Origin of the sequence: Pseudomonas sp. AL10 (assembly GCF_029960685.1) — a bacterium.
GTDB classification, from domain to species: Bacteria; Pseudomonadota; Gammaproteobacteria; order Pseudomonadales; family Pseudomonadaceae; genus Aquipseudomonas; species Aquipseudomonas lactis.
Genome location: NZ_JASBQZ010000008.1, coordinates 1 through 113,163, shown reverse-complemented (window position 1 = coordinate 113,163; position 113,163 = coordinate 1). Strand labels below are relative to the sequence as shown.

The 113,163-nt window shown below is 58.3% G+C and carries 110 protein-coding genes, 5 tRNA genes, 5 pseudogenes and 1 riboswitch (1 of these 121 only partly in view); of the genes and pseudogenes, 46 read left to right on the top strand and 74 right to left on the bottom strand.

Features of this window, described 5'->3' with window-relative positions; all coding sequences use genetic code 11:
• A protein-coding gene (leuC, locus tag QK296_RS11390; RefSeq protein ID WP_282390925.1) for a 3-isopropylmalate dehydratase large subunit crosses the window boundary here: on the bottom strand, window positions 1-213 show its 5' end (the start). The gene continues 1,206 nt to the left of window position 1, outside the view; 213 of the gene's 1,419 nt are visible here — the first part of the coding sequence; its start codon is at window positions 211-213; the stop codon falls past the left edge of the window.
• Window positions 214-353: 140 nt separating this feature from the next.
• Between leuC and QK296_RS11385 the strand changes: the two genes are divergently transcribed.
• A complete protein-coding gene (locus QK296_RS11385) occupies window positions 354-1,244 on the top strand; it encodes a LysR family transcriptional regulator (RefSeq protein ID WP_003192564.1) in 891 nt (296 codons plus the stop codon).
• Between the two features lie 66 nt (window positions 1,245-1,310).
• The gene (locus QK296_RS11380) at window positions 1,311-4,610 is read left to right on the top strand and encodes an EAL domain-containing protein (protein WP_282390924.1); all 3,300 of its coding nucleotides are present in this window, start codon (window positions 1,311-1,313) and stop codon (window positions 4,608-4,610) included.
• Here the strand turns inward: QK296_RS11380 and QK296_RS11375 are convergent.
• The 10 genes from QK296_RS11375 to uvrB form a co-directional block, all read right to left on the bottom strand.
• On the bottom strand, window positions 4,570-5,529 hold the full coding sequence (locus QK296_RS11375) for a tRNA-dihydrouridine synthase (protein WP_057711844.1): 960 nt from the start codon (window positions 5,527-5,529) through the stop codon (window positions 4,570-4,572). The genes QK296_RS11380 and QK296_RS11375 overlap by 41 nt on opposite strands.
• Before the next feature lie 55 nt (window positions 5,530-5,584).
• Window positions 5,585-6,019, bottom strand: coding sequence for a thioesterase family protein (locus tag QK296_RS11370; protein WP_003192568.1), 435 nt, complete (start codon window positions 6,017-6,019; stop codon window positions 5,585-5,587).
• A 38-nt stretch (window positions 6,020-6,057) separates the two neighbouring features.
• Window positions 6,058-6,891, bottom strand: a complete 834-nt coding sequence (locus QK296_RS11365) for an alpha/beta fold hydrolase (RefSeq protein ID WP_003192569.1) — start codon at window positions 6,889-6,891, stop codon at window positions 6,058-6,060.
• A 15-nt stretch (window positions 6,892-6,906) separates the two neighbouring features.
• Complete coding sequence (locus QK296_RS11360) at window positions 6,907-7,446, bottom strand: TetR/AcrR family transcriptional regulator (RefSeq protein ID WP_003192571.1); 540 nt, start codon at window positions 7,444-7,446, stop codon at window positions 6,907-6,909.
• A gap of 183 nt (window positions 7,447-7,629) precedes the next feature.
• A tRNA-Glu gene (locus QK296_RS11355) sits at window positions 7,630-7,705 on the bottom strand.
• Between the two features lie 81 nt (window positions 7,706-7,786).
• Window positions 7,787-7,862: transfer RNA gene (locus tag QK296_RS11350), tRNA-Ala, on the bottom strand.
• Between the two features lie 50 nt (window positions 7,863-7,912).
• Window positions 7,913-7,988: transfer RNA gene (locus QK296_RS11345), tRNA-Glu, on the bottom strand.
• A gap of 81 nt (window positions 7,989-8,069) precedes the next feature.
• Window positions 8,070-8,145 (bottom strand) — tRNA-Ala (locus QK296_RS11340).
• Between the two features lie 147 nt (window positions 8,146-8,292).
• On the bottom strand, window positions 8,293-9,774 hold the full coding sequence (gltX, locus tag QK296_RS11335; protein WP_003192573.1) for a glutamate--tRNA ligase: 1,482 nt from the start codon (window positions 9,772-9,774) through the stop codon (window positions 8,293-8,295).
• 186 nt (window positions 9,775-9,960) lie between these two features.
• On the bottom strand, window positions 9,961-11,976 hold the full coding sequence (uvrB, locus tag QK296_RS11330) for an excinuclease ABC subunit UvrB (protein ID WP_003192575.1): 2,016 nt from the start codon (window positions 11,974-11,976) through the stop codon (window positions 9,961-9,963).
• 343 nt (window positions 11,977-12,319) lie between these two features.
• On the opposite strand from uvrB, the gene QK296_RS11325 reads away from it, so the two are divergent.
• Window positions 12,320-13,516, top strand: coding sequence for an amino acid aminotransferase (locus QK296_RS11325; protein ID WP_003192576.1), 1,197 nt, complete (start codon window positions 12,320-12,322; stop codon window positions 13,514-13,516).
• Window positions 13,517-13,617: 101 nt separating this feature from the next.
• Window positions 13,618-13,827, top strand: a complete 210-nt coding sequence (locus tag QK296_RS11320; protein WP_005789784.1) for a hypothetical protein — start codon at window positions 13,618-13,620, stop codon at window positions 13,825-13,827.
• 106 nt (window positions 13,828-13,933) lie between these two features.
• On the opposite strand, the gene QK296_RS11315 is transcribed toward QK296_RS11320, so the two are convergent.
• Complete coding sequence (locus tag QK296_RS11315) at window positions 13,934-14,806, bottom strand: LysR family transcriptional regulator (RefSeq protein WP_057711847.1); 873 nt, start codon at window positions 14,804-14,806, stop codon at window positions 13,934-13,936.
• A gap of 254 nt (window positions 14,807-15,060) precedes the next feature.
• Between QK296_RS11315 and QK296_RS11310 the strand changes: the two genes are divergently transcribed.
• On the top strand, window positions 15,061-16,455 hold the full coding sequence (locus QK296_RS11310) for an aldehyde dehydrogenase family protein (RefSeq protein WP_282390923.1): 1,395 nt from the start codon (window positions 15,061-15,063) through the stop codon (window positions 16,453-16,455).
• A gap of 11 nt (window positions 16,456-16,466) precedes the next feature.
• Here QK296_RS11310 and QK296_RS11305 read toward each other — a convergent pair whose 3' ends face one another.
• Window positions 16,467-16,868 (bottom strand): helix-turn-helix domain-containing protein, encoded by a 402-nt coding sequence (locus QK296_RS11305; RefSeq protein ID WP_003192584.1) that lies wholly within the window; start codon window positions 16,866-16,868, stop codon window positions 16,467-16,469.
• Between the two features lie 99 nt (window positions 16,869-16,967).
• Here QK296_RS11305 and QK296_RS11300 point away from each other — a divergent pair, with 99 nt between their 5' ends.
• Window positions 16,968-18,089 (top strand): NADH:flavin oxidoreductase, encoded by a 1,122-nt coding sequence (locus QK296_RS11300; RefSeq protein ID WP_003192585.1) that lies wholly within the window; start codon window positions 16,968-16,970, stop codon window positions 18,087-18,089.
• 14 nt (window positions 18,090-18,103) lie between these two features.
• Here the strand turns inward: QK296_RS11300 and QK296_RS11295 are convergent, their stop codons facing one another.
• Together QK296_RS11295 and QK296_RS11290 are read right to left on the bottom strand one after the other, a co-directional pair.
• Window positions 18,104-18,409, bottom strand: a complete 306-nt coding sequence (locus QK296_RS11295) for a protealysin inhibitor emfourin (RefSeq protein ID WP_003192587.1) — start codon at window positions 18,407-18,409, stop codon at window positions 18,104-18,106.
• Between the two features lie 29 nt (window positions 18,410-18,438).
• Window positions 18,439-19,500, bottom strand: coding sequence for a M4 family metallopeptidase (locus QK296_RS11290; protein WP_003192590.1), 1,062 nt, complete (start codon window positions 19,498-19,500; stop codon window positions 18,439-18,441).
• A 136-nt stretch (window positions 19,501-19,636) separates the two neighbouring features.
• Between QK296_RS11290 and QK296_RS11285 the strand changes: the two genes are divergently transcribed.
• The 4 genes from QK296_RS11285 (at window position 19,637) to QK296_RS11270 (ending at window position 23,766) form a co-directional block, all read left to right on the top strand.
• Complete coding sequence (locus tag QK296_RS11285; RefSeq protein WP_282390922.1) at window positions 19,637-20,566, top strand: DNA/RNA non-specific endonuclease; 930 nt, start codon at window positions 19,637-19,639, stop codon at window positions 20,564-20,566.
• A gap of 119 nt (window positions 20,567-20,685) precedes the next feature.
• A riboswitch (cobalamin riboswitch) is annotated at window positions 20,686-20,879 on the top strand.
• 114 nt (window positions 20,880-20,993) lie between these two features.
• Window positions 20,994-22,004 (top strand): ABC transporter substrate-binding protein, encoded by a 1,011-nt coding sequence (locus QK296_RS11280; RefSeq protein ID WP_034134156.1) that lies wholly within the window; start codon window positions 20,994-20,996, stop codon window positions 22,002-22,004.
• Complete coding sequence (locus QK296_RS11275; RefSeq protein ID WP_003192595.1) at window positions 22,001-23,005, top strand: iron ABC transporter permease; 1,005 nt, start codon at window positions 22,001-22,003, stop codon at window positions 23,003-23,005. The genes QK296_RS11280 and QK296_RS11275 overlap by 4 nt, the downstream gene beginning before the upstream one ends.
• On the top strand, window positions 23,002-23,766 hold the full coding sequence (locus QK296_RS11270; RefSeq protein ID WP_282390921.1) for an ABC transporter ATP-binding protein: 765 nt from the start codon (window positions 23,002-23,004) through the stop codon (window positions 23,764-23,766). The genes QK296_RS11275 and QK296_RS11270 overlap by 4 nt, the downstream gene beginning before the upstream one ends.
• Window positions 23,767-23,918: 152 nt before the next feature.
• Here the strand turns inward: QK296_RS11270 and QK296_RS11265 are convergent, their stop codons facing one another.
• From QK296_RS11265 to QK296_RS11255, 3 genes are read right to left on the bottom strand one after another with little or no spacing between them, the layout of a single operon-like run.
• On the bottom strand, window positions 23,919-24,410 hold the full coding sequence (locus QK296_RS11265; RefSeq protein WP_137204280.1) for a GNAT family N-acetyltransferase: 492 nt from the start codon (window positions 24,408-24,410) through the stop codon (window positions 23,919-23,921).
• A complete protein-coding gene (locus tag QK296_RS11260; protein WP_282390919.1) occupies window positions 24,400-25,329 on the bottom strand; it encodes an alpha/beta hydrolase in 930 nt (309 codons plus the stop codon). The genes QK296_RS11265 and QK296_RS11260 overlap by 11 nt, the downstream gene beginning before the upstream one ends.
• Entirely contained in the window at window positions 25,329-25,769 is a 441-nt protein-coding gene (locus tag QK296_RS11255) for a TspO/MBR family protein (RefSeq protein WP_003192600.1), read from the bottom strand. The genes QK296_RS11260 and QK296_RS11255 overlap by 1 nt, the downstream gene beginning before the upstream one ends.
• 164 nt (window positions 25,770-25,933) lie before the next feature.
• Here QK296_RS11255 and chrA point away from each other — a divergent pair, with 164 nt between their 5' ends.
• Complete coding sequence (gene chrA / locus QK296_RS11250) at window positions 25,934-27,127, top strand: chromate efflux transporter (RefSeq protein ID WP_003192601.1); 1,194 nt, start codon at window positions 25,934-25,936, stop codon at window positions 27,125-27,127.
• Between the two features lie 105 nt (window positions 27,128-27,232).
• Here chrA and QK296_RS11245 read toward each other — a convergent pair whose 3' ends face one another.
• From QK296_RS11245 to QK296_RS11235, 3 genes are all read right to left on the bottom strand, one after another.
• Complete coding sequence (locus QK296_RS11245) at window positions 27,233-27,796, bottom strand: nucleotidyltransferase family protein (protein WP_169856051.1); 564 nt, start codon at window positions 27,794-27,796, stop codon at window positions 27,233-27,235.
• A gap of 294 nt (window positions 27,797-28,090) precedes the next feature.
• The gene (locus QK296_RS11240) at window positions 28,091-28,603 is read right to left on the bottom strand and encodes a hypothetical protein (RefSeq protein ID WP_282390918.1); all 513 of its coding nucleotides are present in this window, start codon (window positions 28,601-28,603) and stop codon (window positions 28,091-28,093) included.
• A gap of 99 nt (window positions 28,604-28,702) precedes the next feature.
• Window positions 28,703-30,220 carry a hypothetical protein gene (locus QK296_RS11235; protein ID WP_169856050.1) on the bottom strand — a complete coding sequence of 506 codons (1,518 nt, stop codon included), beginning with the start codon at window positions 30,218-30,220 and terminating at the stop codon, window positions 28,703-28,705.
• Window positions 30,221-30,542: 322 nt separating this feature from the next.
• Here QK296_RS11235 and QK296_RS11230 point away from each other — a divergent pair, with 322 nt between their 5' ends.
• From QK296_RS11230 to QK296_RS11210, 5 genes are all read left to right on the top strand, one after another.
• Window positions 30,543-31,109, top strand: coding sequence for a hypothetical protein (locus tag QK296_RS11230; protein WP_282390917.1), 567 nt, complete (start codon window positions 30,543-30,545; stop codon window positions 31,107-31,109).
• Window positions 31,091-31,375 (top strand): hypothetical protein, encoded by a 285-nt coding sequence (locus QK296_RS11225; protein ID WP_282390916.1) that lies wholly within the window; start codon window positions 31,091-31,093, stop codon window positions 31,373-31,375. Before QK296_RS11230 ends, QK296_RS11225 begins: the two co-directional genes overlap by 19 nt.
• Before the next feature lie 173 nt (window positions 31,376-31,548).
• Window positions 31,549-32,889, top strand: coding sequence for a cytochrome C (locus QK296_RS11220; protein WP_282390915.1), 1,341 nt, complete (start codon window positions 31,549-31,551; stop codon window positions 32,887-32,889).
• Window positions 32,890-32,893: 4 nt separating this feature from the next.
• On the top strand, window positions 32,894-33,385 hold the full coding sequence (locus QK296_RS11215) for a hypothetical protein (protein ID WP_003192607.1): 492 nt from the start codon (window positions 32,894-32,896) through the stop codon (window positions 33,383-33,385).
• Window positions 33,382-35,604: a GMC family oxidoreductase gene (locus QK296_RS11210; protein ID WP_282390914.1), complete on the top strand. Its 2,223-nt coding sequence runs from the start codon at window positions 33,382-33,384 to the stop codon at window positions 35,602-35,604. Before QK296_RS11215 ends, QK296_RS11210 begins: the two co-directional genes overlap by 4 nt.
• An 87-nt stretch (window positions 35,605-35,691) precedes the next feature.
• Here QK296_RS11210 and QK296_RS11205 read toward each other — a convergent pair whose 3' ends face one another.
• Together QK296_RS11205 and QK296_RS11200 are read right to left on the bottom strand one after the other, a co-directional pair.
• On the bottom strand, window positions 35,692-36,213 hold the full coding sequence (locus QK296_RS11205) for a DUF2846 domain-containing protein (RefSeq protein ID WP_003192609.1): 522 nt from the start codon (window positions 36,211-36,213) through the stop codon (window positions 35,692-35,694).
• Window positions 36,214-36,276: 63 nt separating this feature from the next.
• Window positions 36,277-36,879: a hypothetical protein gene (locus QK296_RS11200; RefSeq protein ID WP_282390913.1), complete on the bottom strand. Its 603-nt coding sequence runs from the start codon at window positions 36,877-36,879 to the stop codon at window positions 36,277-36,279.
• A 513-nt stretch (window positions 36,880-37,392) separates the two neighbouring features.
• Here QK296_RS11200 and QK296_RS11195 point away from each other — a divergent pair.
• Both QK296_RS11195 and QK296_RS11190 read left to right on the top strand, forming a co-directional pair.
• Window positions 37,393-37,626: a DUF6124 family protein gene (locus QK296_RS11195; protein WP_275622420.1), complete on the top strand. Its 234-nt coding sequence runs from the start codon at window positions 37,393-37,395 to the stop codon at window positions 37,624-37,626.
• A gap of 145 nt (window positions 37,627-37,771) precedes the next feature.
• Window positions 37,772-38,179, top strand: a complete 408-nt coding sequence (locus QK296_RS11190) for a GFA family protein (RefSeq protein ID WP_282390912.1) — start codon at window positions 37,772-37,774, stop codon at window positions 38,177-38,179.
• Here the strand turns inward: QK296_RS11190 and QK296_RS11185 are convergent.
• Window positions 38,152-38,598, bottom strand: coding sequence for a GNAT family N-acetyltransferase (locus QK296_RS11185; protein WP_282390911.1), 447 nt, complete (start codon window positions 38,596-38,598; stop codon window positions 38,152-38,154). The genes QK296_RS11190 and QK296_RS11185 overlap by 28 nt on opposite strands.
• Before the next feature lie 443 nt (window positions 38,599-39,041).
• Here QK296_RS11185 and QK296_RS11180 point away from each other — a divergent pair, with 443 nt between their 5' ends.
• Entirely contained in the window at window positions 39,042-39,272 is a 231-nt protein-coding gene (locus QK296_RS11180; protein ID WP_032900778.1) for a DUF6124 family protein, read from the top strand.
• 268 nt (window positions 39,273-39,540) lie between these two features.
• Window positions 39,541-40,116, top strand: a complete 576-nt coding sequence (locus tag QK296_RS11175) for a hypothetical protein (RefSeq protein WP_003192617.1) — start codon at window positions 39,541-39,543, stop codon at window positions 40,114-40,116.
• A gap of 294 nt (window positions 40,117-40,410) precedes the next feature.
• Here the strand turns inward: QK296_RS11175 and QK296_RS11170 are convergent, their stop codons facing one another.
• From QK296_RS11170 to QK296_RS11160, 3 genes are all read right to left on the bottom strand, one after another.
• Complete coding sequence (locus tag QK296_RS11170; protein ID WP_003192619.1) at window positions 40,411-41,448, bottom strand: GGDEF domain-containing protein; 1,038 nt, start codon at window positions 41,446-41,448, stop codon at window positions 40,411-40,413.
• A gap of 180 nt (window positions 41,449-41,628) precedes the next feature.
• Window positions 41,629-42,897, bottom strand: a complete 1,269-nt coding sequence (locus tag QK296_RS11165; RefSeq protein ID WP_044274794.1) for a PAS domain-containing methyl-accepting chemotaxis protein — start codon at window positions 42,895-42,897, stop codon at window positions 41,629-41,631.
• A gap of 83 nt (window positions 42,898-42,980) precedes the next feature.
• Window positions 42,981-43,874 (bottom strand): hypothetical protein, encoded by an 894-nt coding sequence (locus tag QK296_RS11160; protein WP_003192623.1) that lies wholly within the window; start codon window positions 43,872-43,874, stop codon window positions 42,981-42,983.
• 298 nt (window positions 43,875-44,172) lie between these two features.
• Between QK296_RS11160 and QK296_RS11155 the strand changes: the two are divergent.
• Window positions 44,173-44,274: pseudogene (locus QK296_RS11155) on the top strand (VOC family protein); the annotation flags it as partial.
• Between the two features lie 62 nt (window positions 44,275-44,336).
• On the opposite strand, the gene QK296_RS11150 reads toward QK296_RS11155, so the two are convergent.
• Window positions 44,337-44,909, bottom strand: coding sequence for a GNAT family N-acetyltransferase (locus tag QK296_RS11150; RefSeq protein WP_244641609.1), 573 nt, complete (start codon window positions 44,907-44,909; stop codon window positions 44,337-44,339).
• Between the two features lie 119 nt (window positions 44,910-45,028).
• Here QK296_RS11150 and QK296_RS11145 point away from each other — a divergent pair, with 119 nt between their 5' ends.
• Window positions 45,029-45,523 carry a GNAT family N-acetyltransferase gene (locus tag QK296_RS11145; protein ID WP_003192649.1) on the top strand — a complete coding sequence of 165 codons (495 nt, stop codon included), beginning with the start codon at window positions 45,029-45,031 and terminating at the stop codon, window positions 45,521-45,523.
• A gap of 6 nt (window positions 45,524-45,529) precedes the next feature.
• On the opposite strand, the gene QK296_RS11140 is transcribed toward QK296_RS11145, so the two are convergent.
• Complete coding sequence (locus QK296_RS11140) at window positions 45,530-45,763, bottom strand: hypothetical protein (RefSeq protein ID WP_003192651.1); 234 nt, start codon at window positions 45,761-45,763, stop codon at window positions 45,530-45,532.
• Window positions 45,764-45,923: 160 nt separating this feature from the next.
• Here QK296_RS11140 and QK296_RS11135 point away from each other — a divergent pair, with 160 nt between their 5' ends.
• The 3 genes from QK296_RS11135 to QK296_RS11125 all read left to right on the top strand — a co-directional run bounded on the left by QK296_RS11135 (window position 45,924) and on the right by QK296_RS11125 (window position 47,907).
• Window positions 45,924-46,463 (top strand): GNAT family N-acetyltransferase, encoded by a 540-nt coding sequence (locus tag QK296_RS11135; RefSeq protein WP_282390910.1) that lies wholly within the window; start codon window positions 45,924-45,926, stop codon window positions 46,461-46,463.
• A gap of 28 nt (window positions 46,464-46,491) precedes the next feature.
• A complete protein-coding gene (locus QK296_RS11130; protein WP_014719193.1) occupies window positions 46,492-46,734 on the top strand; it encodes a hypothetical protein in 243 nt (80 codons plus the stop codon).
• A gap of 807 nt (window positions 46,735-47,541) precedes the next feature.
• Window positions 47,542-47,907 (top strand): hypothetical protein, encoded by a 366-nt coding sequence (locus tag QK296_RS11125; protein ID WP_003192656.1) that lies wholly within the window; start codon window positions 47,542-47,544, stop codon window positions 47,905-47,907.
• A 30-nt stretch (window positions 47,908-47,937) separates the two neighbouring features.
• On the opposite strand, the gene QK296_RS11120 is transcribed toward QK296_RS11125, so the two are convergent.
• On the bottom strand, window positions 47,938-48,654 hold the full coding sequence (locus QK296_RS11120; protein ID WP_212614952.1) for a class I SAM-dependent methyltransferase: 717 nt from the start codon (window positions 48,652-48,654) through the stop codon (window positions 47,938-47,940).
• Between the two features lie 185 nt (window positions 48,655-48,839).
• On the opposite strand from QK296_RS11120, the gene QK296_RS11115 reads away from it, so the two are divergent.
• On the top strand, window positions 48,840-49,220 hold the full coding sequence (locus tag QK296_RS11115; RefSeq protein ID WP_282390909.1) for a cupin domain-containing protein: 381 nt from the start codon (window positions 48,840-48,842) through the stop codon (window positions 49,218-49,220).
• Window positions 49,221-49,318: 98 nt separating this feature from the next.
• Window positions 49,319-49,975: a cytochrome b gene (locus tag QK296_RS11110; RefSeq protein ID WP_232964766.1), complete on the top strand. Its 657-nt coding sequence runs from the start codon at window positions 49,319-49,321 to the stop codon at window positions 49,973-49,975.
• 222 nt (window positions 49,976-50,197) lie between these two features.
• On the opposite strand, the pseudogene QK296_RS11105 reads toward QK296_RS11110, so the two are convergent.
• From QK296_RS11105 to QK296_RS11085, 5 genes and pseudogenes are all read right to left on the bottom strand, one after another.
• Window positions 50,198-51,281: pseudogene (locus QK296_RS11105) on the bottom strand (GlxA family transcriptional regulator).
• A 22-nt stretch (window positions 51,282-51,303) separates the two neighbouring features.
• A complete protein-coding gene (locus tag QK296_RS11100; protein WP_212614533.1) occupies window positions 51,304-52,710 on the bottom strand; it encodes an amino acid permease in 1,407 nt (468 codons plus the stop codon).
• A gap of 138 nt (window positions 52,711-52,848) precedes the next feature.
• Entirely contained in the window at window positions 52,849-53,589 is a 741-nt protein-coding gene (locus tag QK296_RS11095) for a BPL-N domain-containing protein (protein ID WP_094773804.1), read from the bottom strand.
• A gap of 109 nt (window positions 53,590-53,698) precedes the next feature.
• On the bottom strand, window positions 53,699-55,429 hold the full coding sequence (locus QK296_RS11090) for an OPT family oligopeptide transporter (protein ID WP_120248950.1): 1,731 nt from the start codon (window positions 55,427-55,429) through the stop codon (window positions 53,699-53,701).
• A 235-nt stretch (window positions 55,430-55,664) separates the two neighbouring features.
• Window positions 55,665-56,291, bottom strand: a complete 627-nt coding sequence (locus tag QK296_RS11085) for a glutathione S-transferase (RefSeq protein WP_003192671.1) — start codon at window positions 56,289-56,291, stop codon at window positions 55,665-55,667.
• Between the two features lie 131 nt (window positions 56,292-56,422).
• Between QK296_RS11085 and QK296_RS11080 the strand changes: the two genes are divergently transcribed.
• Window positions 56,423-56,962: an AAA family ATPase gene (locus QK296_RS11080; RefSeq protein WP_094773802.1), complete on the top strand. Its 540-nt coding sequence runs from the start codon at window positions 56,423-56,425 to the stop codon at window positions 56,960-56,962.
• Here QK296_RS11080 and QK296_RS11075 read toward each other — a convergent pair.
• The 3 genes from QK296_RS11075 to QK296_RS11065 all read right to left on the bottom strand — a co-directional run bounded on the left by QK296_RS11075 (window position 56,932) and on the right by QK296_RS11065 (window position 58,728).
• Complete coding sequence (locus tag QK296_RS11075; RefSeq protein ID WP_034136037.1) at window positions 56,932-57,231, bottom strand: DUF3144 domain-containing protein; 300 nt, start codon at window positions 57,229-57,231, stop codon at window positions 56,932-56,934. The genes QK296_RS11080 and QK296_RS11075 overlap by 31 nt on opposite strands.
• 77 nt (window positions 57,232-57,308) lie before the next feature.
• On the bottom strand, window positions 57,309-58,004 hold the full coding sequence (locus tag QK296_RS11070; protein ID WP_003192676.1) for a tRNA (adenine(22)-N(1))-methyltransferase TrmK: 696 nt from the start codon (window positions 58,002-58,004) through the stop codon (window positions 57,309-57,311).
• 10 nt (window positions 58,005-58,014) lie between these two features.
• Window positions 58,015-58,728 (bottom strand): FadR/GntR family transcriptional regulator, encoded by a 714-nt coding sequence (locus QK296_RS11065; protein WP_003192677.1) that lies wholly within the window; start codon window positions 58,726-58,728, stop codon window positions 58,015-58,017.
• Between the two features lie 336 nt (window positions 58,729-59,064).
• Here QK296_RS11065 and QK296_RS11060 point away from each other — a divergent pair, with 336 nt between their 5' ends.
• Together QK296_RS11060 and gudD are read left to right on the top strand one after the other, a co-directional pair.
• Entirely contained in the window at window positions 59,065-60,426 is a 1,362-nt protein-coding gene (locus QK296_RS11060) for an MFS transporter (RefSeq protein ID WP_169856041.1), read from the top strand.
• 19 nt (window positions 60,427-60,445) lie between these two features.
• Window positions 60,446-61,771 carry a glucarate dehydratase gene (gene gudD / locus QK296_RS11055; protein WP_003192683.1) on the top strand — a complete coding sequence of 442 codons (1,326 nt, stop codon included), beginning with the start codon at window positions 60,446-60,448 and terminating at the stop codon, window positions 61,769-61,771.
• 196 nt (window positions 61,772-61,967) lie between these two features.
• Here gudD and QK296_RS11050 read toward each other — a convergent pair.
• The 3 genes and pseudogenes from QK296_RS11050 to QK296_RS11040 all read right to left on the bottom strand — a co-directional run.
• A pseudogene (locus tag QK296_RS11050) lies at window positions 61,968-62,969 on the bottom strand (chitinase); the annotation flags it as partial.
• Window positions 62,970-63,009: 40 nt separating this feature from the next.
• Window positions 63,010-63,645 (bottom strand): lytic polysaccharide monooxygenase auxiliary activity family 9 protein, encoded by a 636-nt coding sequence (locus tag QK296_RS11045; protein WP_169856040.1) that lies wholly within the window; start codon window positions 63,643-63,645, stop codon window positions 63,010-63,012.
• A 209-nt stretch (window positions 63,646-63,854) separates the two neighbouring features.
• Window positions 63,855-64,238 carry an addiction module antidote protein gene (locus QK296_RS11040; protein WP_032900783.1) on the bottom strand — a complete coding sequence of 128 codons (384 nt, stop codon included), beginning with the start codon at window positions 64,236-64,238 and terminating at the stop codon, window positions 63,855-63,857.
• A 683-nt stretch (window positions 64,239-64,921) separates the two neighbouring features.
• Here QK296_RS11040 and QK296_RS11035 point away from each other — a divergent pair.
• Window positions 64,922-65,212, top strand: coding sequence for a DUF6124 family protein (locus QK296_RS11035; RefSeq protein WP_169856180.1), 291 nt, complete (start codon window positions 64,922-64,924; stop codon window positions 65,210-65,212).
• A 61-nt stretch (window positions 65,213-65,273) separates the two neighbouring features.
• Here the strand turns inward: QK296_RS11035 and QK296_RS11030 are convergent, their stop codons facing one another.
• Window positions 65,274-65,729: a MerR family transcriptional regulator gene (locus QK296_RS11030; protein ID WP_282390908.1), complete on the bottom strand. Its 456-nt coding sequence runs from the start codon at window positions 65,727-65,729 to the stop codon at window positions 65,274-65,276.
• Window positions 65,730-65,868: 139 nt separating this feature from the next.
• Between QK296_RS11030 and QK296_RS11025 the strand changes: the two genes are divergently transcribed.
• Together QK296_RS11025 and QK296_RS11020 are read left to right on the top strand one after the other, a co-directional pair.
• The gene (locus QK296_RS11025; protein ID WP_169856038.1) at window positions 65,869-66,897 is read left to right on the top strand and encodes an alpha/beta fold hydrolase; all 1,029 of its coding nucleotides are present in this window, start codon (window positions 65,869-65,871) and stop codon (window positions 66,895-66,897) included.
• Between the two features lie 112 nt (window positions 66,898-67,009).
• Window positions 67,010-67,180: a DUF2986 domain-containing protein gene (locus QK296_RS11020; protein WP_003192693.1), complete on the top strand. Its 171-nt coding sequence runs from the start codon at window positions 67,010-67,012 to the stop codon at window positions 67,178-67,180.
• Here the strand turns inward: QK296_RS11020 and QK296_RS11015 are convergent.
• The 5 genes from QK296_RS11015 to QK296_RS10995 all read right to left on the bottom strand — a co-directional run bounded on the left by QK296_RS11015 (window position 67,152) and on the right by QK296_RS10995 (window position 71,378).
• The gene (locus QK296_RS11015) at window positions 67,152-68,147 is read right to left on the bottom strand and encodes a helix-turn-helix domain-containing protein (protein WP_169856037.1); all 996 of its coding nucleotides are present in this window, start codon (window positions 68,145-68,147) and stop codon (window positions 67,152-67,154) included. The two genes, QK296_RS11020 and QK296_RS11015, sit on opposite strands and share 29 nt — an antisense overlap.
• A gap of 4 nt (window positions 68,148-68,151) precedes the next feature.
• Window positions 68,152-68,694 carry an isochorismatase family protein gene (locus tag QK296_RS11010; protein WP_169856036.1) on the bottom strand — a complete coding sequence of 181 codons (543 nt, stop codon included), beginning with the start codon at window positions 68,692-68,694 and terminating at the stop codon, window positions 68,152-68,154.
• Window positions 68,695-68,785: 91 nt separating this feature from the next.
• The gene (locus QK296_RS11005; protein WP_003192697.1) at window positions 68,786-69,319 is read right to left on the bottom strand and encodes a GNAT family N-acetyltransferase; all 534 of its coding nucleotides are present in this window, start codon (window positions 69,317-69,319) and stop codon (window positions 68,786-68,788) included.
• Complete coding sequence (locus tag QK296_RS11000) at window positions 69,309-70,520, bottom strand: YeeE/YedE family protein (protein ID WP_003192699.1); 1,212 nt, start codon at window positions 70,518-70,520, stop codon at window positions 69,309-69,311. The genes QK296_RS11005 and QK296_RS11000 overlap by 11 nt, the downstream gene beginning before the upstream one ends.
• 240 nt (window positions 70,521-70,760) lie before the next feature.
• Window positions 70,761-71,378 (bottom strand): TetR/AcrR family transcriptional regulator, encoded by a 618-nt coding sequence (locus QK296_RS10995; protein WP_054921569.1) that lies wholly within the window; start codon window positions 71,376-71,378, stop codon window positions 70,761-70,763.
• A gap of 134 nt (window positions 71,379-71,512) precedes the next feature.
• On the opposite strand from QK296_RS10995, the gene QK296_RS10990 reads away from it, so the two are divergent.
• Window positions 71,513-71,953, top strand: a complete 441-nt coding sequence (locus QK296_RS10990) for a hotdog fold domain-containing protein (RefSeq protein ID WP_069557709.1) — start codon at window positions 71,513-71,515, stop codon at window positions 71,951-71,953.
• Window positions 71,954-71,976: 23 nt separating this feature from the next.
• Here the strand turns inward: QK296_RS10990 and QK296_RS10985 are convergent, their stop codons facing one another.
• The gene (locus QK296_RS10985) at window positions 71,977-72,150 is read right to left on the bottom strand and encodes a hypothetical protein (RefSeq protein WP_003192704.1); all 174 of its coding nucleotides are present in this window, start codon (window positions 72,148-72,150) and stop codon (window positions 71,977-71,979) included.
• Between the two features lie 315 nt (window positions 72,151-72,465).
• Between QK296_RS10985 and QK296_RS10980 the strand changes: the two genes are divergently transcribed.
• Window positions 72,466-74,328, top strand: coding sequence for a DUF3857 and transglutaminase domain-containing protein (locus tag QK296_RS10980; RefSeq protein ID WP_282390907.1), 1,863 nt, complete (start codon window positions 72,466-72,468; stop codon window positions 74,326-74,328).
• An 889-nt stretch (window positions 74,329-75,217) separates the two neighbouring features.
• The gene (locus QK296_RS10975; protein WP_094773793.1) at window positions 75,218-75,511 is read left to right on the top strand and encodes a hypothetical protein; all 294 of its coding nucleotides are present in this window, start codon (window positions 75,218-75,220) and stop codon (window positions 75,509-75,511) included.
• Between the two features lie 255 nt (window positions 75,512-75,766).
• Here QK296_RS10975 and QK296_RS10970 read toward each other — a convergent pair whose 3' ends face one another.
• Genes QK296_RS10970 through QK296_RS10945 form a run of 6 tightly spaced genes read right to left on the bottom strand, consistent with a single transcriptional unit; the run spans window position 75,767 to window position 83,973 of the window.
• On the bottom strand, window positions 75,767-76,228 hold the full coding sequence (locus QK296_RS10970) for a toxin-activating lysine-acyltransferase (protein WP_169856033.1): 462 nt from the start codon (window positions 76,226-76,228) through the stop codon (window positions 75,767-75,769).
• The gene (locus QK296_RS10965) at window positions 76,221-77,948 is read right to left on the bottom strand and encodes a hypothetical protein (protein WP_169856032.1); all 1,728 of its coding nucleotides are present in this window, start codon (window positions 77,946-77,948) and stop codon (window positions 76,221-76,223) included. The genes QK296_RS10970 and QK296_RS10965 overlap by 8 nt, the downstream gene beginning before the upstream one ends.
• A 9-nt stretch (window positions 77,949-77,957) precedes the next feature.
• Complete coding sequence (locus QK296_RS10960) at window positions 77,958-79,199, bottom strand: SbmA/BacA-like family transporter (protein WP_169856031.1); 1,242 nt, start codon at window positions 79,197-79,199, stop codon at window positions 77,958-77,960.
• Window positions 79,136-80,554 (bottom strand): TolC family protein, encoded by a 1,419-nt coding sequence (locus QK296_RS10955; protein ID WP_057711875.1) that lies wholly within the window; start codon window positions 80,552-80,554, stop codon window positions 79,136-79,138. The genes QK296_RS10960 and QK296_RS10955 overlap by 64 nt, the downstream gene beginning before the upstream one ends.
• Entirely contained in the window at window positions 80,554-82,707 is a 2,154-nt protein-coding gene (locus tag QK296_RS10950) for a peptidase domain-containing ABC transporter (RefSeq protein WP_057711876.1), read from the bottom strand. The genes QK296_RS10955 and QK296_RS10950 overlap by 1 nt, the downstream gene beginning before the upstream one ends.
• A 9-nt stretch (window positions 82,708-82,716) precedes the next feature.
• Window positions 82,717-83,973 (bottom strand): HlyD family efflux transporter periplasmic adaptor subunit, encoded by a 1,257-nt coding sequence (locus QK296_RS10945; protein WP_094773854.1) that lies wholly within the window; start codon window positions 83,971-83,973, stop codon window positions 82,717-82,719.
• Window positions 83,974-84,176: 203 nt separating this feature from the next.
• On the opposite strand from QK296_RS10945, the gene QK296_RS10940 reads away from it, so the two are divergent.
• A complete protein-coding gene (locus QK296_RS10940; protein WP_082628891.1) occupies window positions 84,177-84,419 on the top strand; it encodes a helix-turn-helix transcriptional regulator in 243 nt (80 codons plus the stop codon).
• On the opposite strand, the gene QK296_RS10935 is transcribed toward QK296_RS10940, so the two are convergent.
• From QK296_RS10935 to QK296_RS10925, 3 genes are all read right to left on the bottom strand, one after another.
• On the bottom strand, window positions 84,414-84,608 hold the full coding sequence (locus QK296_RS10935) for a hypothetical protein (protein ID WP_169856030.1): 195 nt from the start codon (window positions 84,606-84,608) through the stop codon (window positions 84,414-84,416). The genes QK296_RS10940 and QK296_RS10935 overlap by 6 nt on opposite strands.
• A gap of 733 nt (window positions 84,609-85,341) precedes the next feature.
• Complete coding sequence (locus QK296_RS10930) at window positions 85,342-86,652, bottom strand: HAMP domain-containing sensor histidine kinase (RefSeq protein ID WP_282390906.1); 1,311 nt, start codon at window positions 86,650-86,652, stop codon at window positions 85,342-85,344.
• Complete coding sequence (locus QK296_RS10925; protein WP_032896067.1) at window positions 86,645-87,319, bottom strand: response regulator transcription factor; 675 nt, start codon at window positions 87,317-87,319, stop codon at window positions 86,645-86,647. The genes QK296_RS10930 and QK296_RS10925 overlap by 8 nt, the downstream gene beginning before the upstream one ends.
• A 137-nt stretch (window positions 87,320-87,456) precedes the next feature.
• Between QK296_RS10925 and QK296_RS10920 the strand changes: the two genes are divergently transcribed.
• A complete protein-coding gene (locus QK296_RS10920; protein WP_164692209.1) occupies window positions 87,457-87,630 on the top strand; it encodes a hypothetical protein in 174 nt (57 codons plus the stop codon).
• Window positions 87,611-87,958: a hypothetical protein gene (locus QK296_RS10915; RefSeq protein ID WP_169856028.1), complete on the top strand. Its 348-nt coding sequence runs from the start codon at window positions 87,611-87,613 to the stop codon at window positions 87,956-87,958. Before QK296_RS10920 ends, QK296_RS10915 begins: the two co-directional genes overlap by 20 nt.
• A 27-nt stretch (window positions 87,959-87,985) precedes the next feature.
• Here the strand turns inward: QK296_RS10915 and QK296_RS10910 are convergent, their stop codons facing one another.
• Complete coding sequence (locus tag QK296_RS10910) at window positions 87,986-89,485, bottom strand: PLP-dependent aminotransferase family protein (RefSeq protein ID WP_169856027.1); 1,500 nt, start codon at window positions 89,483-89,485, stop codon at window positions 87,986-87,988.
• A gap of 95 nt (window positions 89,486-89,580) precedes the next feature.
• Here QK296_RS10910 and QK296_RS10905 point away from each other — a divergent pair, with 95 nt between their 5' ends.
• Together QK296_RS10905 and QK296_RS10900 are read left to right on the top strand one after the other, a co-directional pair.
• Window positions 89,581-90,804 (top strand): benzoate/H(+) symporter BenE family transporter, encoded by a 1,224-nt coding sequence (locus QK296_RS10905; RefSeq protein WP_003192716.1) that lies wholly within the window; start codon window positions 89,581-89,583, stop codon window positions 90,802-90,804.
• Between the two features lie 285 nt (window positions 90,805-91,089).
• Window positions 91,090-91,455 (top strand): BrnA antitoxin family protein, encoded by a 366-nt coding sequence (locus QK296_RS10900; protein WP_003192717.1) that lies wholly within the window; start codon window positions 91,090-91,092, stop codon window positions 91,453-91,455.
• Between the two features lie 413 nt (window positions 91,456-91,868).
• Here QK296_RS10900 and QK296_RS10895 read toward each other — a convergent pair whose 3' ends face one another.
• From QK296_RS10895 to QK296_RS10880, 4 genes are all read right to left on the bottom strand, one after another.
• Entirely contained in the window at window positions 91,869-92,774 is a 906-nt protein-coding gene (locus QK296_RS10895) for a DMT family transporter (RefSeq protein ID WP_032896059.1), read from the bottom strand.
• On the bottom strand, window positions 92,764-94,101 hold the full coding sequence (gene ectB / locus QK296_RS10890; RefSeq protein WP_240164817.1) for a diaminobutyrate--2-oxoglutarate transaminase: 1,338 nt from the start codon (window positions 94,099-94,101) through the stop codon (window positions 92,764-92,766). Before ectB ends, QK296_RS10895 begins: the two co-directional genes overlap by 11 nt.
• 50 nt (window positions 94,102-94,151) lie before the next feature.
• The gene (locus tag QK296_RS10885; protein WP_282390905.1) at window positions 94,152-95,495 is read right to left on the bottom strand and encodes a SidA/IucD/PvdA family monooxygenase; all 1,344 of its coding nucleotides are present in this window, start codon (window positions 95,493-95,495) and stop codon (window positions 94,152-94,154) included.
• Window positions 95,496-95,621: 126 nt separating this feature from the next.
• The gene (locus QK296_RS10880; RefSeq protein ID WP_032896056.1) at window positions 95,622-96,245 is read right to left on the bottom strand and encodes a glutathione S-transferase family protein; all 624 of its coding nucleotides are present in this window, start codon (window positions 96,243-96,245) and stop codon (window positions 95,622-95,624) included.
• 83 nt (window positions 96,246-96,328) lie between these two features.
• Between QK296_RS10880 and QK296_RS10875 the strand changes: the two genes are divergently transcribed.
• Window positions 96,329-97,174, top strand: a complete 846-nt coding sequence (locus tag QK296_RS10875) for an AraC family transcriptional regulator (RefSeq protein ID WP_282390904.1) — start codon at window positions 96,329-96,331, stop codon at window positions 97,172-97,174.
• Window positions 97,175-97,181: 7 nt separating this feature from the next.
• On the opposite strand, the pseudogene QK296_RS10870 reads toward QK296_RS10875, so the two are convergent.
• Window positions 97,182-97,280: pseudogene (locus tag QK296_RS10870) on the bottom strand (integrase); the annotation flags it as partial.
• Between the two features lie 643 nt (window positions 97,281-97,923).
• On the opposite strand from QK296_RS10870, the gene QK296_RS10865 reads away from it, so the two are divergent.
• Window positions 97,924-98,319 carry a DUF1640 domain-containing protein gene (locus tag QK296_RS10865; protein WP_094773770.1) on the top strand — a complete coding sequence of 132 codons (396 nt, stop codon included), beginning with the start codon at window positions 97,924-97,926 and terminating at the stop codon, window positions 98,317-98,319.
• A 316-nt stretch (window positions 98,320-98,635) separates the two neighbouring features.
• On the opposite strand, the pseudogene QK296_RS10860 reads toward QK296_RS10865, so the two are convergent.
• The 3 genes and pseudogenes from QK296_RS10860 to QK296_RS10850 all read right to left on the bottom strand — a co-directional run.
• Window positions 98,636-98,880 (bottom strand): annotated as a pseudogene (locus QK296_RS10860) (ArsA-related P-loop ATPase); the annotation flags it as partial.
• Window positions 98,881-99,000: 120 nt separating this feature from the next.
• Window positions 99,001-99,076, bottom strand: a tRNA-Asn gene (locus tag QK296_RS10855).
• Window positions 99,077-99,109: 33 nt separating this feature from the next.
• Window positions 99,110-100,033, bottom strand: a complete 924-nt coding sequence (locus QK296_RS10850; protein WP_003192724.1) for a LysR family transcriptional regulator — start codon at window positions 100,031-100,033, stop codon at window positions 99,110-99,112.
• A 100-nt stretch (window positions 100,034-100,133) separates the two neighbouring features.
• On the opposite strand from QK296_RS10850, the gene lldD reads away from it, so the two are divergent.
• Complete coding sequence (gene lldD / locus QK296_RS10845) at window positions 100,134-101,264, top strand: FMN-dependent L-lactate dehydrogenase LldD (RefSeq protein WP_282390903.1); 1,131 nt, start codon at window positions 100,134-100,136, stop codon at window positions 101,262-101,264.
• A 412-nt stretch (window positions 101,265-101,676) separates the two neighbouring features.
• Window positions 101,677-102,603, top strand: a complete 927-nt coding sequence (locus QK296_RS10840; RefSeq protein WP_282390902.1) for a GGDEF domain-containing protein — start codon at window positions 101,677-101,679, stop codon at window positions 102,601-102,603.
• A gap of 44 nt (window positions 102,604-102,647) precedes the next feature.
• Here QK296_RS10840 and QK296_RS10835 read toward each other — a convergent pair whose 3' ends face one another.
• From QK296_RS10835 to QK296_RS10805, 7 genes are all read right to left on the bottom strand, one after another.
• A complete protein-coding gene (locus tag QK296_RS10835; protein ID WP_034136066.1) occupies window positions 102,648-103,454 on the bottom strand; it encodes an iron-containing redox enzyme family protein in 807 nt (268 codons plus the stop codon).
• Window positions 103,455-103,499: 45 nt separating this feature from the next.
• Window positions 103,500-105,962, bottom strand: coding sequence for an EAL domain-containing protein (locus QK296_RS10830; protein WP_003192730.1), 2,463 nt, complete (start codon window positions 105,960-105,962; stop codon window positions 103,500-103,502).
• A gap of 71 nt (window positions 105,963-106,033) precedes the next feature.
• Window positions 106,034-107,836, bottom strand: a complete 1,803-nt coding sequence (locus QK296_RS10825) for an ABC transporter ATP-binding protein (protein ID WP_003192731.1) — start codon at window positions 107,834-107,836, stop codon at window positions 106,034-106,036.
• Window positions 107,829-108,464, bottom strand: coding sequence for a DsbA family protein (locus QK296_RS10820; protein ID WP_003192732.1), 636 nt, complete (start codon window positions 108,462-108,464; stop codon window positions 107,829-107,831). Before QK296_RS10820 ends, QK296_RS10825 begins: the two co-directional genes overlap by 8 nt.
• 3 nt (window positions 108,465-108,467) lie before the next feature.
• Complete coding sequence (locus QK296_RS10815; protein WP_003192733.1) at window positions 108,468-109,409, bottom strand: rhodanese-related sulfurtransferase; 942 nt, start codon at window positions 109,407-109,409, stop codon at window positions 108,468-108,470.
• A 101-nt stretch (window positions 109,410-109,510) separates the two neighbouring features.
• Window positions 109,511-109,804, bottom strand: coding sequence for a BolA family protein (locus tag QK296_RS10810; RefSeq protein ID WP_003192734.1), 294 nt, complete (start codon window positions 109,802-109,804; stop codon window positions 109,511-109,513).
• 6 nt (window positions 109,805-109,810) lie between these two features.
• A complete protein-coding gene (locus QK296_RS10805) occupies window positions 109,811-110,329 on the bottom strand; it encodes a DUF2059 domain-containing protein (protein ID WP_014719258.1) in 519 nt (172 codons plus the stop codon).
• A 196-nt stretch (window positions 110,330-110,525) separates the two neighbouring features.
• Between QK296_RS10805 and QK296_RS10800 the strand changes: the two genes are divergently transcribed.
• Window positions 110,526-111,908 (top strand): class II fumarate hydratase, encoded by a 1,383-nt coding sequence (locus tag QK296_RS10800; protein WP_003192738.1) that lies wholly within the window; start codon window positions 110,526-110,528, stop codon window positions 111,906-111,908.
• Here the strand turns inward: QK296_RS10800 and QK296_RS10795 are convergent, their stop codons facing one another.
• Window positions 111,909-112,865 (bottom strand): DMT family transporter, encoded by a 957-nt coding sequence (locus tag QK296_RS10795; protein WP_057709813.1) that lies wholly within the window; start codon window positions 112,863-112,865, stop codon window positions 111,909-111,911. It lies immediately after the preceding gene.
• Window positions 112,866-113,163 lie beyond the last annotated feature (298 nt).

Below are 113,163 nucleotides of genomic sequence, written 5' to 3'. Positions count from 1 at the left end.
CTCAGGCGTGGTGGGCACGTTGTGGTCCGGCGTGGCGATGATGGAGTCGACGCGCCAAGGCTTGCGCCCGGCCAGTCGCAGGCCTTCGAACGCTTGGGGCGAGGTCACTTCATGGATGATGTGACGGTCGATATAGATCAGCGACGATCCATCATCGCGACGTTTCACTTCGTGGGAATCCCAAAGCTTGTCGTAAAGCGTTTTGCCGGCCATCAGTCGGTCCTCATCAGCGGTGCTTCTATACGCCGGGCTTTTCAATAACCCTTTGGCTTGTGAGGCTGATGGTATGGCGCTACATTAAATAACTCAAATTCATATTTTTTATGCTTTGGATTACCAACTGGAATATCACCATGGACCTGGCCAACCTCAACGCCTTTATCGCCATCGCCGAAACCGGCAGTTTCTCCGGCGCCGGCGAACGCCTGCACCTGACCCAGCCTGCCATCAGCAAGCGCATCGCCGGTTTGGAACAACAATTGAAGGTTCGGCTGTTCGACCGCCTGGGCCGTGAAGTCGGCTTGACCGAGGCCGGGCGGGCTTTGCTGCCACGCGCTTATCAAATCCTCAACGTGCTGGACGACACCCGCCGCGCCCTCACCAACCTCACCGGCGAGGTCAGCGGGCGCCTGACCCTGGCCACCAGCCACCATATCGGCCTGCACCGCCTGCCACCGGTCCTGCGCACTTTCACGCGGCAATACCCGAATGTGGCGCTGGATATTCAGTTTCTGGATTCAGAAGTGGCCTACGAAGAAATCCTCCACGGCCGTGCGGAAGTCGCGGTGATCACCCTGGCGCCAGAGCCCCACAACCTGGTGCAAGCTACCCGTGTGTGGGACGACCCGCTGGATTTTGTGGTGGCGCCCGAACACAGCCTGATCAGCAACGGCTCCGTCAGCCTGGCCGATATCGCCGGGCATCCGGCGGTATTTCCCGGCGGCAACACCTTTACCCACCATATTGTCAGCCGCCTGTTCGAGGCCCAGGGCCTCACACCTAATATTGCGATGAGCACTAACTACCTGGAAACCATCAAGATGATGGTCTCCATCGGCCTGGCCTGGAGTGTGTTACCGCGCACCATGCTCGATGATCAGGTGGCAAGTATCGCTTTGCCGGGCATACAGCTCAGTCGCCAGCTAGGCTATATCGTGCACACCGAAAGGACGCTGTCGAACGCTGCGCGGGCTTTCATGAGCCTGTTGGATGCACAGGTCGATCTGCCAGGGTTACCGGCATGACACTGTGTGGGCCAGGGGTTTAGGTCAAACCGCGCGGTTTTCTCAATGAGCCAAGGCCCTTTGATAATGCGCAACCCCGTTGACCCGGTTCCACCCCTGCCCCGCATCTACGCCCTGGACCCTCAAGCGGCGGAACAAAGCTGGGACAGCGCCCCGCAACTGCTGACGGCCCTCAATGCCGCGCGACTGGGTGCCTGGTCCTGGGAAATCGACACGGGAAGAATCAGCTGGTCGCGGGGTACCCAGGCGTTATTCGGCTTTGACCCGCGCCAGCCTCTGCCCAAGGACCTCGACTACCTCGACCTGCTGGCCCCACAAGACAGTGCGCGGGTGGTGCGCGGCTTTCATGCGGTGCTCGCCGGAGAGCCGCTCGACCGCGCCATGCACCACCGCATCCAATGGCCCGATGGCAGCCAGCACTGGCTGGAAATCAGCGGCAGCCTGGTTCCCGACAAAGCCGGACGGCGGCGCATGATCGGGGTGATCCGCGAGATCACCCACCAACGCGACCGTGAACACGCCCTCAGCCATTCGGAAAAGCGCTTTGCCACCCTGTTCCACCTGTGCCCGAACATGGTACTGCTGACGCGTCAGGCTGACGGTTTGATCAGCGAAGCCAACCAGTATTTCGAGATGCTGTTCGGTTGGCCGGTGGCCGATGCCATCGGCCGCACCACCCTGGAACTGGGCTTGTGGCGCCACCCGGAACAGCGTGCGCTGCTGGTCAAGGCCACGCAGCGCAAGGGGGAACCCATCACCATGGAAGTGCAGTTCTGCGCCAGCAACGGCCAGATCCATGACGGCACCCTCAGCGCGCAAAAGGTCGAACTGGACGGCGAGGCGTACCTGATCAGCACGTTCCTGGACACCACCGAACGTAAAAACGCCGAGCAAGCACTCAAGGACAGCCAGGAGCGCCTGGACCTGGCCCTGGATTCCGCGCAACTGGGCACCTGGGATTGGCACATCCCCAGCGGCATGCTCTACGGCTCAGCGCGTGCCGCCCAGTTGCACGGGCTGGAACCCGCGCCGTTCCATGAATCCTTCGATGCGTTTTTTGAGGGCATGTCCGATGAAGACCGCGAGGGCATGCGCCATGCGTACCGCAGTCTGCGCGAAGGCCCGGACGGCAACTATCAGTTGACCTACCGCGTGCAAATGGAAGACGGCAGCCCGCGCTACCTGGAGAGCCGCGCACGCCTGTATCGCGATGAATCAGGCAAGCCCCTGCGCATGGCCGGCACCTTGCTGGACATCACCGACCAGGTCGAGCGCGAGCAACGGCTGACCGCCTCGGAAGAGAAGTTCGCCAGCCTGTTCCAGGCCAGCCCCGACCCGATCTGCGTCACCTGCCTGGAGAGCGGCGCGTTTATCGAGATCAACCCGGCGTTTACCCAGACGTTTGGCTTTACAGCCGCCGAAGTACTGGACAAAAGCGCCGAACAAATCGGCCTGTGGGACGACTCCAGCAAGCGCCTGCAGCGCATCGAGCAGGTGATTCGCGAACAGGCCCTGAGCAATGTGGCTATCGTGGTGCATCACAAGGACGGCCAAAGCCTGACCTGCATGATTTCCAGCCGCTTGATCAAGGTCAGCGACCAGCCGTGCATCGTCACCACGCTGCGCGATATTACCCAGCAGCAACGCTCGGAAGCCGCACTCAAGGCCAGTGAAGAGAAGTTCGCCAAGGCGTTTCACTCCAGCCCCGACGCAATTTCCATCACCGAACGCGACACCGGCCGTTATGTGGAGGTCAACGACGGCTTTTGCCGCCTGACCGGTTACCGCACCGAAGAGGCCATCGGCCTGACCCTGTACCAGATCGGCATCTGGGCCGATGAAAACCAACGCGCCGCACTGTTGGCCGAGTTGCAGATCAAGGGCCGCATCCACCACCTGGAAATGCTCTGGCGCAACAAGCGCGGCGAGGTACTGGCGGTGGAGGTGTCAGTGGAGCCGATCACCTTGAATGAAACCCCCTGTCTGCTGCTGACCGCGCGGGATGTAAGCCTATTGAAGAACGCCCAGGCGCAGATCCGCCACCTGGCCTATCACGACCCGCTGACCAACCTGCCGAACCGTGCGCTGCTGATGGACCGCCTGAGCCAACAGATCGCCCTGCTCAAGCGCCACAACCTGCGCGGCGCCCTGCTGTTTCTGGACCTGGACCACTTCAAGCACATCAACGACTCCCTCGGCCACCCCGTTGGTGACACCGTGCTGAAAATCGTCACCGCGCGCCTGGAGGCCAGCGTGCGTATGGAGGACACCGTGGCGCGCCTGGGCGGCGATGAGTTTGTGGTATTGCTCAGCGGCCTGGAGGGCACCCGCCAGACGGTCAGCAGCCAGGTGCAAGCGCTGGCCGATACCCTGCGCGAATTGCTCTCGGAACCGATGTTTCTCGACGGTCACCGGCTGCAGGTCACGCCCAGCATCGGCGTGGCGCTGATCCCCGACCACGGCACCACCCCTGCCGATCTGCTCAAGCGCGCCGACATCGCCCTGTACCGCGCCAAGGACTCCGGGCGCAACACCACGCAGATGTTCCACAACAGCATGCAAAGAACCGCTAGCGAACGCCTGCGCATGGAGACCGACTTGCGCCTGGCCTTGTCACGCGGCGAATTCAGCGTGCATTACCAGCCCCAGGTGGATGCGCGCGGCAACCGGATAGTCGGCGCCGAGGCCCTGGTGCGCTGGCAGCATCCACAATTGGGCGCGCATTCACCGACGGAATTCATCAAGGTATTGGAAGACAGCGGCCTGATCCTGGAGGTCGGCACCTGGATTCTCGATGAAGCCTGCGGCGCCTTTGCCCAGTTGATTGCCGACGGCTTGGTGGACCCGCTCAATTTCAGCCTGTGCGTGAACATCAGTCCCCGGCAGTTTCGCCAGAACGACTTTGTGGAACGGGTGGAGCACAGCCTCAAGCAACACGGTTTGCCGTTCAGCCTGCTGAAACTGGAAATTACCGAAGGCATCGTGATCCAGAACCTGGACGACACGGTGGTGAAGATGCGCCGCCTGAAAAAACTCGGCGTGAGCTTTGCGATGGATGATTTCGGTACCGGCTATTCATCCCTGACCTACCTCAAGCGCCTGCCGGTGGACGCGCTGAAGATTGATCAGTCGTTCGTGCGCGATGCGACCCACGACCCCAATGATGCGGAAATCATCCGCGCCATTGTGGCCATGGCCCGCAGCCTGAACCTGGAAGTCATCGCCGAGGGGGTGGAAACCCTGGAGCAACTGGCGTTCCTGCAAAAGCTGGGCTGCCATTTATTCCAGGGGTATTTGCACAGCCGACCGTTGCCGATCGAGGGGTTCAGGCGGCTGCTGGATGAGGCATGCCCAGCAGGCGGCTGACTTGGCCCAAGTCCGTCTCGCGGCGCAGGGCCGTGAACAACTCCACTGCCTCCGGGTAGTTGCGCGTGAGCATCGCCAGCCACTGTTTCAAGCGGCCGGGCGCCTGCTTTTCCGTGAGTTGCGCCACCGACTGGCGCCAGAACTCCTGAAGCATCGGCTGCATCTGCGCCCAGGTCATCTCGACCACGTCTTCGCCGGCCTTGGCCGCCACAATCTGCCGCGCCAGGTCGGGCCGCGCCACCAGGCCACGGCCCAGCATGATGTCTTCGGCGCCGCTGATTTCGCGGCAGCGCTTCCAGTCTTCGACGCTCCAGATATCGCCATTGGCAAACACCGGCACCTTGACCACGTCCTGCACCCGCGGGATCCACTCCCAATGAGCCGGCGGCTTGTAGCCATCGGCCTTGGTGCGTGCATGCACCACGATATGCGCAGCGCCGCCCTCGGCCAGGGCCGTGGCGCACACCAGCGCGCCATCCGGGCTGTCGAAGCCCAGGCGCATCTTGGCGGTCACGGGAATATGCGCCGGTACGGCACGACGCACATGCTCGACGATCTGGTTGAGCAGCTCCGGCTCCTTGAGCAGCACCGCGCCACCTCGGGATTTATTCACGGTCTTGGCCGGGCAACCGAAGTTCAGGTCGATGACCTCAGAGCCCAGCTCACAGGCCAGGGCGGCATTTTCCGCCAGGCACACCGGGTCAGAACCGAGCAACTGCACCCGCAACGGCACACCCGCCGCCGTGTGGGCACCGTGCAGCAGTTCAGGCGCGAGCTTGTGGAAATAGGCAGGCGTGAGCAGGCGGTCGTTGACCCGGATAAATTCGGTCACGCACCAGTCGATACCGCCCACGTGGGTCAACACGTCCCGCAGGATGTTGTCGACCAACCCCTCCATGGGCGCCAAAGCAATTTGCATGGAAAACACTCAACAAAAATCGTGGCGTAGTTTACTGGGTTTCCAGTGGCAACCGTTAACCCCCTGTCAGGGCGGGGCCGTAACCGTCAATAAACTCGGCGGGCATGCGCTTGGGCTTGCCGCTGGACAACTCAATGCACACGAAGGTTGTTTGCGCACGCAGTAGAGTCGCGCCGTCGCGGGGGCGTACCAGCTGGAAACGACGGGTCATTTTCAGCCGTTGGTCCCAATCGACGATCCAGGTGGCCAGTTGTAACTCATCGCCCTCATAGCCTGCCGCCAAGTAGTCGATTTCATGGCGCACCACGGCCATGGCGCGGTCCAGGCGGCGGTATTCGGTGAGGTCCAGGCCCAGGCGCTGGGAATGGCGCCAGGCGCAACGCTCCAGCCACGAGACATACACCGCATTATTGGCGTGTCCCAGGCCGTCGATGTCTTCAGCCGCAACCTGCAGATCGATGATGAACGGCGTTGCCAAATCCCAGCCCATGCCTTGCTCCAGTCGATTGATGTCGGCGGGGCAGTGTATCAGGCGCTCTGGCGCTCCTGTAGACGGCAGCCGGCCAATAGGGCGAGTACAGCGTCGATCACCTGCGGGTCGGCGAGCACTTTCTGGTGGCCGCCCTGCTCCAGGCGCAGCAGGCGGCTGTCGAACCAGGCTTCGTGAATGGCTTGAGCCGCCCTGACCGGAACGAAGGTGTCGTCTTCGGCGTGGACGATCAGGCCGGGAATGTTCATTTGGTAGTGGGCCACGTCCAGATGCTTGAGCGGCATGCCCATGCTCAACTCCACTTCTTGGATAAAGGCTGAGCGCGCCCGTGGCGGCAAGCCGACCATGCGGGTGAACCCGCGCAACACATCCAGAAAGCGCGACGGTGCGGCAATGCTGACCAATGCCTGTGTACGCAACCCCAACTGCACCGCCAGCATCGCACTGGCGCCGCCCATGGAGTGGCCGACCACCGCGTACAGCGGCGGCAGCTCGGCCGCCGCCTCAAGCATGGCGCGGGCAAACAGCAGCACATGGGCCTCACGCCCTGGCGAACGGCCGTGGGCGGGACCGTCCAGGGCAATTACCGAATAGCCGTTGTCGACCAACGCTGTGATCAAACTGGCGAACTGAGTGGGCCGGCCTTCCCAGCCATGCATCAGCAGCACCGCCGGGCCATGCCCCCATCGCAACGCCGACAGGCCGAAACGCAGAGTGATGCGCTCCGATTGCGCCAACAACGGCAGCTCCCAGTCACGCGGTGGCAGATCGCGCGGGGTCATGAAGGTGCGACGCATCTTGCTGGCAACCGCATGCGGCGCAAGGCGCCCCACCGTGCCATTGAAACCACGAACCCAGGTCAATGCGCCCATCTTGCGTCCCCTTTTTCAGCGTACCGCCGACTTGGCCGCACGTATCACGCGATCCGATAACTCGCCCGGCCCCAGCGCCCGCGCCAGGGTCAGCCCCCCGACCATCAAGGCCATGTCCGCCAGGGCTTTGTCGATCTCTTCAGGGCTGCCGGCCAGTTGCGCAGCCATCAACTCGACGTGCTCGTTCAAGACCTCGCGAAATGCGTCCGGCAAGCGCCCCATCTCCCCCACTGTCGCGGGCAACGGGCAGGCCTGGGTCGTGGAGTCGCGGTGCTTGCGTGACAGATAAAACGCGGCGACCAAGGTGCGGCGCTCTTCGCCGGTCAGCTGTTCGTCCAAGTCATCGATGGAGGCGCGACGCTGCGCCAACAACTGGTTGAACGCTTCCAGCATCAGTGCGTCTTTGCTTTCAAAATGCGCGTAGAAGCCTCCTACCGTTAGCCCCGCCGCCCCCATCACTTCACCCACACTGGGCTCAGCCGGGCCACGCTGGATCAATGCCGCGCTGGCAGCCTGCAAAATACGTTCGCGGGTTTGCGCTTTTTTATCGCTCATCGAAGCCTCCGTCGTTCATGGGTTGAATATTATTACCATAATAATATTTGGCAAGCGACAAGCACGACCGCCGGTCAGTACAGAAAAATGGGAATAAAGGAGGGAATTGGCCAAACGCCAGACAAACAAAAGGGCCATTCAATAATTGAATGACCCTTAAAAATCCCGCAGAGCGGGTAATCGTGGCGTCCCCTAGGGGACTCGAACCCCTGTTACCGCCGTGAAAGGGCGGTGTCCTAGGCCACTAGACGAAGGGGACACAAACCTTCTATACAACTGATCAGCGCTGAGAACTGATCGATTCAAGGACGGTGTGGCCGGAACCTTGAACCTGTAAAATTGGTGGAGCTAAACGGGATCGAACCGTTGACCTCTTGCATGCCATGCAAGCGCTCTCCCAGCTGAGCTATAGCCCCGGATTTTTCGTCTCGCGACGCAGCAGACCTTTCGAGCTGCTTGTTGAAACTGGCGTCCCCTAGGGGACTCGAACCCCTGTTACCGCCGTGAAAGGGCGGTGTCCTAGGCCACTAGACGAAGGGGACACAAACCTTCTATACAACTGATCAGCGCTGAGAACTGATCGATTCAAGGACGGTGTGGCCGGAACCTTGAACCTGTAAAATTGGTGGAGCTAAACGGGATCGAACCGTTGACCTCTTGCATGCCATGCAAGCGCTCTCCCAGCTGAGCTATAGCCCCTCATCGGTGAGGACGGGGCGAATCTTAATGGCGGTTTGGAAACGTGTCAAATTTATTTTCAACAATTTCCAAAATTTTTTGCCGGGATAACAATCACTTACCGACGAAACCCCGGAAAACCGGGGTTTCGTGCCGCAAGCGGCCTGCTTAAGCGATAGCGCCCAGCAGCTTTTCCCATTCCTTGTTTTCTTTCTTCGACACACCACCAAGCAAATCAAGGGCTTGGCGCAGGCGGAAACGGGTCAGGTCCGGGCCGAGGATTTCCATCGCATCAAGCACCGACACCGAACTGGCCTGCCCGGTGATTGCGGCAAACATCAGCGGCATGGCATCGCGCAGTTTCAGTTCAAGGGATTCCACCACCGCCTGGATGGTCGCCGTGATTGCATCTTTCTCCCACTGACGCAGGCTTTCAAGCTTCCACAGAATCAACTGCATCAGTTGGCGAACCTGGTCACCGGAAAGCTTCTTGGACTCGAACAGCTTGGGATCAGGATTCACGCCACCGGCAAAGAAGAAATTGGCCAAGGGTGCGACCTGGCTGAAGGTCTCTACCCTGCCCTGCACCAGCGGCGCGATCTTCATCATGTACTCGGGGTTCAACGCCCACTGCTGCACGCGGCTGGCGAACTCTTGCACCGGCAGGTCACGCAGCCACTGGCCGTTGAGCCACGAGAGTTTCTCGATATCGAAGATCGGCCCGCCGAGGGAGACGCGGGACAGGTCGAAGTTGTCGACCATTTCCTGCAGCGAGAACTTCTCGCGCTCATCCGGCATCGACCAGCCCATGCGGCCCAGGTAGTTGAGCATCGCCTCGGGCATGAAGCCCATGCGCTCGTAGAACGTCACCGACGTGGGGTTCTTGCGCTTGGACAGCTTGCTCTTGTCCGGGTTACGCAGCAGCGGCATGTAGCACAGTTGCGGTTGCTCCCAGCCGAAGTATTCGTACAGCAGAATGAGTTTCGGTGCCGATGGCAGCCACTCTTCGCCACGCAGCACATGGGTGATGCCCATCAGGTGGTCATCGACCACGTTGGCCAGGAAGTACGTCGGCAAGCCGTCGGTCTTCATCAGCACCTGCATGTCCATGCGGTCCCACGGGATCTCGACGTCACCGCGCAGCATGTCCGGCACCACGCACACGCCTTCGCTTGGCACCTTCATACGGATGACGTGGGGCTCACCAGCCGCCAGGCGCGCAGCCACTTCTTCCTTGGACAACAGCAACGCACGGCCATCGTAGCGCGGGGTCTCGCCACGGGCCTGTTGCTCGGCGCGCATCTGGTCCAGCTCTTCGGCGGTGCAGAAGCACGGGAAGGCATGGCCCATATCGACCAGTTGCTGGGTGTACTGCTTGTAGATGTCGCTGCGCTCGCTCTGGCGATACGGACCGTGAGGGCCGCCCACGTCCGGGCCTTCAGCCCAGGTAATGCCCAACCAGCGCAGGGCATCGAAAATCTGCTGTTCGGACTCACGGGTGGAGCGCAGTTGATCGGTGTCTTCGATCCGCAGGATGAACTCACCGCCATGCTGCTTGGCAAAGCAGTAGTTGAACAGGGCGATGTAAGCAGTACCGACGTGGGGATCCCCAGTAGGCGATGGCGCAATGCGCGTGCGGACGGTGGTCATGGCAGGTCTCGAATGGGCGATATAACTGAAAATTGAAACAAGGGGCGAATGGTAACAGCCTGGGGGATATCTGGAAAACCGAGGCGCGGCCATCGCAGGCAAGCCAGCTCCCACATTTTGACCGCGCTCACAGATCAATGTGGGAGCCGGGCTTGCCCGCGATGAGGCCAGCCCAATCAACGCAAATCAAACAGCCAACAGCCGCTCACGCAACTTGCCAATCTCATCGCGCGTCTGCGCCGCCGCTTCAAACTCCAGATCCCGCGCCAACTGGTACATCTTCTCTTCCAGCTGTCGAATCCGTTTGGTGATCTCACTCGGTGAGCGCAGTTCGTTCTCGTACTTGGCGCTCTCCTCGGCGGCCTTGGCCATGCCCTTGCGCTTCTTGCTGCGCGAGCCGGGCACGGTGGCGCCTTCCATGATGTCGGCCACGTCCTTGAACACGCCCTTGGGGGTGATGCCGTGTTCCAGGTTGAACGCGATCTGCTTGTCGCGACGACGCTGGGTCTCGCCAATCGCACGCTCCATGGAACCGGTGATGCGGTCCGCATACAGGATCGCCCGCCCATTGAGGTTACGCGCCGCTCGGCCGATGGTCTGGATCAGCGAGCGTTCGGAGCGCAGGAAGCCCTCCTTGTCCGCATCCAGGATCGCCACCAGCGACACTTCCGGCATGTCCAGGCCTTCACGCAACAGGTTGATCCCCACCAGCACATCGAAGGTGCCCAGGCGCAGGTCGCGGATGATTTCCACGCGTTCCACGGTGTCGATGTCCGAGTGCAGGTAACGCACGCGCACGCCGTGGTCGGCCAGGTAATCAGTCAAGTCTTCGGACATGCGCTTGGTCAGGGTGGTGACCAGCACCCGCTCTTCCAGGGCCACGCGCTTGTTGATCTCCGAGAGCAGGTCGTCGACCTGGGTCAGCGCCGGGCGAATTTCGATTTCCGGGTCCACCAGCCCTGTGGGTCGCACCAGTTGCTCGATAACGCGGCCCGCGTGCTCGGCTTCATAGTTGCCGGGCGTAGCAGAGACGAAGATGGTCTGCGGGCTGATGGCTTCCCACTCGTCAAAGCGCATGGGCCGGTTGTCCAGCGCCGACGGCAGGCGGAAACCGTACTCCACCAGGGTTTCCTTGCGCGAACGGTCGCCCTTATACATGGCGCCCACCTGCGGCACGCTGACGTGGGATTCGTCGATCACCAGCAAGGCGTCCGGCGGCAGGTAGTCATAGAGCGTCGGTGGCGGCGCCCCGGAGTCACGGCCCGACAGGTAGCGCGAGTAGTTTTCGATGCCATTGCAGTAGCCCAGCTCCAGGATCATCTCCAGGTCGAAGCGGGTGCGTTGCTCCAGGCGCTGGGCTTCCACCAGTTTATTGTTGGAACGCAGGTATTCCAGGCGCTCGGCCAGCTCGACCTTGATGCCCTCGATGGCGCCCATCAGGGTTTCGCGCGGGGTCACGTAGTGGCTTTTGGGGTAGAAGGTGAAGCGTGGCAGCTTGCGGATCACCTCACCGGTCAACGGGTCGAAGGCTGACAGGCTTTCGACCTCATCATCGAACAGTTCGATACGGATGGCTTCCAGGTCGGATTCCGCCGGGTAGATGTCGATAACATCGCCGCGCACCCGGAAGGTGGCGCGGGCGAAGTCCATGTCGTTACGGGTGTACTGCAGGCTCGCCAGGCGACGCAACAGTTCGCGCTGGTCGAGTTTGTCGCCACGGTCGACGTGCAACACCATCTTCAAATAGGTTTCCGGGCTGCCCAAGCCATAGATGCACGACACCGTGGTAACGATGATCGCATCCTTGCGCTCCAGCAGGGCCTTGGTGGCCGAGAGGCGCATCTGCTCGATGTGATCGTTGATCGACGCATCCTTCTCGATAAAGGTATCGGAGGACGGCACATAGGCTTCGGGCTGATAGTAGTCGTAGTAGGAAACGAAATACTCCACCGCGTTGTTCGGGAAGAACGCCTTGAACTCGCCATAGAGCTGCGCCGCCAGGGTCTTGTTCGGCGCCAGCACCAGGGTTGGGCGGTTGGTCTGGGCGATCACGTTGGCGATGCTAAAGGTCTTGCCGGAACCGGTCACCCCAAGCAGCGTCTGGTGCGCCAGGCCGGCTTCGATGCCTTCGACCATCTGACGAATGGCTTCCGGTTGGTCGCCGGCGGGTTCAAAACGGGTAACGAGCTGGAAATCCGACATAACGTACCTCGTGAAGTCACCCCAGACTCGACACCGCCAGGGACGAAATAGCTCAGCAACCCGCGAATAATCATCGCAGGTTGCAGGAAAAAACCATGATAGCTGTAGAAGTGGTGTCGAATGTGACGGGTTTCAAGGCCGTCGTCCTACACGACCTTTCTCGCCAATGTGGCAATAAGACTAACGGTCAGCAAATAAACCGAAAAACATGGCCGAAAAGCCGTTTCCGTTGTCGCTCTCAGCCGTGATGGCCTCTATACTAGCTCCCCGTTTGTGCACCGCTCTAGTGCATTCGGCTGGAGCGCGACACGTCCCTCCTACCCCCCATAGAGCTGCCGCAAAAATGAGCCTGTTCTCCGCTGTCGAAATGGCACCACGCGATCCAATCCTGGGCCTCAACGAAGCATTCAACGCCGATACACGAACCACCAAGGTGAACCTTGGCGTGGGCGTTTACTGCAACGAGGAGGGGAAGATTCCACTCTTGCGTGCCGTTGCCGAAGCGGAAGCCATTCGTGTGGCGCAACATGCCGCCCGTGGCTACTTGCCGATCGACGGCATCGTGGCGTACGACCAGGCCGTGCAAAAGCTGCTGTTTGGCGCTGAGTCGCCGCTGTTGAGCGAAGGCCGTGTGATTACCGCCCAGGCCGTGGGCGGCACGGGCGCGCTGAAAATCGGCGCCGACTTCCTCAAGCAACTGCTGCCCAACGCCGTCGTCGCCATCAGCGACCCGAGCTGGGAAAACCACCAGGCGCTGTTTGAAAAGGCCGGTTTCCCGGTGCAGACCTACCGCTACTACGACGCCGCCACTCACGACGTGAACCGTGCCGGCCTGCTCGAGGACCTCAACGCCCTGCCGCCACAGTCCATCGTGGTGCTGCACGCCTGCTGCCATAACCCCACCGGCGTCGACCTCAGCCCGGCCGACTGGCAAGACGTACTGGACGTGGTCAAGGCCAAGAACCTGGTGCCGTTCCTCGACATGGCCTACCAGGGCTTCGGCGACGGCATCCACGAAGACGCCGCCGCGGTGCGCCTGTTCGCGGAATCGGGCCTGACCTTCTTTGTGTCCAGCTCGTTCTCCAAGTCGTTCTCGCTGTATGGCGAACGCGTAGGCGCGCTGTCGATCGTCAGCGAGTCCAAGGAAGAAAGCGCGCGCATCCTGTCCCAGGTCAAGCGTGTGATCCGCACCAACTACTCCAACCCGCCGACCCACGGCGCAGCCATCGTTGCCGCCGTGTTGAACAACCCTGAGCTGCGCGCCCAGTGGGAAGCCGAGCTGGCCGAGATGCGCCTGCGCATTCGCGGTATGCGCGAGCAGATGGTGGCCGAACTGGCTAAGGCTGCGCCAGGCCATGACTTCAGCTTCGTCGGTCGCCAGCGTGGGATGTTCTCCTATTCCGGCCTGACTGTGGAACAAGTCACCCGCCTGCGCACCGAGTTCGGTATCTACGCACTCGATACCGGGCGTATCTGTGTGGCAGCGCTGAACCAATCGAACATTGGTGCAGTGACCAAGGCGATTGTCCAGGTGCTGTAAACGGGCAAACGTTATACGAAGGGGGAAGCCAATGGCTTCCCCCTTTTTATTGGCGAACACACTAGACTGAACACCGACTGCCCCCTTGCTGTGAGAGCTTTATGAGAAACGACGACCTGGACCTGCGCGCCGACCGCGACGAATTGCACGACTACGCCCCACGCGCACCGCAAGCCAAGCGCCAGAAGAGCCTGGTGCTGCAAGTGGCGTTGGGAGTATTCCTCGGTGGGCTGGCGTTATGGCTGGTACAACTAGGCGCGACGGCAATCATGGCCAAACTGGCCATGGGCACCCTGCAATTTGGCGGCTGATGTAGGACACCTGTGGGAGCTGGCTTGCCTGCGATAGCGGCGGCTCAGTTAAAGATTCATTGACTGACACACCGCTATCGCAGGCAAGCCAGCTCCCACATTTGATCTAGGGTGCTGGCAGAGTGCGTTCTTCCAGCAGTTTTACGAAACTGTTCAAACTCTGCGACACCGTGCCCCGCCGCCAGATCAGCCAGGTATTCAAGATACGGAACGTGTCGGGCAGCGGCCACACACTCACCGCCGCACACCCTGGCATACTCTCCAGCATGCTGCGTGGCATCAGCGCCAGCCCTGCCCCGGCGCTGACACAGGCCAACATGCCGTGGTACGACTCGATCTCGAAGATCCTGCCCGGCACCGCGCCATCCTGTGAGAACCAGCGTTCGAAGTGATGCCGGTACGAGCAGTTGGAGCGAAACGTATAGATGTTCTCGCCATTCACATCCTGGCCACGGGTGATTGGCGCGTGATGCAGTGGCGCAATCACCACCATCTCCTCCTCAAACACCGCCACGCCTTCCAGCGTGGAATGCAGCACCGGCCCATCGACAAAGGCCGCCGTCAGCCGGCCCGACAGCACGCCTTCGATCATGGTGCCCGAGGGGCCGGTGCTCAGGTCCAGCTCGACCTTGGTGTATTGCTGGTTATACGCCGCCAGTAACGCCGGAATACGCACGGCCGCCGTGCTCTCCAGCGAGCCCAGGGCAAACGCGCCCTGGGGCTCCTCCCCCGCCACCGTGGCGCGGGCTTCTTGCACCAAATCAAGAATGCGCCGTGTATAGCCGAGGAAGTTCCACCCGGCCGGCGACAGGCGCAGGCGGCTTTTCTCGCGGATAAACAATTCCACGCCCAGGTCCTGCTCCAGTTGTTTGATGCGCGTGGTGAGGTTCGATGGCACGCGATGAATCAACTGCGCGGCGGCGCTGATGCTGCCTTGCTCGGCAACGGCCTTGAAGATTTCCAGTTGCACCAGATCCAAGTCATTCTCCAATCATGTACATGATCGTTCCCACGCTCTGCGTGGGAACGCTGCCTCGGACGCTCCGCGTCCAATCGTTGGCTCACAGCTCGTTGACGCGGAGCGTCAAAGGATGCATTCCCACGCAGAGCGTGGGGACGAGCTTAGGCCAAACATTCTCGTAATGAGAATATATTGCTTAATATTATTCAGTTTCCAGAAAACATACAGCCCCGTACGCTGGCCCCATTCCACTCATTCAGCCGGACGGTGCCATGAACAATGCTATCTCCCACCAGACCCACGCCCTGTCGATCAACCCCGCCAACGGCGAAACAGTCCGCAGCTACCCCTATGAAAGCGCAGAACAGCTGAACGCCGCCCTCGCCCGCTCGACCGATGCCTTCCGCACCTGGCGTCGCACGCCGGTAAGCCAGCGAGCCGAATATCTGCTGGCCCTGGCCGCTGCCCTGCGTGAACAGGCTGAAGACATGGCGCAAATGATCACCCTGGAAATGGGCAAACCCATCGCCCAGGCCCGTGCCGAAATCGAAAAGTGCGCGCAACTGAGCGAGTGGTACGCCGCCCAAGGCCCGGCCATGCTTGCTCCGGAACCCACTCTGGTGGACAACGGCAGCGCCCGAATCGAATACCGCCCACTGGGCCCTATCCTCGCGGTGATGCCGTGGAATTTCCCGGTGTGGCAAGTGCTGCGCGGCGCCGTGCCGACCCTGCTTGCCGGCAACACCTACGTACTCAAGCATGCGCCCAATGTGATGGGCAGCGCGTATCTGATCCAGCAGGCGCTGCGTAAAGCCGGTTTCGCTGAAGGCGTATTCGAAGTGATCAACGTGACCCAGGACGGTGTATCTACGGCCATCGCCGACCCACGCATCGCCGCTGTGACCCTCACCGGCAGCGTGCGCGCTGGCATCGCCATCGGCTCACAAGCCGGGGCCGCGTTGAAGAAATGCGTGCTGGAACTGGGTGGCTCCGACCCGTTTATCGTACTCAACGACGCCGACCTCGACGCCGCTGTGCAAGCCGCCGTGATCGGCCGTTTCCAGAACAGCGGCCAGGTCTGCGCCGCCGCCAAGCGCTTGATCATCGAAGCGGGCGTGGTTGAAGCCTTCACCGCCAAGTTCCTTGAAGCCAGCCGCGCCCTGGTGATGGGCGAGCCCACCTCAACCGCCACCTATATCGGCCCCATGGCGCGCTTTGATCTGCGTGACGAACTGCACGGCCAGGTCCAGGCGACCCTGGAAGAAGGCGCCACGCTGCTGCTGGGTGGCCATAAAGTTGCGGGCGCGGGCAATTACTACGAACCGACCGTTCTGGCTGACGTCACCGATCAAATGACGTCGTTCAAACAGGAACTGTTCGGCCCCGTGGCCTCGATCATCACCGCTCGCGACGCCGAGCACGCCGTGGCGCTGGCCAATGACAGCGAGTTTGGCCTGACCGCGAGCATCTTCACCAGCGACGCGGCAAAGGCGCGGGCGATTGCCGATCAGTTGGAAACCGGCGGGGTCTTTGTCAACGCGTTCAGCGTGTCAGACCCGCGGGTGGCGTTTGGTGGTGTGAAGAAGAGCGGGTTCGGCCGCGAGCTGTCGCACTTCGGTGTACGCGAGTTCTGCAACGCACAAACGGTGTGGCTGGACCGCAAGTAAAGCTGCAACGGCTAGGCGTCGTCGGTGCGCGCATCGAACGCCGCCTGCGCCTGCAGCACCGCTTCCGAATGGCTGAGCGTCCAGGCGTAAAGCGCCTTGAACGGCTCTTCCAGCGTCCCCCCCAGCGGCGTAATGCTGTACTCCACCGCCACCTGTGAAGACGGGATGACCCGGCGCGCCAGGATGCCACTGCGTTCAAGACGGCGCAGGCTCTGGGTCAGGGCTTTTTGCGTGATGCCGTCCAGGCGACGCCTGATTTCATTGAAACGCAGCGGTTTTTCGCACAAAGAGCCCAGTATCAGCACCGACCACTTGTCGGTGATCTGATCAAGCAATAATCGGCTGGAGCAATCGGCTTTGAATACCTTGGGCACCGTACCGTCTTGAGTCAGCGCCGGGTCATGATCGAGCATGTGGTTTCCTCTGGGATACCTGATAGCTTTAAAGTGCCTAATTGATATTAGGTATACACAATATACTATCAAGACTCATTTCAAATGGAGTCTCTGGCAATGAGTGTTACGAATCTGGATGCTTTGTTTCAGCCATTTGCGCTGAAATCCCTGGCCCTGAAAAATCGCATCGTCATGGCACCCATGACCCGTTCGTTTTCCCCCACCGGTGTACCGGAAGAAAACGTCGCCGCCTATTATCGCCGACGTGCCGAACACGACGTCGGGCTGATTCTCTCAGAAGGCACCGCCATTGATCGCCCCGGCGCACGTAACGACCCCGGCGTCCCGCTGTTCCATGGCGACCAGGCATTGGCGGGCTGGAAACAGGTCATCGACGGCGTGCATGCGGCAGGCGGCAAAATGGGACCGCAAATCTGGCATGTCGGATCAGTGGGAAATCCCTTCAACGATTGGGCGCCCGAGACAGGTATCGAAGGCCCTTCCGGCCTCGCCGCACCCAGTACGCCACGCGGTGACGCGATGAGTGATGAAGCCATCGCCGACACGATTGCGGCTTACGCCAAGGCGGCTGCCGACTCCAAACGGTTAGGGTTTGATACCGTTGAAATACACGGTGCACACGGTTACTTACTCGATCAGTTCTTCTGGGAAGGCACCAATCAGCGTCCCGACCAGTTCAATGGTGCATCGATCAAGGAACGCTCGCGTTTCGCGGCAGAGGTGGTCAAGGCGATACGTGCAGCAGTAGGCCCGGCGTTCCCCGTGATATTGCGGGTGAGCCAGTGGAAGCAGCAGGATTACAGCGCGCGCCTGGTGACCACGCCGAACGCCATGTCGGACTGGCTGGTGCCGCTGGTGGAAGCGGGTGTCGATATCCTGCATTGCTCACAACGGCGTTTCTGGGAAGCCGAATTTCCCGAACTGGATGGCGAGCAGGGGCTGAACTTCGCCGGCTGGGCCAAGAAACTCACCGGCGCGGCGACCATCAGCGTGGGCTCGGTCGGCCTGTCCGGGGACTTTCTTGCCGCCTTCGGAGGCGAAAGCTCTCAACCCGCCAGCCTGGATAATCTAGTGCACAGGCTTGAACGCGAAGAATTTGACCTCATCGCCGTTGGCCGCGCATTACTGAGCGACCCACAGTGGGCCAGCAAAATTCGCACGGGAGAGACCTCCAGCCTGAAAGCCTTCAGCCCATCGGATCTTGCTGAGCTCATCTAGCCAATAGGCCCAAGTCAGCCCCGACTATGCCGTCGCACGCACTGCACCAACCCGTCCAGTGCCGGGGGATTCACCGGCGCGAGCACACAGACCGTGTGCTCGCGCTTGCCTTCCGCAACTGTCAGGGTGTAATGCACCCGGCCTGGGTTGCCAGGCTCGGGATCGGTGCTTTGCGGCAACTGGAAAAAACCCGACGCTTCAATCAGTTGCCGCAACTCCTGCTGATCAGGCTCGGGCAGCGCGTCCAACTCTACCGTGCGCGGCTTGGCCAACCCCGGAAAAAACGCCGGCCCGCCGCTTTCCTTGATTGAAATTCGCATGGTTTTTCCTCGCCGCTCAGGCGGCTTCGTCAAACGTTTATGCCCACCGCTTTCCAGCCTTCCTTGACTGCCTTCTGCTCAGCTTTGTTCACGCCATAAAGCTGGCCGGCAATATCGTGGGTAATGCGCGCAAAACGCAAGAACCCGGAATTGGGCCGCAACCGCGAATCGCGCAGTGCGTCATACCAGATACGCCCGGCACGCTCCCAGGCGAACCCGCCAATCCGGGTGGCCACCTGATAGAACGCGTGGTTGGGAATGCCGGAATTGATATGCACCCCACCATTGTCCTCGTAAGTTTGCACAAAATCATCCATGTGCCCAGGCTGCGGGTCTTTGCCCAGCAGCTTGTCATCAAACGCAGTGCCTGGCGCCTTCATCGAGCGCAGCGCCGTGCCCTTGATCTTTTTGGTAAACAACCCCTTGCCGATCAACCAGTCGGCATCCTCGGCCGTTTGCTTTAACGCGTACTGCTTGATCAGCGAACCGAACACGTCCGACAACGACTCGTTCAGCGCACCGGACTGGTTGAAGTACATCAGCTTGGCCTCATCCTCAGTCACGCCATGGGCCAACTCATGCCCAATGACGTCGAGTGCCACGGTAAAGCGGTTGAACAACTGCTGGTCGCCATCGCCGAACACCATCTGGGTCGAATTCCAGAACGCATTGTTGTAGTCCTGGCCGAAGTGCACCGTGGCGTCCAGCGCCATGCCCGCATCGTCGATGGAATTGCGATCAAAGACCTGGTCAAAAAAATCGAAGGTCGCGCCCAGGCCGTCATAGGCTTCGTCCACCGCGGCATCGCCACTGGCGGGCTGCCCTTCGCCGCGGATCAGCTTGCCGGGCAGGCTGTCGGTGTTTTCGGCACTGTAGATCGAGCGTTGCTTCTCGGCGCCCACGGCCAGTGCCATGCGGGCCGGCCCCTTGGCGGGTACCGCGACCATGCGCAACGAACGAAACGTGCTGTCCTTGGCACGCGTGCGTAATGCGACTTCCCGTTGGGCTTTGTCGCCGTGGCGTGCGATCTGGTCGAGCATGTACGGCGGGATCAGGCAAAAAATCGGGTTGCGCGGTTGGCGAACACACATGAGCTGGCTCCTTTTTGGCGTGTGGTGAACGTCCGGGTAACGGTTTTCAGGATAGCCCTGTGTTCGCCCCCTGGGCCAAATTGTCATGAGTTTGTGTTTCAGTGGTGTTTATCCGAGGCCCATAAGGAACATGCCCATGCCCGACCGCACAGCCAACATCGACCTTTCCCACCGCCCAAGGCTCGCCGACCTGCGCCCATTGGTCGCGGCCAACCCCACCCTGCTGGAAGCCAAAGCCGCGACGCCGCGCGTCACCGCGGCCAAGGACCTCAAAAACCGCGCTGGCTATGCCGACGACTTCCTCAGCGACTTCGTGGTGCCATGGCCCACGGTTGACCAGCCACTGGCGGGCGACGTGCAACCCAAGCGTCTGGACTACACGCATTTCTCCATCACCCTGTCGCGCTCTCGACGACTGGCGCTCTACGTGGGGGTGAATATCGACGGCGCCAAGCATGTAGACATCACGCGCAGCAACGACACCTGGGCCTACGATGGCCGCCTGCCCCTGGATGCGCAGGTAGGTGAAGACCTCTATGCCGGCAATGGCCTGGACCGCGGCCACCTGGTACGGCGCCAGGACCCCAACTGGGGCGACGAGGCCAACACCGCCAACTTCGACACCTTTCACTTCACCAACTGCTCCCCTCAAATGAGCGGCTTCAACCAGAAGACCTGGCTGGAACTGGAAGACTACATCCTCGACAACACCCAGCGCTGGAAAGCCCGGGCCACGGTGTTCAGCGGCCCGGTGTTCAGCGACAACGATCGCGTTTATCGCGGGGTAAAAATCCCCCAGGCATTCTGGAAAGTGGTGGCCTACCTCAGCGACGACGGCAAACCGTCCGCCAGTGCCTACATGATCGACCAGCGACGCGAGCTGGATCAGTTGGACCTGGTGTTCGGTCAGCTCAGAACCTACCAGCGCAGCGTGATCGCGATCGAACAATTGACCGGCATCCGCTTCGCCAACCTGGCCGACTACGACGGCTTCAGCAACGAAGAGCGCGCCACAGGCACCCGGATCGAAGCGCTGATCCGCGGCCCCCAGGATATTCGGCTCTGACGATCCCTTTGTAGGAGCGAGCTTGCTCGCGAAGCACCCGAGAGCACCGCGGCGCACCAGGCTCCCCGCGTTAACGTTAGCGACCTTCGCGAGCAAGCTCGCTCCTACAGGGTGTGATCGCTTACCATACGGCCGCCGGTTCCCGTATGGGACTAACAGGGAATTCGAAACGCCGCACGCGGCGTGAACCGAAACTGCCCCCGCAACTGTAGATGCCGAGCCTACCCTCGAATGCCACTGGACCACGTCCGGGAAGGCGGGGCATGGCGACGACGCATCAGTCAGGAGACCTGCCGGCCCAGCTAATTCACTAACCGGCGGGGTGTCCGGGAAGGACATCCTGGCCCTGCGCTTCAGCAGCCTCCATGGGCGTATTTCCGAGCCGTACCTCCCCTGCTGCACCTACGGTTCACAAGGAGATCGCCTCATGCTGCCACGCGTTACCGCCCTGATCGCAGGTTTGAGTGTGTGTGCCCTGGCGCAAGCCGCGCCCACTCAGTACCCGCTGACCCTGCAAAACTGCGGCAGCACCCTGACCTTCCAGCACGCCCCCGCCCGCAGCGTCACCATCGGCCAGGCCGCCACCGAGATGCTCTACGCCCTGGGCGTGGGCGACAAGGTGGTCGGCACTTCGCTGTGGTTCAACAACGTGGCGGCGCAGTACAAGGCCCAGGACGATCGCATCGAGCGCCTGGCCAACAACGAGCCCAGCTTCGAAGCCGTACTCGCCAAGCGCCCGCAACTGGTGGCCGCCGAGCTGGAATGGGTGGTGGGCCCCCAAGGCGTGGTCGGCACCCGTGAGCAGTTTCATGAACTGAAGATCCCCACCTACCTGTTGCCGTCCGACTGCGAAGGCAAGGACAACCTGGTGGGTGCCGACGGCACGCGATTGGAGCCCTTTCGCATCGAGACGATCTACCAGAGCCTCCAGCAACTGGCGCAGATTTTCGACGTGCAGGATCGCGGCCAACAACTGACCGACGAACTCAAGGCGCGCCTGGCCAAGTCCGTCGCCACGGCCCAGGGCAAGGGCTTGCAGCAAGCCAGTGCACTGGTGTGGTTCTCCAGCGCCGAAATGGCCAGCGACCCTTACGTAGCCGGCCACAAAGGCGTGCCGCAATTCATGCTGCAAACCCTTGGCCTGCGTAACGTGGTGCAGTCCGATGAGGAGTGGCCTGCCGTCGGCTGGGAAACCATCGCCAAGGCCAACCCCACCTTCCTGGTGATCGCACGCATGGACCGCCGCCGCTACCCGGCCGACGACCATGAAAAGAAACTCGCCTTCCTGCGCAGCGACCCCGTGACCCGCAACATGGACGCGGTGAAGAACAACCGCATCATCATCCTCGACGCCCTTGCCTTGCAGGCGAGCCTGCGCACCTTCGAGGGCCTTGAACAATTGGCCGCCGCCATCGACGGCTACCACCTGGGCAAATGATGCGCACCCTACTCGCCCTGGCGCTGCTGTTGCTCGCCCTGCTCGCTGGCGTCGCCATCGGTGAAACCGCCATCGAACCGCAGGTGGTGCTGCAGGTACTCGCCAATAAACTCTGGGCCGCCGGCTACGTACTGGACCCCATCGACGAAGGTGTGGTGTGGAACTACCGCCTCACCCGCGCCCTGGTGGCCGCAGCCTGCGGCGCAGGGTTGGCAACGTGCGGCGTGATCCTGCAATCACTGCTGCGTAACCCGCTGGCCGACCCGTACCTGCTGGGCATCAGCGCCGGCGCGTCAACCGGCGCAGTGCTCGTCGCCTTGATCGGCGTGGGCGGTGGCTTGGTGTCGTTGTCGGCGGGCGCGTTTGTGGGGGCGATGGCGGCATTTGCGCTGGTGACGCTGCTGGCGCGGGCCAGCGGATCGTCCAGCGGTACCGGGCAGATCATCCTCGCGGGCATCGCCGGCTCGCAGTTGTTTAATGCCCTGACCGCGTTCCTGATCACCAAGTCGGCCAGCTCCGAACAAGCCCGCGGCATTATGTTCTGGCTGCTGGGCAACCTCAGCGGCGTGCGCTGGCCGTCGGTGTGGTTGGCGGTGCCGGTGGCGGTCGTGGGGCTCGCAGTGTGCCTGTGGCACCGGCGTGCACTGGATGCGTTCACCTTCGGCAGCGACTCGGCGGCCTCCCTCGGCATCCCGGTGCGCCGCGTGCAATTTGTGCTGGTGGCCTGCGCCGCGCTGGTGACGGCGGTGATGGTGTCCATCGTCGGCTCCATCGGGTTTGTCGGCTTGGTAATTCCCCATGCGGTGCGCCTGTTGCTTGGCACCGGGCATTCGCGCTTGCTGCCGGCCAGCGCCTTGGGCGGCGCGCTGTTTTTGATCGCTGCGGACGTGCTGTCGCGCACCTTGATCAAGGGCCAGGTGATTCCGGTGGGTGTGGTGACGGCATTGGTGGGCGCGCCAGTGTTTGCGCTGATCCTGATTGGCCGGAGGAATGCGCGATGAGCGTACTCAGTTGCCGCGGCCTGGGCTTCAAAGTGCGTGACGCGCAGTTGCTGCGTGACATTGACCTGGACGTGCAGTTGGGTGAAACCCTCGGCATCGTCGGGCCCAATGGTTCAGGCAAATCCACCCTGCTCAAATTGCTGGCTGGGTTACGTGTGCCGGCCAGCGGCGATGTTCGCCTGGGTGGCAAGCGGCTCGGTGAGTTGTCACGCCGCACCATCGCGCAACAGCTGGCGGTGGTGGAGCAACAGGCCGACACCGACGACGCCATCCGCGTGTTCGACGCCGTGGCCCTGGGTCGCACGCCGTGGCTGTCGGCATTGAGCCCCTGGTCGCGTGAAGACGACGCCATCGTGCACCAGGCCCTGCATGACGTAGACGCCACCCACCTGAGCCAACGCGCCTGGCGCAGCCTCTCCGGTGGCGAGCGCCAGCGCGTGCACATCGCCCGCGCCCTGGCGCAACGCCCGCAGATTTTATTGCTGGATGAGCCGACCAATCACCTGGATATCCAACATCAACTGGCGATCCTCAAAGGCGTGCAAGGCTTGCCCGTGACCACCTTGATTGCGCTGCATGATTTGAACCAGGCGTTGACCTGTGATCGCCTGGCCGTGCTGGATCGCGGGCAACTGGTGGCCCTGGGCGCGCCGCTGCAAGTGCTGACGCCACAGCGCTTGCAAGAGACCTTCGGCGTGCAGGGGCATTACCTGACGGACCCGTTCGACGGCGCGCAAATCCTGCGCCTGCGCTCCAACTGAATCCGTAGGTTGGGGCAGCTTGCTCTGGTGACGGTCTGACGGCCAACTGTGGTCCAAATGTGGGAGGGGCTTGCCCCCGATGAGGGAGTGTCAGCAAATACATCGGTGATTGGCCCACCGCTATCGGGGGCAAGCCCCCTCCCACACTTCACCTACAGAGGCCGATGCATGTGTGTGGTTTGCCATATCGGGTCGGCCTCGACATCCACCACCTCAAACCCCTGCCTGCGCCAGAAATCAATCGCACCGGGCAGAAACGGATGGGTATGCAAGTACATCATCTCTACGCCATCGGCCCGCGCCAGCGCCTCCAGCGAGCGGTATAACCGGCCCGCCAGGCCCAAGCGTCGCGCTGCCGGGAGCACATACAGGCGCACGACTTCCACCGTCTTGCGCCCCTGGTAGTTCAACTGCGGGAAGCGGCCGTCGTAGGGCCGATAAGCCACCGAGGCAACGATCCGGCCTTCGGCACGAGCAATCAAAAACCGTCCGCCCCCCTCAAGGTAGATCGCTTCAAACTGCGCCAGATCGTGGGGGACGCCGGTGGCACTGAGCGTGGGAAACAGTTCATCCCGCGCCAGCAAAGCGAAGCTCAGCACCTGGGGAATGTCAGCGGCCTGCACCGCCTCGATACTAACGCTCATCGCCAAGGATGCGGCCCGTTATCCACTGGCGAGCGTAAGCCAACACGCGATCAGCCATCGCCACCGGAAAGTGAATAAACCCATGGGCCGCTTCCGGCAAGAGATGGGCCTCCACCGCCGCCCATCGCTCGGCAATAAGCAGGGTGTCATCCTTGAGCGGGTCCAGTTCACCCACAAACATCAATGCTGGCGGCAACCCCGCGAAGTCCCCATACAAGGGGGACAACGGTGGCTGACGGCGCGTCTCGTCGCTGATCCCCGGCGTCAGCAGGCGCAGCGCCTGAACCATGCCCGGTCCGTCCAACAACAGCGTGTCCGGCCCGGCCGTGCGCACGCTGGGGGTGCCGGTCAAATCGTAGACGCCGTAATACAACACCGCGCCGCTGACCCGCTGGAGTAACTCGGGCCATTGCTTGAGCGCCAACAAAGTGGCCGCCGCCAGGTGCCCGCCGGCCGACTCACCGACAAAAAACACCGGCAGGCCGGCAAACTCCGGGCAGTCCGCCAACAGCCAGCGCGCAGCCGTCAGGCAGTCATCCAGCAGCCCTTCAATTGGCGTATCCACCGCCAGCCGATAATCCACCGACACCACCGCCACATCGCACGCGTTGACCATGCCAAGGTTAAGGTCGTCATCCATTTGCGCATTGCCGATCACCCAGCCACCGCCGTGGATATCCAGCACCACGCCTTTGGGCTTGCCACTGGGGCGCAAGATGCGCACGGGCACCGTGCCTAGCCTTTTCAGCTCAACCACGGGCGCCTTCTTGAACGTCTGGCTAGCGCGTAGCAGTGCCTGGATCAGACGCGGTGTCACGCGGTTGCGGACTTTAAAGCGCGGCATCCACGCCAGTTTCCGATTGAAGCGGCGCATCTGGGCCAGTTCGGGCTCGCTGGCGGGCCAATGCTGGTAGGCCATCAGCGATTATTACGCAGGATCGAGAAGTTCAACGCCGCGGCCACGCACAGCCACGCCAGATACGGGAACAGGATCAGGCCGGTGATCAAATCCAGGCGCACGGCCAGCACTACCATGGCGGCTACGGTGAGCCACAAGAGCACGATAATCACCATCCCCGCGAACAAGCGATGGGCACCAAAGAACACCGGCGTCCACAGCGTGTTCAACGCGATCTGCGCCGCCCACAGGGCCAATACCATTTCGCTGCCGGGGATCAGGGTCAAGCGGTAACCGGCCCAGGCCAGCAGCAGGTAGATGATCGTCCATGCCACCGGGAACAGCCAATTGGGCGGGGTAAAGCTGGGCTTGACCAGGGATTCGTACCAGGCGCCGGGTTTGAAGATCACGCCAGTGCTGGCGGCGGCGGCGCAGGCGAGCAGGAAGATGAAAAAGGTCATGGTCGGTCCTTGAGGTCCTGTGGATGGAAAAACAATGCACTGCTTTGAGTGACTCAAGCAACCTCGGATAAATTCAATGGGAGCAGCAAAATACCCGCTCTTCTGCGCGTCATGAAAATTGGTTATGGTCGGCAACATCCAGCATCGCTGCCCGAGACGTCCCCTTGCCCCAGCTTGCCGATCACCGCAGCAGCCCCTGGTCAGTGTTCCTGATCTTCCTGCGCCTGGGCCTCACTTCCTTCGGCGGGCCGATTGCGCACCTCGGCTATTTTCGCCAAGAGTTCGTCACCCGCCGCCGCTGGCTCAGCGAGCGCAGCTATGCCGAACTGGTCGCCCTGTGCCAGTTCCTCCCCGGCCCGGCCAGCAGCCAAGTCGGTATCGCGTTGGGCCTGTCCCGCGCGGGTTACCGGGGCGCGGCGGCAGCCTGGGCCGGGTTCACCTTGCCATCGGCCATCGTCCTGATCCTGTTTGCCCTGGGGCTGGCCCACTACGGCGGCGCCCTCCCCCATGGCGCGCTGCACGGCCTCAAGGTCGTCGCCGTAGCCGTGGTGGCCCAGGCTGTGTGGGGCATGGCACGCAACCTGTGCCGAGGCGTTTTACGGGTGGCGTTGATGTTGATCGCCGCCTGCGTGGTGTTGCTGCAACCCTCCGCTTGGGCTCAAGTCGGGGTCATGGTGGTCGCAGGCGTGGCCGGCCTGTTGCTGTTCAAGCCCGAGAGCAGTGCCGAGCCCGACGCCCTGCCCATTGCCATCAGCCGCCGCGCCGGGGCCCTATGGTTGATGCTGTTTTTGCTGTTGCTGGTGGCCTTGCCGCTCCTCGCCGCATGGGCGCTTAACCCCACACTGGCGCTGGTAGACGCCTTCTACCGCACCGGCGCGCTGGTATTCGGCGGCGGCCACGTGGTATTGCCGCTACTGCAAGCCGAAGTGGTGCCCAGCCAATGGGTCAGCAACGATGTTTTCCTCGCCGGCTACGGCGCCACCCAGGCCGTGCCCGGCCCGCTGTTCACCTTCGCCGCCTTCCTCGGCGCCTCGATGACCCACGCCCCGAGCGGTTGGCTTGGCGGAGTGATCGCACTGCTGGCGATCTTCGCCCCGTCGTTCCTGCTGATCTTCGGCGCCTTGCCCTTCTGGGCCAACCTGCGCAAAAGCCCGCGCACCCAAGCCGCGCTCGCCGGGGTGAACGCGGCGGTGGTTGGCCTGTTGTTGGCGGCGCTGTACCAGCCGGTGTGGACCAGTGCGATTTTCAACGGCTACGACCTCGCCCTGGCGTTGCTGGCACTGGCCGTGTTGATGGTGTGGAAACTGCCGCCATGGCTGGTAGTGATAAGTTGCGGCCTACTCGGCACGTTACTGTAGGAGCGAGCTTGCTCGCGAAAAACTCACAGGCGCCGCGTTTAATCTGAAGGCACGCGTTATCGTTAACGATTTTCGCGAGCAAGCTCGCTCCTACAGCATTGGGGCTCAGCCCGGCTCGACAATCTTGAGCCATGGCCAACGCGCCTGATAACTCCTGGCCTTGTGCAAAAACAGCTCCGGCTCCGGATGCAAAGGGTTGATACGCAAGACACCCTGCTCCACATCTTCCAAGCCATAAGGCGCATACATCTCGCCCGAGGCAATATCCAGCGCAATGCACGTACCCGCCACCAGGTAACGGTCAACCCCTTGCCGGGCCGAATGCAACTGCGGGTAGGGCCGGCCAAACCGCTGCCCATACCAAAGGTGCACCCGCGCCTGATTCCTGACCTCCACATTCACCCCCAAGTCTTTAAATAGCACTTGCGCCCTACGAATCACCGCATCCTCCGCCTCGTAGGACACATCTTCGTCAAAGTAAAAAACGTCGTAGTCCTTCACGCCCTGATCAGCCGGCAGATTCGCCTGATGGTTCCACACCGCCTGGAACAAACAGCCCGCCGTGAGCATGCACTGCGGCACGCCAAGCTCCGGCAGCCGCGCTGTGATTTGCGCATTGATCGGATTGGCCATCGCCAATTCAAGCAAGGTGTCGACAGTCAATGTCATGTTCAATCCTCCATCGTCAGCGCCAACCATAACACCTGAATATGGCACTCCTGTAGGAGCGAGCTTGCTCGCGAAAATCCCAAACGATCACGCAGCGCCTGAAAGCAAAATCCGATTCCCCGGCCGCACCTTGCGCCATTGCGCCGACTTGAGCGCCGGGGTGGCCGTCTCTAAGGTGTGAAGGATGATCGTTAACACCGGATTCCATTTGAAATTTAATGAAAGGCCGAATAACGAGAGCGGCGATTGCGTTCAACCTGTTCCTTCATGCTAAGAGCACGGCATCTGCTGTCGTTACTCCACCTGCCAGAGTAACAAGCACACTTCTCCCTGCTCACCATCGCTGAAGTATTTTTTAGAGTCTGGCGCTGCCCAAAAGGGCATACCCTCAAACCAATAGGCCCACTTGGTCTGAAGGTCTGTTTCTACATCACTGCACAACAACATCAACTGAACCTTGCGAACCCCTTGTGCAACGGCACCTTGGAGTTTTTCCCGATCTTCTGTGATTTTTGCTTTCCATTTGTTCTGCGTATAGGCATGCACCAACGACGTTTCCACCAACCAGGTTGTACCATCCTTCGCCGAAATCGCGATGTCACCCAATTGAGCAGATGCGTGGCCAGTAAAGTGTGTCTTGTAGCCAGGCTTTGGATTGCACTCGAACGCTAGAGCGGTAAACGCGCTGAACTGTTCCCAGTTGAACCACTCTTCAAACGAGTAGCCGGTGCCTGCAAAGCGCGTGATGTCACGGGCCTTGGGGCTGAAGTGGTCTTCCAGTATCTGAGCGAGTTCGCCTAGAGTCACGTGCATCGTCCTTGTATTGCTAATGGGCAGACACCCAGCGTACGCCTACAGGTGCCTGGTGGAACCACTTAACTATTTTGTAAGGCGACTAACAGCCGCCTAGCTCAACCGCACCAGTCCGAGGATGGCTTCGCTTAGGCTGGTCGCGCCTTTGTTGCTTTGGGTCAGCACCACATCCACATTGGTTCCGTCACGCTTGGCCATCGTCAGCTTTTTATTCATTAGACCGCTGATGGTCACGTCGGCAATATCGGCAAGTGCCACGCGGTGCGACTCCTTGAATTGCAGGCGCACGTATACGTACTCAAGATCAACCAGTACGCCCTTGTCGCCAGAGCCGAACACTGTTTCGTCGAAGAAGAACACCACCTCGTCCTTGGCAATGTTCAACGCGTTCTTGGATTCGAAGGTCAGGACCTTCTTCGTCGGCAAGTCCGGCGCCACATAGAACTTGTGATCGGCGTTGGACCTGAAACCTTGGGCGGCAGCCGCCACGGTCAACCCGCAGCCGCCGCGTTTCGCTGAGCCTGGTAGTACAGGTGTAACAACCGATAGCGCGCTTGCCTGCGTCTCGCGCGCCACGATTTTCTCGATCACTCGCTCACAGTGTTCATCGAAACGTTCATAATTGATAAATTGCGCATAGCGCTCGATGTCCGGGCGACTGGCGCTGAAACTTTCCACAGTGCTGAGGTCGCACTGGCGCAATTGCTCCTGGATCAGAGCTTGCTTTTCCTTGAGCAGGCCGCCCATGCCGAAGTACTCCACAACGCCATCGAGTCGCCCTTGATCGCCGCCAAACTTTCGTAGCAGGATCGGATAGATACGCTCGTTGTAGGGATAAGCGCTGATCGCCTTGACCGCCGACGGCAACACGGCCTCGTCGGGGATCAGGCCTTTTTCAATATTCTCGGTAATCGCCTGGGACTTTCTGATCTCGTCCTTTGAATAGCTGTGCAACTTACCGGGCGAATCGGCATTGATGGCGTCGAGGGTCGCAAGGTAGGCCGCATTAACGATATTGCTGGCACCGTCTGCGAAAGCCTTGACCGTTGCCGGGCTCTTGAAAATCTCGTCTTTCTTGAACGAGTCGCCGAGTGCGCTGACCCCTTTGGCCATCAGGTTGAATACGCCATGACCAATATTGGACATCAGGTTTTTTGCGTCGGCATCGTATACCGCCTTCTCTGAACCGTAGCCTACCCATTGGCGACGACCACGGCGACGATTGGTGCGATGCGCATCCACCTCGGCTGAACGCTCGACAATGGCTTCGTATTGCTCGGCCAATACGCCGAAGTCTTCATCCCATGAGTCGTAGCGCTGCATGAACGCATCGTAGAAGCGCTCTTCGTCGATATCGTAGATCCCATGGGCCACGGTGAGCTTGATACTTTGGCCTATTGCCTGGAGGCGGATCTCGTCTGCTAGATCATCGCCGCCTTCGTAGAGGTTATCCAGGCTGGAAAACAGATCGTAAAAGCCGGCATTGATTTTCTGCGACCACGTCGCGGCAATCGTCGAGAATGCTTGCCTGACCTGGTTTGTATCAAGCTTGCTTTGAGGTGTTTCAAGGGCGTGGCCGTAAAGTTCAATCGTCTGAATGCTTGCATCCATTGCGTGTCACCGTTCCAAGATCGCGGGCAGAAGGAGGGAGTAAGGCAGCTTTATCAAAGGCGAGGCGCAGCCCTCAACGAGGGTAGCACAGGGCCACTACATGATACCTTTATTGCTCCCCGTTTCGATAACAACCAACGTCGCTGACAGACACGATGTGGACTCATTGAGAAATAATCCGCCCTCTTTTCCGAACCGAAAATCAGAGGTGACTCCTTTGGCCGGCTGCTGCCTCTCGCGAGCGGCTGGAATCGGTCGAAAGAAAACGCTCATTAGCACTCAAGGAAAAATATCGATTTTTGTCATTTCAAGGAACGCAAGAGTGTCTATCATTAAAATGAAATCATGTGCCGATTGTCGGCTCATCTCCATGCTGCTGTTATTGACAGGTTTAGTGTCCCTCTCGGGTTGCCATCGGTTGACACTCGACCAGCGAGTGAATGCCTGGGTTGATAGCGGTGGTGAGTCCGTTCCAACTTATCTCACTTCAGAAGAAATCAAGCGCATAGAAGAGAGGCGTTATGGCAGGGTTTTAGGCACTACCTTGGCTGAACGTGTGTTCTGGGCGAATGGCGAGGGACTGCGAGGCAGCGTGAAGCTACGTATGAAGCTTGATCGACAGGGGGACGTATTGCGCTGCGAGGCGCAGCCAACGGACGCAGGGAGTCCACCAGGCTTTACGAAGCTCGTAACGGACGTGTGCTGGAGCAGTATCTGGGAGAGCGTTCCGGAAGGTCTTCAGAATCCAATTGATGGCACGTTTGAGGTCACCGCACCTTTGATAGCTTCTGGTAATACCTCCCCATTTCTGATTACGACCGGAGACACCAGAGGGCTGATGTTGAAAGCCGTTTTTTCTGGAACAACGTGGTGGCCAAGCAATCAATAAATGCGTTCGGCAAAGCACGCTTCGAATTCACTGCCAACGCAAAGGGCCAAGTCACACATTGCGATGTGACGTTGAAAAAACACTATCTGCGCCCTGAACGCTTCCACTCGGATCCGGCGTTACAAAAGGTACTTGCAACTCAATGCTTGCAGCTCGATCTGCAACAAATGTCAGGGTTCCGTGTAAGGGAAGATGGAGTAGCGCACCGCGTCGTTTTTGTGGAGTACTTGCCTTGGAAAAAACAGGTGGGGAAATATTCAGAATAAGGCCCGCACTTTATGCGCGATCCTGCTTATCCCTACCTTTAGTCGGATATTACGGAGGGTAATGACGCAACGGCTAGCCTTCAGCCTAGCGTAAGGGATAACGCTGAACTATCGGTCCATGAAGGGCCAGTACGCCTAGTCGTCCCGACGCTTTATCTGCTGAGGAGACGATAATGAAAATAACCTTGAAACGGTTGGTGTGCCTGGGTGCAAGCTTCACCAGCGCGCTCGCCATGGCCGATACGGCCACCCCGCCGGTGCTGTCACCTGCGATCCCCTTCGACGTCACCGCCAACCCTCCCATCACCCTGGACAGCCTGCAACGCGCTTTCGACGTGCTGTCGTGGCAGACCTTCGTCGCCCTGAACTGGCCCGCCAACGCCGACGGCAGCGCCAACACCTCGGCGCAGATCGGCGCGCCGGGGCAGAGAGTTTGGGAGTCGTGGAAGGAGAGCTACGCGATTTTCCTGCCCCAAGGCCAGAAGCCGGTCGCCTGGGACCAGCACACGCCGCCACCCGCCGCCTGCCAAGGCAAGGGGGACCTGCCCGTGCTGCAACAGATGGGCAAGGTCGCCGGTGTGCTCGACGAGTTCATCCAGCCGTTCAAGACCGGCCCACTGGTAGACCAGGAGGGCACCTACACGCGCAACGCGATTATGGTCAACCAGCCGATGTTCGACGACATCGTCAACAACGGCCTCTACAGCAAGGAAGGCCAGCAAGCGTTCCTGAGCAAGGCCGACAACCGCATCGCCTTCTCCTGCGGCGCGAAGGAGACCCAGCAAGTCGGCGCGATCATGGTTAAATCAGCCTGGAAGGTACTCGGCCGCAACGACAACCCGCAGGACTTCCACGCCGTCGACGCCTTGGTCTACACCCGTGGCAACACCGACCCGAACACGGGCGCGGTAATCCCCGAGTCATGCAGCGCGCAGAAGGTCGGGCTGGTCGGCCTGCACATCGTGCACAAGACCAAAGAGGCGCCGCAGTGGGTATGGTCGACCTTCGAGCACGTGCGCAACGTGCCGGAAGAGACCACACCGATAAACGAGCGCAAGGGCCCCTACCTGTTCTACGACGCCCAGGCCAGCAACCGCCCGGTGAATGAGCCGCCAGCGCGGCCGTGGGACCCGTCGAAGTACGCCACGCCTTCGCAGATCGTGCGGGAAATACCACTCACCGCCGCGACCCACCAGCTCAACGCGCAGTGGCAAGGCGCACTCAAGGGCACGGTCTGGGCCAATTACCAGCTGATCAGCACCCAGTGGCCAACCGCTCCCGCCGATGACTGCCAAGTACCGTCGCCGACCAACCCGCTGGGCACGCCTGCCCCGACCTTCCTGGCCAACGCCACGCTGGAAACCTACAACCAGGGCACCACGCCACAGGCCTCGTCCAGTTGCATGGAGTGTCACAACAATGCGACCACCCGGGTGACCCAGTCCCCGCGCACCAGTTTCGCCGATTTCACCTTCCTGCTTGAACGTGCCCAATCCACCGGTGCCAAGGAGTGATGCCATGAGCGACCCAAACCTGCAAAACTTCATCGACCTGTCCGCCGTGCTCACTGGCCTGTCAGCCAAACTGCTGGCGCCTTTGCTCGACCCGGTCAACCTGCCGCCGCTGTTCTTGGCCACTGCCGAGCAAGGCATGGGCACCGCTGCGTTCAGCAACCTGCTGACGCTATTCGCCCGCATCAAGAACCAACCGCCTGAGCAAATCGCCAGCGCCGTGCTCGGCAACTCTGACCCGCAGATCGCCCAGGGCGCGCGCTCGATCATGAAGCTGTGGCTGCTTGGCAGCTGGTACCAGCCTTATGACCAGGGCACCGCCCACAAGGGTGACATCCGCGTGGTCTCCGACCAGGCCTACAAGGAAAGCTGGGCGTGGAAGATCGCCCAGTCCCACCCCATGGGCTACAGCCAATACCACTTCGGCTACTGGGCCGAGCAGCCACCGACCCTCAAGCAATTCACCGGTGTCGACGCCAAGGAAGGGCAGCAACCATGAGCACTCTACACACCCAGAACATCGAAACCGCCGATGTAATCGTCGTGGGCGCCGGCATGGCCGGCAGCGTCATGGCCTATCAGTTGGGCCTGGCTGGCTTGAAAGTGCTGGTGCTCGAGTCGGGCCCGGCGATTCCACCTAACCGCAGCGAGTACCTGGAGCGTTTCTACACGGCCGTGCTCAAGGCGCCCGAGTCGCCCTACCCACCGGAGCAGACCGAGCAGACCCCGGCCAAACAGTTCGCCCCGCGAGCGACTATCCAAGACTTGATCACCGCCGGCAGCGACGATCCGAACAAGCTGCAGAAGAGCTACCTGGTACAAAAGGGCAAGCAACTGTTCGCCAGCACCTACGAGCGGGTAGGCGGCGGTACCATGTGGCACTGGATGGGCACGGCCCTGCGCCTGTTGCCCAACGACTTTCGCATGCAGAGCGTGTACAAGGTCGGGGTCGACTGGCCGATCAGCTACGACGACCTGCAAACCGCCTACTGCCGCGCCGAGGAAGAGATGGGCGTTTCCGCCGATGTGGCGTCGCAGAGCTACCTGGGCGTGACCTTCCCGCAGGGCTATCAATACAGCATGCACGGCATTCCGCCGTCGTTGGTCGACCAGGGCGTGGGCAAGGCCGTCGATGGCACCCAGTACCAGGGCATCACCCTCAACGTGCGGCAAACCCCGGCCGGGCGTAACTCGCAGAACGACAATGGCCGACGGGTATGCGCCGGCAACACCAGCTGCACGCCGATTTGCCCGATCCAGGCCAAGTACGACGCCACCGTGACCATGGCCAAGGCGCTGGATACCGGCAACGTGCGTATCCTCTACCAGTGTGTGGCGAGCCAAGTGCAGGTCGATGCCAATGGGGTCACGGGTATCGATTTCATCCAATACCAGAACAACGGCACCCGCCAGAACGGCACGGCCCAGGGCAAGCGCTACGTGATCGCCGCCCACGCGATCGAAACGCCCAAGCTGCTGCTCAACTCCATCGGCCCGCACAGCCCCAACGGCGTCGCCAACAGCAGCGGCCAGGTCGGCAAGTCACTGGCCGACCACCCGGTGTACCTGGCCTGGGGCCTAATGCCTGAAGGCAAGCCGTTGTTCCCGTTCCGTGGGCCATTGTCCACCTCGGGGATCGAAGACATGCGCGATGGCCCGTTCCGCAGCGAACGTGCCGCCTGGCGTATCGAGATCGGCAACGAGGGCTGGAATTGGTCGGCGAATGATCCGTACGCCGCGGTCTGCGATTTCATCGACGGCACCAACCATGGCGGCGCCAACCCCCATAACAAGGCGTTGTCCGGCGTGGCGCTGGTGCAGCAGCTCAACAGCGTGCTGACCCGCCAGTTCCGTCTGGGCTTCTTGATCGAGCAGGTCGAGAAAGACCCCGACAAAGCGCTGTGCCGGGTAGAGAGGGCCGAGGGGCTCACCGACGGCTTGGGCCTGACCAGGCCGCAGATCGCCTACGAACTGTCCGACTACACCAAGGAGGGCTTCAAGCAAGCGCGCCTGGCCGCCACGCATATCATCACCAAGCTGATGGGTGCCACCGAGCTGACCGACCTGAACCCTGAGCTCAAGCCCGGCTCGCAAACGGTGTTCGAGCACGGCGGCCAGAACTACGCGTTCTACGGCGCTGGCCACTTGATGGGCACCTACCGCATGGGCTCGGACCGCACCAAGTCGGTGGTGGACAAAGACCAGCGCAGCTGGGACCACCCCAACCTGTTCCTGGTCGGCGACGGCGTGTTCCCCGCCACCGGCACCGCCAACCCAACCTTGACCATCACCGCGCTGACCTTCCAGGCCGCCGACGTGGTCGCCAGCGACCTGCTCAAGCGTACCGTGCAGGTGCAGGCCAGAGACCCCTGGCAGGGCACAGGCCTGCAGGTCAACGGGCACAGCTGGCAACTGGCGGTGTGCACCGGTGGGCAGTGGACGGCCAACCCGGGCACCGGGATGGTCGGCGCGGCAGGCCACCCAGGCTTGACCGCCAAGCCCGGCTATACCTTGCCCGGTCAACCGGAAGGCGCGTTGATCGGGCGTATCGGCCCCAGCGGCGCGCCGTTCCTGGTCGGCAACCAGGCGCAATTGCCGCGTGGCCAGCAGGGGGAGTTGCAGTTGTGCATCAATGACGACCTGACCGGGCGTTACGGGGCTGGCCTGAGCGATAACCAGGGCAGCCTGTCGGTGGAGGTGCGCTTCGGGGCGGTGTAGGCGCTGGCATAGCAACCCCACAATGCCGCGGTATTGTGGGGTTGTTTTCTGTCGGCAAGTTGGCTTTTGATGAAGTTGGACGCGTGGTTACCGTGCGGTTGCCGGCAACTCCTGGCACCACTTGATAGAACGCAGCGCTTCCTCGGCAGGCACAAGCGCGTAGCGCGAGTAAAACATTGTCCCGCTGAAACGACGGCCGTCGACTTCACCCAAGGTCTGCCCATCCTTGTAGTCAGAGGTGCTGAGTTGGTCGGCGATGTAATACACCTTCCCATTCTCGACGGTGATATCGAAACGCTGGTTAACCATACCGCTGATGATCGGTGGCGACGTGGAGGCGACGCTGTGTTTGCCGGCGGGAATGCCGGCCTTGAAAAAACTACCGGAAGGCAAGCTGCCGACAGTACGGCCATCGACCTGAATAGTCGGGGCAACCCCGCTACCGATGCTCGCCGCCGTGCGATAAAAGTAAACCGTGGCCTCATCCGCACGCGGTTCAGCCGGTGACGTGAAGAACGGTTGGCCTTTGAGGTCCGGACCGCTGATGCAACCGGTCAGTGAGACCAGGCCTGCGAACAGGCCGACCCAGAGTAGCGTAGAGCGCTTCATGCATGAATTCCTTGAACGTGGATCAATGGGCGTCGGGTTTGATGACTGTCACCGGTACCGGCTTCAAATCGTGCACAACCCTTTACCGAAGTCAGTGGCATCAGAACTCGGCCAAGGCGCAAAACCGCTCTTCGGCGTCAGATTTACGATGTTCCGGTCCTTGAGCATCGGGTACTTGCGCTTGAGCGCCTGCACCGTGTCCTCGGCATTGTTCACGTTGGACAGGCAAAAGCGCAGGGCATCGACGCGCAGATCACCGATATAGAGAGTTTCCCCGGCCTTCACCGAGAAAACCGCAGGCACCGGGCGCGGCATCGACTTACCCGCGTAATACACGTAATGCCACTGCGTGTACTCATACTCACCCGGTGGCACTTCATACATGAAGTAATGGCCCAGCACAGAGGGGGATGGCTGATCATCTTCATTGCCCAGCGTCGTCAGCCGTAATACGGTGCCGGGGGCTCCCTGTTGCTTGATCTCAACCACCAGCCCATGGGGCTGCATCATCGGAAAGCTCTCACCAATCGAACCCACGATGATCGCCTTACTTGGGTCCGGTGCGTGCTTGCCGTCGTAGCGTGACGTAGCGCACCCGGACAAAAGGGTCGCGCAAAGTGCGACTGCGCCCCAGGCAAGATGTTTACTGCTGACTTTCCCTAGCATTGGTTTTTTCCGATCAATAATCTTGCAGTTTGTAGAGCCCACCCGAACGAACCAAAAGTTCGCACATCTGGTGCTTCGTTGCTGGCTCGTCGGCCTCTATTGTCCAGCTACCCGCACCCTGATAACAACCCACTCCTGTAGGAGCGAGCTTGCTCGCGAAAAACCCAAACGATAACGCAGCGCCTGAAGGCAAAATCCGATTCCCTTGCCGCACCTTGCTCCATTGCCCACGCCTGCGTCAGAATCCGCCGGCTTGTGCGCTGAGGTGGCCGTCTCTAAGGTGGCTCGGTCGCTGAATTGTTCAGTGATCGGGTTTAGTAGCCTGAGGGTTTATCCAAACAATGTGCACAAGCTTCATCATCAGACATTGCGTCTGTGTTTGATGGTGGCTGTGCGCAGGGCACCTTCGGGTGCGCCGGCTTTGTTTGGATTCCCCGGTCTACTAACCTGCGCACAGCCGCCACCCTTATGTTTAGTAGCTAAAGGATGATGGCCCTAAACAGGAATTCAAACATGCTCAAATCAGATTCAAGTGCCCTCTTCAACGTTGCTCCCAACGCCAGCAACGAAACCCTCATCACCAACAGCTACGAAACCTTCACCAACGTCAGCACCCTGCTGCTCGACCTGTCCGAAGACCTCAACGGCAAACACCGCGACATCGCCCTCGCCATCCACCAACTGAGCGAACTGGGCGTACTCCTCACCGCCAGACTCCTAGACCGTGAAGTGCCCTGCCCTGGCTGATGATTAGCCCTTCAACTTGCTAGCCCGATAACCGCCGCGTCGTCGTGAGCCACCTACAGCGACTCGGCGGTTTGGTTTGATGGGTAGGTCGACTGGCTAGAGCGGGACGGTTACGCTGACGTTTTTCGCATGACGGGAAAAGCGAATGACAACGGTGTACCAGGGAAGCTGCTTATGCGCAGCCGTCACTTACGAGCTATCTGCCACGCCCAAATCAGTGAGCCACTGCCATTGCAGCCAGTGCCGCAAAAGTCACGGGGCCGCATTCGCTTCTTACGGCAGTGTTCCCCGCGACGCACTACGGGTACTTTCCGGCGCCAACAGCATCAGAACCTATGCATCCTCAGAGGCAGTGTTGCGCGAATTTTGCACGCACTGCGGCTCGGCATTGTTCTGGTCGCGGTCTCATGGGGAATTCGCCGACTGGGTGTCGATAGCCCTGGGCACGCTCGATACGCCCTTCATAGCTGAAAAGCAAAAACACGTTCATGTCGACTCCGCAGTCCACTGGTGCAGCTACCCGCCTCAGAAACCGCCAAGCCGCATGATATGAGTCGCCTGGGCATCATCCGTTCGCTTGAAGCCACAGCGCTCATAAAAGGCGCTTCCTTCAGCCGTATCCGTGAAAAGACGCACGACCTGAAACCTGGGAGCGGCACGATCAACAAGCGCCTTTACCAGCGCCTGCCCGACGTGTTGCCCCCTTGACGAAGGTGCGACGTACACCCGTCGCAGTCTGGCCACATTATTGTCAGCATAGGGATCAACTGAAAGACCGCCGATGCCTATCAGTTGCTGATTCAAATAAACCGCCATCAGACACTCGCAGGGTGCATCAAAGCGGTTTGCTCCAGAGTGCCATTCGTTAATCAGACGCGTGAGGAACCTGAAACCCTCGCCAACGGCCTCCTTTTCCAGCGCCTGTATCTGGCGCGGAAGGTATGTGATTGGTTGAACCTCATATCGTGTCATCCATCCCTGCCTCCAATATGAAACGCGTTCAATGCTAACAATCTCGTTTGAGGTGATGAACACTCCTGTAGGAGCGAGCTTGCTCGCGAAAACCCCAAACGATCACGCAGCGCCTGAAGGCAAAATCCGATTCCCCTGCCGCACCTTGCTCCATTGCCTACGCCTGCGTCAGAATCCGCCGGCTTGTGCGCTGGGGTGGCCGTCTCTAAGGTGGCTCGGTCGCTGAATTGTTCAGTGATCGGGTTTAGTAGCCCACCTCAGACCTAACAAGTGCACACGCTTCATCCATCAGACGCTCCCGTCTGTGCTTGATGGTGGCTGTGCGTAGGGCGTCCTCGGACGCGCCGGTTTTGTTAGGTTCCACCGGTCTACTAACCTGCGTACAGCTACCGCCCTTATTGTTTAGTAGCGATGGGGAAGTGGCCCAAGCAAGGAACTTAACCATGGTTAACGATTCAACCACCCTCTTCACCGTCGCCCCCAACGCCAGCAACGAAACCCTCATCACCAACAGCTACGAAACCTTCACCAACGTCAGCACCCTGCTGCTCGACCTGTCCGAAGACCTCAACGGCAAACACCGCGACATCGCCCTGGCCATCCACCAACTGAGCGAACTGGGCGTACTCCTCACCGCCAGACTCCTGGACCGCGAAGCGCCCTGCCCTGGCTGATGATCAGTTCTTCAATTCATTAGATCGATGATCTCGTCGCGTCGTTGTAAGCCACATACAACGACTCGACGATTTGGCGCTTGATGGCTTTGGTGGATTCAGCCTCAGCACAAAGCCCTCTGCGATGACGAGAGCGACGACTGCTTTAAAAGTGCGCTTGTACTTTCGCTGGCTCGAAACTGATGGGCGATGAGTTTGCTAATCCGCTCAAGTACTAGCTGGCTTCGCGATGCGGTATCCTAACCAACTCGTTAAACAAGGAAGAATAATGCGCTCGTCGTCATTTCTGTCGTATCTCAAACTCCCAGCTGTTCTGCTGATTGCCGGTCTCACAACCGCTTGTTCCAACTACCACTACAAGGATTACCAAGGCGATTGGGCACCGGAGTTGATGACGCCATATGACCTGTCCAATAACGCGGCCAATGCGCCAGTGGTGTATTTCGCCACCACCCGTTTTCGCGGATTGGGAGTAAAATTCCATCGATTGCTGCTGGCCACGCATGTGGACGACCAACTACTAGAGGGTTCCGGGCGGCGCTCAATCCTTGACGTTTCCGGCAAGCAGGCACTGCGCTTGACCCCAGGCAAACACTCCTTGAGCTGGTGTTGGGTATCGATGAATGCCTTGGGTACCGGTGGCGCCAAGTGCGGCTTCGGTGCTCGCGATGTGGAATTCCGCGCAGGCCAGCGATATGTCGTGGACTTCACCACCCGCGACGACATCAATGGGCCCCCGGGGCGTCAGGTCTCGACCATTACTATCGAATCCGAGATTCGAAATCTGGACACCCATGAAGTGATCTATCCGGTGAGAGGTATTGCAGAGCTGGAGAAGGAATAACGATTGCGACGATCACCGTCACAAACTGAGTTGGGCGGTGATCGAATGCTACGTGGCAAAGGAGAGCATCCGACGCTAACCTGCCCTCCACGAAGGGCAGCAATCGGCCGAAGCAGACGTTCAGCGATTGGGGCTAAACGATGTCTGCGCCCCCATCAGGAGCTTGAGAAAGCTTTCAGCCTCTGAGCGGTTCTGGAACATTAAAGTGAAGGTGCCCAGAGTAAGCAAGCAGCAAGGGGGAGATTCGATTTCTTCGAAAACGATTTTCACAGACGTCCTCCAGTCAAACCTTAATTACGTAGTTACAGGACGTAGCGGTTTGACCTGCCTTCCATCCTGAAACACCCGATCCTTACCATCATGCTTCGCTTTATACATATTGCTGTCGGCGCATTTGAGCACTGCGGACATGTCCGATGTCGCTCGGAACTGCGCGACGCCCGCGCTGCAAGTGAACTGATGCGGAGGCAATACACTGCAACGGATGTTGCCCAGCAGGCGCAATGCGTACTCATGAGCAACCGCATCATCTTCGCCCAACAACAAGACACCGAATTCCTCACCTCCAATCCGCCCGACACTGTGGCTGCCAGGGGTGGATTTCAGGCACGCGGCCATGGCACACAAAATCTTGTCACCGACATCGTGACCGTACTGATCGTTTTTTAATTTAAATTCGTCAATGTCTAACATTATAAAGTAGCCGCTGCGGCCTTCTGCCAATGCATTTTGGAAGAACCCCATAAAGGCCCGTCGATTAAGTAAGGAGGTGAGAAAATCTGTCTCCGCCAATGTCCTGAATTCACTTTCGACCAACAACACTGAGCGCATGTTTCTTAGATAGGTAAAGCTGAGAGTAAACCCTATGGACATGGAAGCAACGCAAAAAATGACCAGATAAACTTCCAGTTCCCGGTAAAAGCCAACGTCCAAATTGGGCCACATCAGTATCCAGACCAGCAATGTAGAGAGAAGATAGTCCTGAACCGTGACGAATAAGATAGCACTGCTTACCACGATGATCACAGCTAGGGGCAGCGTAAAGACGCGCAGCTGCACATTGGTGTCAATCACATGCGCAAAGCCGAGTGACAAAATCAATATATACACGCCGCCGAGCATTCTCCATATGCGAAAATCAGCAACTACGCGATGAACGTACCAAATAACCAACAACGATGCTGTAACCAACATATTTAACAGATTTAACGTTGTCGCAGGCTCAATCAGCAACACACAAAGCCAGGAAACAATTCCCGCCATTTCAATCTTGGTTACCGCTGGTGATAGCAGTGTTCGCATTCTTGGTCTGATTTTGAAAGTCGCCGGCATCCCTAAACTCCTTTTCCGAAACGGCCTGAATGTGATGTCAACGTCTGGGCAATACCTAATCAATGAATTAAGTGTGCTTTGGCATCCAAATTCCTGTTATCAATCGGAAAAACCGTACGCAAAAACTTCCATATTGCTTTCACCAAAGGAGGAGGCGTTACCGCGACGCAGATAAAGCGTTCAATGCAGATCGCTGGTGACTCTACCAATGGCTTTCACTACTTGCTTTGCGCCTGACTGGATAGCTGCCATCGCCATACCTGCCTGTTCGGACAGTTCCAATAAAACGTTGGCTTGGTCTCTGCTGCACTGGACATGCAACGCGGCTTCGCCGGCCAATTCTCGATTTTGCCTGACCACACCGTTAATCTCCTGGGTGGCCGCACTGGTACGGCCGGCGAGCTTGCGCACTTCATCCGCCACGACAGCGAATCCTCGTCCATGCACTCCAGCGCGTGCAGCTTCGATAGCGGCGTTAAGCGCCAAGAGATTGGTCTGGGTGGCAATGGCGCCGATCGTGTCGACGATGGAAGCGATCAACTGCGACTGCGATTCAAGCGCGGTCATGCTGTCGGTCACCAAGGCCATCTGTTGGGAAATATTCTGTGTGCCGAGCACGGAGTCGGCGACCAGTTCCATCCCTCGGTTAGCTTTCACATCGGTATCTAGCGACACGTCGTAAGCCATGGTCGCTGCTTGTTTGATTCCGTCGGCTTTTTCAACTTGCTCGGTCACTACGCTGGCGAATTTGGCAATTTTATAAACCCGACCGGAAGCGTCTCTGATGGGATTGTAAGTGGCCTCCAGCCAAACCACTTTTCCGCTTTTATCTACCCGGCGAAAGCGACCAGCGTTAAACACGCCCTTGTTCAGACTCTTCCAGAATTCGTCGTAATGCGCCGACGCCACGTCCTCCGCCAGGCAGAACAGACGGTGATGCTTGCCCTGTATCTCCGCAAGGCTGTAACCCATCGCCTGGACGAACGATTCGTTGGCGTAGACGACCTCACCCGCGAGACTGAACTGGATCATCGCCATCGAGCGGTTCAGTGCGCTGAACATTTCGATAACCTCCTGTTCGTCCCGCGCCAGCGCAGGTGCAACCATGCCGTAGCCTTGAAACGTCCGGTTCGCTGCAGCGATCCAGCCTATATTGAGTGTCACAGCACGGCCGTCGGAGGCACGATAGCGTTGCCGTTCGATGGCGCACAGGTTGGGTGCAAAATCATTCTGCGGTTGCGCGTTGATGTTACTCATTACCATTTTTGAAAGCTGTTCCAGCGAGTATCCCAGCGTTTGCGCAAACCGCTGGTTGGCCGAGATAATCCGGCCAGCTCCATCGACACGTACTGAAAGAAACACCGCTTCGACGTCGGCGACTGTCCCGAGCGCCAGGCACAATTGCTCTTGGCAGGTAAAAAGAGCATTCTTCAACTGGCGATTAAACACGCTGAACTCCGGCATAAAAATTACAACAAAAAGGACATTGCTTAGTGATTAAATCGCTCCCCAAAATAACAAGCGAACTCGCGCTAACGCTCACACACACAGCGAATACCGCCAGGCTCGTTTCCTACTTCGCTCTCATCAACTCCCAACTCCATGCTGACACGGGCAATTGCAAAGTAGATTGACATGGCCCGCCGCATCAATTCGAGAAAGGCCGGACTCAACCCCACCAAACGTTTGTCGCATTTGAAATAGCCCTGTAACTGGCCTTCTTTGATCATGCGCTGCATGTGTGTTTTGGACACGCCCAGACGCGATGAAAGCTCCACGTAAGAGGATACGTTGTAGCCGGTCTCTAACGAGCCGGTGCGCAGGGCATCGGCATAGAGTGCGAGCATCGGCAGATGACCGCCGTCCCGATTGAGAATCCATTTCGCTTCAGGCAACAGCTTGTCGAGCAGGAAGTCCCCTTCAAGTATCTTGGCAAACCCTCGAAAAAATACGCGCAATAGATCAACATTCTTCCCCACAACCGATAACCCACTGTCGTATGGAGAGATCATCTGCGAAGGCAGCAAATAAGATTTAATTAGCTGCACGGTATTGCTTAGCGCTTTTTCCGTAGGTCGGAAACTACGTTGACGCCCGTCCTGCACATGTAACCGAACATCCAGATATCCGGCAATGGACAAAAATGAACAATAAGAATCCAGGCTATTTCGAGACATATAGCCACGTTCGTAGCAGAATGCCTTTACTCTGGATAAAGGAACTTTCTCGTCTTTGTAGCTGAAGCTCAATAAAGACAGGGCAACCATGAATCGGTCATATTTCAACAAGTTTTTATAAAATGAAGGCTTTTCTCGATAGCTTTCCATGACCAAATCGAAATGCAGCAGAACAGCTTCATCTATATTGTCTCGGGTCATTTCCGAACTGGTCTCTTTCAAATACTCAAGCAGATCAGTCTTGTTCATCGAAGTTACACAACCTTTAGCCGGCAATATCAAACTGCTACCATTCGCAATACGCACAGTATATGCGTATTCGAACCGCTGGCAGGTTCACCCCAAAAATGTTTTATGACCTGACGCGCTTCGATCGCAGCTCACCCGAGCGTGTCTGATCGATGCCCACCGGCCTAAAGGTGAGCTGCGTGCAAGAATCTCTTCGACCAACAGCAGCCATCAACGCGTCACTATAATTCCCGCCCTTGCATCATGATGCTCGCCACGATCCCCTCGTGGCACCGAACTATAGTTGGTGCATCTAACCCATCTTAGAATGGGCCAGCGCGAATTCATCGTCCAGGATCCCGACGGTTATCTCATCAGGTTGGTAGAGCGGTTGGGTGAGAGGCGGATTTGCTCAATCTGAATTTGAATCTGAGCCAAGCCGATATTCAGGTTTGGGGTTCAGCGGACGTAGTTCAACGCCCGCTAATGGCCGATTTCTGCCGTTCGTGCAGGCCAGCAATCGCAAACCCGATGCCCAGAGCTAACCCCCCGGTATCTGATACACAACCGAATCATATTTCTCCGCCATCCGCCTTTCGATGCCACTCCCCCCAAAGCTTCGGCAATACGTCGACTCGCACGATTCTGCGTCGCAACAGGATAGATAAAGTACTTTGCCACCACCCACTGGCTAGCCCACTGAACAACCGCCCGCACCGCTTCACCACCCAACCCCAGCCCGTGTTTATCTTCACGAACCCAGATACCCAACTCCGGTGTTTCACTGCCGGTATGGTGCAGCCCGACCAAGCCGGTAAAACGAGCACCTACCCGCTCCCTGATCGTGAATACAATGTCGCTGCCATCCGCTATCGCAGGCAGCCACCGCCCCCAGACTTGCGCGTACTCTTCCAGTGAGGCAGGCGGTTCCCAGGACATGTAGCGAGTCAGAGACGGTGTGATACAAGGGAAAGACTCAACAGCGTCCTGCTCGCAGAAGGGCTCGATGCTCAGGCGTTGCGAGAGAATACGGATTGGGTGGGTATCCACTGGCATTGCACTTTCCTTCCTGGGGTCCGTTACTCCATGTATGCCGTGAACATATCATGCGGGTCGCGTCATCAGTATCAGGCTCTCTATACTGAGCCCCCAGGATGGTAGTTGGAGCACCCAATATGCCCGTCGCACCCAATCAAAATTCCCCCATCATTTTGGTCCCGGTTCAACAAAGCGACTTGGATAATCTGGTAGCCATTCGAATCGAGGCCATGCGCGATAGTCTGGAGCGTGTTGGGCGATTTGATCCAGCCCGTGCGCGGGAGCGGTTTGTTGGCGGCTTTGAAGCTCGCGACACACGCTATATCGAGGCAGCTGGAGAGCGGGTGGGTTTCGTAGTGGTGAAACGTCACCACCATGAACTCTTGCTCGACCACTTGTATGTCAGGCCGAGCGCGCAAGGGTCAGGGGTAGGGTCTGCTGTTCTCTCTCAGATTTTCAAAGAGGCGGATGCGGCTGCGCTTCCTATCAAAGTAGGGGCTCTCAAAGAAAGCGCTTCGAATCACTTTTATACCCGCCATGGCTTCCGATTCATCGAAAGCAGTGAATTCGACAATTATTATGTGCGGCAGCCCATTCCGGCGATTGGCGCTCATTCCGGAACCATGGGCTGACGTGCACTAGCCCTTCAGTTCACCGGCCCGATTGCTCGCCGCGTCGTCATACGCCACATACAACGACTCTGCAATCTGGCTTTTGATCGCCTTGGTGGCCTCCAGCCCCAGCACAAAACCCTCGGCTTTACCGCCAGCACGGTTGAGTTCTTCATGGGTGGAGGCGCCAGTAATGGCGTCAAGCAGCTTGGCGGCGTGGGGGCCGACGCCTTTGGGGAGGGAGATCTGGTCGATGGACATTATCGCTACCTTGAAAAATGGAGTTCGGGAGCGAGTGGAACCACTGCCGGGGCTGGCATGGTAGACCTGTTTGCCATGAAAGGGGTCGCTTTACGCGCAGCGGCGCTATTCTTTGCGGCTACGCAGTGAGATGGGGCCATTGGTAAATCTGGAGGGGCTTATGGAGTATTGCGTTGAGGGCTACTGCCTTCGGCCATTGGCATGTGACGATTTCGAGCGGATCAGCCGTTACGAACGCGTCAATCGCAAGCATCTGCAACCCTGGGAGCCGCTCAGGGACGAGGAATACTTCACCACGGGCAACGCCAAGGCCAGGGTCGAGCAGCAGGTCAACAATATGCAGGCTGACAACGCTCTGTGTTTCCTCTTGCTTGCCGAAAGCGGAGAGGTTCTAGCGCGGTGTAACTACACGAACATTGTGAGGGGCGTTTTTCAGGCCTGTCATCTCGGCTTTTCGTTGGCGGAATCTGCCCAAGGTCGCGGCGTGATGAATAAAACGCTTCAGGTCACTAACCGACACTGTTTTGAGCAGTTGGGTCTTCACCGGATCATGGCCAATCATTTGCCCCGCAATGTGCGGAGTGAACGCCTTCTGGAGTCGCTGGGGTTTGAGAAGGAGGGACATGCGCGAGCCTATCTAAAAATCGCTGGCGTTTGGGAGGACCATACGTTGAGATCGTTGATCAACCCTGAACAATAAGCGCCCCACCCCACTCAGGAAAAAGCTGATGTCTACCGAGCCCCTCTGCCTGGTTTTCGTACCCGCCCTGGCCGCCTTGCTGACCGCCGCCGAATCGAAAAAAGGCACCCCTCTCAGCGAAGTCGAAGTGTGCAATATCCGCGACCAGGCCACTTGCATTGCGGTAACCTTCTCCACCGCGTTGGCGATGGAACAAGAACGGGGTTACCCGGATATCGTTGCCGAGGATTGCTGGAATGAGTGGCAACGGTTGCGTCCTTCGCTTCAATAGCGCCCGTCTGATCAGCATAGGTATCTACACAACTCTGTAGCGCTCAACGGTAACCACGATGCGAAGCGAGCCGCTGTTGATCTTGATCTTGATCTGCTTTTGATCTCAGGCGCCCGTTAAACCACGCTGGCCGAACGCAGGCTTGAATTCGTGGGTAACCCGGCAGGACGCCGGGTTAGCCGCCCCGCGCCATGGATGGCGCGTGGCGGCGGCCCACGGATTCAAGACTGTGTTCGGGCACACCGAGCCTAGGCGAGGTGCCGAGTGGTGGGGCAAGAGCGCTTTGCTTACTTTCGCGCTTTTCGAAAGTGAGCCGCCGTTGGGGCGGAACCCTAAGTGGCCGTTACCGCAGGAATGGATATGTACTCGGTACAGCTGTGTCGCCTATAAGGCCGCCTTCGCGAGCAAGCCCGCTCCCACAGTTTGATTGCGGGGTGTCAGGTAGATTGGCGTCGGCTGGCAGGCCGCCATCGCAGGCAAGCCAGCTCCCACAGTTGGATCGCTGAGTGTCAGGTAGATTGGCGTGGGCTGGCAGGCCGTCATCGCAGGCAAGCCAGCTCCCACAGTTGGATCGTGGGGGGCAGGTAGATTGGCGTCGGCTGGCAGGCCGTCTTCGCAGCGATGCGGCGACCCGACAAGCCAGCTCCCACATTTGGATTTCGGAGCGTCAGATGGATATGCGCCGACTGTCAGGCCGTCACGGGAGCAAGCTCCCTCGCCACAGATTTAGCGTCGTGCCGAAGTTGTGTAGATAGCTATGCTCTGATCAGCGCCCCAACCCACTCCCAGGACTCACAGACTTCCTTTATGCCACCTGCCTCACGCGACCACGCCCGTATCGAACGCCGTCTCATCGCAGCCCTGACCGACGCCTGCGAAATCGCGAAAGCTGAAATCCCGGGCTTCGAATGGCTGACCCACACCGTCGATTACCGCGCCTTCCCCCAAAGCCTGCGGGTGACCTGGGTGTTCGACAGCGTCGCGAGCAAGGCTCACGCCCTCGCGACCGGCGCGGACGCCCGTATGCGCGAGCTGACTACCGCCGCGCTGGATGACGCTGACGTGCACGTCCCGAACATCGCCCGCTGCGTCAGTTTCGACTCCGAAGAGGAATGCCACCTTCGGCATGGCGGCGATTGGCGTCGGCGGCTGGCTACTCTCCGGGCGATCTGAATCGCGGTTGTTGAGCAAGGGGAAACATCGCTACCCCACTTTGCACGTCAACCAAGCCCCCCAGAAAAGGCTGCTGAAGAAACGCGTCGCGTCGCCGAAGCCAGCGTCGTGCAACAGCTTCTGCACTGCGGCCTCGGAATGTGGCGGGTCGGCGCCTTGAAGGATTTTGCCGAGCTTGGCCTTCACTTCGTCCGGGGTGGCGCCATGCTGACGCCAGCGTTGGCCCCATGCCGCCAGCAGCAACGGCTGGCTGGCATACGCGTAGTGATTGCCCGCGACGATCAGCGGTGCCCCCGGTTTCAGGTGCGCCCGAATCGATCGCAGCATTCGGGCCTTGGCGTCATCACCCTCCAGATGGTGGAGCACACCGATCAAGGTGGCGGCGTCGTATGACGCGTCTGGTGCCAGGTCTTCAAGCGTCCCGAGATGCAGGGTGGTTTTATCAAGCAAGTGGTTGGCTTCCAACTGCTGCCTTGCCGCGTCGAGCATCGGCTGAGAGGGATCAACCGCCATGAAGCGCCAGCCCGGTTCAAGGTTGGCCATGGCGATGATCTCCTGCGCCGTACCGCCGGCGCCGACCACAAGTACCTTGGCCGAAGGGGCATCACCAAGGCTTGCCGCGAGCATGCAGGCTGCCAGGTCCTGGCACGCGTCATAGCCCGCCAACGCGATACGGCTTTGTCGTGCGTACTCGTTGGCTCTTGAGGTATCGAATTTGTCAGCAGGATTGGGTGAGGATGAGTTCAAGGCGGTTCTCCGTGGCCTTGACGCAAATTACGTTAACCGTCGCAGTAAGAAAAATGCATTAATTTTATGTGCTGCATTCCCGTGGGGAATGCGGGGGCGTACGAGTGGAGGGGTTGCAGGATCGTACAAGCCTCTGACCTGTCGGCCCGGATAGTCTGGCCTTCTCACCGACAGGAAGGCTCAGCATGACTCACTTACAGCATCCCACCCAACCGATAAACCTCGCGCACAAAGCCTCGCTCATCGATCAGCAATGGAGCCCAAGAGTGGTTGCCGAAATGAACGACTACCAATTCAAGGTCGTGCGTATCGAGGGTGAATTCATTTGGCATTCGCACCCGGAAACCGATGAGGCGTTTCTGGTGCTTGAAGGCACGCTGCGTATCGACCTGCCGGACGGCCCGGTGTATGTGAAACCGGGTGAATTGTATGTGGTGCCGCGTGGCATCGAGCACAGGACCGCCGCCGAGGGCGAAGCCAAGCTGATGATGATTGAGCCACGGGGCGTATTGAATACCGGGCACGAAGGTGGGGAGCGTACGGCCGAAAATGATCGGTGGATTTGAACAGGCTACGCCAATGCACTTGGGCCTCCAGATCATCATTTGCAGGATGCATCTTTTCTTTATGTTTCGACACAGCCGCTGCCGGTGTCTCGTTGTATATGATCGGGTCGCCGCCAGACTCATTCTGGCCACTTTTCATCAAACAGCGCCTCAATGCGCTTAAAAAAGAACGCGATGCGACTCGCCAGAAGGACAGAACAATGACGACTTGCGCCTCCCCTCTTCAGCCAAATGAACACTACGACTTGGTAAGTCGCGCAATGCATTGGCTGATGTTCTTGTTATTTGCGTGGATCTATTGCTCAGCCATAACCCACTACCTGGCGTCGGACTCTACGCTGGATAAATGGTTGTGGCCCTTTCACAAACCCGTGGGGCTGTTACTGCTGATACTGCTGGTCCTACGTGCCGGCTGGAGTCTGCTGAGCCGACACCTGCGCCCACCGAGCATAAGCCGTATCGCCGCCACCGGGCATGGGATGTTGTACGCACTGATGTTCCTGATCCCGCTTATCGGGATGATTCGCCAGTACGGATCCGGCCGGGCTTTTTCTGCGTTTGGCGTACCGGTCATGGACGGGTTCGAGGGGGAAAAAATCCAGTGGATGGTTGACCTGGGCAGCAACTTTCATAGTTTGCTGGGTTGGACAATGCTGGTGCTTATCCTGGGGCATGTCGCGGCAGTCATCGTGCACTATTGGCAGGGCGATGCTCAGGTACTGCAGCGCATGACAAGAGGGGGACGCAAGCACTGAACGGCGCGGCAAGCTTCTCGGACGAAATGGGGACAGATTTATTTTCTAGAAATGAATCCGTCTCCTTTTCACTGCGATAAAGCGTGCTTCCTGAATGAACGCGGCGCCTGTGAGTTTTTCGCGAGCAAGCTCGCTCCTACAACTGGCATTGGGGCAATTCCACAGCGTCCAAGTTGTGGCAATACTTATGGCAAGGGCGCCGTCTACACAGGGGGCCAAGCCCTATCGCCTTTGAATCTGCACCGTGGCAAACGTCGGCTCGTCACGCGCCTGCTCCAGTACATTCCTGGGCTTTTGCGGGGCCCGGGATTGCCCCTCTGGCCTTAACGCAGGCGGCGGATGCAGGCGCATGTCCGAGCGCTCATCGCTGGGCGCCACGCCGAAGAAATCCCGGTAGCACTTGGAAAAATGCGGCGTGGACACAAAGCCGCAAATCACCGCCAGTTCGACAATCGAAATGGGCGTCTGCATCAGCAACTGGCGCGCACGGGTCAGGCGCAGCTTGAGGTAATAGCGCGATGGCGTGCAGTACAGGTGCTTCTGGAACATGCGCTCCAACTGGCGGCGTGACACGTGAACATAGGCGGCCAGTTCGTCGAGGTCGATGGGTTCTTCCAGGTTGGATTCCATCAGGGCGACCACTTCTTGCAGCTTGGGCTGTTGCGTGCCGAGCAGGTGCTTGAGCGGTACGCGTTGGTGGTCGCGCTCGTTGCGAATGCGCTCGTACACGAACATCTGGGAAATCGCCGCCGACAGCGTGTGCCCGTGATCGCGGCCGATCAGGTGCAGCATCATGTCCAGCGGTGCAGTGCCGCCGGAGCTGGTGAAGCGGTTGCCATCGAGCGTGAATACGCTGGAGCTGACCTTGACGCGGGTGAACGCCTCCTGCATCGACGCCATCAGCTCCCAATGCACGCTGCACTGGAAGCCATCGAGCAACCCCGCCTGGGCCAGCGCCCAACTGCCGGTGCACACCGCGCCGAGGCGTTTGCAGTACAGGCGCGCCTGGCTGCGCAACCAGGCGATGAGCGCAGGGCTGATAGCCTGTTGAATGCCGACGCCGCCGCACACGATCACCGCATCGAAGCCGCGCTGGTCCTGCGCGCACGCATCCGGGGTCACCGACACGCCATCGCTGGCCCACACCGGCTGGCCGTCCAGGCTCAGGGTTTGCCAACGGTAGTTCTTCGCCCGCCAATTGGTTGGCCATGCGCAGCGGCTCGACCGCACATGACAGCGATATCAGGGTGAACTGGTCCAGCAGCAAAAAGCCGATGGTCTGGCAAACAGGTGCCTCGGTTTCCATCACCGCTACCCCACAGGCGTGATCAGGAATGTTCCAGCGCCACCGGCTTGGGTGCCTGGTTGTGCTGGCGCGCCGTAACCAGGCCGATGAAGGAAATCACCAACGCCAGGCCAATGGTCGAGGACACTTCGGTGCGGTGCTCGGGCGTCACCATCATCACCCCCAGGGCCAGGCAGATGAACACGATCACCAGGTAAGTCAGCCAGGGAAACAGCCACATACGAAAGGTCAACTCGACGTTTTGCCGAAGCAGCAAGCGACGCATACGCAGTTGCGAGATAGCGATCACCAAGTACACCAACAACGCGATGGCGCCGGAGCTGGCGAGCAGGAACTGGAACAGACCGGCCGGCATGAAGTAGCTCAGCAACGTAACGCCCGCACCGATGATGGTGCTGGCGATCACCGCCGCCCGGGGCACGCCCGCCTTCGAGGTGATTTTAAGTGCCGGTGGCGCATCGCCGCGTTTGCCCAGGGAAAACAACATGCGCGAGGAAATGTAGATCGAGGAATTCATGCAACTGGCTACCGCGATCAACACCACCACATCGACCATGAACTTGGCGTTGGGGATGTTCATAATTTCCAGTGCACGCTGATAGGAACCCACGGAGGCCAGCAGCGGGTCGTTCCAGGGCACCACGGAAATCACAACGGAGATCGACAACAGGTAGAACACGCCGATGCGCCAGATCACCGAACGCGTGGCCTTGGCGATGTTCTGGGCCGGGTTGCTCGATTCCGCTGCGGCGATGGTCACCGCCTCAGTGCCGATGAAGCTGAACATGATGGTAATGAACGCGCCTACCACCGCCGACAGGCCGTTGGGGGCAAACCCGCCATGTTCTTCCATCAAGCGGCTCAAGCCGCTGGCTTCGCGATCCGGGATCCAGCCCATGAGCACGCTGAAACCCAGGCCGATAAAGCCGATGATGGCAATCACCTTGGCCATGGCGAACCAGAATTCGAACTCGCCGTATTTGGCCACGCTGAACAGATTGGTGATCACCAGCAACACGATTGAGACCAAGGCGAACAGCCACGCATCGACCTGAGGGAACCACTGGTTGAGCACATGCCCGGCGGCCAAGGCTTCGATGGGAATGACCAGCACCCAGAACCACCAATACAACCAGCCAATGGTAAAACCCGCCCAGGGGCCGATGGCCTGGTCAGCGTAGGTGGAAAACGAGCCGGTGTCCGGGCGCGCCACCGCCATTTCCCCCAGCATGCGCATGACCAGCACCACCAGCAGGCCGGAAAACAGATAAGCCAGTAAAACCGCCGGCCCCGCTGCGGCGATGGCGTGTCCGGAGCCGACAAACAACCCCGCGCCGATGATGCCGGCGATGGACAACATGGTCACGTGACGCGGCTTGAAGCCCTGCGCCAGCTGACCGTTGGAATCGTTGCAGTTGAGGCTAGTCATTGTTTTTGTTGTTCTCGGGCGGCCAATGACCCTCACCTTAAGTGCCCGAGGCCAGGCGCAAGTAGCCTGGTTACGCCATCATCGAGTCTGATATCGACATGGGGAATGGTGGCACCCTGAAGTAACGGGCGGCGCGCCCTACTCTTGCGCGCTGCGTATCAACGACCCGAACAGCTCGCCATGCGGCATCTTGCTCAGCTCGATATCGGCATTTTCGAACCACTCCCGCCCGGCTTCCGGGTGCGGCCCGCTCAGCACCACCACGCCACGTTCGTAGGTGTACCGCGCCGCCGCCACGTCGCCATTGTGGTAAGTAGCGATGACCTTGTAGGGCGCAGCGGCGCTGGCTTTGGGAAAATACGGGCCGTCCTGATAGAACACAGAGTCAGGCTGCCCGTCCCACGTCACCCGCACGGCGGCGTCTTCAATGCCGGCCACTTCAAAACCGGGACGGCCGGCTTCGGTGTCGAGGGCCTGGGGGATCAGGCCGAGGTTGTTGTCGTCGGCCAGGTAGGCGCCCATGCACAGGCCCAGGTAGCGGCCGCCCTTGGCGACGTAATCGCGGATAGCTTCGGCACGCGCATCGCCCAGGCTGTCGAGGGCGGCCGGGATGTCCTGGCCGCCGCCGGGTTGCACGTAGAGATCGTAGCGCGCCAGGGTTTGCGGGGTGATGTCGATGGGTTCGTCGGCGCCAACGAAGTCGATCTGGTAATTGGGGTTCAAGCGCTGCAGGGCGGTTTTCACGTTTTCCGAGCAATCCGGGCAACCCGCCAAGCCACGGTAGATGGCGACATGGGTGATGGGGCCTGCGCCATGTACGGGTAAAGGATGCAGCGTAGCAAAGGCGAGAAACGTGGCAGCGAGGGCAGGCAGTTTCATGGGTAGGCTCAACGGTCAGTTGAATGGGGTTGATCCAGACGTGGCAGCGCCAAGCCTATAACGATGAGCCTTTTGAATTCGTGAAGAGTTGTAAATCCAGCTCGGCCATTTATCCGTTTCCCAGCATCTGCCATAACGACGCGCCTACTCCGGTAATACTCTCACCGGCGATCAGCCCCGCCGCTGCCGTGATCGCAAAGCGCTGCGTCACACTTGGCCAGCGACAGCTCACGGCCCAGGTCATGATCGCGCCCAGGGCCATCATCAGCGACACCGATGCAGGCAAGACAAACGCCAGTCCCAAGGCTGCCGCACTCGGCAGGTAGCGGGCGCGGTGTGTGGGTAATGTGCTGTCGAGGATGCCCAGCAGCACGCCGAACAAGCTTGCAATGCCGATGGCCCAGCGGATGCTGGGGGACAGTGAATCCAAACCGTGGGTCAGGGTTTGGGCCACGGCTTTCCAGGTGGCGACGGCCGGGGCCGGCCATTGTTCGGTGAGCAGCATGGTCTGAGGGTCGGGGATCAGCGCCAGGTACGCGAATACGCCGACGATGCTGCCGACAAAAATCCCGAGAATCTGGGCGATAACCTGTTTGTGCGGCGTCGCGCCAATCGCCTTGCCCACCTTGAAGTCATTCATCAGGTCCGTGCACTGCCCCGCCGAACCGCCGGCGGTGTTGGCGCTCATCAGGTTGATCGGCACCTGGCCCGGCGCAACGATGCCAAAGCTCAGTTGGGACAGTTGCCCGATGGCGCCAATCGGCGGAATACCGGTTGCCCCCACCACCCGCGCCGCCACGGCGGCCAGGCAGATCGCCAGGGGAATGGTCAGCAGCGCCATCCCAAGGTTGATACCGAACAACAGCGCTTGCAGGCTCACCACCAGCGCGATCGCCAAGGCGAACCCCACGGCAGGCCCAGGCTTGGGAACCGCCCAGGGCGTGCCGCCAGTCGCTCGGGTTGAGCGATGCAACGCCCACAGGCGAATCGCCAGGGACGCCAGGGTGGAACACACCATCAGGCTCACCCCGGGCCACAGCAGCCACTCCACCAGCGCGGCAAATTGTGGGCCGCTGCTGTCGGCGGGCAGGCTCACCAAGCCATTGGCCAACAGCCACGGCCCCAGCCCGCCCCATGCCAGCAAGGCGCCGAGCAGCAGGGTCAGGCCTACGCGAATGCCGATGATGCCGCCGAACCCCAGCAACAGCAGGGAGGGGTCGGCGGTGAAGGTCAGGCGCTCCAACTGGGCGTTCGGCGACCAGCGCGGGAAGGCCCACATGAAGGTATCCACCCACTTGACCAGCCCGGACAACAGCGCCGCGCCGAGCAGCACTTTCAAGCGCGTGGCGGCTTCGCGGCCATGGTTGTAGATGTGCAGCAGGGTTTCCAGGGTGGCCATGCCTTCGGGAAACTTCAGTGCCTTGTCATTTAGCAATGACGGCCGCAGGTACCACGCGATCCAGATCCCCAGGAAACTTACCGAAAACACCCAGGCAATCATCGGCAGCGCTGCCAGTTGGTTACCCGTCAGCAGGGTATACGCCGGGATAGGCGCGACCAGCCCGCCGGAAATGATCGACGCCGCGGCAGAGGCCACGGTCTGGTTGATATTGCTCTCGTGCAGGGTCCACGGCAGGTGTTCACCGGAACGCTTGGCCAGGCCCTGCCAGAGGCCATAGCCGATCAGCAAGGCGATGATCGACATATTGAACGACCAGCCGATCTTCAAGCCTGCGTACACGTTGGAGGGGGTCAGCAGGATACCCAGCACGATCCCGGTGATGACCGCCCGCAGGCTCAGTTCGCGCTCTACAGGCGCGATTGACGAGGTGGAGTGCATGCAGATTCCTTTCGAGAAAAGCCAGTGCCACCTCTTAAGTGAGCGCTGGGAGACTCGAAGGTTCACCTGCCAAAGCGGGTTAAACCGGTAAGGGACAAGCCCCGGTCACCTTCTGTAGGAGCGAGCTTGCCCGCGAAAAACCCAAAGGCGCCGCGTTCATCCAGGAAACACGCGTTATCGTTTACGTTTTTCGCGAGCAAGCTCGCTCCTACAGGAGGCGGTGTCGGTGGGCCCGCTATTTGGCGAACGCGTATTCCCCGCCCCGCTCCACCGCCTTGCGGTATGCCGGGCGCGCCTGGAGCTTTTGCAGCCACGCCGCGAGGTTCGGGTAGGCCTGCAATTTGCCCTGGGCCTGGGCGACTTCGCCGATAAAGCTCATCTGGATATCCGCGCCGCTGAGTGCGTCGCCCACCAGGTACGGCGTGTGGCCCAGCACATCATTCAGGTAGCCCAGGTAGTTGGCCAGTTCCGATTCGATCCGCGGATGCAGCGGTGCACCCGCTTCACCCAGGCGTCCGACGTAGAGGTTGAGCATCAGCGGCAGCATGGCCGAGCCTTCGGCAAAATGCAGCCATTGCACATAGCTGTCGTAGGCGTCGGTGGCCGGGTCGGGTTGCAGTTGGCCGTTGCCGTGGCGGCGGATGAGGTAGTCGATGATCGCAGCAGATTCGATCAGCACGCGGGAACCGTCTTCGATCACCGGGGATTTGCCCAGGGGGTGGATGGCCTTGAGTTCAGGCGGCGCCAGGTTGGTCTTGGCGTCACGCTGGTAGCGCTTGATGTCGTAGGGCAGGCCCAGTTCTTCAAGTATCCAGAGAATGCGTTGTGAGCGAGAATTGTTGAGGTGATGGACAGTGATCATAGCGGACAGCTCCGTTAGGGATAAGCAGAAGACTACACGTCGGAGGTGAAGTGCCCTGAATGTTGTTCGCCTAAAGAGCAAATCACGTAATATCGCTCAAGGCTCGACTGTTCCACAGCAAAGGACTGCACATGCAACGCATCGTGATACTGGGTAACGCAGGCAGTGGCAAATCAACCCTGGCCCGCGACCTTGGCAGGCGCCTGAATTTATCCGTAGTGCATCTGGACAGATTGTTCTGGGAGCCTAATTGGGTGGAGGCCGACAATGAGGTCTTCCGCGCGCGGGTCCGGCAAGCGGTTGCATCGGACCGATGGGTCTGTGAAGGCAATTACGCCCGACGGACTTTCGATCTACGCCTGCCGCGCGCAGACCTCATCATATGGCTCGACATACCTCGCACCACCTGCTTGCGACGAGTGCTTATGCGCAGCTTGCTGGACCGGCCGCGTGCAGATAAGCCCGCAGGCTGCAAGGAGAAACTGGACAGGGAGTTTCTGAACTTCCTGAGCTTTTGCTGGAACTACGATCGGGTGAGCCGACCTGGCATTGAAGCGGCGCGCATGAACATCGGGCCGCAGATTCCAGTGATTCACTTGCGCAACGCACAGGAAGTAGACGAGTTCCTGAAATGCGCAGATCAACCCTGTGGGTTCACCCGCATGTACTGACTGAAATTATTGATGTGATCATCCAGGTTATCCTCAAGCATCATCCGGTACTGGTCGCAGAAATACTTCAACATCGCTTCCCGCGCATCCGCCATTTCGGCGCCGGACTTGAAGTTGCGCGCACTGGCCCAGGCATTGAAGCGTGTGGTGCCGAACATCATTGACGCGCTGACCTCGCCGAGACTTTCGCAGGTCTTGAGCTGTTCGTTGGACAGTTCGATATGGGCGTCTGCCCGGTCGTAGAAGGCTTGGTCCGTGGTGTCGGCCATGGCGGGTTCCTGGTGAGCTGATGATGCGGCTATTGGAGCATATCCGGGGATCACAGTTCTAATGTGGGAGATGTCGCTCAGGCGAGCAACTGATCGATCCACTTCACCTGCTGCACGATCTCCTGCACTTTCTGCTCGGGCACCGCCTGCCGCGCTTGTTCGAGGCTGGCCAATGTCTTGCGTTTCTCGCGCAATATACGTTGCCACTTCGCCAAAAAATCCTCGCTACGCGCCTGCATTTGCAGCGGGCCGAAGTACAGTTGCTCGGCGGTATAGGTCATCGTCTCGGCGCGTTCGGCGACGATGATTTCGTAGTAGAAGCGGTTTTCCCGCAGCAGCTCCTCGTGCAGGATCTGGTAGCCGTTGTCCATCAACCATTGGCGCAGGGGTTGCTCGCCGCCGTTGGGTTGCAGGATCAAGCGTTCCCGGCCATTGAGGTGCGCCTTGCCGCTGTCGAGAATGTCGCGGATCGTCTCGCCGCCCATGCCGCACAGGCTGACAGCGGTAATGTCATCGCCGGCTTGAATCGCCGCCAAACCATCGGCCAGGCGCACGGTGATGTGCTGCGCCAGGCCGTTGTCGGCCACGGTACGGTTGGCCGCCTGAAACGGTGTAGCGGCCACTTCCCCCGCCACGGCCGCCGCAATAGCGCCGCGGTGTATCAGGGCCACCGGCAGGTAGGCGTGGTCCGAGCCGATATCGGCCAGGCGGGCACCCGCCGGTATGTGCGCGGCCACGCGCTCCAGGCGCTGAGACAAGGTGTGTTCGTTCAACGGTGATTCCTTAAGAGTGCCCGGAAAATCGATCCCGGCTGTTGGTCAAGTGCAGCACCATGGCCGCGCGCGCGGCGTCTGGGTCCTGGCGCTTGATGGCGTTATAGATCGCCTCGTGCTCCAGGTTCGCCAACTGCCCCAGTTGGGCAAAGTCCGCGCCGCCGCGCTCGACGGCATTCACCTGGGTGCGCGGAATCATCGCCGTGCCCAGGTGCTGCATGATGTCGGTGAAAAATGTATTGCCGGTGGCTTCGGCGATCAGTTGGTGAAAGCGCTTGTCCTCCTCCACACAGCTGTCGTTATTGGCCAGGGAGGCTTGGTAGTCGTCCAGCGCCTGTCGCATGTGGGCCAGTTGTGCCTCGCTCCTGCGCAGCGCGGCCAAGGCCACCGCTTGCACTTCCAGGCCCAGGCGCAATTCGAGCATGTTGCGCACGCTGGCGACTGTGTCTACATGCAAGCGCAGGCCTGGCTGCGTGTGCTGCTCGAGCACAAAGGTTCCAATGCCGTGACGCGTCTCCACCAGCCCCGACGCCTGCAACTTGGACAAGGCTTCACGCACCACGGTGCGGCTCACCCCATGCTCAAGCACGATGGTGGATTCGGACGGCAGTTTTTCACCCGGCTTGAGTTGCCCCAACCGGATGCGCTGGGTCAGTGCCTCGACCACACCCTGGGCCAGGTTGGCGGAACGTTTACGCACAGGCGGTGTGCTTTTAATCGGCATCGAGACGGGTCCACGGGGTTGGGCTGGGGGGAGCTTATCACCCTGAGCGCACGGGGCGACGGGTGGCGGAGAAAAACACCTAGCTTGTATGACAACACACTCATCCCAACTCACCCGAGCCTGTCTTCGCTTTGAGAGAAGCGCACACCCCGAGCCGTCACCAGCAGGGCAAAACCCAATAAAATCTGGAAAATAACCAAAATAGCCAATCTCAATACCGGCTTATAAGAACAAAAACAGCTCTCACAGGATTGCGGCCTTCAAAAAACAACTTGTATGATGTCCGTCAACAAAACACCAAGCCCGCATAAAAATAATCAGGGGGAGTTTTCATTCGTGAAGTATTCAAGCCCAGCCTCAGCCGCACCCGAAAGTGATTCAGCGCTCGCCCGCGCCGTGAGCAAAGTGAAGGGCCATGTGCTCCCACTGTTCGTGGTCATGTTCATCCTCAACTACATCGACCGGGTCAATATCGGCTTCGTGCGCACGCACATGGAGCATGACCTGGGCATCGGCGCAGCCGCCTACGGCTTCGGCGCCGGACTGTTCTTCATTGGCTATGCGCTGTTCGAAGTGCCGTCCAATATGCTGCTGCAAAAAGTCGGCGCGCGTATCTGGCTGACCCGCATCATGTTCACCTGGGGCATCGTCGCCACGCTGATGGCGTTCATCCAGAACGAAACCCACTTCTACATCTTGCGTTTCTTGCTGGGCGTGGCGGAGGCCGGTTTCTTCCCCGGCGTGATCTATTACTTCACCCGCTGGTTGCCCGGTGTGGAGCGTGGCAAGGCCATCGCGATCTTCCTCAGTGGCTCGGCGGTGGCGTCATTGATCTCCGGGCCGTTGTCGGGGGCCTTGTTGCAGATTGAAGGGCTGGGCTTGCACGGCTGGCAATGGATGTTTGCCATCGAAGGCCTGGCATCGGTGGCGCTGGGTTTCTTTGTGTGGTTCTGGCTGGACTCCAAGCCCCATGATGCCAAGTGGCTGAGCCGCGAAGAACAGGATGCGCTGGTGGAGACTATCGATCAGGAGCAACGTGATCGTGAAGCCCTGACCACGGTCAAACCAACCATCGGCAAGCTGCTCAAGGACCGCCAGATCCTGCTGTTCTGCGCCCTGTACTTCTGCATTCAATTGACGATCTATGCCGCGACCTTCTGGCTGCCGAGCATCATCAAAAAGATGGGCGACTTGAGTGATGTGCAGGTGGGCTTCTTCAACTCGATCCCCTGGCTGATCTCGATCATTGCCATGTACGCGTTCGCCTCGCTGTCGGGCAAGTTCAAGTTCCAGCAGGCCTGGGTCGCAACGGCGTTGTTGATCGCCGCGGCGGGGATGTTCATGTCCACCACGGGCGGGCCGATCTTCGCCTTCGTTGCGATTTGTTTTGCGGCCATCGGTTTTAAATCCGCGTCTTCGTTGTTCTGGCCGATCCCCCAGGGCTACCTGGATGTGCGCATCGCCGCCGCCGTGATCGCGCTGATCAACTCCATCGGCAACCTGGGCGGGTTTGTCGCGCCAACCACCTTTGGCTTTCTTGAACAAACCACCGGGTCAATCCAGGGCGGGCTGTATGGCCTGGCCGGCACCTCGGTGCTGGCGGCCATCCTGGTGTTCTTCGCCAAGACTTCACCTTCTGCCGTGTCGGCCGCGCCAAGCGCTGTGACCACCGGCACCCCTCTCAGCAAACCCCTTTGAGCCCAGTCAGGAACTTGCCATGAATACCCCTATAGTCACCCACTTCCAAGTCATCCCCGTCGCCGGCCACGACAGCATGTTGCTCAACCTCAGCGGCGCCCACGGCCCTTTCTTCACGCGCAATATCGTCATCCTCAAGGACAGCAGCGGCAACACCGGCGTGGGCGAAGTGCCAGGCGGCGAGCGCATTCGTGAAACACTGGAGGACGCGCGCGGGCTGGTGATCGGCCAGCCGATTGGCCAATACCAGCGCGTGCTCAACCAAATGCGCAGTACCTTTGCCTCGCGGGATGCTGCCGGACGTGGCCTGCAAACCTTCGACCTGCGCATCACCATCCACGCCGTCACCGCCATGGAAGCCGCCCTGCTCGACTTGCTCGGTCAATTCCTTGAGGTGCCGGTGGCGGCCCTGCTCGGCGAAGGGCAGCAACGCGACGCGGTGAAGATGCTCGGCTACCTGTTCTATGTGGGGGATCGCAACGCCACCGACCTGGACTACCGCAACGAGGCCGACGCCGATGACGACTGGTTCCGCCTGCGCCATGAAACAGCCCTGACCGCCGACGCGGTGGTGCGCCTGGCCGAAGCGGCCAAGGCCAAATATGGTTTCAACGATTTCAAGCTCAAGGGCGGCGTATTGAGCGGCGACGCGGAAATCGAAGCCGTCACCGCACTGGCCGAGCGTTTTCCCGATGCGCGCATCACCCTCGACCCCAACGGCGCATGGTCGTTGAAAGAAGCCATCCGCCTGTGCCGCGACCAGCATCATGTGCTGGCCTACGCCGAAGACCCCTGCGGCGCAGAAAACGGTTATTCAGGCCGCGAAGTCATGGCCGAATTCCGCCGCGCCACGGGCCTTAAAACCGCCACCAACATGATCGCCACCGACTGGCGGGAAATGGGCCACGCCATCCAGCTGCAATCAGTGGACATCCCCCTCGCCGACCCGCACTTCTGGACGATGCAAGGCTCGGTGCGCGTCGCGCAAATGTGCAACGAGTGGGGCCTGACCTGGGGCTCGCATTCCAACAACCACTTCGATATTTCCTTGGCGATGTTTACCCAAGTGGCGGCGGCCGCCCCCGGCGAGATCACCGCCATCGACACCCACTGGATCTGGCAGGACGGTCAGCGCCTGACACGCGAACCGTTGAAGATTGAAGGGGGCTATGTGAAGGTGCCGGCCAAGCCTGGCCTGGGTGTGGATATCGATATGGACGCGGTGGCCAAGGCTCATGAACTATACAAAGGCATGGGCCTTGGGGCGCGGGATGACAGTGTGGCGATGCAGTTTCTGATTCCGGGTTGGGGCTTTGATAACAAGCGGCCTTGCTTGGTGCGGTAAATCGGCTTTAGGAGCGCTCAGCGCAATTTGAGCGTGACGCAAAAAATCCGATGCCCAAACAGGCATCGGATTTTAGTCAGATCAGAAGCTTAGCGGTTTGACCTCTGGCACGTCTGCCAGAGCCCTCTTTGCGCTACTGCCGATTAGCGACCTCGAACTCCGCCGCATCCTGCTCCAGGCCAGAGAGATCAGTGCCATTGATCATCGGCCCATAACGGCGGCTGAACTCCCAGTTGTAGGGCACGCGGTCTTTGCTGATCCCGTTGTCCCAATTCACCGACCAGGTCATCAGGCCCTTGATCGACAATCCTTTGTCGTGCAAACGCTTGAATGTATTGGTCACGGCTGTTGGGTTGATCACATAACCGGTGGCAGCCGCGTCGACGTTCGCGGGCAGGCCAATGACGAACTTATCTGCCGGGATCTTGGTAAACCCACGCGTTCCGCTCACCAGACTTTCGGTCAGGTAATACAGGAAGTCCTCTTTCATCGCGTCGTTGTTCTGGGCAATCCAGGCGCCGTTGCCATTGTTGACCTCCTGCACCCAGATGCCGTCGCCACCCTGGTTGTAATACTGCGGGGCGATGAAGTCGTAATAGCCTTCCAGCGCCTGGATGTAACCGACGTATTTGCCGGCGGTGGTGAGGTACGGAAACTCCGGCGCCATGCTGATGATGAAGTGTTTGCCTTGACCTGCGTAGTGGTCCTTGACCAATTTCAACGCGGCGGGCAGGACAGTCTTGTTGTCGGCGAAATCAATCGCGCTCTGTTCAAGATCGATATCCAGGCCATCAAAGCCATAGGTTTCCACCAGGCGGATAATCTCGTTGGCCAGTGGCTGTTCGTTGCCTTTATGCAGTTCGATGTGTGCATCGGCGCCGCCAAGGGAAATCAGCACCGCCCTGCCCTGGCTGTTCAGCACACCCACCTGGTGACGGAACTCGGCGTCGGACAGGTTGTACGGTTTGAAGGTTGGGATACCGTTGCCCTTCATGAAGGCCACGGCCACCACGTTGTAATCCTTTGGTACATCCGCCAGGCTCATATTGGCGAACTGGCCACGCTGGTAGCCATCGCTCGGGCCGGCAGGCCAGTTGTGCCAGAAGCCCATGAGGATCTTTTTGCCGGCAATGCTCGGCATCAGCGAAGCGGCATCGTTGAGCGGCGATTGCAATGAGGTAAAGTCAATCTTTGACATGTTCTAATCCTTCAGAACGTGTGGGTTTAACGGTGCGGGCTTATTTGAAGTCCACATCGAAGGCTTGATAGAAGGCGTTGCCGGTGTTGGCGACGATCCACATCAACACAATCACATGCTGGCCCTTTTTATTGGCCGGCAGTTTCACTTCATGATTGACCTTGGCCTTCAGCTCGCCTGCATGGCTGTAGTACGGCACCTGGGCATAGAAGTCTTCAGCGAACGGCTGGGTTTCCAGTTGTGCGCGGGTGATGCGCTGTTTCGGGTCCCAGCCATCCTTGGTGATCAGCCAGCGATAGCCACGGGTGGTGTGCGGCGCGGTGTATGCCCAGGTGACCTTGAAGGTCTGACCCGGCTCGACATTGAGCAACGGCCAAGTGAAAGCGCGGCCGAGTTGCTTGGCCATTTCCTCGTGGGTGAAGTTGACGCAGTCACGCGCATCGGTCTTGCCACCGCTGAGGATGAAGCCGTCGGGGGGTGGGGTGACACTGTCACTGTCGGTTTGATAAGGCGCTGGGAACGGACCGGCCGTCAGTGCCGGGAAGTTCTTGCCGCCTTCCATTTCATTGACCTGCCAGGTCTCCAGCAGGCCAAGATCCACGGCGACTGCGCCACGGCTGGAAGGGGATGTGACACGACCATGGCGAAGCGGTGTCTGGGTTTGTGGTTTGTTCATTTTGTGACTCCATTCACTTGATTAAGAACTCTCCTTTCTTGAAGGAGAGGACCTCAACCTAACGGAGTTGCTTTTTTTTGCCAGAGGCGCATTTTTCGCTCATTTTCGGTTCATGAGCGCGAAGACCCGCAAATACTGGATATATAAACAGTGTTATAGGGAAACCCTTACGCTACCAGAGGTCGATTTCCTACAAGACCATGCGCATTTCAATACAGCTTCTCTGTACCGATGGCAGCCGTTTTTTTAGGGGTGGTCGCGGTAATCGGTCGCACCGTCAGTTCCACGCCCAATGCCAACATCAGCTTCTGGACCGTCTCATAACGTGTCTTTGATCCGCCTTTCAGGGTTTTATACAGGCTCTCCCGATTCACCCCCGCCGCTTCGGCAACCTTGTTTACACCCAGGGCCTTGGCAACCTCGGCCAGCGCCTTCATAAGGACGTGTGGGTCATGGCACGCCATGCTTTGCGCAAGATAGGCACTGATGGTTTCCGGGCTATCAAGGAAACGTGAAGCCTCATAGGCGCTGGTGCCGGATGTATCCAACTCGAGGATCGGCATGTCCTCTGGTTTGAATGTCGACTTACTCATGTCATTGACCTCTCAGGGCATCGAGAATCTCTTTTGCCCGCTTGATTCCTCGGGCGTCCCGCCGATCGTATTGGTCATAGATTAAAATGTAGCCTACTGGCTACTTCTTGTAGATGCCAGTGAATTTTTAATGTCGGTGTGCACCGCCAGAAAAAATCCTAGTCCAGCCGCTGCGCAGGCAGCCGAGCAATACTATTAGCGCTTATGTCCTCAAGACCGAAACGTTGCGTCGCGACTGTAGGAGCGAGCTTGCTCGCGAAGAACGTAAAGATAAGGTGTGCATCCAGAGTGAACGCGGCGCCTATGATTTTTTCGCGAGCAAGCTCGCTCCTACAGGGAGTGGGTGAGTGGGCCGGCGTTGATGTGGACCCGTCCTACAGCAAGCTTCACCACCTTGCTCCATTGCCTACAGTTGCGTCAGAATCCGCCGGCTTGTGCGCTTGGATGGGCGTCTCTAAGGTGGCCCGGTCGCTGACAATTCAGTGATCGGGTTTAGTAGCCCGAGGGTCAATTACACTTAGTGCATGAGCTTCATCTATCAGACGTTCCTGTCTGTGCCTGATGGTGGCTGTGCGTAGGGCACCTTCGGGTGCGCCGGCTTTGTGTAATTCCCCGGTCTACTAACCTGCGTACAGCTGCCACCCTTTCGTTTAGTAGCGAAACGGTGTTGGCCCCACTCAGGAATTACGTACAAAGTCACGCCCAAGCCTCCAAACGATCCAAACCTTGCGCTTGATCAGGCACAACCACCCTCCTCCTCGCTGTTCAGCGTTACCGACGATGCCAGCAGCGAAATGCTCATCGCCAACAGCTACGAAACCTTTTCCTCGGTCACCGCATTGCTGCTTGATCTGTCGGATGAACTGACGGGTAAACAGCGCGATGTCGCGTTGGCGATTCATCAGTTGAGTGAGTTGGGTGTTTTGTTGGTGGACAAATTGATGGCGAGGGAAAGTGCTTCAACGGTTAGCTAGCCTTGCAGCCATCAATCGTCATGATCGACTTCACGACGACTCGGCTGCGCCTTTGCGCCGGTCAGGCCCTCGAAGCCTGGCGGGCGCTCTTTCTCTTGGAAGATGCCGGCGCCGCCCCCTCGCGCAGGCGATTAATCAGCAGTTGCGCATTCTCCGCACAGGCCATGCCCTCGGGCCTACCTTCGATACCCTTGATGACATTCAGCAACTGAGCCTTGTTCTGGGCCAGCCGTTGTTGCAGGACCTCGATTTCCTCGACCTCGTGCTTGAGCCCGCTGAGCAGCGCGTCATGCTGCCAACCACCGGCGCTTCTGGGCATTAACTGCCGGATTTCCTCCAGAGAAAAACCTGCCGCCTGAGCGCCTGTGATGATCTCCAACACCGCCTCGGTGCCGGGCGCATAGTCCCGATAGCCGTTGGACTTACGCTCAACCGATTGGATCAGACCGCTCGCCTCGTAGAAGCGAATGCGTGAGGCCGCCAACCCGCTGATTTTTGCCAACTCGCCTATTCTCATGTCCCATCCATAAAAACCATTGACCTTAAAGCTGACTTTAAACCTAAAGTCATTGGGCGGCCAAGGCGCCCGTTACCCTCTACCTGAACCGACCGATTCAGGTCATGCTGCGTCCTTCATTTCAAGGACGATAAAAACAATGAAAGCCATCCTCGCCGCCCTGCTCCTGATAGGTCTTGCCGCGCCTGCACTCGCCAACGACAACCCCATCGGTTTCCAAACCACTAGCCTCCCCGACGCTCATAACATTCGCCCATTGGAGATGGCCGTGTGGTACCCCGCCATTACCACCGCGCAACCCAAGCTGATCGCCGACAACCTGGTGTTCATTGGTGTGCTTGCGGTACCTGATGCCGCACCGACGCCCGGCAAGCATCCTTTGGTGGTGCTCTCCCACGGCTACGGTGGTAACTGGGGCAAGCAGGCGTGGCTGGCCAGTGCACTGGCCCAGCAGGGTTATATCGTGGCGGCGGTGAACCACCCGGGCACTACCAGCCAAGATCGCAGCGCCGAGGCCGCTGCGCAGTTGTGGCAACGGCCCAGGGATTTGAGCCGGGCCATCGATGCGCTGTTGGCGCAGCCCGAGCCATTCGGTGCGGTGGACAGCGGCCGGATCGCGGTGGTGGGTCATTCCCTCGGGGGTTGGACGGTGATGGAGACGGCCGGTGCACGTTTCGACCCGGCGCTGTTTGCCCGGGACTGCAGCGCCAATCCGACGCTGGTCGCGTGTACCGCCTACCGTGAGATGAACCCTGAGGGCACTCCGAACGGGAAGGCGCAATTGGCCGCGGACTTGAGCGACAAGCGCGTCAGCGCCGTGGTGTCTTTGGACCTGGGCCTGTCTCGCGGGTTTACCGATGCAAGCCTGGCGGCGCTGCCGGTGCGGGCGTTGGTGATAGCGGCGGGTGTACCGTCAGCGGATTTGCCGGCGCAGATGGAATCGGCCGACATGGCCAAGCGGCTGCCAAAAGCCTCGACGCAGTACGTGCAGATCAGCGACGCCAATCACTTCAGCTTTATGTTGCAATGCAAACCTGGCGCAGCGGCGGTGCTTGATGCCGATGTGCCGGGCGACAGCATCATTTGTCAGGATGGGCCGGGGGCACGGCCACGACCTGTGATCCAGCAGCAGGTGATCACGCTGATCAGCCAGTTCTTGGCACACTGAATCTCTGGCCACAGTTACCACCTCTGCCTTGACTGACTGGCATTAACCCAGGGCCCGGTCATATGTGTTGAAACTGGTATCATCCGCGCCTTTCCCTCTCAGGCATCGCGACATGAACCGCCAGAAAAAACTCCAGCAGCTCTTCAAGGCCAAAGCCAAAAAAGCCAGTGCCAAGCTGGCGCCAAAAAGCAAAGACAGATACATCAGCAAGGCCGACCGCTTGAAGCTGGAAACCGAAGCTGGCCAGGACTCGGTTACGCCCCCCGAGACGCCTGCTGAGTAAGACGCATGGCTGAAGGGGTGGCCGCTTCATACTTGCCCCAGATCCGCCGCAGATGCCGCGCCGAACCAAAGCCTGCGCGTTCGGCGACGGTTTCAATGCCCAGGTCCGACTCGGCCAGCAGTTCGCGGGCTACGGCCACGCGCAGGCGATGCAGGTAATCCAAGGGGCTGATCTGTACGTGCTCCTGGAACAGGCGCGCCAGGTGCCGGCTACTGGTGCAGGCCAGGCTTGCCATGCGGGTGAGTGTCCAGGCTTCGCAGGGGGCGGCAGTGATGGCGTCTTGCACGCGATGGACCGCCGGGTGCAGGTGATTACGCCCGGTTATCCAGGGCGACAACTGCGGGTCGCTGCCGCTGCGGCGCAGGTACACCACCATGTCTCGCGCCACCGCGCACGCCAAGCGTGGCCCGGCCAGTTCGGCAACCAGATGCAACATCAGGTCGATACCTGCTGTGACACCAGCACTGCAACTGACCGGGCCATCAGTGACGTACAGGCGGTTTTCCAGAACCTGGGCCTCGGGGGCGAGGGCCTGCAGGGTGGCGCACAGAGAATGGTGCGTGGTGCATTGGCGCCCATCGAGCAGCCCGGCCCTGGCGGCACTCAATGCGCCGGCGCACACGCACACCAGACGCTCGGCCGAGGGGGCGAAGACGTTTTGCAACCACTGGGTGAGCTGATGGCTGGCCGATTCGAAGGCCTTTTGCTGGGCTTTCGACACGTTCATCGTGGAGCCCACCAACACCACCAGCGTACCGGGGGCCAGGGTCGACGGCAGTGGCGCCAGCCCCGTCAGCGGCAAGCCGATGGAGGTGTGCAGCGTTGCCACCGGGCTGACGTATTGCAAGTCGAAATCCACCGCAGCCGGGTCGTCGACCTGCGCGGCCAGGCGCAGTACTTCGGCAGGCCCGGCCAGGTCGAGCATCAGCACGTTTGGCAATAGCACGAACAGCACCGGTACGCTCACCACTTCACTCCGCCAGTGCCTGGGCAACCGTCACGATGCGGGCGAAGCGGTCATCGAGGACCAACTCCGTGCGTGCGCGAATCTCGGCCGGCGTATAGACCCGGCCGCTACGCGCGTGGGCCATCGGGAAGGTCAGGGTCGCCTCGCTGACAAAATCCACCTTGAAGCCGCTGTCGGAAGCCTGCCGCGTGGTGGTCTCGCAGCATTGCTCGGTGCGGATGCCGCTGATGATCAGCGTGGTGACGCCCATTTCCACCAGGCGCGCGGCCAGTGGCGTACCGGCCAAAGCGCTGTGGTAGCGCTTATGGATTACCAACTGCGGATTGATCGACAACTCGCTCAGTGCCCTGACGTTGCCCGACTGCATGGAGAAATGCCCCTGGTCTTCAACATGGAAGACTTGTACCACCGGGATGCCCCGCTGAACACAGCCGTCGATGAGCGCCTGCTGTTTTTCCAGGTAGTCGGGCAGGTCATTTTCGGACCAGTAGGTTGAATGGCGGAAGGAATGTTGGGCGTCGATCACGATCAGGGCTTTATGGGTCATGGACAGTCCTTGTGGCTTGCATCAGTGGGTAAATGATGCACGCCATGGTAAGGACCACCTACAGTGCGCGACAGACGCAAGGCAGACTACTTCAGGACGGATTCGGACATATCACCGGGCACGCCATAGCACAACGGCTGCCGGGTTCGAAGCCATGGACGTATTCATCCGCCAGGATCGTTTCCAGACGCGGATCGAGGTGAATTGCAAAGCCCAGGCGCCGGTAGAACGGAGCATTCCAGGGTACATGCTTGAAAGTGGTCAGCGTCACCGCACGCAGGTGTTGGGCGCGGGCATGATCTATCGCCGTTTCCATCAATCTGCGCCCCCAGCCCTGGCCTTGGAGCGGCTGAGCAACCGACACTTCATGGATATGCAGGTCGTCGCCAAAGCGTTCTGCGCTGAGGAAGCCTTGAGGGTGATCGAGGTCATCAACCACCACCCAACAGGTCGATAGCGCGATCCACTGCCGATGGCACTCGACGCCGATCGGCGCGGCATCCGCCAGCCAAGCCAGCCCTTCGATTGCGCGAAACGCCTGGGCCGCGCACTGCTCGATGGCGGGCAACAAACCGGCATCTTGCGCGCGCGCCAGGCGAATATAGGCGGACTGCTCAGCAGCCACTCAATGCCACCTGGGGCCGTTCGCCCGCAAAGAAGAAGGGCCGCAAGCGCACGCCCACGCCGTTGCCGATAAAGGCCGCCACCAACCACACCCAGCCATGCAGGCTGCCCGAGGCGATGCCACTGAAGTACGCGCCGATGTTGCAGCCATAGGCCAGGCGCGAACCGTAGCCGAGCATCAAGCCGCCGATCACCGCCGCGATCAATGAACGCAGTGGGATGTTCAGGCTGGGGGCGAAGCGCCCGGCCAGGCCTGCGGCCAACAACGCACCGAGAACAATGCCGATATCCATGACGCTGGTAATGTCTTCCCATACCGGTGCAGCCAGGGCCTTGGCATTGCCCGGCATTTGCCAGAATGCCCAACTGGCGACGTCTACGCCCAGCCCGCTCGCCACCTTGGCGCCCCACAGCGCGAACGCCGAGGTAATGCCCCATGGCCGCCCGGCCAGGGCCAGGGTCGCGTAGTTGAGCAACGCCAGGCCAATCGCGCCCCACACCAACGGCCACGGCCCGCGCAGGAAGCGACGCAGCCCTTGGTGCTCGCTTTGTACGCCTTGTTCAAGCTGACCATGACGGCGCTTTTCCAGGCGCACGGTCACCATTGCAATCAGCCCGAACACCGCCAGGCTCAGAACCAGCGCCGGCAGCACACCGAAACTTTTGACAATGGAAACCGCCGGGAACGATGGCAGTGCAAACCACCAGTCGACGTGATGGGTGGCGATCAACGAGCCACAAATAAAGAACAGCAGTGTCACCAACATCCGCGCATTACCGCCGCCGACGGTGAACAAGGTGCCCGACGCACACCCGCCGCCCAGCTGCATGCCGATCCCGAAAATAAACGCCCCGAACACCACCGACACACCCGCTGGCGCCACCAGCCCGGTCACCGGCTGGCCAAACAAAGTGCCCGCGCCCAGCGCCGGGAAAAACAGCACCACCGCCACCGCCAGCATCACCATCTGCGCACGCAAGCCGGCGCCACGCCGATCATTGATAAACACGCGCCAGGCCGAAGTAAAACCGAAGGCAGCGTGATACAAGGTCAGGCCGAGCGCGGCGCCGACCACCAGCAACAACACCTGGCGCGCGCCCACAGTGTTTTGCAGGAACAGAGCGCCCGCCACCAGGATGACAAAAGCGATCAGTGGCGCGACGGGCTTGCGCCCGGGCGACAGGGAAAGAGAGGTGCTCATGGGGATCTCGATTGGTTGGAAGGAGGCAAGTATAGCCTCAGACGCAATTTGATCAGGTGGGGGGCATTGCCCAAAGGCTCATTGTTTGACCCACCGCTTTCGCAGCCTCGCTAAAGCTCGACAGCTCCCACAGGGGATCGGCGGTGTATGTGGAATCACGCTTTGCAGGGCCACCGCACCAAACACAACTCCCGACAATAACACCGCTCGACAGCTCCTGCAGGAGATGAGCAGGCCTGACTAACCCAGGCTGATCGACTTCCACGCCGCTTCAGCCAGCAGTTCGCGGTATTCAAATGGACTCTTTTTGACCTTCGCCGACAACCACGCACGCGAGTAACTTTCCGCAGCGCCGATAATCAACGAGGGAATCAGTTCTGCTGGCAAGTGGCTGAAATGCTCCTTGCGCCCTTCCCCGCTCATCCACTCCTTCAGCTGCTGGTTACGCTGTTTATTGCGTGCAAGCAACTCGTCCTTGAACGGGCCGCTGGAGACGGCAAAGCGGCTTTGAAACACGAACCGCGCCCAGTCCGGCTGTGCGGTCACCCATTCAACGTAGCTGTACACCAGCCCGACGACGCCTGCGTGGGCCGTATCCGCCGCTTGCAGATAGTGGTCACGCAGGCTGGCCTGGTCCTCCAGCGCAGCAAAGAACAGCGCAGCGACCAACCCCTCTTTATTGCCGAAGTGGTGATAGATAGCGCCCACGCTGGTGTCGCAGCGCGCGCGAATGGTTTCGATAGAGGTCGCCTCGATGCCCACCTCGTTAAAACACGCCAGTGCTTCGCGCAGGATGATGCGCTTGAGGTCGCTGCGCCTGCCGGGGAAGGTGCGCTCGATGAGATCGATGGAGTGCATGGAGGAACGCCAAATCAAAACAGTTTATAGGCTGAACGACCGGCAGAGAAAGCTCAGGTTGACAGCCGCGGAATCAACAGAATATTGTTCCGTTACAGAATATTATTCTGCAAATGACCCTTAAGGATATTCCGATGAGCCAAGCCCTGAGCATGTTCAATAGCGTAGGCCCCACTGCATTCAGCAACCTGGCCTGCCAGATGGCACCCTACTTCAGCACCATCACGCCCGAGATCGCGGAGCTCAAACCCAACCATGCGGTGGTCACCGTGCCGTTTCGCAAGGAAATCACTAACCACCTGGCCTCCGTGCACGCCATCGCACTGTGCAACGCCGCCGAACTGGCCGGTGGCATGATGACCGACGCGTCGATCCCCGCAGGCGCACGCTGGATTCCCAAAGGCATGACTGTGGAATACCTGGCCAAGGCGAAAACCGATATCCGCGCTGTTGCCGATGGCAGCGCTATCGATTGGCAAACCGCCGGAGACAAGATCGTGCCGGTGGAGATCTTTGATGCCGGTGGCGTCAAGGTCTTCACCGCCCACATCACCATGAATGTGAAACTCGCTTAGGCATTCGGCCGGCCCAGGCAGTATCAGCTACGCGGCATCTGCAATGCGTGACTGGACGCATGGATGCGGTCGACGCTGCACTGCGAAGCGGTGCGGATTGCCGTGGTGGTATCGCCGGCGATATGCGGCATCAATTGCGCATCGGCAATACCGCCAACGGCGAGCTGAACCGGTCTTTTCCAGGGCGAAGGTATCAATGGCGAACGCCTTATCGGCATATCAAATAAGAGGACGGGAAAGATCATCGGCCGTCAAAAAAATACCTCTTCTCCCAAGAGACACGGATCAAAGCTTTTAACTTTCTGATTAACCATCGCTAAATAAAATCCTTCGAAAACGTCTTACTCAATGGGAAGTCTCGGCACACATAGCGTGCGAGAGAAACCTAAAAATCTTCATAACCCCTGAACGTCAGCCAATTGAGTAGGCGAAGCACTTGCGAGTCCTATCCATCGGCTTATTCAGGAACACACGGCCGGTGAAATGGCGCCCCCTAGCTCAGAAGGATCTCTATGCAAAGCCTCCCGCTCTCTTCGTTACGCCTGTTCGGTGTGCTGGCAGTCACGGTCTGCGCGCTGTTGACGACGCCAGCCCGTGCCGATTACACCGACCTTTCCCTGACCCACGAAAAAAACATCCAGTCCTACGTCGTGAACCCCGACGGTAGCTTTGTGCTGGATGTCGAACGGGTTATGCGGATCAATGAAGAGCGCGCGATCACCTCCAACGCCCAGCGCTCTGTGACCTACAATCGCACCCTGGAAACTCTGGATATTGTCGAGGCCTACACGCTCAAATCCGATGGCCGCAAAGTCGTGGTAACACCAGACCGGATCAAGGAGCAGCAGGAACTGGAGTCTGCCCAGGCGCCGATGTTTCAGGACTCGCGGGTCAAAGTGGTGATCTTCCCGGAGCTGCAAGTGGGTGATCGCATGGTTCTGCGGTACCAGCGCCATCGCAATACACCGTTGTTTGCGGGGCAGTTCGAAGACCTTTTCTCGCCGGACTTTTACCAGAATGAGCAGGTGCGCCTGAGCTACGACATGCCCGCCGAAATGAAGCTGTACGCCGACTCACGGGGTTTCAAAGCGTCCGCGCCAGCCAACGCCAACGGGCGAACGGTGTACCGCTGGGACTTGGAGCAAACCAAGAAAAATCGCGTGGAAGATGGCTCCGTTGCCTACACCGACTACGGGCAACTGCTGGCCGTATCGACGTTCACCGACTACAAACAGTTTGCCCAGGCCTACGCCGCACGCGCACAGGTAGAAGTGACCCCGGCCATGACCCAACTGGCCAAGGAACTCACCGCCAACCTCGACAACCCACGCAGCAAGGCCCTGGTGCTGAGTGATTGGGTACGCAAGAACATCCGCTATGTGGCCGTGTACGTCGGAGCGGGGGGCGTGGTGCCGCATTCAGCGCAGGCGGTGCTGGATAACCGCTACGGCGACTGCAAGGACCATGTGGCCCTGCTTGAAGCACTGCTCAAAGCCGTCGCCATTGAAAGCTCTCCCGCCCTGATCAACGCCGACAACGCCTACGTACTGCCCAAGGTGCCAACCCTGGGCGTGCTCAATCATGTGATCACTTATGTACCCAGCCTCGATCTGTACCTGGACTCCACCGCGACGCCCATCGCCGCTGGCTACCTGCCTCTGCCCGAACTCGGCAAACTGGTATTGCTGACACAGACCGGTGAACGTAAGCAGACACCGTCCCGCCAGCCTGGCAAAGTGGACACAACCATGGTGTTCAAGGTCAACACCAAAGGCGCTGCAGACTTTACCAACGACTCCACCATCGACGGTTGGGGCGCGGAGCTTAACCGCTTCATGCTCAAGGCCATGCAGCCAGCCGACCGTAATCAGTTGGTGCAACAGGTCCTGAGCATGTTTGGGCAATCCGGTAGCGGCGTGATCGAAACTGACGCTTTGGACAGTACTGCCAATACCTTCAAGTTCACCCTCAAAGGCCACACCAGCAATCTGGTCAACCTGCCTGGCCCGACCGGGGTGCCTACCCTCTCCAGCCTGGCCGGCGGTATTGGCCAGAGCGTGTTTTCCTTGATGGCCGAAAAGGAACGTACTCAGAACTTCTCCTGCCTTTCGAGTGAAATCTCAGAAGTTGCGCGCCTGGAGTTCCCCGCCAAGGTGAAGATCCTCGCGGTGCCCAAGGCAGTGTCGCTGAAACACGCAGGCTTCGACTATCGCTCGACCTATGTGAAGAAGGCCAATACGGTGCTGATCACGCGCCAATATGTGTTTAGCAAGCCAGAGATTCTCTGCACCCCGGAGGATTTTGCGGCCATGCAGCCGGCGATTGAAGGCATGGTCAACGATTTGAAAAGCCAGGTCATTGTGCAAACGTTGTAAAGTCCTCGCCGTGCTTGCGTGTCAGTGACTCACTGGCGCGCGGGAGTCGTGGGCTGCGATGCTGAGACGCGGGTATAAAAAATCGTTACCGCTGTCGCAATAACGTCAAATATTTTTAAACGTCTGTCAACTCACATGAGCGCACGGGCCTTTCTACGATTTTTTACGCTACTCACTTGAGTTTGAAATCCCTTCGTTAGCCGAAAGTCAGACCAAGCCCAGACGACTCAACAAGCAAATATCGACGTAAACCTTCAAAAATAATATAAAATATCCAGCAATAGAATCACGCACCCATTGGTCTTATTCTTATATAGCAGTATGCAAAGGCACCTCTTAATAACCCTACACATGTAGGGGTACTAGAATACGCTGCGGAGCGTTACTCTATTACGCGATACAGCTGCGAAGCACTTTTTGATCGCTGTTGTTTAGGGTGAAAACTGGTATAGGATGATGACCTAATGAGAAAGCTTACGGACGATGAAATTCAAACAATTGCTGGAGGGGTACATCCAGCAGTCGTTGTTATAGGCGGTGCTATTGGAGGCGGTACGAGTGCATATCTGAGCGGCGGAAGTCCAGGACAAATCGCCGGAGCGGCCGTTATGGGAGGAGTATCTGCGGGGTACAGTGCTGTCGCTTCGGTCGCAACAGGGGTGGGTAAAGGGGTATACTATGCATATTCCGTTGCAACGGCCAGCGCAACTGGGCTTTTCACTCGAAACATCTCAAGTTCTTGAGGTATCGTGTTTCACATAAGAAATGTGGCGTATCTCACGATCCCAATTTCCTAGGCCCCAGCGAACCATTAAAAATGGACACCCAGAAGCTTGGGTGTTCTGCTATCAAAAGTAACAGAGCGCCCATGTATTGAGGAATTATATTTATGACTTTTGACGCGTTTGGGGTATTGAATGGTTTTTGGGGACTTCTATGCGTATCTGTAATACTACCTGCATTAGTTGCGCGCAAGTATCTAGTAATTGTCACTGTGGGCGCACTAATCCTCATAGCAAATACGATATTCTTGCATTTCAATCAAAAAATGCTGCTTATCGAAGCTGTTCTTAGAAGCGGTGCGGTGGCATTGGTCAATATTCTAATCGCTTACCTGATAGCACATTTTTTTCACCATAAGCGGTCCGTATTGGACTTATTTCGCCGCATCAACCGCCCTTGAAAGTCCCCTCCACCCTTTAATACTTTGACCATACTTTAACCCAAACCAAAAAACTTACAGCATACGTTAATCGTAAAATACTCGCTGCCGCCAGTCACTAAATTGCTTATAATTGCATTTTTTATTTATGCTGCCGTCAGGGAGTCTTTGAAAAAATTACCGCCACCTTAACATCTCATTGATGAGCCGGTTTACTCCTCTGAGAAAAAACCAAAAATTTTCAATGTATAAATCAAGCACGCGCACAACAGCAAGCTAGACAGTACAACTGACGACTTTTCGAACCGAGTAGTCGCCCGCCCTCCGAGCCCAATGAACGCTACTTATACTCTGCGATATAAATTTACCTCTAAGTTCTGGCATAGCTAATACCGCGCCCCCAAATGGAAAGCAACAATCTATTATCCACGTTCTATTTCCCTCATCCCACTCACATTCGTGAAGTAAAAAATTCGGATCGTTCAATAGGCGATCTTCAGCGTCGGCAGCTAGGTTCGCCCAAGTCACATAACCAATTGGATTATCAAAGGCATCAAAGAAAAGCATTATTTGCTTGTGCTGAATGGCTGGCATCAGCCACGCCCTGAGATCGATCAACCTGAACAAGCAATATTCTGAACATTGCATCGCAATCCAAAACGCAAAACCTAATGTCTTTGCCTGTTCGTCGATGCTGCTTTTTTTGCACTCGGTGAATATTTTATATTTTTTACTCATAAAAAACCTCAATCACGTCATCGTAAAAGGGAGCCGCGGATCTCACCAAACTTACTGCCGCGCTAATTTCTGAAAATGTACCTGTCATTACAACCTCTCGCCCGGCAACACTAGTAACAAAGCAATCATTCGATGCATCATAAAAAATCATTTCTGCCCCGCTCTTCCAGAACAAAGTACGAACGCCCGCATAATGCTTATACGCTAAACATGCAGAGTCAATCGCCTCTTGAAACAGCTTATCAACTCCAAACTTCCCATCCTCAAGCTCTGCCGCTTTACGCGCTTTGGGGATTTCGCTCTGCAAACTAAACAGTACTGAACCGCATCTATTCAGCCGAGTAACATTAATACTCACAAGTTTACAAAGTCCGCTATAAGTTCCTCCTACACCTTCAAAATTACGTAGAACCAGATCAAATAGTGCGTCATACGCATATATTAGTCCCCTCAAGAATTCCTGGTCCTTGGAAAACCAACAAAAGCTCTCTTTTGTTTGATAGATTTTTTGCCGAAGAAGCTGCTTATAAAGCTTAGCAATCCAGTGCTCGTAACCTGTCCACCCCCCCCTCGCTGTAATTGGCGCTACAGTGTGCCGATCATCCCTAAGAACCTTATATATAAAATCAGAATACCTTAAAAAACACATATCATCAGATAAAGCGCCTAGTATTTCCAAAGGAAACCCTGCCTGAGCCGCGTTATATAGCGACAAGCTTTTATTATACTCAAGATTGAAAACTGTAATCGCCAACTCCGCTAATTCATTTGACTCCTCAACTTTCATCACTTGATACTTGCACAAATAAAAACACATATCGCGAACACTACCAATTGCCGGCTCATACTCCGTCAAATATTGTTTGACATCGAATCCTTCCCACCAGATCTTATCTGAAAATACTGACGCGCCCGCCAAGTCCATCCACCCCCCCTCTAAAGTTATATTTGACGCACTAATACTCTGATGAAATATTCGTTTTGCTCTCGCCGCTGCAAACTGTTTGGCATAACGCGTTACCAATTCAACCATCCCTAAAGTAATCCGTACATTTAAATCCTGAAACTCGACTTCATGATTGTTTTTCGGAAGAAAATCAACAAGCTTTTTTACTGCCTTTTTTACACGCTTAGCGTCCTCACTAAGCGAACCAATTTTCATCTCTTTAAAGTAAACTGCACGAATAAAATGAGCGGGTCTTACTGCGGGCAAACGTACCAACAGGCCCCGAGCGTGTTTCTTGTCTGGCTCTTCAAAATCATATTCCAGATCTATAACGGCAACAGTCCTCACTGCTCCGTAGGGAAGCGCAATGTTTATGACCTCAGCCCAAATGGCCTCATAAATAGCCACATCCAATGATAAAAGGCCATTTGCATGTGAGTTTCCATACGTATCCCGAGGCCTGTCTCCGACCAGTTGATTAGGCCCCAAGCCTTTTAATTGAAATACCCCATCGAAACCACAGCGTCCTCCGCCACCATTGGTGGAGATCCCATCACCGCCATATCGTTCTGCAAAAAAAACCTTTCTATCCAGAAAATTGTCCGACTCGAGAGCCGTATCAATGGTTATATAATTATATCTCGACATTAACTCCGAAGCACTCAAGGTAACCCCAAGGTCTTTGTTGTAATAGATAACCTTTCCTCTATTGGCCTTTACGGTTTCAAAGGAGACAAACACTTCCGGCAAATCGCTCAGTGTTAATTTAGACATGTTATCGCCTTAATTAGAAAGTCTTATGAGGTCACGATAGCTCGTTGAAATTTTAACCTGCTGCGCCAACGCCTCATCAAAAGATATCATTCGGTCAGTAGTTGCTTTCCACTCCGCTATGTCCTGGTAGGCATTAATAAACCAACTTAAATTTTCACAGAGGTTTCCGAATGCCGAATTAATCTGCATCACATCGCCAAACTTGATAGCGCCAGAAAAAAACCTCGGCACTGCCAGCAAACTACTAAACAGCAATGAGAGCTGACCATAACTTTCTGTAAACAACGAAAGGCGCACTTTCACCCGGACGGTACGGCGCATATTAGCGAGACTAATATCAAGCTTGTTGCTAAGATTAGCCTTTTCAGAACTTCGCATTGCTTTACTATACCCTTTTTTATTTCGATCACGAAACCGCACCAAACAATAACGTAAATCTGCTTCTGACTTTTGCTGATGATTGTTCAGGGACACAAGTTTGAATCCGATTTTCTGACTGATATACATGCCCAGCACAGCATATATAATCGCCACCCAAAACATATAGGCAGGAACCGTCACCCCCCACAGTGACGCACTACCCGAAATGGCGATGAGCACCACACTGAATGACACCACACTCGCCAGCGTATAAAGAAGCCCGCAAGCAAGATAGACGGTTGAATAAGTAAACTTATTGATATCCTCAGCGATACGCTGATCTGGATTGTCAACGTGACGTTCAACCTGATCCGGCTGCGGTGACTGAAGTATCCATTCAGAAAGATAATAATTAGTCAGCCACCGACGCCACTTAAGTGCAAATATATCTACCAAATAGGTGGTCAGCACTGAGCGTGCTACCGAGAAACAAACAACTCCAAGAAAAACCGATATCAATGTATAGAACCTGTGAGCATTCAGTTCTTGAATGGCATTGTAGAAGTGCTTATACCACTCATTGAGCGCTAATGCAGTTGCAACCCCCAACAGAGAGAGCGTTACCAAGGCAATGAGTGCGCACCACGCAAAAAATTTTTCTTCCGACCTCCAATACAATGATAGTAAAAGTGACGTATTCCGCAGAAAGCTATTCCGGTTAAATCTCGACGCAACTGCACATTCTGCTTCCGTATTCATCATGGCTTCTCGGCTTTTTACATTTATATTTTTAGTTATAGTTTTTGGTTTATTTAAAACACAAGCGACTATAGCGCCCAGAACCCCAGGCGCCCCAAGCTCGCCGCTAATTTCAAGCGTGCCATTTGCCAACTATTCAGTGCATTAATGTGCTGCTGCTCTGCGGTCGCATACGCAGTCAATGCATTGAGTAATTCGATCATGCTGCCAACACCGGATTGGTATCGGCCTTGCACTACCTCCAGTGCCTGGTTGGATTGATCCACCCAGTCAGCCGTTCTTTCCAAAGATCGCGTTTCAGTGATCAGTGCCTGATAGTTACCCCAAAGGTCTATCGAAATGCGCTGCTCCACATCACTCACTTCGGCCTCCCTCGCCTCCAGTCGTGCTTGAGCGCTTCTTACTTGATAAGTGCGCTCGAATCCTTCAAACAAAGGAATATTCAGCTGCAGGCCGACACTGTTGTCCCGAGTTCGACTATCGCCGTTGAACGCCATTGATTGGTTAAGCTGCACATCTGAGGCACTGGCAATAAATGACAATGTAGGCCGACCTTGCGCCTTACTCTCGTCGATGGCGGCCTTTGCCGCATTCAACTGAGCCTTGGCAGCAATGAGCGAGGGATGATCCTGCTTGGCTTGTTCAAGTAGCTCATTAATGCCTTTGACAAAGTGCGTATCCGGGCGCTGTGTCAGGCTTCCTGCTAGCTCCAGCGGTGTTTGTGGCGCCAGTCCCATGCGCAGGGCAATAAGCCCCTTGGCATTGACTAAAGCACCATTGCTGCGCACTTCATTGAGTGCCGCTTGGGAGTACGCTGCCTGGGCTTGGAGGCGGTCCGAAAGTGCAGCAGCGCCTGCGTCATGTTTGGCACTGGCTGCCTTAAGGTTTTCGGCTGCAAGGGCCGCCACCTGAGCAGCAGCTATCTGACTGTTTTGTGCAGCCAGCGTGTCGTAATACAACTGCGCAGCCAGTATGAAGGTTTGCTGCAATTGCTCATCTTGATTGGCGTTCGCCGCAATCAACAATTGACGAGCATTACGCAATGCTGCATCGCGCCGACCAAAATCAAACAGCACCCAACTCAAGGCCAATCGATGATCCACTTGGCTTTTATGACCACGGTTGGAGTATTCCTCACGCTGGTCATAATTCGTGTCGTTGCGACCCGTGGTGATACCCGAACTTGCGTTGAGCCTGGGGAGATACGCCGCCTGCCGCCCCCCGACATCAGCGGCCATGGCCCTGGCAGTTGCCCAGTTCAGCCGTGCTTGGGGGTCGTGACAGAGCACGCGCTCTATCATGTTCTCCAATGTTAAACGCGCCGGTAGCGGGCTGCTCTCGCACGCTCCTGGAACCCTGTCGATGGGCTGAGTGGCGGTATGCGCAACCGTGCGCTCAGTCATGAACACATCCAGACCTGCTGCTGCTTCCCACTGAGAGCCAGCACAAAGACCAGCCACTATTGCTGCTGTACGTGCCGCCCTCATCACGAAGTGACCGTGCCGATGGCATGAATACAATGAGTCTCGGCAAACGGTGTCGGCACAATCCGCCCATGCTCCATCACCACAACCCGATCTGCCGACGCAATCGTCTCAGCGCGGTGAGCGATGATGATGCGCGTCACCGCCAACGCACGCACCGCCTCGTTGACCTGTTGCTCGCAGGCCATATCCAGATGGCTGGTGGCTTCATCCAGAATCAGAATGTCGGGTTTCTTGTAGAGCGCCCTGGCTAACAGCACACGCTGTTTCTGACCACCAGACAACACCGTGCCCATATCACCTACCAAGGTGTTGTAACCCATCGGCATGGCCAGAATGTCGCTATGAATGGACGCCATGCGTGCACACTCCATGGCCCAGTCCAGATCAGGATTTGACTCAAAAAACACAATGTTGTCTGACAGTGAACCAGCGAACAGACAGTCGTCCTGCATGACTGTGCCGATCTTGCCGCGAAACTTTTCGGTACCCAGTTGCTGCAAATCACTACCGGCGATGCAAATCTTGCCCTCAGTAGGCTGGAGGATTCCTAACAGCAAGCTGACAAGGGTGCTCTTGCCACTGCCCGAGACCCCAGTGATCGCCACTGACTCGCCCTGTGCGATGCATAGATCAATACCGTCAAGTACGAATGGCTCTTGATCGGAATATCGATATTTCACACCTTTGAGTTCAATATCTACAGGGCTTGCTGGCCACGTCACGCCGGCGAGCGTCCCACGACTGTCTTCCGGTGGATGCATGACGATGTCGGCCAGTCGCTCACTTTGCAGACGCAGCATGTAAAGCTCAAAAAAATGATCGATCAGACTCGCGACGCGGCTGACAAACTGATTTTTATAAGCCATGAAGGCGATTAGTACACCCACGGTGAACTGGTTATTCATGACCATCGACGCACCGACCCCTACGGCGATCAGGCTTTCCAGACCGAATATCAAACCGTTCAACTGCGTGTAGATCAGCTGTAACTTCTGAGTCCGCAATCCTGCATTGATCTGCTCTACCAGCAATCCAAGCCAGGCGAGACGCCGTTCATTCTGGCGCTGGAACAGCTTGATCGGTCGTATGCCGCGTACCGTTTCCAAGAAGTGGCTTTCCTGGCGAGCGGCGTGAACAATCTGCTCTTCGCTGGCCCGCCGTAACGGGTAGTACCACGCCCAGCGAACCAGGGCGTACAGGAACATCGCTGCTGCTGCGATGGCCGCCAATAATGGGCTGTATACAAGCATTAGCGTGAAGGTAGCGATGGTCATCAGACCATCCAGAACGGCGGAAAAGAACGCGGCTGTCAGGGTCCCCTGAATGACGTCGACAGCACCGAAGCGTGAGACAACATCTCCCAGATGACGCTTTTCAAAATACTGGATTGGCAGGCGCAGTAGATGACTGAAGACATTGGCACACCATTGCACGCTCAACAGCGTACTCATGTGCATCATGACCCAGGCCCTAATGGCACTCACCGTTTGCTGCATCAGCAACAACAGGCCAAAGCCAATTATCAACGTGGTCAGCAGGTCACGATCCTGTGTGACCAATACGTTATCGAGCGTCCATTGCAGCAAGAACGGACTGACCAGTGAGAACACTTCCAAGGCTAATGCCAAGACCAATACCTGCCCAAGGGAGCGATAAAGGCCACTCACTTTTCCCAGCATACCCATCAGTTTGACCTGGGGCTTGGGCTCCTGCTTTTCAAAGCCTCCTTCCGGCCAGACTTCGAGCGCTACCCCGGTAAAGGATTTGCTGGCCTCGGCCAAGCTCAGATGCCGCATGCCACTCGCAGGGTCATGCACAATAATTTGTTGACTCTCTACCGCCTTGAGCACAACGAAGTGGTTGAAGTTCCAATGCAAAATACAGGGCAGCTTGAGTTTGTTCAGATCTTCAAGTTCCAGCCTGACAGCCCGAGTACCGAGATTGAGCTGGTCGGCAATCTGGATCAGTTGCTTGAGCGTACTGCCTTTGAGCGACACGTTGAATTGGCGGCGCAAGTCCATCAACGTGGAATGATGACCATGGAAGCCTGTGATCATCGCCAGGCAGGCCAGGCCACACTCCGTGGCTTCAGTTTGCAGAATCAAGGGCAGGCGGCGACCCATTCGCAAGGAGATCGCATCGAGGTAGCTCATGCTGCTCTCCTAAAGTTTTCCAGTCAGGCTGTAGAGCGGCTCAAGCACCCACTCATAGAGGCGGCGGGTCTCCTGCAGAATATCTGCCTCAACCAACATGCCGGTTTGCAGCGCGCGCGGCTTGCCGTAAGCCAGTACGGATTGCGCTTCGATATCAACGCGAATGCGATAAATCTGCTCACCTTCAAGGCCAAGCCCTGGAACGCTACCGGTCATCGTTGCCAGATCAGCGGCCGACAGCGATGCTTTTGAGATAGAGGTAACGCTGCCACTGTGTTGGCCGAACTTTTGGTAGGGGTATGCCTGATACCGCACTCTCACGGGGTCGCCCGCACGCACAAAACCAATGGCTTTGCTAGGTGCGTACAACTCTACTTGTAGATGGGAATTGGCGGGCACAATGCTCATCAAGACCCGCGAGCTATCAACCGTCTGGCCCGGCTCAACAAGAATCGCAGTGGCCACCCCATCTTGGGGAGCCGTTATGACCAAGGCACGCTTGGCTTCGCTTTCAATGAGTTCTTGCTGGATACCCGACAGCGAGCGCTGAATGCCGGCAAGTTGGTTTTCATGCAGTGACGAAAGACCTGCAAGCTCATGCTGCACCTGCACCAATTGCAGATTCAACACTGTCGTTTCGCGTGCCAGTCCCTGAAGCGTCTGATGCTGGCCAAGTAGTTCGGACTGGCGCTGTTGAAGTTGATCCATTGAGATGTAACCCTTATCCATCAATCCTTGATAACGATCAGCCGCATTGGTCGCCAGCTTTACAAGCTTCTCCTGACTGGCTGTCTGTTGTGCGAGCGTTCGCAGTTGTCGTCGCAGACTGTCCAGCTTGCTTTGCAGGCTTTGCCGCTCCTGCGCTTGAAGTTGCTTTTTTTTCATGAGTTCATCACTGAGAGAACGTTGCCGCATTGCAAGCTGATCGCTTACGTCTGCTTGTACCGGCCGCGAATCCCCTGCATATCGTTCACTGGAAACTCGGAACAATGGCGCTCCCTGTTTAACCGGCTGGCCTTCCTCGATAAAGCGCTCGAGGACCAAACCGTACTGGGGAGCGTGTATTTTCAGTTGCCCCGCGAAGGGCACCAACTGACCCGGTACAGTGATGCGCTTTGTGTAACTGCCACAAAGAAAAAAAGTCACCACCATGGTCGCGAGCAACCCCGCAACCAGCGTCAAAAAGGCAAAGGAGACCGGCCTGACGAGCACAATTTCACCTAGCCAATTCACATGCCTGGAGGTCAACGCCTCAAGCCGGAACAGTGGGGTTTTCGACGTCACAACTTGTCCTTATCAATCACTCTCGAATTCGGTTCGCACAACAAGCTTTCTTTCAGCATAAAAAAACCGAACCGATAAAATTAAAAATCGTTCTGATACGAAATATTTCAGCGAATAAATTTTCTCCTCCCTCGTTCGTAAGGCATATAGACAAATATGATTCGGATCAGTTATTCATAAAAAACATGAATACCAACCCTGCTTTCCCGAAAAACAACAAAGGAAAACCAGCATTGAAATTTACCAACCGTGAAGCTGATGTGTTAGGCCTTTTGATTTACGGCCTGACCAACAAAGAAATCGGTCGACAATTGGGAATTAGCGACCATACCGTCAGGGATCACATTTCATCAATATTAAAAAAGACCAACACGACCAGCCGTGTAGAGCTAGCGGTTTTGAGCAGCACCATGAAGCGCCCACTATAGTCCGAGTATCACGCCTTTAAGAATAGACACAATAACTTGAGCCGTTTTCGACCCCACCGAGCGTAAATTAATATCGAAATTTAAAGTATTAATAAAACCTAGACTGATAGCCCGAGAAAGCTCAAAAACTTCATGCCTCAATGCTACAGGCTCCAGAACTGAATTTATTTCTAGGAAATAAATAGCCATGACAGCCTCCACAGCACAAGCGCTGGCTGACGCCGAGCGATTCCAGCTGGTTACACACCCTGACGACAGTCTCTTTTGCAATTGATAGCCAGTCCGCTAGCTTTAACGCAAACGAATAGCACAACGTCTGCGTGCAAAAAAAAAACGCTATCCCTGCCAAATTAAATTAAGATCACATTTTAAATAACCGCACTGTAGGCTTTTGAATAGTTTTCCTCCAAATAAATTTTGGCAAAAAAAAAAAAAAAAAAAAACAACAACTAAGCACACCCGTAGCGTAGCTATGAGCTCCCGTATGCTTAAACTTAATTTAAAGCATCGTCTAAAGCCAGCCCTGCATCTGTAGGGGGTGAACTATGCGTGCATGAAATAGCTTGGACACTGACCGCTCCTTGTCTGGCCTTATGGTTCATCGCGCTGTGCTGAAGCCGCTACACCGAACCATTGAGATTAAGAGTATTCGCCCGAGCCAGCAGCAAGTCCCCCGGTAGGGCTGCGATAAAATACTGGCTAGGCGAACGCTGTAACGCTAAAAGCGCAAGAAGAAAAATTATGTAGGAAATTTCCCAGGCGTATTAAATCTGTTGGTTGAGCCTTGGATATCAGCAGTTCGCCACTCGCTAGGCCACCGACGGAAGACACGCGCAGCGCACTTTCAATGTTGCGTTCCATTTGCTCATGTCCTTTCCATGCCGGCACACGCGGCCCATACAGAGCGATGGCTACAAATCCTTCAACTTGCTGACTCGCCGCCCCGCCCGCTCGTAAAATCAAGAATGACCGTAAACCTCTGCTGCTCACGAATCACCTCAATCTGCCAGCCCAGCTTTGCGCATAGCTCGCGCATCAACTGCAGCCCAAGCCCATAGCCAAAATCATCCGACTCCTGCTGCGTCCCTGCCTCCCTGATGTGATTGGCGATCATCAGCCGCGGGTATTTGAAGCTGATCTCCACGGTGCCTTCTTCGGCGTATTGCAGCGCATTGCGCAGGAAGTTGCCGATCACAATGCGGCAGGCGGTAGGAGGCAATCGGCAAGGGCCGTCGTGGATGTCGATGCTCAGCTCAATATCCCGGTTACCGATCAGGTAGCGGTGTTTTTCAATCAGGTCGCCCACCAGCTCGCTCAGGTCAACGTCTTCTTCCGGCAGCGGCTCGGGACGCTCGCGGCTCATCCACAGCAATGTTTCGGCGATCAGTTGCATGTTCATCACCGAACGTTCTATGCGCTGCAATGAGGGTGGCAGCGCACCGCCCGATTGCAGGGCCAACAATTCGATTGTGGCCTTGAGCACCGCCAGGGGCGTGCGCAGTTCATGGCTGGTGTAACGCAACAAGCGGCCTTCTCGTTCGCTGGCGGCCTGCACCTGCTCAACACTTTTGGCCAGGGCATCGGCCAGCATATTGAACTCCTTGAAGCTGAAACCCGGTCGAGCGCCGGTCAGTGCCTCAGGGTCTTTGAGTGTGCCGGACCATTGCACCAGGCGCCCCAGCGGCCGAACCAGCCACCAGACCAGCAAGGCGATGATAATCAGCGCCGGCACGAATACCGCCAGGCTGATGAACTTGACACTCTCTATGACCTGATCGAAATAGGCATCAGACAACGGCGTCTCCACCTCTCCACCTGCTTCCTTATCGTGGTCGATGTCGTACATGTAGAGGGTTTTGCCGTCACCCAGGGGCTGTTCGAGGATGATCTGGAACGGCTCATCGTCGTCATCGGAATAGAGATCGCCGAAGATATTCACCGCGCCAAAGGACAGGCTCGGCGATGTAGTGAGCAACTCGCGCACGTCCTGCGGCAACGCCTCCTTGCCGATGACGCTGGTATAGAAGTAATTGTGCGGCGTCGGCGTGGTCGGGTCCTGTTTGTAGTGCCGGAGAAAATACTGAGCTTCCTCCTCCATCATCGCGCTGGCGGTGTAGAACAGGCCGCGCACAGTGAATTCAGGCAGCAGCTTGCTGTAGATCACCAACACCACCGCAATCAGGCACAGGAAACTGCCACTGATCACCCACTTCAAGCTCAGGCCGTTACGCATGGGGTTTTACCTGAATGCCGACACCCGCCAGGGTATGGATCAATGGCCGGCCAAACGGTTTGTCTACCGCCTTGCGCAGCCGATGCATGTGCACTTTGAGGGTATTGCTGTCGGGTGGCTCATCGCCCCAGATTTTGCTTTCCAACCGCTCCCTGGGAACAGGCTCGGGACTGGCGCGCATCAAGTGCTCGAGCAAGGCCCAGCAGATGGGTGACAGATGCAACTCCTGCCCTGCCCGGCTGACTTTGCGGGTGGTCAGTTCCATGACCAGGTCGTCCACTTGCAGGCGGCTGGTCTGGCCGCTGCGCCGCAGGCTCAAGGCGCGAATCCGCGCCACCAACTCGGCAAGCTCGAACGGCTTGACCAGATAGTCGTCGGCGCCCGCGGCAAAACTGGCGAGCTTGTCGGGCAACGCATCCAGCGAGGTCAGCATCAGGATGGGGGTCTGGATGCCTTGCTGGCGCAACCCTGCGCACACCTGCTGGCCGTCCAGTCGCGGCAGCATGATGTCCAGCAGAATGACGTCGTAATGCTGGTTGAGCGCCAGGTTGAGCCCGGCCTGGCCATGGCTGGCGTGATCGCAGACGATGCCGCTGATCTCCAGGTACTCGATGACGGTGGTAGCCAGGTCCAGATTGTCCTCGACCAGCAGCAGATGAATATGCACGGAAAAAACCCCTCGGGCAGGCAGTGCGCAGCGGTGTGAAGAATAGCGGAAGTCGGGCTTTATCCCCCGATGTTTACCTGGCGTTAACCTGGTGCTGCTTAGGCTAAGGCTCTTCTTATCCAGAGCTCGTCACCGTCATGAACCTGTATTCGATGATCAAAGGGGTGCTGTTAGCCGTGATTTTCCTCGCGCTGATGGTGGGCATCCTTCCACAGCAAACGCAGTTGGTACGCATGGGAGGCAATGGCTGGTTTCTGGTTGGCCAGAACGTTGAGCAGACAGGGTCGTGTGATGTCGCCCGTGCGTCGTGATGAGATTGGCGCCAGCTATACCGGCCAGTTGGTCGCCTGCGTGGTGCTGGTTATTGGTGTGGCGGTTTCGATGGGTATCTATATCGCGCGCTTGAATGCGCACCTCGATGAGCAACGCGACCTGTCCTCGGTGTATCTGCCCGACTGCCCTGACGGCCGTGGTGGTTTTATGGTCTATCCCGATGACAGGCGCAGTGGTGATCAGTGCTACACCGCCGGCGAGGATGAATCGCTGGATGTCGATCAGGTGCAGCGGCTATCAGGCTCGAACCTGGCGCAATGGTTCGACTCCATCCTGCCTGCGGTTCAAACCCCGAGCAGGCACTAGATACCTCGCGCACTGAACGGCACGGGCCTATTGCTTGCGCAGCGCAGCAGCCAGCCGCTCCATGGCTGTTTCGATTTCATGGGCAGTCAAGGATGAATACCCCAACAGCCAACCTTGTTTCTTCTCCTCGCCGGCGTACAACCGACTGAGTCCGGGCAACTGCACGCCTGCGCTGGCAGCTTGGCGGATGGTGTTTTCCTCCGACCAGCCATCGGCCAAAAGGCAGGGCATCTGCAGCCCGCCATGGGGGCACAAGGCTGTGGCAATCCCCTTCAGGTGTTTGCCGATGGCGGTGAGCATGACGGCCCGGCGCGCAGCGTACAGTTTGCGCATGGCCCGGACATGGGCGTGGTAGTGGCCGTCCTCCATGAAGCGCGCCAGGGTCAGTTGGAGGATCTGTGGCGTGTGACCGTCCATGATGCTTCGCGCATAGGTGAATGCGCTGACCAGTTCGGCAGGCAGCACCATGTAGCCCATCCGCAGTCCGGGATAGAGGGTTTTGCTGAAGGTGCCGAGGTAGATCGTGCGCTGGTACGGGTCCAGGCCCTGGACGCAGGCAATCGGCGGCCCGTCGTAGTGGAACTCGCTGTCATAGTCGTCCTCGAGGATCCACTTGCCCTGCTCGGCCGCCCAGTTGATCAGCTCCAACCGGCGCTCCAGCGCTAACGTGGCGCCGGTGGGGTATTGGTGCGAAGGCGTCACATAGACGCAATTGGCGCCGCTGCGGTCTGCCCGCAGCAGGTCGGTGCGGATCCCCAGTGCATCAACTTCAATAGGCACCACCTGGGTCTCGGCCGCTTCAAAAGCCTTCTTGGCACCGTAGTAACCTGGGTTTTCCAGGAGGATGGGCTTGCCGGCATCCACTAATAATTGGGCACACAGGTACAGGGCCTGGCGAGTGCTGCTCAGTACCAGAACCTGGCTGGGTGAGCATTTGGCGCCGCGCTCGAGGTTCAAGTAGGTGGCGATCGCCTTGCGCAAAGGCTCGGCGCCTTGCGGGTCGCCATGCAACAGGACGTTACCCCGGTAGTCCTTCATGGCCTGGCGTTGCAGGCGCTCCCATATATCGACAGGAAAGGTACGGGTTTCCGGCAGCCCGGTGGCGAAGGCATTCACCGCCTGTTGATCAATCACGCCACCCGTATCGAACATCATCCGGCCGCGCCGGCTCAAGCCCGCCCCTGGCACTGCATCACTGCGCTGGGTGTCTTGCATGTTGATGCGCTGGCGCGCAGCCCCGCGTAACTCGGTGCCCACTGCCTCCGATACATAGCTGCCCGAGCCCTCGCGCCGCACAATGAAGCCGTCCCGGTGCAAATGCACATAGGCGTTCTCGACCGTGTCGCGGGCAACGCCTAGCGTTTTGGCCAGAACTCGGGTTGCCGGCAGCTTGAGGCCCGCATCAAGGGCCCCCTCAAGAATCAATGCCCGCAAGGCGCGCTGGATTCGCAGGTGCAGATCCAGCCGCTGAAACTCGGCATCGTTGAGCCGGATTTTCAGTGTTTCGAGCTCGAAGGTTTGCGCCATGCGGTCTGCTCTATATGAATAAATTGGCAGGAAGAAGCAGGCCAGTTTATCCGTAGACTCTGCGCTTCGCCATTTGCAAGGAGCAACGTAACGCCATGCCTTCGTCAACACCTAACGCATCGGTTCGCCTCAGCGACCTCATCCCGCCGATTGTCGCCGGCCTGATCTCGGTCATCGTCAATTATGGCGGCACCTTCATTCTGGTGTTCCAGGCCGCCAAGGTCGCTGGGCTGAGCCCTGAGTTGACGGCGTCCTGGGTGTGGTCGGTGTCCATCGGCGTGGGGGTCACCGGGCTGTTTCTCAGCTGGGTTTCCCGCACACCTATCATCACCGCCTGGTCCACACCGGCTGCTGCCTTTCTGGTTGTGGCCCTGTCCACCACGCCCTATGCCGAGGCGGTGGGCGCGTACATGATCTCGGCCGCGGCCTTCGTGCTGCTGGGCTTATCCGGCTATTTCGAAAAAGTCATCCGGCTGATCCCGCCAGGCGTGGCCGCCGGGTTGCTCGCCGGTATTCTGTTACAGTTCGGCATCGGTGCTTTCGGCGGCATGAGCCTTGACCCGATGCTGGTCGGCTTGCTGATTGTTGCCTACCTCGTGCTCAAACGCCTGACCGCACGCTACGCGGTTGTGGGTATTCTGGCGTTGGGACTGGCCTTCTTGATGGCTCAGGGACGGGTCGACTTGTCGGGCCTGGAACTGCAACTGGCAGCGCCCATATTCACCCGGCCTGAGTTTTCGCTCAACGCCTTGCTCAGCGTCGCGCTGCCGCTGTTTCTGATCACCCTGACCGGCCAGTACATGCCCGGCATGCTGGTGCTGCGCAACGATGGGTTCAACATCAGTGCCAACCCTATCGTGACCATCACCGGGCTGGGCTCCTTGCTCATGGCGCCCTTTGGTTCCCACGCGTTCAATATCGCGGCGATCACTGCTGCCATCTGCACCGGCAAGCAAGCCCACGAAGAGCCCTCCAAGCGCTGGATCGCCGGCATTGCGGCAGGTGTTTTTTACATCCTGGTCGGAGTCTTCGGCGTGACCCTCGCCGCGCTGTTCATGGCCTTTCCGGCCACCTTCATCACCACCCTGGCCGGGCTCGCCCTGCTCGGCACTATCGGCGGCAGCCTGGCCGGCGCCATGGCCGATGCCAGCTCCCGTGAGGCTTCGCTGATTACCTTTCTGGCAGCGGCCGCCAACATCACGTTGTTCGGGATTGGCGGGGCGTTTTGGGGGCTGCTGATTGGGTTGGCGGCGTACGTCGTGCTTAATGGGCAGTTGCCGCGTCGGGGGCTTGATGCTCGTGAGAACGCTGCTAACTGAGGCTCCGCGACCTGGGCTCAAACGCAGCCCGCCTACCACTCAAACGCTTCGATATGGCATTCGGTCATGTCTATGCATGCCTTCCGACAAAGCATACAGAACATGGCTACGTAAACAGACGCCCGTTGCGCACGGAAATCCGCAGGCAATCTCTGCAAGATCAAGCTCCAACTGATCGGAGGGAAAATGGCGTGTCCACGATATAGATCGTCACAGCCGATCGTCCATTTCATCGCTTTTCATGCATCCAAAAATGAACGGTGCCAGTACCTGGAGGTTTGAGCCATGAAAGACGAATACGACTTCAGTAACGCTAAGCGCGGCGCCATCGCAAGCAACAAAGGCAAAACCCGTATCACGATCATGCTGGACGATGCTGTGATCGAAGCCGCCCGTGAACGTGCGCAGAGTGCAGGCACCGGCTATCAGACCGTAATCAACAATCTACTGCGGCAGGCATTGGTATCCCAGGACACCCATAACCTAGCGCCAGCATCGAAGAAACAAGCCAAAACCTTGCAAGTCCTCAACAACGGCATCAGCGTCTCAGAGATCGAAGCGTTGGAACAGCAGTTGATAGCGCTCGCTGGAGAATTGACTCGAATGCTTGTTAATCCGCGGCCTGCCAAATCAAAAAGCAAACCTGTCTAAATCGAAGCGCTAGAGTTGGCTTCTTGCGAATCGCGCCATGCAGGTCAAATCCAAAGCAAAAAAAGCCTGTATCTCTGCAGGCTTTTCTCTATCTGGCTCACGACCTAGACTCGAATAGAAAATTAAGCAACTGATTTACAAAGATATTTTACAAAATATAAAAAAATTATATCCCTAAGGCTATCCTAATTAATCCGAGACTTCATGGAAACTCCTGGGTCACTATGAACACCGCAGCCGGAGATTCAGCAGCTTTTTCTCGTCCTTATTTGTGAGCTGGCACGATCTGCCCGGTGCGAGAAGTTGGCCGCAACGGATATAAACGACTACCCGCAAACCTTGTGGGCCTGCACGTAGCTTATCGATTGGGGGCACGCAACCAGGTTCACAGATGCCGTGCCCCCCCTCATCCGTCAGATAGCCTCAGGTAAGTTCTGAGCCTTTTCCGGCGGCTTGATTGAGCCGATGTACACCGCGAAGATAGTCAGTAGCGCGCCGGCGATCTGGAGCGAGGAGCTTGCCTTGCCGAGAAAAGCGACGTCGATGAAGTAAGTGATCACCGGTTCGAGCAGCAGGATCAGTCCGGCCAGCCCCAGGCTGAGGGCGCCGATCGAACGATTGACCAGTAACCAACCGACGAATTGCACCAGTACCCCGTAAATCACCAGCATCACCAAGGTTTGTCCGTCCACAATGGCCAGGCTTTCCCCGGTCGCCAGCGCGTATACCAGCAATACCAGGGCTGCCCACAGACTCAAGTTGAGCATCTGCGCAATCTTGTCACCGCCACCATCAGGCAGCTGAGTATTGAGCTTCAGGAAGTACACGCAAATGGCATACGCCAGCCCCGACAGCACCCCATACACCACGCCTTTGATCCCGACTCCGCTGGTCATTTCCGGCAACAGCAACAGGTACAGCCCGACGAAGGCCAGCGAGATGGAAATCAGGAAGTAGATCGAGGGCTTTTCCTTCAACAGGTACAGCCCCAGCAAGGTCATGAAGAACACCTGGCAGTTGGTCAGGATCGATCCGATGCCCGGACCAACGATGTAGATGCTCTGATGCCACAGCACCAAGTCGATCGCCAGAAATACTCCGGCCAGTGCAGTGTAGAGCTGGGCCTTGGCGCTTTTGAGTCGCACCGGCGTCTTGCGCACCTTGAGGAGCAGGAAGAACAGGATCGAGGCGATCAGCATCCGATAGAATCCGGCACCACCGGCGCCGATATGGGCGAAAGCCACCGCCAGTGCTGACAGGCTGAGCATCAGCCCGCCGATGGTCAGCTCGATGATTGCCCGGTTGTTATTAGTCGACATGGGAGACCTCATTGGTAAAGCGCAACGTATCTGTATCCGTGTCCGATTCGCTGGACGAGGGGTATTCCAGTACCTGCTGCATGGCCTCAAAAATGCTCGCCAGTCCGTTCTGCAGGGTTTCTGCGTCGATGGTCAGGGCCGGCATCAATTTGAGCACCTGATCTTGCGGGCCGCAGCGCTCGATGATCAATCGGCGCGTAAAGCACGCGCGCGTGACCGCGGCGGTCAAGGACGCATCGTGGAACTCGATGCCATAAAACAGCCCGCGACCACGCACCTGCTTGATATGCACAGCGAAGCGCTCGGTGACCTTGGCGAACCAGGACTTCAGGAGCGTTTCATTGGCCTGGATGTGCTTGACCAGACGGTCGTCGCTCCAGAATTCCTGCAAGGTTTTGGTCGCGGCGACGAAGGCCAGGGTGTTGCCACGGAAGGTGCCGTTGTCTTCGCCGGGCGACCATTGATCCAGCTCTGGACGATGCAGCAGCAGGGCGAACGGCAGTCCGTAACCACTGAGGGATTTCGACAGGCAGACCATGTCCGGGGTGATACCGGACGGCTCGAAACTGAAGAAGGTCCCGGTGCGGCCGCAACCGGCCTGGATATCATCGATGATCAGCAGGATGTCGTGCTCAGCCGTCAGTTTGCGCAAACGCACCAGCCAGTCGGAAGACGCTACGTTGATTCCGCCTTCGCCCTGAATGGTTTCCAGAATCACCGCCGCCGGAAGATCCATGCCAGAGCTGTTGTCGTTCAGCAAACGTTCGAAATACTCGACGGAATCCAGACCTTTTAGGTAGCCGTCGTAGGGCATGCGGAACACATAGGGATCGACGCCAGGTTGGCGATTATCGCGGTTTCCGGTCAGCCCCAGCGAGGTGTTCGACATCCCGTGAAAGCCATTGGTGAACGCGACGATGTGCTGCCGCCCGGTGACCTTGCGCGCCAGTTTGATGGCCGACTCCACCACGCTGGTGCCCGTGGGCGAGGTGAACTGCATTTTGTAAGACAGCGCCCGTGGCTCAAGAATGATCTTGCGCAAGTTGAAGAGAAACTCCTGCTTGGCCCGGCTGTGCATGTCCAGCGCCGCCTGGATCCCGTCACGTTGCAAGTAGTCGATTACCGCTGCCTTGACCGGTTTAGGGTTGTGACCATAGTTGACCGAGCCGGCGCAACTTAGAAAGTCGATGTAGGCCTGCCCCTTGAGGTCGTACAGATAGCTGCCCTGAGCCTGGTCGAAGACCACGGGGAAACTGCGGCAATAACTTCGCGCCTGGGACTCGACCTCGGCAAATATACCCAACTCATCCATTCCTGAAATTTCCATTTACGGCCTACTCATATAAGGGGTCGAGGTGCGTGCGATCAAAAGGCGACTCAGGCGATTTTTTCTGCGGCGTCTTCCAGCCCCAGTTGTTCGCTCAACGACGTGAAAATTTCCCGGGCCCGCAGCGACAACAGGCTGAAGGAGCCTGCATCGCCGTAGCCGTGGGACGACTCGCACAAACCGTTGAGGTAAAGCGCCGGCAAGTTGCAGCCTGCGCGCGCGGACAGGCGATAATCACGTCCGATGCGAATCACGCCCTGGGCATCACAGTCCAGGCTTTCGGCCAGGTCGCGCAGAATGGAGGGGAAACGTTCGTCTTGGGCGCCGGTGCCCAGGTTGCGGAATCCGGTAGCCAGCACGACAGCGTCCAACTCAGGCAGTTGTTCGGTGGTCCCGGCCTGGGTGTCGAGTAGCGTCAGCGAGTAGCTGTGGCCGGTGGCTGTGCAAGCCTGGATGTCACTGAAACTCTTGATGGTGGTTCTGTTTTTACCCTGCAACTTGTCTTCATACATGCCTACATACAACTGCGAGATCACGTCGGCGTCGGCGGCGGAGTAGTTGGTGTAATGCAAGTGGCGGTTGATGTTCTTCTTCGCTTCGGCGGAACTGTTGTAGTACTGGTCAACAAAGGACGGGAAGTACACATGCTCGCTGAACTGGCTGGTGTCCTTGAGGCGGAAACCGTAGCCGCGCTGGATGTTGATGATCTCGAGGTGTGGGTAGCTATGGCGCAGGTGCAGCATGATCTCGATCGCACTCTGGCTGCCGCCTACTACCGCGACCCGCTTCAACTCGCGCTGTTGCGCTAGTTGCGCCAACCGCCCGAGGTACTGGGTCAAATGGAAAACCTGGTCGGCGGCGCAGTCGGTGAATGCCTGCGGGATCACGGGTGTCCGCCCGGGTGCGACGACCAGCGAGCGGGCAAAAAACTTGCTCCCGGTTTGCGTAGTCACGCAATACAGGTTGCTGACAGGGTCTGCCTGAATCGATGTCACGGCCTGGTTGTAAACCACGTCTTTGGCAAAGAAACCCGCGACCCAGCGCACGTACTCGGCGAATTCGCTGCGCAGCGGAAACTCCAAACCAAGATTGAGGTGCTCGAAAAGCCGATCATTTTCGAACAGGAAGTTGGTGAAGGTGTAGCGGCTGCGCGGGTTGCGTGGCGTCACCAGATCGCGGCTCGGATGATTCTGGATATCGCTGCCCGACAGCATCATCTGCGGTTGCCATTTCGTACTGCCCTGGCGCTCCAGGAACAGGCGTGTTCCGGCAAAGCCTAATTCTTCCAAGGCAATGGCCAAGGCGATGTTCGCGGGCCCAAAACCTATACCGATGACATCGTAGACTTGCCCGTCACGCCCTGAATCACTGGTATTAACGTTATGAACGCTCACAGCTTTATCCCCATTTATTACAAAAGTCAGACTCAGCAAAGCAGAAAAGCCCCTGAGGTCTTTCCTGCATGCGGTCAACAAAAGTTGTTTGTCGTTATCTTTAATCGATATCGGTAGTGCTGTTCTTTAAACTTCTTGTGCCGCCAGCTTCAACCATTGTTGTACCGGTGCATACGCCAGGATGTTGTCGACATATCCCTGCAGTTGTGCCGGTATGGCAATGCCATAACGACGGAAACGAAATACCACCGGAACAAACATGGCATCGACAATGCCGAAGTCGCCGCAGAGGAACTGCTTCGAACCGCTCAGCGCGCGCAGGTTGTTCCAGATATCGAACACGCGCATGACTTCTTCACGCGTCTGGGCGGTAAGCGTTTCAGGGGTATCACCGGTGTTCAGGCCGAACGACATCTGTGTGCGCAGGTGCGTGAAGCCGGAGTGCATCTCCGCCGCTGCGGCGCGCGCGAGTGCTTTGACCTGCGGGTCCTGGGGCCAGAGGTTGGCGCCAGGATAGGCGTCGGCAACGTATTCGCTGATGGCCAGGCTGTCGTTGATCACTATGCCATTGAGTAACAGTGCCGGGACTCGGCCAGAAGGCGAGTGTTCGAGGATTTGCTGGCGGGTGTCGCTCTGTTCCAGTTTCAGCTGAAGGGTTTCAAACGAAACGTCGGCTGTCACAAGAACCAGCCACGCACGAAATGACCATGACGACTTATTAAAATCCCCAATTACCAGTTTTGTAGACATCGCATCCCCTAGCTACTTTTATGAAATAGGTGCTAAATTTAGCGACCTTTTTTTCATACGTATTGCACAAAACTGGACAATGGATGGACGGGATTCGCAGTGAAAAAGCCCCTCAAAAAGATACGGATTTTGTTCAATTCTGGCGTATACCCGAAGGCGACTGCGAGTTGCTATCTGCGCGTTATAGCACCCAATCTTTCGGCCGACATTCACATGACCGATACGCTATCGGCGTTATAAGTAGCGGTGTTGAAAAGCTATTTTATCGCGGCAGTTACTACATGGGTGTTGCTGGCAGTGTGGTCACCATTACCCCTGGGGAGATCCACGACGGCTTGCCAGGCCACGATGAGGGCTGGATGTATCGAATGCTCTATATCGACCCCGAATGGGTCAATCGCGTAGTGTTTCAAGGGCGCTTTTCAGAGGATCATATTCACCTTTTTCAAACAGCTCTGAGCCAGGCCCCCGACTTCGCCCGGATCTTTTTGCATCAACATCAACTCATTGAAAAATCCCCACCCAGTCTTGAGCGGGAAACTATCCTTCTGGATCTGGTGGCAGAGCTTTTCGAGCGCAGCGGAGCGCCCATCGAACCCGTCAGTGCGGCTGAGCAGCACGCCGTGCAAAAGATCAAGAAGAAGCTCGAAGACGAGTTCGACAAACATCTGTCGCTGGAAGAACTGGCACAACTGGTGAACCTCGACCCTCTTTACCTGATCCGGGTGTTCAAGAAAAGCGTTGGCATCTCCCCCCACAGCTATCAAATCCAGAAAAGAATCGCCCAGGTCCAAAAACTGCTGCGCACCGGGTCCAGTCTCGCGGAAGCGTCATTCACTTGCGGCTTCTTCGACCAAAGCCACATGACCCGGGCCTTCAAAAAAGTAGTCGGCATTACACCGGGCAGTTTTCGTAACAGCAGTGCCTGAGCCTGTAAGTGCCATCTTGGATGTTTATCTTGCCGTAGTGCTCGGCCTCACGTTTTAAGCGCGTTAAGTCGGCCAAAATGACCTCGCGCAGCCGCATGCCGGTGGCTCACTTGCGCAGAAGTGGGCGGGTGGAGACTGCACTGGCTGACGAAACCGGCGCCGCGAGATTCTGAGTCGGGTGAAGGCAGTGAAGCGATGACCAGGGCATGCCTGACTGTCAGTCAGGTGCACTCCATTGCGTGGGCTGCAGCGCCATTATCTGTATCGCTGTTCGGGTGACTTCGGTGTTTGTCACGTCGATTGTCACGAGGGGGATGCCGCAAAGCCTTGTAAGAGTAATTACAGCGATAAACTTACAGAACACCAGTCATAAATCTAAGGCGGAGCCACAGGCAAATCGGATCAATTTGGCTGTCATTAGCTCCCCCCCAAACGGGTCCAGAACGCGCAGTTCACTAGATGCCGCACATTCCCTACAAGATTCCAAGAAACGTCTGACTGGATCGCTATAACGTTTAAGTCGATTATCTGGATCTGGACTGGTTCGCTGTCGTAGACAGCACCTGCCGAGGTGACATGGATCTTGAAGGTCACCACGCTATCCGTGTTGATCAGCTGCAGTTCGCAAAGCATTCGGTAGCGCGGACAGTCGTCGACATTCTCGCCGACCGAATGCACCAACCCTCACTGTGACGGGAGCCTGCCGTCAGGTGGGGTCTCTACGTCACTTGCCAATCGCAGGAGACATGATGAAACTATCGCTTGCCTTATATGACGCGCTGACATCCATCAGTGTGCCAAATAACAAAGCTAAAGCCGTGGTAGATGCTTGGGAGGCCGATGTGCAACAACTAGCATCCAAATCTGACCTAAAACGAACTGAGTCCCGTCTCGAGGGTTCGATTTCTGAGCTACGTACGGATCTCACTGCCTTGATTAAAGAACAAGGTGCTGGCATCAAAACTCAAGGAATCGAGCTGCGTGCTTTGATTGAACGTCAAAGCAGCCAGTTCGAAGGGGCTGTCACTAAGCTGGAGTCAAGCATGACGCTTCTGCGTTGGCAGTTTTGGCTCCTGGTTCTCTGTTTTGGCTTCCCCATTTTGAAGAGCCTTTACGAGGTTTACGGGAAAGTCGTCACTTCTTGATCCATCGCGACACCCTCAGCCATCACTAACCAACCTGTGGCCTATTAGCTCTAAGACATCGGCCATGTCCGTGTCCTGATTCATACCTATTCAGCCCATGCGGGGAACACTCCCCGTACGGGCGACGTGTCTCTCCGCTTTGAGCTTTTTCGGAGAGACACACGAAACTCGTAAACCTCACCTCGCTGCAAACTCAACGGTTCAAACTGCCAGTCGTCTTCACAGAGTGCGCTTGGTATGAAGCTGTCTATCTAGAGCAACCTGCGAGCTTCGGCGACTTGGGCAGCCGCTTAGGCGACACCCTCGAAGCTGCCTATACATGCCTTTTCCCTCCGGTGTCGACAAGGATCAAATCGAAATCCTGAGCGAACGCCGATATCAAATTCTTCAGGCGAAAGCGTCCATCAGCAGCATGAAGCAACAAACTTCCAAGCTGATTTATCGGATCATTCGAATGGATCAGGTCCGAAGACCCGCGTCGGCGCAGAACGCGCCTAGATTGGCGCCAACCGTAGTTTTCCCCGGTCCGCCTTTGGTTGAAACGACTGCAGCGACTTTCATTGGCCTTACCTCTGAATCGAAGGATTAGAGATGGCGTCATGCTAAGCGCGCTAAGCGTCTGGATTGCTGGGTCAAATCCCAAGCAAAAAAAGCCTGTATCTCTACAGGCTTTTCTCTATCTGGCTCCACGACCTGGACTCGAACCAGGGACCCAATGATTAACAGTCATTTGCTCTACCAACTGAGCTATCGCGGAATTCGCCGTATGTTACTGATTAAAAAGAAGAAGTCAAGCATCCTCTGACACTTTCCGTAAATCGCCCCCCTGCCCGCTTGAATACGACGGCTCCTTGGCAAGATCCAACCAGGCCCGTGCCGCCGGTGGCAGGTGGGCGCTGGCGCGCCAGGCCAGGGCGATATGCCAATCGGTGTGGGGTTCGTCCAGGGGGATCAAGGCGATGCCGGGATGTTGGTGTTTGTGCGCCAGCATCCGGGGCAGGAAGGCGACGCCCAGGCCGGCGGTGACCAGATCGACGATAAAGTCGATCTGCCCGCTACGAGCAGTGACTTTGGGGGTTACGCCTTTACGCTCGCACGCACTGAGGATCTTCGCGTTGAGGGCAAAACCCGCTTCGAACAGGATGAACGGCGAGTCCGCCAGGTCGGTGAAGTCGATACGCTTGCGGCGGGCCAATGGGTGGCTGACGGGCAGCACTGCGATCAGAGGTTCGTTGCGTACTGGCTGGTAGTCGAAGCCTTCGTCCACCGGCAGCAGCAGTGCGGCCAGATCGACTTCTCCCGCTTCCAGGCATTCGCGCAGCCTTTTACTGCCGTACTCGGTCAGTTCGATGTCGATGCCTGGGTAGCGGCTGCGGTAAGTGGCAAACATGGCCGCGAACAGCACGCCGCACCCTACCGGCGGCAGGCCGATGCGCAGCACCCCGCGCCTGAGGCCGCGCAGGTCGTTGATTTCGGCCATCAGGTCGGTGCGTTCGGCGAGCATTACCAAGGCGCGGCGGTAGGCAATTTCACCGGCGGCGGTGAGTTCGTTCTTGTGGCCGAGACGATTGAGCAGAGGCATGCCCAATTCGTCCTCCAGGGTCTTGACTGCTTTGCTGACGGTGGACTGAGTGAGGGCAACCACTTCGGCCGCCTGGGAGAACCCGCCTTGGCGCACCACTTCGACAAACGCACGCAAGGTTCGCAAGTTCATCAGTATTCCTTTGGCGACTGGATAGCAGTGATAAAAGTTGTTTTCATCATGGCATAACTTTGCTTAGGGTGTAGCACTTTGCCCTGTGGAGACACCGTCGATGATCATCTCGTCCGCTTCCGACTACCGCGCTGCGGCCAAGCGCAAGTTGCCGCGCTTTCTGTTCGATTACATCGACGGCGGCGCTTACGCTGAGCACACGTTGCGCGCCAACAGTTCGGACCTGGCCGAGATCAGCCTGCGTCAACGCATCCTGCGCAATGTCGACGACCTGAGCCTTACCACCCAGCTGTTCGGCACCGAACTGGCGATGCCGGTGATCCTCAGCCCGGTCGGCCTGACCGGCATGTATGCGCGACGCGGTGAAGTGCAAGCGGCCAAAGCGGCGGCCAACAAACAGATCCCCTTTTGCCTGTCGACGGTGTCGGTGTGTTCGATTGAGGAAGTGGCTTCTCAGAGCCCGCAGTCGATCTGGTTCCAGCTGTATGTGCTCAAGGATCGCGGCTTCATGCGCAACGCCCTGGAGCGGGCGCAGGCCGCCGGGGTGACCACGCTGGTGTTTACCGTAGATATGCCCACACCCGGCGCACGCTACCGCGACGCTCACTCGGGCATGTCCGGCCCCTATGCGGCGCAGCGGCGCATCTTGCAGGCGGTGACCAAGCCGCAATGGGCCTTCGATGTGGGCTTGATGGGCCGGCCCCACGACCTGGGCAATATCTCCAAATACCTGGGCAAACCCACCCACCTGGAAGACTACATTGGCTGGCTGGCCAATAACTTCGACCCGTCGATCAGTTGGAAAGACCTGGAGTGGATCCGCGAGTTCTGGAAAGGCCCGATGATCATCAAGGGCATCCTCGACCCGCAGGATGCCAAGGATGCGGTGAGTTTCGGTGCCGACGGCATCGTGGTCTCCAACCATGGCGGCCGCCAGCTCGACGGGGTGCTCTCCACGGCCAAGGCGTTGCCGCCGATTGCCGAAGCGGTGGGCGATGACCTGACCGTGCTGGTGGATTCGGGCATTCGCTCCGGGCTCGACGTGGTGCGCATGCTCGCCCTGGGTGCCAAGGCATGTCTGCTGGGGCGTGCCACCGCCTATGCGCTGGCCGCCGAGGGCCAGCATGGGGTGGAGAACCTTTTGGATATCTTTGCCAAGGAAATGCGCGTGGCCATGACCCTGACCGGGGTCACCTCCATCGCGCAGATCGACCGTACCACCCTGGTCTAGTGGTGATGGGTGCGATGTACTTTGTTCACGAATAACCGAAGCGTTGTTTATTTGCGACAAGCAACTCGCCCCACCTAAACAGTTACGTCAACCGGGCTGGCGGCAACGCTGGCCCCAATCAGCCAAATAACTGACGCCATGCTTTAACGGACTTTTCTTACTTAAAAATTAGTTAATTGATTTATAAGGATTTTTGCCAACTAAATACACTTGGCATGAATCTCGCTCTAGTACTGTTCAAGCAGGTTCGGCGATGACAAGACGTGCGGCAGTGCCCCGGGGTTATAACCCAAGGAAAAGCGGTTTAAACTGTTTCCAATGTTTTACGGAACTGACGGATCAGTAAGACGCTTGGCACTCGCCACTCTCATCCCGCCTGTAAGACAGCCCAGTGCTTAGAGGCCACCCGCTTATGAAAACCCCCACCCAGACCAACGCAATTGACTTTGACAGTGCCAAATTGCAACGCCTGGGATTTGGCCAGCCATCCTTACGCCCACGCCGCCCCGCCACCCTCGCCGAACTTCGCCAGCAACTGAACCAGCAGTTGCAGACCAGCCTGGAGCCGGAGCGCATCCTGGGTCTGTTCTTTCGTGAGGTACAGCGCCTGGTGCCGCTGGACGCGCTGCAATACCGTCACGCCGCCAGCGACCTGCGCCTGGAGTTTGGCCACCGGGGTCATCACTCCGTCAGCTACACCCTGAGCCATGAAGGCGAGCACCTGGGGGAACTGGTCTTTCATCGCAACCAGCGGTTGCTTGAAGAGGAGTTGAGCCAGCTTGAACTGCTGCTGGTGACCTTGCTTTATCCGATGCGCAACGCCCTGCTCTACCGCGCCGCCACCCGCAGCGCCCTGCGCGACCCGTTGACCGAAACCGGCAACCGTGTGGCCATGGACCAGACGCTGCAGCGAGAAATCGACATGGCACGCCGGCACCTGCACCCGCTGTCGTTGTTGATGCTGGACATCGACCATTTCAAGAAAATCAACGACACCCATGGGCATGCCGCGGGCGATAGCGTGCTGCGCGCCGTGGCGGGGGCGATCAAACGCCAATTGCGTAACGTGGACATGGTGTTCCGGTTTGGCGGGGAAGAGTTTTTGATCCTGCTGTCCAATACCGGTCGCGATGTCGCGAGGATGGTGGGAGAGCGCCTGCGCCAGGCGGCACAAGCCCAGGACTACTGGGTGGAGGGCACGCGAATCGAACTGACCGTGAGCCTCGGTTGCTCGACACTGCTGGCGGCCGAGTCGGCTGAAAGCCTGCTGCGTCGGGCCGATAATGCGTTGTACGTGGCCAAGCGCGAAGGTCGCAACCGCTTGGCGATGGCGGGGTAAAGTCAGTTGTGGCGAGGGAGCTTGCTCCCTCTCCACAGTTACCGCTACGCCTCGCTGGCGATGCGCACAGGGCGCTCGCGAACGGCTGGCGCCTTGTCTTTCTCCGCATTCTCTAGACGCATGCAGCTTTCCAGGAACAAGTGCATGTAGTCGTAGCTCTTGCACACCGCCTGGCGTAACTCTTCCTGCAGGGCCTTGCTCGGGTTGGTCCCGGCCAGGGTGCAGATGATTTCCAGGGCTTCCCAAGGGTGGGCGTCGTCGTACTGGGCGTGCATCTTCAGCCACTTCATCGCCCGCTTGCGATCTTCCTCCGGGAAGGCGGCAGCATAAACACCGGTAGAGCAGACCACGGCGGACCACTCTCCCGTCGCCCCCTCGATCGCGTAGTTGGTGGCGGCAATCGCGACGATCAATGCATCGGCCGAGCTGGTGTGCCAGCACCAATGGCTCAGGGCGTGCAACTCGGGCGGTACCTCCTGCGCTTGCAGCTCTTCAAGGCTGACGCCGTGAGCCCGTGCCCAATTGACCCAGTAGTCGGCATGGTTGAGCTCCACACGAATGTTGCGCATCAGCCAACGGCGCGCCATATCCTCCCCAGGATGACGGGCAAACTTGGTCTTGGTCAGGTTCTGCGCCATGTACAAGGCAAACTGTTCCACCACCGGCCAACCACCAATGAGGTAGTGGCGCATGGTCTTGGCGCTGAGGGCGTTGTCACGCATGCGCTGATACAGTTCGTGCTCGACAACCCGACGCTTGCTCTCGCTACAGTCCCGGATCAATTGCTGCGCCCAGGCGGGGTAACTCGAGGCTTCCATAAGCGGGCCGGTTCTGTTGAATGTGTCGATCACTGTGGGGCTCCTTTTCAAGTGTGATTGTACAGACCAGCAAATGTTTCAGCGGAAAGTGCCGGGCGCCTTGAATAACAGTGGCTGCGGCCGCTCAGGTCGGCACTGCAAGCTATCAAAGGTAAACAATTGCGGGCGTTCAATCAGGTAGCCCTGAGCGTAATCCACACCTATCTCAAGTAAAGCCTGTTCGATCTGCGGTGTTTCAACAAACTCGGCAATTGTGCGCTTACCCATGACGTGGCCGATGTGGTTGATCACTTCGACCATGGCGCGGTTAATCGGGTCGTCCAGCATATCCTTTACGAAACTTCCATCGATCTTCAGGAAGTCTACAGGTAAATGTTTCAAATATGCGAATGAGGACATTCCGGCGCAAAAGTCATCGAGGGAAAAATGGCAGCCTAACGCTTTGAGTTCATTAATAAATCGAATCGCGCTGCCCAAATTGGCTATAGCGCTGGTTTCAGTTATTTCAAAACAAATCATTTCCGGTGGAATGTTGTAAGTATCGAATTTCTGACGTAAAAATCCTAAAAAGTCATCGTCGCCAATGGTTATTCCTGACAGATTAATCGCACACATGGCCATGGGTCGGCCCGGACGCTCATGCATGCAACGGGCGATAATCTTGAATACGTTTTCCACTACCCAACGGTCCAGGGACGTCATCAAGCCGTAACGTTCGGCGGCCGGAATAAAACTGTTGGGCAAAATGATCCGCCCCGCTTCGTCATGCAGGCGCAAGAGAATTTCAATGTGCCCATTGCCGGCGTCGGTAGGGCCCAACGGCGCAATTTCCTGGGCGTAGAGGCAAAAACGGTCTTCCTCAAGGGCAATATGCAGCCGCTGTACCCAGGCCATCTCGCCGAACCGCAGAGACAATTCCGAGTCATCGACGTGGTAGACCTGCACGCGGTTGCGCCCTTTTTCCTTGGCCATGTAGCACGCCATGTCGGCGGCGCGCAGGGAGGTTTCCAGGGTGGTCGGGGTTTGCGAGATATGCACCAGGCCGATGCTGACAGTGGTCATGAAGGGCCGCCCCTTCCACACGAAGTGCAAGCTCTGCACGGTATGGCGCAGGCTCTCGGCGATTTTTTCCGCCACCGGCGCCGGGCAGTTCTCCAGCAGGATGCCAAACTCGTCGCCGCCCAACCGAGCCAAGGTGTCGCCCTCGCGCAGGTCCGACTGCAGCAACGCGCAGATGTGGCGCAGCAGCTCATCCCCCGCCGCATGGCCACAGGTGTCATTGACCAGCTTGAACTGGTCGAGGTCGAGGAACATCAAGGCATGTCGCCCGCTTTGCTGGCGCGCGACCTGTTGCAGCACCTGTTCAAGCCGGAACTCGAACTCACGACGGTTGGCCAGGCCGGTCAAGGCGTCGTGGGTGGCCTGCCAGGAAAGGTTGGCGATGTACTGACGTTCCTGGGTCATGTCGTGCAACACCAGCACCGCACCGCTGATCTTGCCAGCGCTGCGGATCGGCGCGCCCACCAGGGTGACCGAGACCGTGCTGCCGTCCAGGCGCTGGATCAGCTTGGAATGCTCGCTGCCGCCGCTGAACTGGCCCTTGACGATGTGTTCAATCAGGGTGAAGCCGTCGGGCTCGGCGTTTTCATCCAACAGCTTGAACAGCGCCGCCAGCGGCAGGCCCTGGGCCTGCTCCGAGCGCCAGTGGGTCAAAGCTTCGGCTGCAGGGTTCATGTAAGCAATGGCCCCGTCGACGTCGGTGGTAATCACGCCGTCGCCAATCGACTCCAACGTGATCTGCGCCCGCTCCTTCTCTGCTTGCAGCGCATCGGCAAAGGCATGACGCTGGGCCAGCAACTTGTGGGTGCGCAGCAACGCCAACACGATCAGGCCCAGGGCGGTCGCCAGGTTGGTGATCAACAACAGCCGCAGGATCATCCGCGAACCTTCGCCCAGGGCATCGCTGAACGCCTTGGCAGCGGGTGTCACCCCTTCATTGATGGCCGTGATGCGCGCCTTCCAACTATGGACATCATCATCGCTGACGTAGCCGGAGGTAATGGCGCCGTGCATCTCCTGGGCCAGCTCATCCAACTGCACCAGGTAGCCGTCGCCCACTGTCCACAGCTCAATGGCTTTTTCCAGGTAACTGAAATGGCGGAAGTTGAGGTACAGCCAGATCAGGCTGGAAACGTCATCCGGATGGTTGCCGCCCTTGAGAATCCCCAGGCGCGCGGCCTCCATGTCGGGATTGGGACGGTCCAGGGCAATGCGCAATTCATGCCCGCCCTGGGGTACGGCAATGGCCTGCTGGTATTTGAGGTAGGTGGCGTCGTTGCGGTTATCGGCGTAGAGGGTCAGGTAGTAAATGGCGTCTTTCTGGCCCTTGGACCACAGGCTTTCGCCCGCCACATAGCCCCGCACTGCCGAAAGCACGTAGAGACTGACGCAGCCTAACAATGCCTGGAACAACACGACGGCGATAAAGGGCCAGACAATACCCAGCAGGCGTGGCGTTCCGAGAGTCCGCTTTTGCTTCATGAAGTCCCTTACACATGCACAGCTTGATACGCACGCGAAAATCCGCTCCCGATAGCACAGCCTAAGCTAAATCAACGCACTTGTTGCAAGTGTCCGTACAGTTTGGCGTACAGCCCGCCATCGGCAATTAACTGCTGGTGGTCGCCATCTTCGGCAATGTGCCCGCCATCGAACACCAACACTCGGTCAGCCTGCTTCACCGCAGACAGCCGGTGGGCGATGATCAGTGTAGTACGCCCGCTGAGAAACCGCGCCAGTGCCTGGTGCAGGTTGTACTCGGTCGCTGCATCCAATGCAGACGTGGCCTCGTCCAGAATCACCACTTTAGGCTCGGCGAGCACCATGCGGGCAATGGCCAGGCGTTGCCGCTGGCCACCGGAAAAGCGCACGCCCGAACGCCCGACCACGCTGTCCAGGCCAAAAGGCAGTGCTTTGACGGTAGCATCCAGTTGGGCGATTTCCAGCGCCTGCCAGCAGGCTTGATCGGTGCGGGTACGGCCCATGGTCAGGTTGGCGCGCACGGTGTCGTTGAACAGCGCCGGGTGTTGCAGCACCACCGCGACGTTCTCGCGGATGGTTTCCAGGCCGATCTCCTGCTGGGTGGCAGCGCCAAAACGAATACTGCCGGCCTGGGGCGTATAGAGCCCCAGCAACAGTTGCACCAGGGTGCTTTTACCGCCGCCGCTGGCGCCGACAATCGCCACCTTCTCACCCGGTGCGATGGCCAGGTTCAACTGGTTGAGCACCAGGTCTTCGCCGTAGCCAAAGTCGAGGCCACGCACTTCGATGCCGACGGTCTCGCGCCCGCTGAACGGGTCTGCGCCGCCTGGGTATTGCGGTTCATCGGCACGCGCCAACAGCTCGTTGATCCGCGACAGCGCGCCCCCCGCCGCGTAATAGGCGTATTGCAGGTTCAACAGTTGTTCCACCGGGCCTATCATGAACCACAGGTAACTGAATACCGCGAGCATCTGGCCGATGGACAGGTCGGAAAACAGCACGGTGAGCATGGCTGCAGCGCGGAAGATGTCGATACCAAACTGGAACAGCAAGCCACTGGCGCGGCTCGACGCGTCGGTTTTCCACTGGGAATGGATGGCGTAGTCACGCACTTCCTGGGCACGCTGGCCCAGGCGCCCGAGGAAAAAGCCTTGGCGGTTGCCGGCGCGCACTTCCTGGATGGCATCCAGGGTTTCGGTCAGCGCCTGGGTAAAGCGCGAAGTACTGTCGTTTTCCAGCTTCTTGAGGTGCTTGACGCGCTTGCCCAACTGCACCGTGGCGTAGATCACCAGCGGGTTGAACAACAGGATCAACAACGCCAGTTGCCAATGCATCCACACCAGGATCGCCGAGGTGCCGACCAGGGTCAGCATCGCTACCAGGAAACGGCTGAGGGTTTCGCCGACGAATTTGTCTAGGGTGTCCAGGTCGGTCACCAGGTGGGTGGTGACCGTACCACTGCCCAGGCTTTCGTACTCACCCAGGGAGATACGCTTGAGACGCTCGATCAGGCGCACGCGGATGCGGTACACGATGTCCTTGGCCAAGCGCGCAAACAGCCGCGCCTGCACCACGTTGAACACCAACGCGCCGCAACGCAGGGCCAGGGTAACCAAGAGCATCAGGCCGATATAGCCAGCGGCTTTTTGCCAACCCAGGGGCAGCGCGTGGTTCATTACCTTGAGGGCGGCATCGCCATGGCCCAGCAGCACTTCGTCCACCAGCAACGGCAACAACAGCGGGATAGGCACGCTGCACAGGGTGGCGAGCACGGCGACGCCGTTGGCGACCCACAGGGATTTCTTGTGGCGCAGGGCCAGGCGGCGAATTTCTGCCCAGGTCAGGCGGTCGGTGCGTGGAGGCTGTTCATACACAGGCAGCTCGCTCCAGCCATCGACCCAGTAACGGCGACAGCTCGGACAGCGGCTGGTAACCATTGGTCAGCAAGGCCAACTGGCCATTGCGCTCGGCCAGCAGGGTCGGGAACCCGGCAATGCCCAGGTCCTGCACCCAAGTAAAATCGGCCGCCGTGGCCGCGTGCTGATCGGCACGGTCGAACTCGCCGGCAAACTCGATGCGTGGAATACCGGCCTGCTCGGCCAGTTCCACCAGCACAGGGGCGAGGGTCACGTCCCGCCCTTCGACATAGAACGCGCGCTGGATCAGCCCCAGCAGCGTCCAGGCGCAATCCGGCGCCAGACTGCGTGCGGTGACGATAGCGCGGCACGCAGGCTCAGTGTCGTAGACAAACCCGTCGGGCAACGCGCCCTCACGCTTGAACGGCTGGCCGGTGGCGTCGGTGACGGCTTGCCAGTGTTCAAGGATGTAGCGCCGGGTAGTCGGCTCCAGCGCCGCGCCGCTGCCGGTGCGCAAGCCGCCCACCACCAAGTGCACGTCCACGCCGGCCGCCTGGGCCTGCTCTACCAGCGCTTGTGCCACCGGGGCAAAGCCCCAGCACCAGGAACACATCGGGTCCATTACATAGAGCAGGCGCGCAGACATGGCTCAGACCTCGGAAGGGGTTTGCTTGTAGTTGTAACCAATCGGGTGCGGCATATTGCGGGCCTTGGCCAGTTCGATCTGCTTCTGGCGGTCGATCGCACTGCGACGGGTCTTCTCCGGCAGCTTATCCCAGCAATGGGGGCAACTGATGCCGGCCACATAATGCTCGGAAGCGCGGTCTTCTACGCTCACCGGTGTGCGGCAGGCATGACATTGATCGTAGTCGCCTTCGCTCAAGTCGTGGCGCACGGTCACGCGATTGTCGAACACAAAGCAGTCGCCCTGCCATTTGGTTTCTTCCTGGGGCACTTCTTCGAGGTACTTCAGGATACCGCCCTTGAGGTGGTAGACCTCATCGAAGCCTTCGCTGAGCATGTAGCTCGACGCCTTCTCACAGCGGATGCCGCCGGTGCAGAACATGGCGACCTTCTTGTGCTTGGCCGGGTCAAAGTTGGCTTTGATATAGTCGGGAAATTCGCGAAAACTGGTGGTTTTCGGGTCGATTGCGCCTTCAAAGGTGCCAATGGACACTTCGTAGTCGTTACGGGTGTCGATCAACAATACTTCCGGGTCGCTGATCAGCGCGTTCCAATCCTGCGGGTCGACGTAGGTACCGACTTTTTTGTTCGGGTCGACGCCTTCAACGCCCAGGGTCACGATCTCTTTCTTGAGTTTGACCTTGGTGCGATAGAACGGCTGGTCGTCGCAGTAGGATTCCTTGTGGTCGATATCGACCATGCGCGGGTCTTTTTTCAGCCACGCCATCAGGCCGTCAATGCCTTCGCGGCTGCCGGAAACGGTGCCGTTGATGCCTTCTTCAGCGATCAGCAAGGTGCCTTTGATGCCGTTATCGACCATCGCCTGCAACAGGGGCTCGCGCAGGGCGACGTAATCTTCGAGGGTGACGAACTTATACAGTGCCGCCACGACAATCGGTTGAGTCATGGGTGTTCTCTCCAGGTGGCTACCCTCGTAAGGGGTGAACCGGATGCAAAAAAAACGCGCCGGCTAAGCGGCGCGTTGCGGATTCTATCAGGGTTACCCCGTCAATGTCCGCCGGCGCAGGTCGGCGAGGCCGGGGCTGCGTCGATTGTCGCCCATTCTTCGGGCGTATAGGTATGCAGCGCAAGCGCATGAAATTCGCTCATCAGGCTACCCAGGGTGGCGTAGACCTTCTGGTGGCGCTTGACGCGATTAAGCCCCTCGAACTGCTGGCTGACCAGCACGGCCTTGAAGTGGGTCTGCAACCCACGGCTGTGCATATGGCTTTCATCCAGCACGCTCAGATGTTCCGGGGCCAGGTCGGCAAGGGCCGTTTCGATACGCTGTTGCATGGTCATTCCTGCTTACTTCTTCTTGGCCGGTGCGGCGGCTTTTGGCGCCAGCTCGTTGGTCATGTCTTCCAACAGCTTGTTCACCACCGGTACGGCGCTTTCCAGCTTGGCCTGGGTCATCTGGGCCGACTGCTGGGTCAGCTGCGGCATTTTTTCCAGGACTTTCTTGCCAAGTGGCGACTGGTAGAACGCTACCAGGTCCTTGAGCTCGGATTCGCTGAAGTTGGTGGTGTAGAGCTTGACCATGTCTGGCTTGAGCTTCGGCCAGCCGATGGCCTGGTCCAGAGCGGCGTTGGCCTTGGCCTGGTAGCTGTCCAGTACGGACTGCTTGGCGGCAGGTGCCTTGGTCTGTTCGAAACGCTGGGCGAACATTTGCTGCACTTGCATGTACACCGGGGTCCCCAGCTTGTCAGCATGGGCCAGGGTAAGGAAGGCTTCGGCACTGGCGTTGTGGCTGGCGGTATCGGCAAGAACCTGGCCGCTGGCGCAAACCAGAGCAACCGCGGTACAGATGGCACGAAGACGAGTCATCGAGTTTCCTTTTCTAGCAGGCGAGGTAAGACCCCAAGGGCGACCATTCTGCGCCTAAAAAACCTCGCGGCTCAACCCCACCCCATGGCAAGCCCCGGTTTCACGGGGCGCGGTGACACAAAAGCGCTTTTAGGGAACCCACGCTGGCCGCCAAGGCCTAAACTGACCAATCACGACTGAATAAGGAGGGTGACCGATGAGCCGTATCGAAACCGACAGCCTGGGGGAAGTACAGGTCCCTGATGACGCCTATTGGGGCGCGCAAACCCAACGTTCGCTGGTCAATTTCGCGATTGGCGAGCAGCGCATGCCGCTGGCGGTATTGCATGCACTGGCCTTGATCAAGAAGGCTGCGGCACGGGTCAACGACCGTAACGGCGACCTGCCCGCCGACATCGCCCGCCTGATCGAGCAGGCTGCCGACGAGATCCTGGACGGCCAGCATGACGACCAGTTCCCGCTGGTGGTCTGGCAGACCGGCAGTGGCACCCAAAGCAACATGAACGCCAACGAAGTGATCGCTGGCCGCGCCAACGAACTGGCTGGCAACAACCGCGGCGGCAAGAGCCCGGTGCACCCTAACGATCACGTCAACCGTTCCCAGAGCTCCAACGACTGCTTCCCCACCGCCATGAGCATTGCCGCGGTGCAGGCGGTGAACAGGCAACTGCTGCCGGCGATCGCCACTTTGTCCGGCGGCCTGGCGGAATTGGCCGCTCGGCATATGAAGCTGGTCAAGACCGGCCGCACCCACATGATGGACGCCACGCCGATCACCTTCGGCCAGGAGCTGTCGGCGTTTATCGCCCAGCTCGATTATGCCGAGCGTGCGATCCGCAGCGCCCTGCCCGCGGTGTGCGAGCTGGCCCAGGGCGGCACCGCCGTCGGCACCGGCCTCAATGCGCCCCATGGTTTTGGCGAGGCGATTGCCTCCGAACTGGCGGCGTTGTCGGGCTTGCCTTTTGTGACCGCGCCGAACAAATTCGCCGCCCTCTCCGGCCATGAGCCGCTGGTGACCCTGCACGGCGCGCTGAAAACCCTGGCCGTGGCGCTGATGAAGATCGCCAACGACCTGCGCCTGCTGGGCTCCGGCCCTCGCGCCGGGCTGGCCGAAGTCAAGTTGCCGGCCAACGAACCGGGCAGTTCGATCATGCCGGGCAAGGTCAACCCCACCCAATGCGAAGCGCTGTCGATGCTGGCCTGCCAGGTGCTGGGCAACGACGTGACCATCGGCATGGCCGCCAGCCAGGGGCACTTGCAGTTGAACGTGTACAAGCCGGTAATCATCCACAACCTGCTGGAGTCGATCCGCCTGCTGGCCGACGGCTGCAACAACTTCCAGGAGCATTGCATTGCTGGCCTCGAACCCGACGCCGAGCAAATGGCCCAACACTTGGAACGCGGGCTGATGCTGGTCACCGCCCTCAACCCGCATATCGGCTACGACAAGTCGGCCGAGATCGCCAAGAAGGCTTACGCCGAAGGGCTGACACTGCGCGAGGCCGCGCTGGAACTGGGCTACCTCACGGATGCCGAGTTCGACCAGTGGGTACGCCCGGAAAACATGCTGGGTAGCTGACTACACCGCCGTACGCAGCCGCCGGGCCTTGAGCCCGGCGAGCAGCGAGGGTGCCAGCGCCACGGTCGCCGACCCCAGCACTACCACAAAGGCGCCGAAATACCCCAGGGCATTGATCTGCTCAGCCTGCACATACTCCGGCCATAACCACGCCGCCACGGCCACCGCCACAAAAGTCACCAAGGGCGTCAACGCCAGGGTCGCACTGACCCGCGAGGCCTCCCAATGCGCCAAGGCTTCGGCAAATGCCCCGTAGGCCACCAAGGTATTCATGCAGCACGCCAACAACAGCCAGCCTTGCAGCGGACTCAACTGCAACGCCTCCAGCGGATGCGCCCACGGCGTGAGCAACAGCGCACACGACAGGTAGATCACCATCATCACCTGCAATGAATTCCACACCGTCAGCAACTGCTTTTGCCCCAGTGCATAAAACACCCAAATGGTAGTGGCGAGCAGGATCGTCAGCACACCGGCGGTGTAGGTGCCCATGGACGTCAGCAACTCCACCAGACGTTGGTTGAAGAACAGGCCAAAGCCTGCGATCAGCACCACCAGCCCCACCCCCTGCCCCAGGCTGAAGCGTTCCTTGAACACAAACACACTGGCTACCATCAGAAAGATCGGCCCCATCTGCACCACCAACTGCGCCGTGCCTGGGCTGAGCATTTTCAGGCCCACCAGGTACAACACGTAGTTGCCCACCAGGCCACACACCGCCATGCCCACCAGCCAACCACCCTTGGGGCCAAGCACTTTGCGGCTGGGCAAGCGTTTGGTAGCGGCCAGGTAAACGAACAGGCAAGTGCCCGCTACCATGAGGCGAAACCAAGTCACGGTGATCGGGTCCATCACCTGCAATACTTGCTTGAGCTTGATCGGAAGAATGCCCCACAGAAACGCGGTCAGCAGGGTCAGGAAAAAACCGTAGACCCAGCGGCCGGAAGAGATGTGCATGAGTGCCCCGGATGCCAGAGGAAGTGGAACAGGCATTCTAGGGGCAAGTCACTGAGTTCGGATACGTCACAGTTTTGAGTGTGGGAGCTGGCTTGCCTGCGATGGCGATTTATCTGTGCCCAATCTGTCGCTGACCCACCGCTATCGCAGCATAGGTATCTACACAACTTTTTAGGTTGTAGCCGTCAACGGTAACCATGATGCGAAGCGAGTCGCTCTTGATCTTGCTCTGCTTTTGATCTCAGGCGCCCCGTTAAACCACGCTGGCCGGAATTCGACAGGGATTTGGGGGGTAAAC

Coding starts and splice junctions, on each gene's coding strand:
- QK296_RS11385 (WP_003192564.1), top strand. CDS start 354: ATGGACCTGGCCAACCTCAACGCCTTTATCGCCATCGCCGAAACCGGC.
- QK296_RS11380 (WP_282390924.1), top strand. CDS start 1,311: ATGCGCAACCCCGTTGACCCGGTTCCACCCCTGCCCCGCATCTACGCC.
- QK296_RS11375 (WP_057711844.1), bottom strand. CDS start 5,529: ATGCAAATTGCTTTGGCGCCCATGGAGGGGTTGGTCGACAACATCCTG.
- QK296_RS11370 (WP_003192568.1), bottom strand. CDS start 6,019: ATGGGCTGGGATTTGGCAACGCCGTTCATCATCGATCTGCAGGTTGCG.
- QK296_RS11365 (WP_003192569.1), bottom strand. CDS start 6,891: ATGGGCGCATTGACCTGGGTTCGTGGTTTCAATGGCACGGTGGGGCGC.
- QK296_RS11360 (WP_003192571.1), bottom strand. CDS start 7,446: ATGAGCGATAAAAAAGCGCAAACCCGCGAACGTATTTTGCAGGCTGCC.
- gltX (WP_003192573.1), bottom strand. CDS start 9,774: ATGACCACCGTCCGCACGCGCATTGCGCCATCGCCTACTGGGGATCCC.
- uvrB (WP_003192575.1), bottom strand. CDS start 11,976: ATGTCGGATTTCCAGCTCGTTACCCGTTTTGAACCCGCCGGCGACCAA.
- QK296_RS11325 (WP_003192576.1), top strand. CDS start 12,320: ATGAGCCTGTTCTCCGCTGTCGAAATGGCACCACGCGATCCAATCCTG.
- QK296_RS11320 (WP_005789784.1), top strand. CDS start 13,618: ATGAGAAACGACGACCTGGACCTGCGCGCCGACCGCGACGAATTGCAC.
- QK296_RS11310 (WP_282390923.1), top strand. CDS start 15,061: ATGAACAATGCTATCTCCCACCAGACCCACGCCCTGTCGATCAACCCC.
- QK296_RS11305 (WP_003192584.1), bottom strand. CDS start 16,868: ATGCTCGATCATGACCCGGCGCTGACTCAAGACGGTACGGTGCCCAAG.
- QK296_RS11300 (WP_003192585.1), top strand. CDS start 16,968: ATGAGTGTTACGAATCTGGATGCTTTGTTTCAGCCATTTGCGCTGAAA.
- QK296_RS11295 (WP_003192587.1), bottom strand. CDS start 18,409: ATGCGAATTTCAATCAAGGAAAGCGGCGGGCCGGCGTTTTTTCCGGGG.
- QK296_RS11290 (WP_003192590.1), bottom strand. CDS start 19,500: ATGTGTGTTCGCCAACCGCGCAACCCGATTTTTTGCCTGATCCCGCCG.
- QK296_RS11285 (WP_282390922.1), top strand. CDS start 19,637: ATGCCCGACCGCACAGCCAACATCGACCTTTCCCACCGCCCAAGGCTC.
- QK296_RS11280 (WP_034134156.1), top strand. CDS start 20,994: ATGCTGCCACGCGTTACCGCCCTGATCGCAGGTTTGAGTGTGTGTGCC.
- QK296_RS11275 (WP_003192595.1), top strand. CDS start 22,001: ATGATGCGCACCCTACTCGCCCTGGCGCTGCTGTTGCTCGCCCTGCTC.
- QK296_RS11270 (WP_282390921.1), top strand. CDS start 23,002: ATGAGCGTACTCAGTTGCCGCGGCCTGGGCTTCAAAGTGCGTGACGCG.
- QK296_RS11265 (WP_137204280.1), bottom strand. CDS start 24,410: ATGAGCGTTAGTATCGAGGCGGTGCAGGCCGCTGACATTCCCCAGGTG.
- QK296_RS11260 (WP_282390919.1), bottom strand. CDS start 25,329: ATGGCCTACCAGCATTGGCCCGCCAGCGAGCCCGAACTGGCCCAGATG.
- QK296_RS11255 (WP_003192600.1), bottom strand. CDS start 25,769: ATGACCTTTTTCATCTTCCTGCTCGCCTGCGCCGCCGCCGCCAGCACT.
- QK296_RS11245 (WP_169856051.1), bottom strand. CDS start 27,796: ATGACATTGACTGTCGACACCTTGCTTGAATTGGCGATGGCCAATCCG.
- QK296_RS11235 (WP_169856050.1), bottom strand. CDS start 30,220: ATGGATGCAAGCATTCAGACGATTGAACTTTACGGCCACGCCCTTGAA.
- QK296_RS11220 (WP_282390915.1), top strand. CDS start 31,549: ATGAAAATAACCTTGAAACGGTTGGTGTGCCTGGGTGCAAGCTTCACC.
- QK296_RS11215 (WP_003192607.1), top strand. CDS start 32,894: ATGAGCGACCCAAACCTGCAAAACTTCATCGACCTGTCCGCCGTGCTC.
- QK296_RS11210 (WP_282390914.1), top strand. CDS start 33,382: ATGAGCACTCTACACACCCAGAACATCGAAACCGCCGATGTAATCGTC.
- QK296_RS11205 (WP_003192609.1), bottom strand. CDS start 36,213: ATGAAGCGCTCTACGCTACTCTGGGTCGGCCTGTTCGCAGGCCTGGTC.
- QK296_RS11200 (WP_282390913.1), bottom strand. CDS start 36,879: ATGCTAGGGAAAGTCAGCAGTAAACATCTTGCCTGGGGCGCAGTCGCA.
- QK296_RS11195 (WP_275622420.1), top strand. CDS start 37,393: ATGCTCAAATCAGATTCAAGTGCCCTCTTCAACGTTGCTCCCAACGCC.
- QK296_RS11190 (WP_282390912.1), top strand. CDS start 37,772: ATGACAACGGTGTACCAGGGAAGCTGCTTATGCGCAGCCGTCACTTAC.
- QK296_RS11185 (WP_282390911.1), bottom strand. CDS start 38,598: ATGACACGATATGAGGTTCAACCAATCACATACCTTCCGCGCCAGATA.
- QK296_RS11180 (WP_032900778.1), top strand. CDS start 39,042: ATGGTTAACGATTCAACCACCCTCTTCACCGTCGCCCCCAACGCCAGC.
- QK296_RS11175 (WP_003192617.1), top strand. CDS start 39,541: ATGCGCTCGTCGTCATTTCTGTCGTATCTCAAACTCCCAGCTGTTCTG.
- QK296_RS11170 (WP_003192619.1), bottom strand. CDS start 41,448: ATGCCGGCGACTTTCAAAATCAGACCAAGAATGCGAACACTGCTATCA.
- QK296_RS11160 (WP_003192623.1), bottom strand. CDS start 43,874: ATGAACAAGACTGATCTGCTTGAGTATTTGAAAGAGACCAGTTCGGAA.
- QK296_RS11150 (WP_244641609.1), bottom strand. CDS start 44,909: ATGCCAGTGGATACCCACCCAATCCGTATTCTCTCGCAACGCCTGAGC.
- QK296_RS11145 (WP_003192649.1), top strand. CDS start 45,029: ATGCCCGTCGCACCCAATCAAAATTCCCCCATCATTTTGGTCCCGGTT.
- QK296_RS11140 (WP_003192651.1), bottom strand. CDS start 45,763: ATGTCCATCGACCAGATCTCCCTCCCCAAAGGCGTCGGCCCCCACGCC.
- QK296_RS11135 (WP_282390910.1), top strand. CDS start 45,924: ATGGAGTATTGCGTTGAGGGCTACTGCCTTCGGCCATTGGCATGTGAC.
- QK296_RS11130 (WP_014719193.1), top strand. CDS start 46,492: ATGTCTACCGAGCCCCTCTGCCTGGTTTTCGTACCCGCCCTGGCCGCC.
- QK296_RS11125 (WP_003192656.1), top strand. CDS start 47,542: ATGCCACCTGCCTCACGCGACCACGCCCGTATCGAACGCCGTCTCATC.
- QK296_RS11115 (WP_282390909.1), top strand. CDS start 48,840: ATGACTCACTTACAGCATCCCACCCAACCGATAAACCTCGCGCACAAA.
- QK296_RS11110 (WP_232964766.1), top strand. CDS start 49,319: ATGATCGGGTCGCCGCCAGACTCATTCTGGCCACTTTTCATCAAACAG.
- QK296_RS11100 (WP_212614533.1), bottom strand. CDS start 52,710: ATGACTAGCCTCAACTGCAACGATTCCAACGGTCAGCTGGCGCAGGGC.
- QK296_RS11095 (WP_094773804.1), bottom strand. CDS start 53,589: ATGAAACTGCCTGCCCTCGCTGCCACGTTTCTCGCCTTTGCTACGCTG.
- QK296_RS11090 (WP_120248950.1), bottom strand. CDS start 55,429: ATGCACTCCACCTCGTCAATCGCGCCTGTAGAGCGCGAACTGAGCCTG.
- QK296_RS11085 (WP_003192671.1), bottom strand. CDS start 56,291: ATGATCACTGTCCATCACCTCAACAATTCTCGCTCACAACGCATTCTC.
- QK296_RS11080 (WP_094773802.1), top strand. CDS start 56,423: ATGCAACGCATCGTGATACTGGGTAACGCAGGCAGTGGCAAATCAACC.
- QK296_RS11075 (WP_034136037.1), bottom strand. CDS start 57,231: ATGGCCGACACCACGGACCAAGCCTTCTACGACCGGGCAGACGCCCAT.
- QK296_RS11065 (WP_003192677.1), bottom strand. CDS start 58,728: ATGCCGATTAAAAGCACACCGCCTGTGCGTAAACGTTCCGCCAACCTG.
- gudD (WP_003192683.1), top strand. CDS start 60,446: ATGAATACCCCTATAGTCACCCACTTCCAAGTCATCCCCGTCGCCGGC.
- QK296_RS11045 (WP_169856040.1), bottom strand. CDS start 63,645: ATGAACAAACCACAAACCCAGACACCGCTTCGCCATGGTCGTGTCACA.
- QK296_RS11040 (WP_032900783.1), bottom strand. CDS start 64,238: ATGAGTAAGTCGACATTCAAACCAGAGGACATGCCGATCCTCGAGTTG.
- QK296_RS11030 (WP_282390908.1), bottom strand. CDS start 65,729: ATGAGAATAGGCGAGTTGGCAAAAATCAGCGGGTTGGCGGCCTCACGC.
- QK296_RS11025 (WP_169856038.1), top strand. CDS start 65,869: ATGAAAGCCATCCTCGCCGCCCTGCTCCTGATAGGTCTTGCCGCGCCT.
- QK296_RS11020 (WP_003192693.1), top strand. CDS start 67,010: ATGAACCGCCAGAAAAAACTCCAGCAGCTCTTCAAGGCCAAAGCCAAA.
- QK296_RS11010 (WP_169856036.1), bottom strand. CDS start 68,694: ATGACCCATAAAGCCCTGATCGTGATCGACGCCCAACATTCCTTCCGC.
- QK296_RS11000 (WP_003192699.1), bottom strand. CDS start 70,520: ATGAGCACCTCTCTTTCCCTGTCGCCCGGGCGCAAGCCCGTCGCGCCA.
- QK296_RS10995 (WP_054921569.1), bottom strand. CDS start 71,378: ATGCACTCCATCGATCTCATCGAGCGCACCTTCCCCGGCAGGCGCAGC.
- QK296_RS10990 (WP_069557709.1), top strand. CDS start 71,513: ATGAGCCAAGCCCTGAGCATGTTCAATAGCGTAGGCCCCACTGCATTC.
- QK296_RS10980 (WP_282390907.1), top strand. CDS start 72,466: ATGCAAAGCCTCCCGCTCTCTTCGTTACGCCTGTTCGGTGTGCTGGCA.
- QK296_RS10975 (WP_094773793.1), top strand. CDS start 75,218: ATGACTTTTGACGCGTTTGGGGTATTGAATGGTTTTTGGGGACTTCTA.
- QK296_RS10970 (WP_169856033.1), bottom strand. CDS start 76,228: ATGAGTAAAAAATATAAAATATTCACCGAGTGCAAAAAAAGCAGCATC.
- QK296_RS10965 (WP_169856032.1), bottom strand. CDS start 77,948: ATGTCTAAATTAACACTGAGCGATTTGCCGGAAGTGTTTGTCTCCTTT.
- QK296_RS10955 (WP_057711875.1), bottom strand. CDS start 80,554: ATGAGGGCGGCACGTACAGCAGCAATAGTGGCTGGTCTTTGTGCTGGC.
- QK296_RS10950 (WP_057711876.1), bottom strand. CDS start 82,707: ATGAGCTACCTCGATGCGATCTCCTTGCGAATGGGTCGCCGCCTGCCC.
- QK296_RS10940 (WP_082628891.1), top strand. CDS start 84,177: ATGAATACCAACCCTGCTTTCCCGAAAAACAACAAAGGAAAACCAGCA.
- QK296_RS10935 (WP_169856030.1), bottom strand. CDS start 84,608: ATGGCTATTTATTTCCTAGAAATAAATTCAGTTCTGGAGCCTGTAGCA.
- QK296_RS10930 (WP_282390906.1), bottom strand. CDS start 86,652: ATGCGTAACGGCCTGAGCTTGAAGTGGGTGATCAGTGGCAGTTTCCTG.
- QK296_RS10920 (WP_164692209.1), top strand. CDS start 87,457: ATGAACCTGTATTCGATGATCAAAGGGGTGCTGTTAGCCGTGATTTTC.
- QK296_RS10915 (WP_169856028.1), top strand. CDS start 87,611: ATGTCGCCCGTGCGTCGTGATGAGATTGGCGCCAGCTATACCGGCCAG.
- QK296_RS10910 (WP_169856027.1), bottom strand. CDS start 89,485: ATGGCGCAAACCTTCGAGCTCGAAACACTGAAAATCCGGCTCAACGAT.
- QK296_RS10905 (WP_003192716.1), top strand. CDS start 89,581: ATGCCTTCGTCAACACCTAACGCATCGGTTCGCCTCAGCGACCTCATC.
- QK296_RS10900 (WP_003192717.1), top strand. CDS start 91,090: ATGAAAGACGAATACGACTTCAGTAACGCTAAGCGCGGCGCCATCGCA.
- QK296_RS10895 (WP_032896059.1), bottom strand. CDS start 92,774: ATGTCGACTAATAACAACCGGGCAATCATCGAGCTGACCATCGGCGGG.
- ectB (WP_240164817.1), bottom strand. CDS start 94,101: ATGGAAATTTCAGGAATGGATGAGTTGGGTATATTTGCCGAGGTCGAG.
- QK296_RS10880 (WP_032896056.1), bottom strand. CDS start 96,245: ATGTCTACAAAACTGGTAATTGGGGATTTTAATAAGTCGTCATGGTCA.
- QK296_RS10875 (WP_282390904.1), top strand. CDS start 96,329: ATGGACGGGATTCGCAGTGAAAAAGCCCCTCAAAAAGATACGGATTTT.
- QK296_RS10865 (WP_094773770.1), top strand. CDS start 97,924: ATGAAACTATCGCTTGCCTTATATGACGCGCTGACATCCATCAGTGTG.
- QK296_RS10850 (WP_003192724.1), bottom strand. CDS start 100,033: ATGAACTTGCGAACCTTGCGTGCGTTTGTCGAAGTGGTGCGCCAAGGC.
- lldD (WP_282390903.1), top strand. CDS start 100,134: ATGATCATCTCGTCCGCTTCCGACTACCGCGCTGCGGCCAAGCGCAAG.
- QK296_RS10840 (WP_282390902.1), top strand. CDS start 101,677: ATGAAAACCCCCACCCAGACCAACGCAATTGACTTTGACAGTGCCAAA.
- QK296_RS10830 (WP_003192730.1), bottom strand. CDS start 105,962: ATGAAGCAAAAGCGGACTCTCGGAACGCCACGCCTGCTGGGTATTGTC.
- QK296_RS10820 (WP_003192732.1), bottom strand. CDS start 108,464: ATGTCTGCGCGCCTGCTCTATGTAATGGACCCGATGTGTTCCTGGTGC.
- QK296_RS10815 (WP_003192733.1), bottom strand. CDS start 109,409: ATGACTCAACCGATTGTCGTGGCGGCACTGTATAAGTTCGTCACCCTC.
- QK296_RS10810 (WP_003192734.1), bottom strand. CDS start 109,804: ATGACCATGCAACAGCGTATCGAAACGGCCCTTGCCGACCTGGCCCCG.
- QK296_RS10805 (WP_014719258.1), bottom strand. CDS start 110,329: ATGACTCGTCTTCGTGCCATCTGTACCGCGGTTGCTCTGGTTTGCGCC.
- QK296_RS10800 (WP_003192738.1), top strand. CDS start 110,526: ATGAGCCGTATCGAAACCGACAGCCTGGGGGAAGTACAGGTCCCTGAT.
- QK296_RS10795 (WP_057709813.1), bottom strand. CDS start 112,865: ATGCACATCTCTTCCGGCCGCTGGGTCTACGGTTTTTTCCTGACCCTG.